Below are 112,844 nucleotides of genomic sequence, written 5' to 3'. Positions count from 1 at the left end.
TGCCGCCGAACTGGCGGCGTTGTCCGGCCTGCCGTTCGTCACCGCGCCGAACAAGTTCGCCGCCCTCGCCGGCCATGAACCGTTGACCACGCTGTCCGGCGCCCTGAAAACCCTCGCCGTGGCGCTGATGAAGATCGCCAACGACCTGCGCCTGCTGGGCTCCGGCCCTCGTGCAGGGTTTGCCGAAGTGCGGCTGCCGGCCAACGAACCGGGCAGCTCGATCATGCCCGGCAAGGTCAACCCGACCCAATGCGAGGCGCTGTCGATGCTGGCCTGCCAGGTGTTGGGCAACGATGTGACGATCGGTATCGCTGCCAGCCAGGGTCACTTGCAGTTGAACGTGTTCAAACCGGTAATCATCCACAACCTGCTGCAATCGATCCGCCTGCTGGCCGATGGCTGCAGCAACTTCCAGCAGCACTGCATCGCTGGCCTTGAGCCGGATGCCAAGGTCATGGCGCAACATCTGGAACGCGGCCTGATGCTGGTGACGGCGCTGAACCCGCACATCGGCTATGACAAGTCGGCGGAAATCGCCAAGAAGGCCTACAGCGAAGGCAAGACCTTGCGCGAAGCGGCGCTGGAGTTGGGGTATCTGACCGATGAAGAGTTCGATGCCTGGGTGCGGCCGGAGAACATGATCGAGGCTGGCGCCAAGGGCTGAGTCATCTCGATCCTTCCCACGCCTGGCGTGGGGAGGATCATCCGACCAACAGTTTCGCCCGCCGGGCCTTGAGCCCGGCAATCAACGATGGCCCCAGTGCCACCAGCGCCGAACCGAGCACCACCAGCACCGCCCCGCCATAACCCAGACCGTTGATCTGCTCGGCATGCACGTAGTCCGGCCAGGTCCACGCCGCCAGCGCCACTGCGCCGAAGGTCACCAGTGGCGTAATCGCCAGGGTCGCACTGACCCGCGAGGCCTCCCAATGCGCCAGCGCCTCGGCAAACGCGCCGTAGGCGATCAAAGTGTTCATGCAGCACGCCAGCAGCAACCAGCCCTGCAACGGGCTCAGCTCCAGCGCTTCGAGCGGATGGACCCACGGCGTCAGCAACAAGGCACAGAACAGGTAGATCACCATCATCACCTGCAACGAATTCCACACCGTCAGCAATTGCTTCTGCCCCAATGCATAGAACGTCCAGACCGTCGACGCCAGCAGCACCAGCAACACGCCAGCGGTGTAATCAGACAAAGACGTCAGCAACTCCGCCAGACGCTGATTGAAGAACAGCGCGAAGCCGATCAGCAACACCGCCAGCCCCATGCCCTGTCCGATGCTGAAGCGTTCCTTGAACACGAACAGACTGGCGATCAGCAACATGATCGGCCCCATCTGCACCACCAACTGAGCGGTGCCAGGGCTGAGCAGGTTCAGGCCCATCAGGTACAGCACGTAGTTGCCCACCAGCCCGAGCACCGCCATCAGCACCAGCCAGCCGCCCTTCGGCCCGAGCAGCTTGCGACTCGGCAACCGTTTGGTCGCTGCCAGATAAATGAACAAACAGCCGCCGGATACCGTCAGGCGAAACCAGGTCACGGTGATCGGGTCCATTACCTGCAGCACCTGCTTGAGCTTGATCGGCAGGATTCCCCACAGAAACGCCGTCAACAAGGCCAGGAACATGCCGTACACCCAACGACCCGATGAAACGTGCATGAGAACCCCGAAAGCCAATGACAGGAGGGCTCATTCTAGGCGCAGAGCCCGGGCCGACACAGGGACAGTTGCGGTCAGGCCGCTAATGAAACTGTGCAGGTCGCAGCATTAAATTGACGCGTTGCCGTTGATCGGCTGGCGAAGCGCTGCAAGTGGTTCAGGCATAAGCTCTTTGGATCCCATTCAGCGCAGCGCTCAAGGAGATCGATCATGTTCGGAATGCGCGCCCAGGACACCGCCCCCGCGACGCACTTTCGCAGCGACCGGGTGTGCAGGGTCAACGGCGAACTGTTTTTCAGCACCCGGGAGAACACCCTCGAAGGGCCGTTCGACAGCCCCGAGAAAGCCGAGCAGGAAATCCGCGCGTACATCGCGCGGATGCGATTGATGGATTCCAACAGATAAGCCGTGCTGAACCCAATCGCGGGCAAGCCCGCTCCCACAGGTTCCAGGGTGGCCACTGAATTGTGAGCACACTCAAACACTGTGGGAGCGGGCTTGCCCGCGATTACGATTTGCCGGTCAACGTATCGTTCAAGGCTTAGCGCACGGCTTCGAACAGGCCCGTAGCGCCCATCCCGCCACCCACGCACATGGTCACGATCCCGTAACGCAGATTGCGTCGCTGCAGTTCGCGCACCAGATGCCCGACCTGTCGCGAGCCGGTCATGCCGAACGGATGGCCAATGGAAATCGAACCGCCATTGACGTTGTACTTCTCGTTGTCGATTTCCAGCCGGTCACGGGCGTACAGGCATTGCGAGGCAAACGCTTCGTTCAATTCCCACAGATCGATATCGGCCACCCGCAAGCCCTTGGCCTTGAGCAGCTTCGGAACGGAGAACACCGGTCCGATGCCCATTTCGTCCGGCTCGCAACCGGCGACGGTAAAGCCACGGAAAAACGCCTTCGGCTTGAGCCCCAGTTGCAGGGCTTTTTCCAGGCTCATCACCAACGTCATCGAGGCGCCATCGGACAACTGCGACGAGTTGCCGGCGGTCACTGAACCGTCCTCGGCAAACACCGGTTTCAGTCCGGCCAGGCTTTCATAGGTGGTGTCCGGGCGGTTGCAATCATCGTGATCGACGATTCCGTCGAGGATCTGCACCTCACCGCTGTTCTTGTCCTCGACCCGGTACTTCACCGCCATCGGCACGATTTCATCGTTGAACAGCCCTGCTGCCTGCGCCTGAGCGGTGCGGATCTGACTTTGCAGCGAGTAGCGATCCTGAGCCTCACGGCTGACGCCATACCGACGCGCCACCACTTCAGCAGTCTGGCCCATGGTGTAGTAGATGCCCGGCGTCTGCTGTTTGAGCAACGGGTTGATCAAGTGATCGGTGTTGACGCTTTTCAACGTCAGGCTGATCGACTCGACGCCGCCGGCGACGATGATGTCGCTGCAACCCGAAGCGATCTGGTTGGCGGCAATCGCAATCGCCTGCAAACCCGAAGAACAGAAACGGTTGAGGGTCATGCCCGCCGTGCCGGTGCCCAGTCGCGAGAGCACCGCCACGTTACGGCCGATGTTGTAACCCTGGGCGCCTTCGTTGGAACCGGCGCCGACGATGCAATCCTCGACGCTGGCCGGGTCGACGTCGTTGCGCGACAGCAAGGCGTTTACACAATGGGCCGCCATGTCATCGGGACGGGTCTGGTTGAACTTGCCGCGAAAGGACTTGGCCAGGCCGGTCCGCACGCTGTCGACGATCACCACTTCACGCATGGCATACCTCATTGTTGTAGTCGGTTGAGAGTGGACCGAGCATAAGTCCACCCAATCCCCGACTGCGACAATCATTCACCTCGCGTATGCGTGTTCATCGTTTCAGTCTTTGTGCTTTTTGGCCTTTTTGTCGGACTTCTCAAAAGCGTCTTCCAGCGCACGGTTGATCGTGCGCAGTACCTTGACCCGGGCCCAGCGTTTGTCGTTGGCCTCGACCAACGTCCACGGCGAGATTTCAGTGCTGGTGCGGTCGACCATGTCGCCCACGGCCCCGCGGTAGGCGTCCCACTTGTCGCGGTTGCGCCAGTCGTCTTCGGTGATCTTGAAGCGCTTGAACGGGATCTCTTCACGCTCCTGGAAACGCTCCATCTGCGTGTCCTTGTCGATCGCCAGCCAGAACTTGACCACGATCACGCCGGCATCGGCGAGTTGCTCCTCGAAGTCGTTGATTTCGCCGTAGGCGCGCATCCAGTCGGCGGTGCTGCAAAAGCCTTCGACCCGCTCCACCAGCACCCGGCCGTACCAGGAGCGGTCGAACACGGTGAACTTGCCCCGGGCCGGAATGTGCCGCCAGAAGCGCCATAGATAAGGCTGCGCCCGTTCTTCTTCGGTCGGCGCGGCAATCGGCACGATGTTGTACTGACGCGGATCGAGCGCCGCCGCGACCCGCCGGATCGCCCCGCCCTTGCCCGCCGCATCGTTGCCTTCGAACACCGCCACCAGCGCATGCCGGCGCATGCGCTTGTCACGCATCAGCCCAGACAGCCGCGCCTGTTCGGTGATCAGTTGTTCTTCGTAGTCTTTCTTTTCCAGGCGCTGGGTCAGGTTGAGGCTGTCGAGCAAATTCAATTGATCTACCGACGTTCCCAGCGGCTGAGCACTGACAGCCTGCGGATGCACATCGGGGCGTTTCAGTGCGTTTTGCAGGCCTTCGAGCAGGATCTTGCCGACCGTCAGGCTGCGGTAATGCGCGTCCATTCCTTCGATGACATGCCACGGCGCGTAATCGCGACTGGTGCGGCGCAACACGCGCTCGCCGTATTTGACGAACTTGTCGTAGGTTTCCGATTGCTGCCAGTCCAGCGGGCTGATCCGCCAGCTGTGCAACGGGTCATCAGCCAACGCCTTGAGGCGGGCTTTCATCTGTTTCTTGGACAGGTGGAACCAGAACTTGAAGATCAACGCGCCTTCATCGCACAGCATCTTTTCCAGACGCTCGGCGCCGGCAATCGCCTGATCCAGTCGCGGGTCCTTGAACAGCCCGTGCACCCTGCCCTGCAACATCTGGCTGTACCAGTTGCCGAAGAAGATCCCCATCCGCCCCTTGGCCGGCAGCATCCGCCAGTAACGCCAGGCCGGTGGCCGTGCCAGTTCTTCGTCGGTCTGCTGGTCGAAGGTACGCACTTCGATCAGGCGCGGGTCCATCCACTCGTTGAGCAGCTTCACCGTCTCGCCCTTGCCGGCGCCTTCGATGCCGTTGATCAGGATGATCACCGGGAAACGCTTTTGCTGCTGCAACTCGAACTGGGCTTCGAGCAGTGCTTCACGCAGCGCGGGCACGGCGGCGTCGTAGGTTTCTTTGTCGATGGCGTGACCGATTTCAGCGGATTCGAACATAGGACGGCTCCTTCCAGGATTCAGCAAGACTAGCGGATTGGGCACAGACACGGCACAGAAATTCCCGCCGGCGGCGGATTGTCCTTGAGTCATCTTCGGCATGGCTTGCCATGGATCAAGCGCCGCCCGCGTGATCGGCTAGAATGGCCGCCTTGCCGTTGCCGAGCCTGCCATGAAACCTGTAATGCCCCACGCCCAACTCGACTGGGATGACCAGGGACGCCCGCGTTCGCGAGTGTTCGACGATGTGTATTTTTCCGACCAGTCGGGGCTGGATGAAACCCGCTACGTGTTCCTCGAACAGAACCGGTTGGCCGAGCGCTTTGCCGCGTTGCCGGCGGGCGGGCGACTGGTAATCGGTGAAACCGGGTTTGGCACCGGGCTGAATTTTCTCTGTGCCTGGCAGTTGTTCGAACAGCACGCGGTGGCCGGTGCGCGGCTGCATTTCGTCAGCGTCGAAAAGTTTCCGCTGAGCCCTGTCGACCTGCAACGGGCGCTGGCGTTGTGGCCGGATCTCAAACCGCTGTCCGATCAACTGCTCAAGCATTACGTGGCGATCCATCAGGGTTTCCAGCGCATTGTTCTGGATAACGGTCGAGTCACCCTGACGCTCCTGATCGGCGATGCGCTGGAGCAGTTGCCGCAACTGGACGGCCAGATCGACGCGTGGTTTCTCGACGGTTTCGCCCCGGCTAAAAACCCGGAGATGTGGACCGCCGAACTGTTCGCGGAACTGGCACGGTTGGCGGCGCCGGGCTCGACCATCAGCACGTTTACCAGCACCGGTTGGGTGCGACGCCTGCTCAACGCCGCCGGCTTCAAGATGAAGCGCACGCCGGGCATCGGTCACAAATGGGAGATTTTGCGCGGCGAGTTTCTCGGCTGGCCAGAGGATGATCCGCTACCGGCGGCAGACAAACCGTGGTTCGCCCGCCCTGCTCCGTTGACAGGTGAGCGTCGTGCCTTGGTGATCGGCGCTGGCCTGGCCGGTTGCGCCACCGCGGCCAGCCTCGCAGCACGGGGTTGGCAGGTCAGTTTGCTGGAACGGCATGCGGCGGTGGCACTGGAAGCCTCGGGCAATCCCCAAGGCGTGCTGTATCTGAAATTGTCCGCCCATGGCACCGCACTGTCGCAGTTGATCGTCAGCGGTTTCGGCTACACCCGGCGCCTGCTGGAAACTCTGCAACGCGGCACCGACTGGGATGACTGCGGCGTGCTGCAACTGGCGTTCAATGAAAAGGAAGGCGAGCGTCAGGCGCAACTGGCGGCCGCTTTTCCCGAAGATCTCTTGCAGTGGCTCGATCAACCCGAGGCGCAGGCCCGCGCCGGGATCGGTCTGGCTCACGGCGGTTTGTATTTTCCCGAGGGCGGCTGGGTGCATCCGCCGGCATTGTGTCAGGCGCAATCCACACAACCGGGCATCACGCTACTCTCCCATCAGGAAGCCGTGGAACTGCGCAAAGTCGATGGTCAGTGGCAAGCCTTTGACGGCGAACGCCTGATCGCAGAAGCACCCGTCGTGGTGCTGGCCGGTGCCGCCGAGATCAAGCGCTTCCCCCAGAGTGCCGACCTGCCCCTCAAGCGCATTCGCGGGCAGATCACCCGACTGGCGCAGACCGAGCACAGCCAGGCACTGGCCACCGTGGTCTGCGCCGAAGGTTATGTCGCACCGGCACGGCTGGGCGAACACACTCTCGGTGCCAGCTTCGATTTCAACAACGACGACTTGACCCCGACCACCGCGGAGCACCTGGGCAACCTGGCCATGCTCGAGGAGATCTCCAGTGATCTGGTGTCACGGCTGCGCATTGATGGACAGGATCCCGATAACCTTCAGGGCCGAGCCGCCTTCCGCTGCACCAGCCCCGATTACCTGCCGATCGTCGGCCCGCTTGCCGACCGTGAAACGTTTGGCCACGCCTACGCCGCGCTGGGCAAGGATGCACGGCAAGTGCCGGATATCGCCTGCCCCTGGCTCGACGGACTGTACGTCAACAGCGGTCACGGTTCCCGTGGCCTGATCACCGCGCCACTTTCCGGTGAGCTGCTCGCAGCCTGGCTCGATAAAGAACCGTTGCCCCTGCCCAGAAGCGTCGCCGAGGCGTGTCACCCGAACCGGTTTGCCTTGCGACGGCTGATCCGGGGCCGATGAACCCTCAGCCATCAACCGTCCGGTAACACACAGGAGCCTCCATCGACCAATCGCAACACTTGCTCGGTCAACCGCTCGAGCAAGGCGCTCTCGGTTTGCTCCAGCCGGGTAGCGCACAGATTCATTTCGCTCAAGTAATCGGCCGAAGTGAGTTCCCCGGCCCTTTCGAACAACGCCTGGGCTTGCTCGTGGTGAGGTGCGCGGGCTTGGTCAAACTGCTGTGCAAAACTGCTTTTCACGTATTGGCTCCAGAATGGCAGGCGCACCAGAAACTTCAGCCATTCGGAGGACAGCTCAGCGGTCTGGACTTGATCGATGGCCTCGACCAGATCGGCCCCCGACACATTGGCCAGTGACGCATAGCGCATGTGCGAGGGCTGCCCCGGCAGTTCCAGTGCCCGTGCCAGCCCTGAGCGATAAGCCAGGGCCACTTCCAGAGGGTCGGGGGCCGCGTGTTCAACAGCATGCTCCGCTGCGATGCGGTCCAGTTGTTCAAGACGGAACAACCCCCTTGCCAACTTCAATAGCGACGTCGCAGACGGGGGGCGACCTGCGGTAATGCGGTTCACATGATGGACTTGCACCGCGACTTCCAGATGACTGAAGTTCAACGCCGCATTGTCGGTGCAGTTGATCGGATTGGCTGCCAGATCGAAAATCTGCCGTCGCAATTCGGCATCGTCCTGCGTCGCTTCCAGCACCGTCCAGACCCGACGTGACAAGTCTTCTCGCACATGGGCGGAGTCGGCTGAGTTACCCAGCTCCGCCAACAGTTGAAACAGGCCCTCGGCCATCGGATCGTCCTTGATCGCGGTCCAGGTCTGCAGACGCCGGGAGCCCACTGTCCCACCTGTTTCTGTCAGCCAGATCGAGCGTGCCCGGTTTTCGTCCAGCCGCGCGCTGTCGTTATCCAGATAACCCATGCCGACACCGACAGTCCTGCGATAGTTATCAAGGTGAACTCTGCTGACCTCGGAAATCGGGTTGTTGCGCAGGTTGATCGCTTCACTGAAACGCGTGGGGGTTTCAAAAAGCCATGCGGGCAATTCGCGAATGTCATTGTCACGCAGATCCACCCGATCCAGATTCGGCAAGAACTGCAGCCCCTTCGGCAACTCCGTGGCCCGGGTATTGCGCAAGGACAGGTAGGTCAGATCGAACAGCTTGCTGACATTCACCGTCGCCCCCAAAGGGTTTGCGCTCAGGTTCAGGTTTTGCAATGTTCGAAGCTTCCCCAGTTTTATCAGATCATGCTCCGTCAACTGGATGTGATTGTGTTCCAGGCTCAGTTGCTTGAGGTTCGGCATGTGCGAGATGACTTCCGGCAACAGGCTCAGTTGATTGTGGCCCAACTCGAGCGACTCGACTTGCTTGAAAGCCTTGAGGAAGTAGGCACTATCGTTGTCCAGCAGCATATCTTGCAGCGACAAGTGCCTGACATGGTCAAACGCCAGCCCGGTCGGCAAGGTCGGAAACCTGCCGAACCGCATGCCATCGAGTTTCAGGCCGTAGACCGGACGCTGGAACTCATCAGGCAGGAAAACCAGACGCCGAAAACAGTCCTCGATTTCGAACGCCACGATTTGTCGGCATTCGTAGATCTCGCTCAGTTCGCCGCCCAGCGCTCTCATGGCCGGTTCATCCTCAACCCAGGCATCCAGCACGTCACAGAGTCGGTTCAGATCGTTTTGCAGCTGCCTTACACGAGTCGCCCGGATCAAATGATCGCCGCCCAATTGATCAAGAAACTCACTGGCCTGCTGGTCGGTAAACAGGGGGTAGAGCTTTTTAACTTTGCGCAGCAAGCGTCGGGGGTGAGTCAGCGGCTCATTCGGGGAATCAGCGACGGTGCAGGCAGGCTCACGGGCCAGCGTTTCGAAAGGTTGCCCCTCCAGCAGCCGGGCACAACCCTCACGTTCATCCAGGGCGGTATTCAACAATCTGTTTCGCAAGCGCCAGCCATCGTTCTGAGCCGGCTCGGCAAAGCCCAGGGCTTTGCGCTGACCGGTTGAAAGCCCTTTGAGGACGGCTCGGTAGAGGCTGTTGGCCCCTCCCGCGACCCGGCCAAGCGACTTCGAGTCACCGTCGAATACTTCGTAGCCGTTTTCGAGCTTGACCAGCGTACGAGCATCCGGGGACGTGAACGGATGCGGGCCAATGGACTCCAGCAGCTCACCCTTGAGCGTCAGAGCCCGCAATTGCAGGGGCATGTGAGGGTCCCAGCCACTGAGATGTGGCAGCAATCGGATTGCCAGTTTCTCGGTGTCTGTATTGGCGATATCGGCCAGGTAAAAACCGGTCAGCGCCCGCTCCACTCGCACATGGCCTGAAACCTGGCGAAGCCTTTCTGCCAACCCCATCGGTACGCGCCCGGTCGTGCGCAGATGCGTGCGCTCCACACTGGACGAATGCCTGACCAGCTCACGTGCACGGCGTGCGGGTACATCGGGATAAGCGCTGCGCACCTTGATTACATCGCTGGCCGCACGCTCATCGTAGCGTTGGTAGAGGTGTTCAAATACCGACCGGCGATCAGCCTTGACCTCTGCTCCCAGGATTTTTGCCAGCTGCACACCTGCCTCTCCAGGTGCAGCAGTGCCTCCAAGCAATGCGTCCTTTTCCTCGGGGGACATTGCGTCCAGAACGGTCTTAAGCAGCTCACCCTTGTCCAGTTGGTGCTGGCGGACAATGAGACTCACGGTGTCATCGTCAACTGCGTTGGCAGGATAGGTCGCCGTGATACGACCCTTGTCGTCAACGACCTTGATATAGCGATCGTCCGGCCAGTTCGCCAGCCGGGGCAACGCATGCAATTGTTCCTGGACGTGACGGGGATCGGTCGCTTCGCCCCGCTCCATCGCGGCGATGAAATCGCGCAGTCTGCGCTCCAGGCGGAACCGTTCGATTGTGTCATTCAAATGGGCGGGCAGCAGCCGGTTATCGTCACTCAGGCGTTGCAACTCATCGAATCCGACATCGCTCAGCCGACGCATCATGTCCAGCCGACTGTCCTCGAAGGTCGCCAGCGTCGGATCGATACGTTTGAGCGTGTAGGCACTGGTCCACTCTTCGGTAGACTCCGATGGACGACGCCAGCCGCCGTGGTTGTTATGTTCAAGTTCCGGTGCGTAGGCATTCGATCGCACGGGATGCTGAATATGCCATCTTCCGGAAGCCGGATTACGTTCCACCGCGAACGTCCGATCGTCCATACGGACAAAGACCTGGTCATCGATCCGATATAATCCCGCCGCATCGGGTTCAATGACGACTCCTACCGGCAGGGGTTGTTCGTAGGCATTGAGATCGGTTCTCCACAATCGGGTCGCACCGCTTGGGGCGAGAATGGAAGTGAATGGCTGAAAAAAATCCGGGTGTTTGCGTACCGTCTTGATCGCCAGCGATTTCAGGCCTTTCATCCCGACACCGATCGTGGCCATGAATACAATGTTCTCGGCGACACTGAGCATGTGGGTCAGCGCCTCTTGCCGGTCGCCACGGGTCCAGTCCTCGATCCCTTCGTAGACCTCCGCCAGCAATTGGCCAACGGCAACACCCATCATCAATTGTCCGAGCACCGGAACGACAAAACCGGCCAGGTTCGCGACCGTCATGCCGATTTCCAGGTACTGGAGCTGGCGTTTCTCGCGTTCTTCCTCGTCCACGTCGGCAGTCGGCACCGCGAGCACGCGGGCATCGAACTCCAGCTTGGCGACATGGCTCTTTAGCATGTAGTCGAAAAGCGATCCCGTCATGGCCAGCTGTTTGATGTGTCCCAGACTGCGGGTGCGGTTGAATGCATTGAAGAAGTCGACCTTGTCGGACTCACCAAGGCAATGGGTGAAATACGCCCTATAGCTTTCGATCCCCAGTTTGAAACTCAGATACTCCACGAACGCAGTGAAACTCATATATTCGTAAATCGGCTGTTCCGGCTCGCCAGGCATGTAAACCAGGCACCATTCGTCCGGATTGAGTTCAACCGAGCGCTCGGAAAACACCACGACACCCCAGATGCAGCAGTCGTGGATCTCGATGCCCTGCATGATCAACGAGCGGCCCCGATAACGCAGGCTGTCCGAATCGACGAGACCTCCCGCATCGATCAAGTGCTGGACGGTCTGAAAGCCATCCGGCGTGATGTGTTCCTTGACCCGTGCCAGATGCAGATCCAGTTGCAGCAACTGTTTCTTCAACATGAAGATGTCCCGGATCATCGGGCTGCCCGCCACAGCCTTGCTGTCCTCCTCTTTCAAACCGAACACCTGCCGAAAATGCCGCTGGTACTTGCCCCCGAGATCCAGCTCACGACAGAACGCGGCAAACGCCGTCGGGGTCAGGCCAGGAATGCCTTCGGGCCTGTTGGTGACCCGGATCACGCTGCCCTCGGGGAGCCCCTCCTCCAGTGCCTCACTTTCCGTGAAGTTCTGCATGGCGGCTTCCAGTAACGTCAGCCTGGCAGGCTCGATGACCGGCGGCCCGCCCCCCGGCGGAACGGTGGGCTCGCAGCCACACGCGGCCCCCGGCAGCTCCAGATAGTCTTTTTCGACATCGATGTCTTCCGCCCATCGATCTGCTACAGCGTTGTTCAGCATGACGAAACAAAAGTCGTTCAACGGGGTTAGCTGGCGCAGATCGGTTTCGACCTTTGCCTGAGTGACGTGCAGTGCGCGGGCGGTCTGATCCAGCGCCTGCAGTGTGGCGGATGTAGTTTTCAACAACCCGGGCGGCAGGTTTTTCTGCAACGCCTGGGCAATTTCGAGATCACCGGTGGCTTCCAGCAAATAGCGCAGTATCTGCTTTTGCGTCAGCGGGGATGGCGGATCGACTGTCAGGGTACTCGACATGGGCAATAGTCCTTTATTGCAGTTTCAAACCCTCACCCTATCGATCCTCTGGCCCATTTAAAAACAGAAATAATTGCGCAATCCGCCCATGGAACAAGCAGCAATTACCATGTTTTGCATAACTATTTACCGCACTGGCCCACACGCTTTGCGCTATGGCCTCCGACAGTCTGACAACCCTCCATATAACTTATCGTTCTAAAACTCCCACATCCTGACCGGGTCAGTTCCTCAGTACCGGCCATTTCGGCGTGGTACGGCAATACCCTCCCCAACGGAAAAACCGGTAAGGACTTTATGTGCGGATTAGCTGGCGTTTTTGGTCTGGGGCTTTTAAAGGGCTTCAGGGGGCATTCACCCCCCTAAATCCCCCTCAAAAACGCTGAATTGGTACAAAAAGTGGTACGAGATCAGAGCGAGTTCACGGAGCCCAGGGCAGTAGAAGTGCTATTGAAAAAATCCGTTGAAACACCTATTTATTAATTGAATCGTGCCGATACGAAAAAGAAAATATAAACCGTAGAGGTTGGGGCTAGACTCCCAGCAAGCGGTTGTAGCTACCGTGAAATGGATCCAAAAATATGGGAGAACCTTACCGATCTCCCACCGGTCGGATGGAATGTGGAACGAATTGTGTTTACGAGCGTTGACACAATTTGTTAATTGACAAGCCAATACGCTTGTCCATAATCGCCATCCGGAGTTATCCACAGGAACGTGGATGCTTTGTCAGTATTACTCAGAGGAATTGCGCCATGTCTAGCAACCCATTCGTTCTCCTGTGCTACGCGCAGAAGAAAGGCGGTTTGTGGATTGCCGCGTGCCCACAGTTCACCCTCGCGGCACAGGGAGTCGACTTCGACGAAGCCAAGGGAAAATTGGAAGCACAAATCAAGTCGTACATTGTTGAGGCGTTGACCGTAGATCGCGAGCACGCTGCTCAACTTCTCGGCCGCCAAGCACCGCTGCTGATGCGCCTTCAGTATCGCGCCCAAGCGTTCTGGTCGTCGATTCGCCATGGTCGAAGCAAGCGAGTCAGATTCTTTGAAGAACCAGCCCTCCAGTACGTTGGTTGCTAAGGATCGAAAATGTTTGCAGGGAGGCACAGACCGCTCACTTACAGAGAGGTGACAGCGGTGTTGAAGGAGCTAGGGTTCTCCTTCCGAAATCAAGAAGGCAGTCATGAGCAATGGGTACGAGAAGGTGATCCCTTTCGCAAAGTTACCGTCGACAAGCCAAAACAGCCATTCCACGGCGACTTGATTAAATACATGTGTCTTCAGGCAGGTGTCAGCAAAAGACAGTTCTATGCCCTTGTGAAATAGCCCGGCTCCTGCCGGGCTTTTTCATTACGGTGCTTTCCCAGCCGAGCCACGGAGGCATGCTAATTTTTTCTCCCGCGAATGTAGGTCAGAACCGCCAACGTTCTCAAAGCGAATTTCCTTCCGGTTTTATTCCTTCTGAATTTCATGCACGTAAGCCTGACACGCCTGCAATGCAATCACCCCCCGGTCGCCTTCACCGGTGATGGCGACAATTCGTTGAGCGCGCCATCCATTCGGCGGGTAGCCGTTCACATTCTGTATGGGATGCTACGATTTAAAGCTGGTGCGGCCTCCATTCCCTAGGTTAATCACCGGGCGCTCGCTGCAGAGTTCAATGGAGGCCGGGCCTCCCCCACCAAGGTAGGTGCGACTTCATGAACAAGCCCGCCCTTCAGCCGCGAATAATCAGAGCAAAGCAGGCACCAGGTTATCTCGGTATGTGCCGCGACGTGTTCAACAAGAGCGTGAGGCCCTACGTACGCGAATTCCCGATCGGCCAGCAAGGCGTAGGCTTTGACCGGATTGAGCTAGACAAATGGGCGGATGCTTGCATCGAGGAAAACGCGATAAGAAAACTTCATAGAGAAGAGCCCCCACTTCTTCTGATCGACGCACCGCAATCAAAGCAGAAAAACCGCGGCACCGCGAGGTTGGGCCAGAGATCCGGCCTATCCAACCATGAGCCTTCGACCTCAGAAGATTTCTATAAGCTGGTGGACGAGCTCTTGGGAAGATCTAGGATCAAAACGGATCGACGCAGGAAAAAGCAGAGCTCCCCACCGACTGACCAATAGGCTATCTGCAGCAAAGTTCAGTCACTGCCCGCCGGCGTCTCCCTATACTAAATAATGCAGCAGTATGGGCTGGAGCAGTGCATAGGCCACGTATTACGTGACTTTCGGCATTTTTCTGTCTAAAACTCTACTGTCATTTGCTTGCGTTTACCCCTAGTAAAACCGGGATGGAGTGAGCTAGTTTTAGACAGCTTTTCGGATAGCCGAAAGGAGCTCCAAAATACAAATGGCCGCAGAGCACTACCTGCGCCCGCACACAAGAAAACCACCAGAGGAAAAAACATGTCGAGCAAGGAAGACTTGATTCAGGCATTGCAGCGCTTTGAAGAAAAAACGCGAAGCGCGGAGATGGACAAGGAGGCGAAAGCTGTTGAGTTTAAAAGTTTGATCGGCAATAAGATGCTAGAGATACGTAACTGGGTTCCAAAGGTAAGTGGAATTCAGGCGTTGATGGGGCCATCGGTTAGCTTGGGAGGTCTGAGCCTTACCTCCCTTGACGTAACTGTTCTGGGTAAGAAAGTGGCGATTTCGCCAAACGTCCTTGACGAACAATACTCTATTAAAATTGATGGCCTTTTCGACGGCGTTCAGTATTTTCATTACATCAATAATGAATGGGTAGCCAAGGATGACTTCCTCGATGTAACCATCAAGCTCACGCCAGAAACATTTTATGACCAACTAATCGCCCTTATCCCTAAATAGTTTTCAGCACAACAAGCCGTCACCGTGTCACATCCCGAACATACGCTTGGCACGCCTGCAGCGCGATCAGCCCCCGGTCGCCCGTGTCGGTGATGGCAACAATTCGTTGAGCATGCGCTGGGTCAAGTTCGGCTCGTACGGCTGCATGATCCACGCCGCCGGCGCCGGTGGCGGAAGGCACTGAACAGCCACCGGTTGAACCCGCATCGATGAGGACTGACAGCCGCAGATCAGAAGTGGCAAGGCGATCGCGCAGCAGAGCCTGGTCTTTTTGAGCATTGGTCATTTTCTCGGAGTGGGTTTTGTCACTGGCTGCCAGCCGCTGCTCGAGCGCCATTCGCTTGTCCTGTTCGGCTTGCTGTGCGGTGGCTGCGACCTGGGTCAACTGGTTGAGGGTTTCTGTGTGCAGGCGATCCTGCTGGGCCAACTGCTTCCCGTAGCGCCAGTCCTGAACCTGCCAGGCACTGGCCCAGGCGGTGAGCACCAGCGCCACGGCGCCGACCAACTTCCACGGCATCACCATCACGGCACATCCTTGAAAAAGACGTGGCCGCCCAGTTGCAGCGTCTGCTTGGCTTTCGCCGCCCAGCCGGGCGCCGTCTTCATGCTGAGCGCGTAGTAGTGCGTGGCACCGCCGGTAGGATCCGGCACCTTGCCGTCGATCACCTGGTCAGCAGCGATCCGGCACTGCGCCAATTCGCGGAACGGGATATCCCGGGCGCCACTCAGGAACGGGTAGTTCGGGTCACCCTTGTTCCAGCAACTGAACTGGTACGGTTTCTGGCAAACCCCGGCATAGCCCTCCCCCCATCAAGACTTGAGCTTCCCATCCAGTATGCGATTGCGGATGGTCCAGGCCACGGCCACCTTGCCGGCTGATGTCTCGCCGCGCGCCTCACCCCAGATCGTCCGAGCGAGAATGTCTCGGTCTTGTTCGGTCACAGTCATCACTTTCTCCAGGCGAAAAAAAACCGCCTCACGGGCGGCTGGGTGTTCTTTTGTGCGTCAGGCCGGAATGACCTCGGGCAGCGGGTACCGCGCTTTAATGGCGGCCACCGATTGGACCCATGGCGAGAAGTCGGGCTCAAGGCCTTGGCTCAGGGCGTCATAGGCGATTTCCAGTCGCAGTGGATCTGACTCGGCCTGATAGGCGGCGCGGCACTGCGCGCGGGCCGTTTCGAGATCAGCCTCGAACTGCTCAGCCTTTCGCTGCTCGGCGGTGACCATCTTGCTGAAATCGATATTCATCGCGGCAGACTCACTTCGCCGTCCGGCGGGTTGGCAATATCAGCCGGAAAGCACGCGGCTTCACCGGCATCGACTGCGATCGGCAGTGCCAGCGTGATAATCAACTGCCCACCGACACGCTCAACCGGCTTTACAACACGCGGAGAACCGACGGTTTCGGCGGGCAGTACCGCCCCTTCGGGCAGCGCGGTGAAGTCGAACGTTTCCCCGTCGATAGTGAGGGCGTCACCGGCCTTGGATAACGTCATGGCGCCCTCCATGCGGATGGGCGAAAGCTTAATAATCATTGATGTCCTCCAGTCAGAACCATCGGCCAACGGCCATCATGCGCGAGGCGCGGGCGGTAGCGTCGTTGTAAAAGGCCACGCGCGACCATGAGACGCTTGTAGTTGTCGGGGCCCCATTGAGTGAAATAACGCCGTTGCTCGAGTTCGTCACACCTGTACGCGCCATCCCGATCAAGGCTGATGCATTCGTTCACGAACCGTCGAGCGATGCATCGCTGACCGAAGCAGATATGCGTGGCCTGGCCAACACCAAGGCGGTCGCCAGCGTGATCGAGCGCTTCGTGAATGAGGACGCCGGCAAGTTCTACGGACGCACTGACGCTCTGGTTGCCGAGTTGGCAGCAATTGCAGGAGGTCGCCAATGAGCGGATTACAGAGTTTTGGAATCAATACCGCCGGCCGTGACTTCGCCGTCGGCGACGTGCACGGGCACTTCACTCGACTGCAAAAGGCGCTGGACGCGGCGGGCTTCAACCCTGCCGTTGACCGACTGTTCAGCGTTGGGGATCTGGCGGATCGAGGGCCGGAGTCTGCCGAGGTCGACACCTGGCTGGCAAAACCCTGGTTTCACGCCGTGCGCGGGAACCATGAACACATGGTGGTGGACGCGTACCGGGCAGATCCAGAGGGCCGAATGAAGGACATGCACCTGATCAATGGTGGCGCGTGGCTGTATGCGCGATCCAGCGTTGAGCGGGACTGCTATGCGGAACTGCTGGCCGACCTGCCGCTGGTGATCGAGGTAGAAACGCCGGATGGGCTGGTGGGCATTATGCATGCTGACGTCCCATTTCCTGACTGGATCACGCTGAGCAATCAACTCGAGCGCAGACTTCATGGTCGTCAGCAGGTTGAGGAGATGTGCCAATGGTCGCGCCAGCGAATTACCAGCGAAAACCGTGACGGGGTGAAGAACGTGCGAGCGGTCGTTGTTGGACACACGCCAGTTCGGCGCACGGCGATCCTCGGCAACGTTTATCACATCGACACCGGTGGCTGGATGGATGGCCACTTCACGCTGCTGAACCTGCACACGCTCGAAACCATTCCGCCTACAGATCCAAAGTTGAAATGGGACTGGGACCAGAACGAAGACTCGACACAAATCGCGAATAAAGAAAACGTGTCGCGACATGTAGGAGGTGACTGATGGGGGCTGCTGAAAAATTGCCCGAAGAGGACGGCCACGACAAAGTGACCGAAAAGCGGATGGCGGAGCTGGTGGGCACCACGGCGAAGGCGCTGGCACGCAAGAGAGAGCGGAAAATTATCCCGGAAGGCGTTTGGTCGAAGATCGACGGCAGGATCATGTACAGCGTGAGGAGATATGACGAATGGATCGAAAGTCTGTGGACTTGCCAACAGGGGTTGAGTTTGTCGGACCATCAATCCGAATTCGTTTCTCCTGGAACAAGAAGCGGTGTTGTGAAACGCTCCCCTTCCCTCAGACCGCGAAAGGAATCGCCGCAGCGGCAAGCCTTCGTTCTCAGGTAAAGCAACTGGACAAGCTCGGCGCGCTCACCCCGCAGAAGTACGCCGAGCTGTTCCCAGGCACGCGCAGCGCCGAAGTTCAGGCCATGCCGATCTTCTTCGACTACGCCCAAGACTGGCTTGACAGCCTCCAGATCGTCGAAAGCACGCGCAAAAATTACCGATCCACTCTGCAAAACTACTGGGTGCCCTACCTCGCGGCCAAGCCGCTGGACAAGATCACACCTGTGATCCTGCGCAAGGTCGTCAACGACATCCAGTGGACGTCTCCCGTCCGGCGAAAGGATGCAATCAGGCTGATGACCACCATCTTCACCCAGGCCGTGTGTGATGAGCTGATCCACCGCAACCCGGCCAGTTCGATCCCGCCCACTCGCGTCACGAAGCGCGAAATCGATCCGCTCGCGCGTGACGAGGCGGATCTGATCATCGCCAAGCTGTACGAACTGACGAGCGGCCTACAACAGATTTACGCGATCTTCTTCGAGTTCTCGTTCTACACCGGGATGCGCCCGAAAGAGGCAATGGCGCTGCGCTGGGAAGAGATCGACATGCGCAAGAAGACTGCCAAAATTTGCCGCATTCGCATCAATGGAAAGATCCAAGAGCGAACTAAGACAAAGCGATCCCGCGAAGTTTTATTGAACGATCGCGCAATCAAGGCGCTCGAAAAAGCCAGGCCACTCACAGCGGCGCGTTCGGATTATGTGTTCGCGCCGGAAGGATCGGGAGATAAATCAGAGTTATATATCCGATCCGAGACTGGCCCAAAACGCTACTGGCTGAGCGCGCTGCGAAAGTTAGGTATTCGGCATCGCAGGATGTATGACACGCGCCACACGTACGCAACGATGTGTTTGATGTCGGGGATGAATCCAGCGTTCATCGCTGCGCAACTCGGACACAGCGTTCAAGTACTGCTCTCCACCTATGCCAAGTGGATCAGCTCGCCGAGTGATTGGGCGGAGCTTGAGAAGCTGGATCGAATGGAAAGTGGTACAAAACCGGTACGGGAGAATCACCAGTAGCTACATGAACGCCGAAATACAAAGGATTTACGGTACATGTGCGGATTAGCTGGCGAGTTACGTTTTGATCAACAACCTGCAGACCTTGCAGCCATCGAGCGAATCACCCATCACCTGGCGCCTCGCGGCCCCGATGCGTGGGGTTTTCATGCCCAAGGGCCGATTGCCCTGGGCCATCGACGCCTGAAAATCATGGACCTGTCGGACGGCTCGGCACAGCCGATGATCGACAGCCAACTGGGCCTGTCCCTGGCCTTCAATGGCGCGATCTACAACTTTCCGGAACTGCGCGCCGAACTCGAAGCGCTCGGTTATGCGTTCTATTCCGGCGGCGATACCGAAGTGTTGCTCAAGGGCTATCACGCCTGGGGCGAAGCGCTGCTGCCGAAACTCAACGGCATGTTTGCCTTCGCCATCTGGGAACGCGATGCCCAGCGCCTGTTCATCGCCCGCGACCGTCTCGGTGTGAAACCGTTGTACCTGTCGCGCACCGGCCAGCGCCTGCGCTTTGCCTCGGCCCTGCCCGCCCTGCTCAAGGGTGGCGACATCAACCCGATTCTCGATCCGGTGGCGCTCAACCATTACCTGAACTTCCATGCCGTGGTGCCGGCGCCACGCACCTTGCTGGCCGGCATTGAAAAGCTGCCGCCGGCAAGCTGGATTCGGATTGAGGCGGACGGCACCTCCGAGCAGAAAACCTGGTGGACGCTGCCTTACGGCCCACACGACGACGAGAAAAATCTGACGCTCGAAGACTGGCGCGACCGTGTACTCGACAGCACCCGCGAAGCCGTGGCAATCCGTCAACGGGCGGCGGTGGATGTTGGCGTGCTGCTGTCCGGCGGGGTCGATTCAAGCATGCTCGTCGGTCTGTTGCGCGAAGTCGGCGTGGAGAACCTGTCGACCTTTTCCATCGGTTTTCAGGATGCCGGCGGCGAGCGCGGTGACGAATTCCAGTATTCGGATCTGATCGCCAAGCATTACGGCACTCAGCACCATCAACTGCGCATCGACGAAAAAGAGATCATCGAGCAACTGCCCGCGGCGTTCCGCGCCATGAGCGAGCCGATGGTCAGCCACGACTGCATCGCCTTCTATCTGCTGTCCCGCGAAGTGGCCAAGCATTGCAAGGTGGTGCAGAGCGGCCAGGGCGCCGACGAGTTGTTCGCCGGCTATCACTGGTATCCGCAAGTCGATGGCGCAGCCGATCCGTATGCGGCCTATCGCGAGGCGTTTTTCGACCGCAGCTACGACGATTACGCCGCCACAGTGCAACCGAAATGGCTGACCGCGAATGACGCTGCCGGCGACTTCGTGAAGGAACATTTCGCACAGCCCGGCGCCGATGCGGCGGTCGACAAGGCCTTGCGTCTGGACAGCACAGTGATGCTGGTGGACGACCCGGTCAAACGCGTCGACAACATGACCATGGCCTGGGGCCTGGAGGCGCGCACGCCGTTTCTCGACTATCGCCTGGTGGAATTGTCGGCCCGCGTTCCGGGCAAATTCAAACTGCCCGACGGCGGCAAACAGGTCTTGAAAGAAGCCGCGCGGCTGGTTATCCCAAGCGAAGTGATCGACCGCAAGAAAGGCTACTTCCCGGTACCCGGCCTCAAGCATCTGCAAGGCGACACCCTGAACTGGGTACGCGAACTGCTGCTGGATCCGAGCCAGGATCGCGGCCTGTTCAACCCTGCCATGCTCGACAAATTGCTGACCGATCCACAAGGCCAGTTGACCCCGTTGCGCGGCTCCAAGCTGTGGCAACTGGCGGCGCTGAACCTGTGGCTCAGCGAACAAGGAATCTGATCGATGAAACCTCACGCCACGGCTTACAGCCAACGGCTGCTGCGCGGTCAGACACCGTCCTACGAACGCTTGCAGGCGCGGCTGGCCGAAGATGGCAACCAACCGAGCGCCGAACCGATTGTCGTGCACTGCGGCTGGGGCCGGTTGCTGATCGGCCACACCTTTCCCGACCCGGCGAGCCTTGCCCAGGAGTTGCTCAACGAACAGCCGGGCGAGCGCGATATCGCCCTGTACGTGGCCGCGCCGCAGCAGATTCTCGGACTGGAACCGACTCAGCTGTTTCTCGACCCATCCGACACCTTGCGCCTGTGGTTCAGCGATTACCGTCAGGCCACACGAGTGTTTCGCGGCTTCCGCATCCGTCGTGCGCAAAGTGACGAGGACTGGCAGGCGATCAATCAGTTGTATCAGGCACGCGGCATGCTGCCCATCGATGCCACCCTGCTCACTCCGCATCATCAGGGCGGGCCGGTGTACTGGCTGGCCGAAGACGAGGACAGCGGCGCGGTGATCGGCAGCGTCATGGGCCTCAATCACCAGAAGGCTTACAACGACCCGGAAAACGGCAGCAGCCTGTGGTGCCTGGCGGTCGATCCTCAGTGTTCGCGTCCCGGGGTCGGCGAAGTGCTGGTGCGGCATCTGATCGAACACTTCATGAGCCGCGGCTTGAGCTATCTCGATCTGTCGGTGCTGCACGATAACCGACATGCAAAAAACCTCTACGCCAAACTCGGCTTTCGCAATCTCTCGACCTTCGCCATCAAGCGCAAGAACGGTATCAACCAGCCGCTGTTTCTCGGACCGGGGCCAGAGGCCGCGTTCAATCCTTATGCGCGGATCATCGTCGAGGAAGCCCATCGACGCGGTATCGATGTGCAGGTGGACGATGCCGATGCCGGGCTGTTCACCCTCAGCCATGGCGGGCGCCGGGTGCGTTGCCGCGAATCCCTCAGTGACCTGACCAGCGCCATCAGCATGAGTCTGTGCCAGGACAAGAGCCTGACGCACAAGGTGCTGAAGGCGGCCGGTCTGAACTTGCCGGCGCAGCAGCTGGCGGCGAATGCGGACGACAATCTGGCGTTTCTCGACGAGCACCAGCGGGTGGTGGTCAAGCCGCTCGACGGTGAACAGGGTCAGGGCGTAGCGGTGGATCTGCAAAGCATCGAAGAGGTGCAGAAGGCCATCGAAACCGCGAAGCAGTTTGACAGCCGGGTGCTGCTCGAAAGCTTCCATGAAGGCCTCGATCTGCGGATTCTGGTGATCGGTTTCGACGTGGTGGCGGCGGCGATCCGGCGTCCGGCCGAGGTGGTCGGCGACGGCCATCACTCCATCGGCGCGCTGATCGAAGCCCAGAGCAGGCGCCGGCAAGCGGCCACCGGCGGCGAAAGCAAAATCCCGCTGGATCACGAAACCCAACGCACCCTGCACGCGGCGGGTTACGACTACAGCAGCATTCTGCCGGCCGGCGAACATCTGTTCGTGCGGCGTACGGCGAACCTGCACACCGGCGGCACCCTGGAAGACGTCACGGCGATTCTGCATCCGACCCTGGTCGATGCCGCCGTGCGTGCGGCGCGAGCGCTGGACATTCCGATGGTCGGGCTCGACTTGATGGTGCCCGCCGCCGACCAGCCGGAGTACGTGTTCATCGAAGCCAACGAACGGGCGGGCCTGGCCAACCATGAGCCGCAGCCGACGGCCGAGCGGTTTGTCGATCTGTTGTTTCCGCACAGTCAGCCCGCCGTTTGATCTCTCTTCAGCGTCATTCCCGCGTCGAACGCGGGATGACGCCCCGCAACAGGAGTCTCCATGACCACCCACATTCCCGAACCGGATCTGAACTACCTGCAAAAAGTCCTGCTGGAGATGCTCGCCATTCCCAGCCCCACCGGGTTCACCGATACCATCGTGCGTTACGTCGCCGAGCGGCTGGAAGAGCTCGGCATTCCTTTCGAGATGACCCGTCGCGGCACGATCCGCGCCACCCTCAAGGGCAAGAAAAACAGCCCGGACCGCGCGGTGTCGGCGCACTTGGACACCATCGGCGCCGCCGTGCGCGCAGTGAAGGAAAACGGGCGCCTGACCCTGGCGCCAGTCGGTTGCTGGTCGAGCCGTTTCGCTGAGGGCAGCCGCGTCAGCCTGTTTACCGACAACGGTGTGATCCGTGGCAGCGTGTTGCCGCTGATGGCGTCCGGGCACGCCTTCAACACCGCCGTCGACGAAATGCCGATCAGCTGGGATCACGTCGAACTGCGCCTGGACGCCTACTGCGCGACCCGCGCCGATTGCGATTCGCTAGGCATCAGTGTGGGCGATGTGGTGGCGTTCGATCCGTTGCCGGAGTTCACCGAAAGCGGCCACATCAGCGCCCGACACCTGGACGACAAGGCCGGGGTCGCGGCGCTGCTCGCAGCGCTGAAAGCCATCGTCGACAGCGGTCAGGAGTTGATGATCGACTGCCATCCGCTGTTCACGATTACCGAGGAAACCGGCAGCGGCGCAGCGGCGGCTTTGCCGTGGGATGTCAGCGAATTTGTCGGGATCGACATCGCGCCCGTCGCACCCGGCCAGCATTCCAGCGAACACGCGGTGAGCGTGGCGATGCAGGATTCCGGCGGGCCGTACGACTATCACCTGTCACGGCACTTGCTGCGTCTGGCCGGAGAGCATGAGCTGCCTGTGCGCCGTGACCTGTTCCGCTATTACTTCAGCGACGCCCATTCGGCCGTCACCGCCGGCCACGACATTCGCACCGCCCTGCTCGCCTTCGGTTGCGACGCAACCCACGGTTACGAGCGCACGCACATCGACAGTCTGGCTGCTCTGAGTCGCCTGCTGGGGGCTTACATCCTGAGTCCGCCGGTGTTCGCCAGCGATGCGCAACCGGCCAACGCGTCACTGGATCGCTTCAGTCACCAGATCGAGCACGAGACACAAATGGAAAGCGACACCCGGGTGCCTTCGGTGGACAGCCTGGTGGGGCAACGCTCGGACAGTTGAGTCTGGCCCTCGGCGGCCATTCGCCGTAGCATCCCGACATTGATTTAGCCGAGGTGCCCATGCTGATCCCCTACGACGCGCTCGAAGTCGACACCCTCACCCGCCTGATCGAGGACTTCGTCACCCGCGACGGCACCGACAACGGTGACGACACCCCGCTGGAAACCCGCGTGTTGCGGGTTCGCCAGGCCCTGACCAAAGGCCAGGCGCTGATCGTCTTCGATCCGGAAAGCGAGCAATGCCAGTTGATGCTCAAGCACGACGTGCCCAAGCACCTGTTCGACTGAAACGGTCAACGGCTCTTGCCGTTGGCCTGTTTGCGCTGGATCCGCTCGTAGACTTCGGCGCGGTGCACGTTGACCTGCTTTGGCGCCTCGACGCCGAATCGCACGCTGGAGCCGTTGACCGCCAGAACGCGCAGAGTGATGTTGTCGCCGATGGAAATCAGTTCACCGACAACACGGCTGAGTACAAGCATGAGGGTTGTCCTTCAAGGTTTTCGAGCCTTGAAGATGCGCGGCTTTCGAGCGCCCTACAATGCGCTGCGGGCAAATCAGTCAAACCCTACACGCCCTGGCGCATCGGCCTTCAGACGTTTCCTTCAAACCCGTGCTTCAGGTCGCCGAAAACCGTGGCCCGAACAGAATCACGCTGGCACCGATCACGCACAAGGCGACACCGATCCAGTCCGAACCCAGCGGACGGATGCGCTCGACCACTGCCAGCCAGCCAATCGACGCAATGATGTAGATGCCGCCGTAAGCGGCGTAGGCGCGACCGGCGTAGGTCGCTTCAACGCGCGTCAACAACAGCGCAAACAGGGTCAGGCTGAGCAGCGCCGGGATCACCCACAAGGCGCTCTTGCCCTGGCGCAACCACATCCAGAATGCGAAACAGCCGGCGATTTCGAACAGCGCGGCGAGGAAAAACCACAAGTAATTGAGCATGCAGATGACCCGTCAGGGTGACTATGGCGGTCACCCTAACGACGGGGCTTTAGCGGTGCAAGTTCAGCCGTTGTTCTGCTTGGCCTTGGCGCGCATCTTTTCGGCCATCGCAGTCATTTCGTTGTACAGCAGCTGCGGGTTTTTCTGCTTGATCGCCCAGGCCATGCGTCCTTGTTCATGGGGCAGGATCATGAACTCGCCGGCCGCCACCTGCTGGTAGATATAATCGGCAATATCGGCGGCGGTGATCGGCGAACTTTCCAGCAACTTGCCGACCTGAGCTTTCATGGCCGGCGTCGGGCCACGGAACGAGTCCAGCAGATTGGTCTGGAAGAACGACGGGCAAACCACATGGACACCGACTTCCTGTTGGGCCAGTTCGATCAGCAGGCTTTCGGACAACGCCACCACGCCGGCCTTGGCCACGTTGTAGTTGCTCATCGCCGGGCCTTGCATCAATGCCGCCATCGAGGCGATGTTGATGATCTTGCCCTTGCTCTGTTCCAGCAGTGGCAGGAACGCCTTGCAGCCCTTGACCACGCCCATCAGGTTGATCGCGATCTGCCAGTCCCAGTCTTCCAGCGACAGCTCACTGAAGAAACCACCCGAGGCCACGCCCGCGTTGTTGACGATGATGTCGATGCCGCCGAGTTTCACTTCACAGGCTTGGGCGAACGCGGTGAGCTGGCTGTAATCACGTACGTCGCAGCGCTGGATGAAGCCATCGCCGCCGGCCTCGCGAACCAGTTTCAGGGTCTCTTGCAAGCCAGGCTCGCTGACGTCCGACAAAGCCAGTTGCCAGCCTTCACGCGCCCAGCGCAGCGCGATTTCGCGACCCAGGCCGGAGCCCGCGCCAGTGATCATCATGCGATTTTGCATAGCAAACAGCCTTGTTGTTCCGGGGAAGATGCGCGGAGTGTAGCGAAGGATCCGGAGCGACCCACGCTCCATCAGATTGCTGAATGGCAGGAGCAAACCGTGGCATCAAACGAAATAAGACCGTGAACCAAATACGTTAAAAAAACATTGAATTTTCTTTCACGTACACCAGTCGGAATTTGTAAGCCGTCTGGATTTAGTTCAACTTCCAGTCGCCCTTGAACACCAAGACTTCTCAGACACTATCAACAAGGAAATCGACATGGGCACAATTCTTATCATTATCCTGATCCTGTTGCTGATCGGTGGTCTGCCGGTCTTCCCACACTCCAGAAGTTGGGGTTACGGTCCTTCGGGCATTATCGGTGTGGTGCTGGTTGTACTGTTGGTGCTGCTGTTACTCGGCCGCATATGACTTTTTGACTGACAAAAAAAGAGGCCCTGAAAAGGGCCTCTTTTTATTGCGCCGAATAATCAGTCCGGCTTGCCGTTAATCACACCGGCGGTGTTGTCGATCAGGCTCTTGGTGGCCGTTTGCAGGAACGCTTCGAGTTTGAGTTTCAGCTCGGCGGTACGCGGTGCGTCCGGAATGATTTCAGCCGAAGGATTCGCACCCAGTTGGTACTGGTAGATCTTCGGCGCCATTTCCTTCTCTTTCGGCAGCACCAGGATCTGGTCAGCGGTCACGATGGCGGTGGTCTGCTCGCTGCCCGACGGCTTGATCACACCGAAACCGGTGTCGCCTGCCGGCAGGTTGAGCAGGTCACGGCCCCAGCACTGATGACGCACTTCGCCACCCAGACGACCCATGATGGTCGGCACGATGTCGATCTGCGTACCCACGGTGTGGTCACGAGTACCAAATTTTTCCTGGATGCCCGGTGCGATCATCAGCATCGGCACGTTGAAGCGGCCCAGGTCCATTTCGGTGATCTGACGCTCGTTGCCGAAACCGTGGTCGCCGACGATGACGAACAGGGTTTCCTTGAAGTAAGGCTCCTTGCGGGCCTTCTCGAAGAACTGGCCCAGTGCCCAGTCCGCGTAACGCATGGCGGTCAAATGCTCGTTGAGCGTGCCACGATCCGTCACGCGCTCGACCGGCAATGGCGTCGGCAAGGCGTATGGCGTGTGGTTGGACAGGGTTTGCAACAGCGCGTAGAACGGCTTGCCGTTTTCCCGCGCCTTGAGCTCTACCAGACCACGGTCGAACATGTCCTGGTCGGACACGCCCCAGGTCGGATCGGAGAACACCGGGTTGACGAAGTCGTTGCGGCCAACGAAGTTGGTCATGCCCTGGTTGCTGAAGAAACCGGACTGGTTGTCCCAGGCGAAGTCGCCGTTGTAGACGTAGACGTCGTCATACTTGCGCGCGCTGAGCAGCTGCGGCAGGCCGGACAGTTTGTGGCTGCCTTCCGGGGTCTGCATCAGGTATTCGAAACCCGGCAGGTTCGGGAAGCAGGCCATGGTGGCGAACATACCCTGGTGAGTGTGGGTGCCGTTGGAGAAGAAGCGGTCGAACAGCAGGCCTTCCTTCGACAGTTTGTCGAGGTATGGCGTGATGTTGCCCGGCGCGCCCAGAGCGCCCACCGAGTGACCGGCCATGCTTTCCATGAGGATCACGACAACGTTCTTGATCGGCAGGGTCTTGTCGGCCGGCGGCGTGTAGTCACGACGCACGGCGGCAATGTCGGCATCGACCAGTTTGTCGTCCGGCATGACCAGCATCTCACGCACGACTTTCTGCGCCTGATCCTGCGGCAGCGTGGCTTTCCAGATGTTGTTGCGGTCTTCGCCCATGCGGTCCTTGGCTGCCGCGATCAGCGACAGGGTGCCATTGAGGCCGAGCTGGTTGGCGAAGTTCGATTCGGTGGTGTACACGTCACCCCAGCGCAGTGGCGGGCCTTGACGCAGGGTGCCACGCACGGCAACCACACAGATCAACAGGCAGACCACGAACACCGCCAGACGCGCATACCACGGCGCCACCTGACGGGTGCCGACGTTGCCGCCGCTGAACGGGCCGCGCGGACGGGTCAGACGGTCGGCGCCCTTGAACGCCAGGGTCAGGATCAGCGTGCCCACGGCCCACGCCAGCAGGTAGCGCACTACCGGGAAACCGTACCAGAGCATGCTCATCACGGTTTTCGGGTCTTCCTTCACGTACTGGAACACCAGGCCGTTGAGGCGCTGGTGAAACTCACGGTAGAAGTCCATCTCCATCAGGCCGAGGAACAGCGCGATGCTCGAAGCGATGGTCAGCCACAGACGGAAGAAGCCGCGCGCGGCCATGGCACGGGCACTGAACAGCGCCAGCACCAATGGAACACAGATATAAACTACCAGGCGCAGGTCGAAACGCAGGCCGTTGGCGAAGGCTTCGAGGAACGTCGAAGCCGGGGTGTCGAGGATCATCTCGCGGTTGTAGACCAGCAGCGCGAGGCGCAGCACGGAAAACATCACCATCATGACCAGCGCGCACAGCAGCGTGTAGGCCAGATGCGATTTGACGGTCGGTTGCAGCAGGCGACTGGAAGATCGCTGCTGATTCAGGGCGTCCGGGTTTGCCATGTCGTTTTAGGACCCATTGGAAGTTGAAGTTGCAAAAATACAGCTGCGCCCTGCCCTCTGTTGGCCATTCCAGGCCCCGGGGCTTGCGCGGTGCGCAAATGTTGCACGATCACTGGCGGCATTGCCATTGATTACTGCCCCGCTGCCGGACTCTTTCATTAAAGGCACGGTATACCCGGACAGCTGCAAACAGCGCGGGCGAATTGTCTTGAAGACTTTGTGAAAATTTCGTTCAACGCATATCCGGAAACACAATAAACCTACAAAACAAAACGCCCCGAGTTCTTCGGGGCGCTTGCCAAAAAACGCGATGTTTACTTCTCGGCGCGTTCTTTCAAGGCTTTCAGGGTGTTGAACGGTGCGTCGACCACGAACTTGTTGGCGATCATCGACGGCACGCTGCCACCTGGCTCGGTGTGGACCTGATAGGTCACTTCGACCTGATCGCCTTTTGGCACGAACTTCCAGAAGCCTTTGACCTGAGCGACCCGCACAAAGCCTTTTTCTTCCGGCAGGTATTTCGGCAGACCTTCCAGGTTGCGGGTCAGGCTGCCATCGGCGCCTTCAACGGTGGTGACATGCAGGATCGAATCGCGCGGGGTCACCGGCCATGGCGTGTTGAACTGAGTGTAGGTCCAGCTCTGGTCGCCTTCGTGCTTGAGCAGTTTCTGGGTCTTGCACTCGTGAATCCAGGCACAGGCACCGGAGACGTCTTCCTGCAATGCGCGCAATTTGGCGACGGTGGTCTTCATCAGAGTCACGCCCTGATAAGACTTGTAGTCCGAACCTGGCACTTCGCTAAGGGAGACCTTGATGCCGTCTTCATTCTTGGCCACTTTCCAGTCTTCGGCCTGGGCAGCCGAAGTGGCCAGCACGGCAGTCAAACCACACAACACAACGATACGATGCAGCGAACCCATAGTCTTATTCCTTATTGTTGAAGTTCCGTACGTTTGACACATCACGCCGCCGTCATCTGCTCCCACCAGCCGAGCAGTCTGATCGCGTCTTCCTGGCTGCTTCCGCAGACTTCGACATCGGCCTTGAACCCTGAACAGACCGCTGGACGTTCCGGTTGGCCGAAAATGCTGCACAGGTTTTCGACCGAGAGCTGAACGCAACGTTCGCCGGCAGGTTTGCCATCGGGCATGCCCGGAATCGGCGAGCTGATGGAAGGGGCAATGCAACAGGCGCCACAACCTTCACGGCAGTTCATGACGACGAGTTCCTCGGGACGGGCAATGTGTTAAAGGGACGCGGAACAGGGTAACCGCTAAAACGGCTGTTTTAAATTCCCTGAACCGGGGTTTTTACGCAGAAACGAAAGTGACTGACCAGTCTCCGACAAAGCGTCTGGTCTGCGGGTCACGGATCGAATGAATTTACTGCTTGAATTCGAAATCCAGCGCCGCGCCTTCCACATCACGACGCTCTTCGTTGCGTAGTTGCAATTGCATTTCGTTGCTCAGCAGACGGCCGTTAAGTTGAAATCCGCTGTTCTTCTCGCCAAACATCTGCGGCAGGACCGCTTCGCGCTTAGGCAATGGCACCGTACCCACCGGCTTCAACTGCTGAACCATGTCCTTGGGCAGGCTCAAGTCGAGTTTGGGAGTCGGCAGTTGGGTTTTCACCACTTCACTGGCAGGCTTCGACTTGGAAGCAATCGGTGCGCGTTTCTTTGCAGGGGCGGCTTTCTTCTGCTGCTTGTCTTTCGCAGGAACGGCTTTCTTGCCGGCAACCGGTTTTTTCGCCGTAGACGCTGCTGTCGGTTTTTCCGAAACGGCAGTGGCCATGACAGCTGGCGCGTGACCGATCATCAATAGACAAAGCAAAACCCAGGCAGCAGGAAAAATCGCTTTCATGGAACCCACAACGCTAACGGCAGAGGGCCATATGCTCGCCTGTTGAACGCCACATGACAAGCGCGCCGCGCTGACCGTTCAGAAACCGCCGGCCGTTTCCTGACACAGTTGAGTCGCCAGCAGACCGAGGGTCATCAACGCCCGTTCCGCTTCACGATTCCACGGAGTCCCGCAATTCAGCCGGATACAGTGATTGAACTGCTCGGTATTACTGAAGATCAGCCCCGGTGCGATGCTGATGCCCTGCTGTAATGCGCGGACATGCAACTCCTGCGTGTTGACCCGCCCCGGCAGGCTCACCCACAGGATGAAACCGCCCGTGGGTCGAGTCATTTGCGTGCCTTCAGGGAAGTACTGCTGCACCGCCAGCTGGAATGCGCTGAGGTTTTTTCGGTATTCCTGGCGGATGTACCGTAAATGCCGGTCATAACCGCCATTTTCCAGATAAGCGGCGATCGCCATTTGCGTGACGCTGCAAGCTGAATGCGTGGTGAACGTCTGCAGACGCTGGATTTCCTGCTGATACTTGCCGGCAATCATCCAGCCCACGCGCACACCCGGCGACAGGGTCTTGGAGAAGCTCGAACAGTAGATAACCCGATCCAGTCGGTCGTAAGCCTTGAGCGCCTTGGTGCGCCCTTGCTCAAACATCAATTCGCCATAAATGTCGTCTTCGACGATCTGGATATCGAAGTCCGAGGCCAGGCGCAGCAATTGTTTTTGCCGCTCTTCGGGCATGGTGCCACCCAGCGGGTTACTCAGCCGGGTCGTCAGCACCAGCGCTTTGATCGACCATTGATTGGCCGCCAGTTGCAGGGCTTCCAGGCTCATGCCGGTGGCCGGGTCGCTGGGGATTTCGATGACTTTCAGGCCGAGCAGGTCAGCCAGTTGCAGCAATCCGTAATAAGTCGGTGATTCGGCGGCGATCAGATCGCCCGGACGCGTCAGCACCCGTAACGACATTTGCAGCGCATCGACACAACCGTGAGTGATCACCACTTCCGAAGGATCGACCACCACACCGGCGTCGCGCATGCGGATCGCCACTTGTCGGCGCAACGGTTCGAAACCGGGGCTGAACATGTAGCTGAAGGCTCGCGGGCTATGGAATCGGGTGACCTTGGCCAATTGCTGATGCAGTGCGCGCACCGGTAAATAGTCGACGCTCGGCACGGCGGCGCCCAGCGGAAACACGCCTTCGCGGCGCGACTCGACCAACACTTGCTGAATGATGCTGGCGCGGGTGACCAGGCCAGGTCGTTCGACCCGGGCAATGTCCGGGGTCGGTGCGGTCAGGGCCGGAGTCTGGTGCACGTAGTAACCGGACTGCGGCCGAGCACGGATCAGCCCCTGATCCTCGAGGTTGGCGTAAGCCTGCAACACCGTGGCATGGCTGACGTTGAGCTGCGAACTCATCTTACGCACCGAGGGCACGCGCTCGCCCGGCTGATAGACGCCGCGGCGGATGTCTTCGGCCAGTTGTTGAGCAATACGTTGGTAGAGCAAGAGATTGGTCATGACGCAGCACTCGATATCACGGGCGTTTTATTTTTGTGTGAACAATACCGGAACAGTTCTGAAGTGTACTGGGACAGTTGCCATATTAGTCAACCATACAGTGCAGTGTCGGATAAATCTGTACTGCTTTGTGAGGTAATCGACAGACGTAAAAAAGCCCGGCGCTGCATGACAGGCCGGGCTTTCCAGTAACGCCACCCTCAGCGGGCGGCGCCGAGCTGGCCTTTTTCGTCGGAGAACACGATTTCCACACGGCGGTTCTGCGCGCGTCCACGCTCGGAAGCGTTGGCGTCCACCGGGTATTCGTCGCCGTAGCCTTCGACCTGAATACGTTTTTCGTCGATGCCCAGGTCCGTCAGCACATCGGCAACCGACTGTGCGCGGTCGCGGGACAGCTTGAGGTTTTCCTGCTTGCCGCCGGTGCTGTCGGTATATCCCTCGATACGCACCACGCGTTTCGGGTTGAGTTGCAGGAACTGCACGATCTTCAGGACCACGCGATTCGCCGAGTTTTTCAGCTCCGCTTCGCCGGTGTCGAACAGCACATCACCGAGGGTCATCACCAGACCGCGATCGGTCTGGGTGGTGGCCAGTGCGACAATCTGTTCTTCCAGCCATTTGCCCTGCTGCTGCACGCTCAACAGTTTGGATTCGCGCAGCGCCAGTTGCAGGCGTTGGCGCTCAAGCTCCAGCTTCGCCGCGCGCTCTTCGTTGAGCACCAGGTTGGTGTGCTCGCGGGCGATCTGGCTGTAACGCTGGCTCAGATAGGAGTAATGCGCCACGTCCGAGCCACTCCCCCAATAAGTGGAGAGACGATCGGCGCGGGCCAGGGATTCACCGGCACGGATCACGTCTTTCGGCGCGATACGCAGCACATTGGAATCTTCCTTGACCTTCTGGAAGTCAGCACTGGCCTCCTGCAAGGCGGTTTCGCTGTGTTGGCCGGCGCAGCCATAAAGGCTGGCGCAACCCACGAGGATCAGAGTGCCGAAGGCTTTTGAAGTCAGGCTCATTGGGCATCTCCCAGTTGCTTGCGCAGACGGACGATGCGGGTATTGAGCACGTTCAGTTGCTCTTCGCTCTTCTGGGTCAGCACCTTGGCTTCAGCCAGGCGTGCATCCAGCTCGGCCTGTTCCGCGCGCATCCGCGCGTTCTTGAAGGATTCGCCGGCCATGCTGCCCTTGGCCCGGTTGAACTTGTCTTCTGCCAATTTCATTTCCGGCACTTCGTCGGCAGTGGCGCCGACGGCCTTGGCCTGCTCCAGCGCCTGTTCGGTCAAGCGCATTTGTTCATTGGGTGCCGGATCACTGGCGCAACCGGCCAGAGCCAGAACGGCCAGAGCCGTGAAAAGAACTCGATTACTCACTAAGAATCCCTACTGTTTTGGGGCGCTGACAGGTGGTTGCGGCGGCTGTTGCTGCTGCGCCTTCCAGCGCTCGATGTTGCGTTGCAGCGCGGCTTCCGTCAGGCCGGACGCGGGCAATTCTGTCATCTTTTTGGCCAGCTGTCCGCGCAACCACGGATCGTTACAGGCCGAGTTGTGGGAAAGCGCCAGGAACAGACCGGGACGGTCAATCGGTTGCTCGAAGGCCAGCAGATCATTGGCCATGCCCAGGGCCTGCGCGGCCGCCATCCCCGAGTAGCGGCCGGCAAGTACATATTCCACTTCACCCAGCAGAAGTTTCTGCAGGGCCTGAGTGAGGTTTGCCGTACGGGTCAGGGTCAATTGCTTCTCGGCGAAAGTGCCGAATGCCTGGGTCATTCGAGACTTTTCTGACAACGCCCCTTGATGACCCTGGAGATCCTTCGCTTCGCTGTAGACCAGGGTCGAGCCCTTGCGGGTCCACACCAGATAGTCGTTTTCCAGCAGCGGCGGATAGATGTAGTCAAGGTTTTCCAGCTCGTTGAAGGCCAGCGGCGCGTCGGCCAGCATGTCCATGCGCCCGCTGCGCACTTCGTCGAGGGCCTGTGAGCGTTTACCGGCATAAAGCAATTCGACCTTGATGCCCAGATCCTTCGCCACTTGCTGCAACAGGTCGGCACTGGCGCCGATCAACTGTTTGGGATTCTGCGGATCCTGCCAGAGATACGGCGGTGCATCCGGGCTGCCGGTGACGACCAGTCGCTCGCATTTACCCGCCGCCATGGACAACCCCGGCAACAGGCTGGAACACAGCAATAACGAGAAGCCCAACCGGCGATGCAGATCCATGGCGAAACGCTCCCACTCAAATCCGAGACAAAAAAAAGCCCGACCAACAGGCCGGGCTCTTTATAAGTGAAGCCGCCGGATTAGACCAGCTTCTCCAGCTCAGGTACGGCTTCGAACAGATCCGCCACCAGGCCGTAATCGGCCACCTGGAAGATCGGCGCTTCTTCGTCCTTGTTGATCGCGACGATCACTTTGGAGTCTTTCATGCCGGCCAGGTGCTGGATCGCGCCGGAGATACCGACGGCGATGTACAGCTGAGGCGCAACGATCTTGCCGGTCTGACCGACCTGCATGTCGTTCGGTACGAAACCTGCGTCGACCGCGGCACGCGAGGCGCCAACGGCAGCGCCCAGCTTGTCGGCCAGGGCGTACAGGTGTTTGAAGTTGTCACCGTTCTGCATGCCGCGGCCGCCGGAAACGACGATCTTGGCAGCGGTCAGCTCAGGACGATCAGACTTGGCCAATTCTTCGCTGACGAAGCTGGAAGTGCCGGCGTTGTGAGCAGCGGCAACCGATTCAACGGCAGCCGAACCACCTTCTGCAGCAACCGGGTCGAAACCGGTGGCACGCACGGTGATCACTTTGATCGCAGCGGTCGATTGCACGGTAGCGATGGCGTTACCGGCGTAGATCGGACGCTTGAAAGTGTCAGCGCTTTCTACCGAGATGATCTCGGAGATCTGGTCAACGTCCAGCTGGGCGGCAACGCGCGGCAGGATGTTTTTGCCATTGGAAGTAGCGGCAGCCAGGATGTGGCTGTAGCCAGCGCCCAGCTCGGCGACCAGCGGAGCAACGTTTTCCGGCAGCTGATGCGCGTAGGCAGCATTGTCAGCGTTCAGGACTTTGCTCACACCAGCGATTTTTGCAGCGGCTTCAGCCACGGCGCCAGCGCCCTGGCCTGCAACCAGAACGTGGATGTCGCCACCGATTTTGGCTGCGGCAGCAACGGTGTTCAGGGTGGCCGGGGCCAGCACCTTGTTGTCGTGTTCGGCGATTACCAAGATAGTCATGATTAGATTACCTTCGCTTCGTTTTTCAGTTTCTCGACCAGTTCAGCCACCGACTTGACCTTGATGCCAGCGCTGCGTGCAGCCGGCGCTTCGACTTTCAGGGTCTTGTTGGTGGAGGCGGTGGAAACGCCCAAAGCGTCCGGAGTCAGCACTTCGAGAGGCTTCTTCTTGGCTTTCATGATGTTTGGCAGGGACGCGTAGCGCGGCTCGTTCAAACGCAGGTCGGTGGTGACGATCGCTGGCAGTTTCAGGGAAACGGTCTGCGCGCCGCCGTCGATTTCGCGAGTCACGGCAACGCTGTCGCCGGAGACTTCGACTTTCGAAGCGAAAGTGCCCTGACCGTAGCCGCTCAGTGCAGCGAGCATCTGGCCGGTCTGGTTGTTGTCGCTGTCGATGGCCTGTTTGCCCAGGATCACCAGCTGAGGCTGTTCCTTGTCGACCACGGCCTTGAGCAGCTTGGCCACGGCCAGGGAAGTCAGGTCTTCAGCGGATTCGACGAGGATGGCGCGGTCGGCACCCAGAGCCAGTGCGGTACGCAGCTGTTCCTGAGCGGTGGACGGGCCGATGGAGACGACGACGATTTCAGTCGCAACACCTTTCTCTTTCAGGCGTACGGCTTCTTCCACTGCGATTTCGCAGAATGGGTTCATCGACATCTTGACGTTGGCGAGGTCTACGCCGGAATTGTCCGCCTTGACGCGAACCTTGACGTTGTAATCCACAACGCGTTTGACAGCTACAAGAACCTTCATGGATTCCTCGTTACTCTCCGGTGAAAAGAAAGTCGCCTAGGCGAACCTGGCGGTTGATGCTCATCGGGCACAAGGGCACCTCTAAAAACGCCGGCTGAGTGCGATGACCGTTCGTCAGTCGTGACCAACAAGTCATGCCGCTTCGCGGTGTGTAAACTGCGCGCCGAAACTGCGCTGCGCATCACCGGGTACCGCCTACGCCCTGTCTTTAGAGGTGCTCTTGAAACCACCATTCAGCCTACGGCGAGCGCAAAACCGCCCGTATCTTGACCGGAACGCCCATTCTGGTCAATACGCCAAAATGCCCTGTCATCAGCCGCGCTTCTTTGATTTCTCTGGGCTGGAGCCGATTCAAACAAACGTTTGTATTGGACGCTAAGAGTGGTGTAGATATAATGCGCCGCCTAGAGAGAAAGGTGGTTTGCCCATTATTAGCCTTGACGTTAACGTAAAGGCAATAACGGATACGACACCGAACCTCCAAATTAGAAAAAAAACTGTTGAGCCTTGAGTAGGAGATAGCCTGTGGAACGCGAATACATGGAATTCGACGTGGTCATCGTCGGTGCCGGCCCCGCTGGCCTGTCCGCTGCCTGCCGTCTGAAGCAGAAGGCCGCCGAAGCCGGTAAGGAAATCAGCGTCTGCGTGGTCGAAAAAGGCTCCGAAGTCGGCGCACACATCCTTTCCGGTGCCGTATTCGAACCACGGGCCCTGAACGAACTGTTCCCTGACTGGAAAGAACTCGGCGCCCCGCTGAACACTCCTGTCACCCGCGATGACATTTTCGTGCTGAAAAACGCCGAAAGCGCGCAGAAAATTCCTGACTTCTTTGTGCCCAAGACCATGCACAACGAAGGCAACTACATTATCTCCCTCGGCAACCTGTGCCGCTGGCTCGCTCAGCAGGCTGAAAACCTTGGCGTGGAAATCTACCCGGGCTTCGCCGCTCAGGAAGCGCTGATCGATGAAAACGGCGTGGTGCGCGGGATCATCACCGGCGACCTCGGTGTCGACCGCGAAGGCCATCCGAAAGAAGGCCTGTACACCCCGGGCATGGAACTGCGTGGCAAATACACGCTGTTCGCCGAAGGTTGCCGGGGCCACATCGGCAAGCAACTGATCCAGCGCTACAACCTGGACAGCGATGCCGACGCCCAGCACTACGGCATCGGTCTGAAGGAAATCTGGGAAATCGACCCGGCCAAACACCAGCCAGGTCTGGTGGTGCACACCGCTGGCTGGCCGCTGGACATCATGGGCACCGAGAACACCGGCGGCTCCTTCCTCTATCACCTGGAAAACAACCAGGTTGTGGTCGGTCTGATCGTCGACCTTTCCTACAGCAACACCTATCTCTCTCCGTTCGACGAATTCCAGCGCCTCAAGCATCACCCGGTACTGAAGCAGTATCTGGAAGGTGGCAAGCGCATCAGCTACGGCGCTCGCGCAATCTGCAAGGGCGGCCTGAACTCGCTGCCGAAAATGGTCTTCAAGGGCGGCGCGCTGATTGGCTGCGACCTCGGCACCCTGAACTTCGCCAAGATCAAGGGCAGCCACACCGCGATGAAGTCCGGCATGCTCGCCGCTGAATCCGTGGCCGACGCACTGTTCGCTGACAAGGATGGCACCGAAGAGCTGACCACCTACGTCGACGCCTTCAAGAAAAGCTGGCTCTACGAAGAACTGTTCGCCAGCCGCAACTTCGGCCCGGCGATCCACAAGTTCGGCGCCATCGTCGGCGGCGGTTTCAACTGGCTGGACCAGAACATCTTCGGCGGCAAACTGCCGTTCACCCTGCACGACACCAAGCCGGACTACGCCTGCCTCAAGCTCGCGGCCGACTGCAAGAAGATCGACTACCCGAAACCCGACGGCAAGATCAGCTTCGACAAGCTGAGCTCGGTGTTCATCTCCGGTACCAACCATGAAGAAGAACAGCCGTGCCACCTGAAACTGACCGACCCGACCATCCCGTTGAGCCGCAACCTGCCGATGTACGACGAACCGGCGCAGCGTTACTGCCCGGCCGGCGTGTATGAAGTGATCACCAAGGAAGACGGCGAGAAGCGCTTCCAGATCAACGCCCAGAACTGCGTGCACTGCAAGACCTGTGACATCAAGGATCCTTCGCAGAACATCACCTGGGTGACGCCGGAAGGCGCCGGCGGCCCAACCTATCCAAATATGTAAACGGAACATATAAGTCGAACCGCTGAACATCAAGGCTCCCTATATGGGGGCCTTTTTGTTGCCCGCGATTTGCCGAGAATCAAGCCGCGCGCTCATCCCCCGGGCTGCGCTCGAAGTAACGCTTGTACTCGCGACTGAACTGCGACGTGCTCTGATACCCCACCCGATGCGCCACCTGCGCAACACCCAACCCTTCGGCGATCAACAACGTCTGCGCCTTCAACAAACGCAATCGTTTCAAATACTGCACCGGCGACAGCAACGTGCTGCGTTTGAAGTGTTCGTGAAAGGTCGAAACGCTCATGTTCGCGCAACCGGCCAACGTCTCGACGTTCAACGGTTCGGTGTAGTGCGAGTGCAAATGGCTGATCGAAGCCGCCACGCGCGCGAACTGCCCCTGCTGCTCCACCAGCGCCCTCAGCACATCAGCCTGGGGACCGCGCAACGCGACGAACAACAACTCCCGCACCCGCGCAGGCCCGAGAATCTGGCACTCCAGCGGATCGTGCAGACAGCACAGCAAGCGTTCGACGCAACCTCGCATGTCATCGTCGAGCACCACCGAGGTCATCGATTCCGGCGTCTGCGCCGGAATATGCCGCCCCGGCGCCAGCCCCATGGCCAGCACCAACTCACCCAGCAGCACCCGGTCGATCGCCACTGACACGCCGAGCAACGGCGCATCCGGTAACGCATAAGTTTCGCACTCGAACGGCACCGGCAACGCCTGGATCAGGTAATGCCCGGCGCCGTACTCCATGGTGCGCGGCCCCAGATACGCCAGTTTGCTGCCCTGGGCGATGATCATCAGGCTCGGTTCATAAATGTGCGGGCCACGGGCGACGTCACAACTGGCGCGCAACACCTGCACGCCCGGCAGCCCGGTCTGGCTGTAACCATCGCGCAGCGCCAGCGGTTCGATCAGCGAAACCAGGGTGGCGTTGGCATCAAGGTGACGGGTCAATTGCATCGGGTGGCTCTTCAGAAAAAATCACGGAAAAAGGGACAAAAGCATCATCGCAGATCCTTTTGCCAATGCGACCGATCAACCCCGCATGCCGGAGGATTAGGCATGACACCCGGAGGAATCGCCATGGCCGGACGACCGGACGGCGCCCAGAATGCGCCGCCTCACTTGTCACTGCTTTTGCGAGGTTTCACATGTACACCGCCATCGGCTATGCCGCTCAAACGGCCACCACGCCCCTCGCCCCGATGAAATTCGAACGCCGCAGCCCTCGGGCCGACGACGTCGCCATCGACATCCTGTACTGCGGCGTCTGCCACTCCGACATCCACCAAGCGCGCAACGAATGGGGCATCGCCGTTTACCCGCTGATGCCCGGCCACGAGATCGTCGGAAAAGTCACCGCCATCGGTGCGAATGTCACCAAACACAAAGTAGGCGATCTAGTCGGTGTCGGCTGCATGGTCGACTCTTGCCGCACCTGCGAAGCCTGTCAGTCGAACCTCGAGCAATACTGCCTCGAAGGCCCGACCATGACCTATGCCACACCCGACCGGGTCGACGGCAGCAACACCATGGGCGGTTATTCGGACAGCATCGTGGTCAGCGAGCACTTCGTGGTGCGCATCCCCGAGAAACTGGATCTGGCAGCCGCCGCGCCGATTCTCTGCGCCGGTATCACCACTTACTCGCCGCTCAAGCACTACGGCGTGAAGGCCGGCGACAAGGTCGGGATTCTCGGCATGGGCGGCCTCGGTCACATGGGCATCAAGTTCGCCAAGGCCATGGGCGCCGAAGTGACGCTGTTCACCCGCTCGGCAAGCAAGGCTGAGGAAGGTCGTCGTCAGGGCGCCGATCATGTGATCGTCTCCACCGACGAAGAGCAGATGAAAGCGGCGGCCGGTCGCTTTGACTTCCTGCTCGACACCATTCCGGTGCAGCACGACCTCAACCCGTACCTCGATACCCTGCGCTTCGACGGCGTGCACATTCTGGTGGGCCTGATCGAACCGATCGATCCGCCGGTCCACGCCGCCAAACTGGTGCTGGGTCGTCGCGTGCTCGCAGGTTCGTTGATCGGCGGCGTTGCCGAAACCCAGGAAGTGCTGGATTTCTGCGCCGAGCACAACATCAGCTGCGACATCGAAATGCTCGACATCCGCCAGATCAACGAAGCCTACGCTCGGATGATCGCCGGTGATGTGAAGTACCGCTTCGTGATCGACATGGCGACCCTGAAGCTTTAAACCTTAAGGCCGAGTTCTGCCGAGAGCCGGGCCGTGACCCCTTTGATCAGGGGAATCAGCTCGGCCATTTTTTCCAGCGGCATGTACGGCACGGTGCTGGCGATGCTGATCGCCGCGACAATGCGCTTGCTCGCGTCGCGGATCGGCGCCGCCACGCAGCGGATCGACGGTTCGTTGTCTTCCAGATCAAACGCGTAGCCGCCGGCCACGTACTCGGTCATCCGCTGCTCAAGCTGCTCCCACGACTGCTGGGGATGCTGCGGCCAGAACTGACTTTTCCCACCCGCCGGCAGGCTGATGTCATACAGACGCTGCCAGTCCTGCGGCGCGTCATCCAGCATCAATGCCTTGCCGATCCCTGTGCGCGCCAGCGGCATGCGATGGCCGACCCGTGAGCGCATTTCCGGGCCGTTGCGCCCCGGGTTCTTCAACAGGTACAGCACTTCGTCGCCTTCACGAATCCCCAGGTGAACGGTGTCACCGGTCAGCGCCGACAACTCGTCCAGATAAGGCCCGGCCAGGGTCACCAGCGGCAATTCTTCACGCGCCTGAAAGCCCAGTTCGATCAGCTTCGGCCCCAGCAGATAACCGACTTGCGGCACGACGCGCAGGTAGCGCTCGTCCACCAGGCAACTGGCCAGACGATGAGTGGTGCTGCGCGTGGTGCCGATCAGGCGGGCAATCTCTTTGAGATCGCGGGCGCCACTGGCGACGGCTTGCACCACACCCAACCCGCGAAGCAGGGTCTGGGTGCCGGTCGGCGCGGCGTCCTTGGCGGTTTTTGGGGCGTCTTCCTGCATATCCAGCCTTTAGCGTTGAGCGAGGGAACGGGCGGCATTATGGTCGCCCGACAGGGACGACTACAACTCGATGCGCTCGACCTTGCCCACCAGCAGCACGTAGGACAAAGCACCAATCAATGCCAGAACCGCGATGTAGGTGATCGCCGGAGCGAACGAATCGCCGCTGGCCAGGAAGCCGATGACAATCGGCGTGGCAATCGCCGACAGGTTGCCGATGAAGTTGAACACCCCACCGGTCAAGCCCAGCAACCGCGCCGGCGCCAGTGTCGAGACCAGCGACCAGGTGATCGACGCCAGCCCATTGCCGAAAAACGCCAGCGCCAGGAAGGCAATCACCAACGGCGTCGATTCAACAAAGTTGGCGCCGATGATCGAGGTGGAAATCAGCAACCCGCCAATGATCGGCAACTTGCGCGCAAACCCGACGGTGCAGCCGCGGCGAATCAGGAAGTCGGAAAAGAACCCGGAACACAGCACGCCGATGAACGCGGCGAGAAATGGCAGCGACGCCAGCAGACCGGACTTGATGAAGTCCATGCCGCGATATTTCACCAGATAGGTCGGGAACCACGTCAGGAAAAACCACAGCGTCGAGTTCAGGCAGAACTGACCGAGGTAAATCCCCCACAGTTTGCGTTTGCTGAGGACGATGCCCAGATCAGCCCAACTGAATTTCGCCTTCACCTTGGCGGTTTCGGCGGCGATGTCCACCAACCCGCCGCCCTCACGGATCAGGTCGATTTCGCCTTCGTTGGCGCCTTTGAAATCACGCGGCTCGCGATACACCGCGTACCAGATCGCCGCCCACACAATGCCCACCGCGCCGGTCACGACAAACACCATGTGCCAGCCAAATTCATGCTGCAGCCACGCCAGCACCGGAGTCAGGAACGCCAGCCCGACAAACTGCCCGGAGGTGTAGAAACCGATGGCCGTGGCACGTTCGCGCTCGGGAAACCAGGTCGTTACCACGCGGCTGTTGATCGGATACGCCGGCGCTTCCAGCGCACCGACCGCCATGCGCAGCACGAACAGTGCAATGAAACTGGCGGCGAAACCGAGCATCACGGTGGCCAGCGACCACAACAGCAGCGCGACGCTATAAAGGACGCGCGGCGGCACCCGATCCACCAGCCATCCGCCGGGGATCTGCATGGCAGCGTAGGTCCAGCCGAACGCCGAGAAGATCAGCCCGACATGCACCGGGTCGATGCCCAACTCGGTGGTGAGCGCCGGGGCGGCAATCGACAGGTTGCTGCGATCGAGGTAGTTGATGACCACGGTGATGAACAGCAACACCATGATGAAAAACCGCTTGCGGCTGGGCGTGACTAACGTCGCTTGCCCGGTGAGGGTTTGCGGTTGCATGGGGAGCGCCTCTTCTTATGTTTATTGAGGTCGGGGGGATGCAGATCTCCGCTTCCTGGAGATCAACCTGTGGGGAGCGAGCTTGCTCGCGAAGCGATCTATCAGGCGACATCGGTTTCGAATGTGCCGCCCTCTTCGCGAGCAAGATCGCTCCCACAGTGTTTGGTGTTGGATCAGGAAAGACTCACCACTCGGCAAAACTGCCATCGGCATGACGCCAGATCGGGTTGCGCCAGCGGTGGCCGACCGCCGCGCGTTCGATCACGTATTCTTCGTTGATCTCGATCCCCAGGCCCGGGCCGTTGGGGATTTTCACGAAGCCTTTGTCGTAGTCGAACACCCGGGGATCCTTCACATAATCGAGTAGGTCATTGCTCTCGTTGTAATGGATGCCCAGGCTCTGCTCCTGGATAAACGCGTTGTAACAAGCGGCGTCCAGTTGCAGGCACGCCGCCAGTGCGATCGGCCCCAGCGGGCAGTGCAATGCCAGCGCCACATCGTAGGCTTCAGCCATGTTGGCGATCTTGCGGGTCTCGGTGATGCCGCCGGCGTGGGATGCATCCGGCTGGATGATGTCGACGTAACCTTCACTCAACACCCGTTTAAAATCCCATCGCGAAAACAGCCGCTCGCCGAGGGCAATCGGCGTGCTGGTCAGCGGCGCCAGTTCTTTCAGCGCTTCGTAGTTTTCGCTGAGCACCGGCTCTTCGATGAACATCAATTTGTACGGGTCGAGTTCCTTCATCAGCACCTTCGCCATGGGCTTGTGCACCCGGCCATGGAAGTCGACGCCGATGCCGACGTTCGGCCCGACCGCATCACGCACGGCGGCAACGTTGGCCAGCGCCAGATCGACTTTTTCGAAGGTATCGAGGAATTGCAGCTCTTCGGTGCCGTTCATTTTCACCGCAGTAAAACCACGACTCACCGCCTCTTTCGCAGCCCGCGCGGTGTCCGCCGGACGGTCGCCGCCGATCCACGAATACACACGGATCTTGTCCCGGACCTGACCGCCAAGCAGATCGCTGACCGACACGCCGAGGGCCTTGCCCTTGATGTCCCACAACGCCTGGTCGATGCCGGCCAGTGCGCTCATGTGGATCGCGCCGCCACGGTAGAAGCCGCCGCGATACAGCACCGTCCAGATGTCTTCGATGTTGCGGGGGTCTTTGCCGATCAGGTAGTCGGACAATTCCTCGACCGCTGCGGCAACGGTATGGGCGCGTCCCTCGACCACGGGCTCGCCCCAACCGCTCACGCCCTCGTCGGTTTCGACTTTCAGGAAGCACCAGCGCGGCGGGACGATGAAGGTGGTGAGTTTGGTGATTTTCATCTGCTTGTCTCTCTTGTGCAGCGCACACAGCGCCAAAAAGTCTTAGCGAAGGGCTTTCCAGGCAGCCACGTAGGCCTTGGCATTGGCCGCCACTTGCTCGGTCGTCATGCCCGGCTTGAACAGCCCGGACCCGAGGCCGAAGCCTTTGACGCCGGCGTCGATGAACGCCTGCATGTTGTCCGGTGTGATGCCGCCGACCGGCGCCAGAATCGTCCCTACCGGCAGCACCGCCAGCCAGGATTTCACCACCGCCGGGCCCATCTGTTCGGCCGGGAACAGCTTGAGAATGTCAGCGCCCTCCTCCAGCGCCGCGAAGGCTTCGGTCGGCGTTGCGACGCCCGGCGACAGGTACAGCCCCGCGGCTTTCGCTGCCCGCAACACCTTGGCATCGCTGTGGGGCATGACGATGACTTGGCCACCGGCTTCCTTCACCAGTTCGACCTGTTCCGGGGTCAGCACCGTGCCGGCACCGATCAGGCAATCGGCGGGCAGGGTCTTACGCAGGATGCGAATGCTTTCGTACGGCGCAGGGGAATTGAGCGGTACTTCGATGACGCGAAATCCGGCCGCGTACAGGACTTCTCCGACAGCGGCGGCTTCCTGCGGATGCAGGCCGCGCAGGATCGCGATCAGACCGTTTTGCGCCAGTGCTTGCTTGAGCATGTCAGGCCTCCAGTCAGGGTTAACGGGATGAGGAATCGATCAGTCCGCCGGCAAGCGCCAATTGCCACAGCCCGCGCTCGGTGGCCTGCTCGGCCAGCGTCACACGGGCGAAACCGCAGGCGTCGAGGGCCCGGCTGTAGCGGGCGCACAACTGCGCGTTGCCGATGAGGATGATCGAAGGAAGATGTGCGCTGTTGCGCCGGCGTCTTTGCACGGCGGCCAACGCTGTCAGCTCGTGGCCGATCAGCAGGCCGGACAGATAGTCCGGTTGCCCGGTGGCACTGAGTTCACCGGTCAGGCCCAGGCTGCGGGCGCTGAACAAGGTCGACAGCACGCCGATTTCGCCCTCCGACGACAACACAACCTGCACACCGCGATCAAAGGCCTCGGCGTCGAACGTCGCGCTGTAATGTTGGGTACGGCCGAGAATGCTGTGCTCGCTGAGCACGGCGAACACTTCGCCGGTCATGAAAGTGTCGAAGCGGGTGATGCAGCCGTCGGCCACTTCCACCCATTTCGAATGACTGCCCGGCAGGCCGATCAACAGATCATTGCCCGCCTCGAGCGGCAGATTCTGCAGGACGCCGAGGACCTGAGTTTCCTCACCGCGCATCACGTTCGGCAGTGTCGAACGCTGAATGACACCCGGCACGATATGCACATCGACACCGCGAATGCTGCGAATGGTTTGCAGGGATTTTCCAAGATCGGCCACGTTGGCCGGCGTATCGCGGTAGGACGCTTCGCGCCAGCCCTGAGCGCTGCCGACCATGCCACAGGCAATCACCGGCAAATCGGGTTGCGCATCGAGCCAGTCGCCGCACGCCTCGTCGAACGCCAGCTCAAAACCATCGGAGCATTCACGACCGTTGATGACCCGCGGCGTCTTCGGCAACTGCATGATCCCGAACGACAGCGACCGCTGCGCCAGCACCTGCCCGCCCGCCGCGAGTTTGTAAGCACGTAGGGAGGTCGTCCCCCAATCGAGCGCGATCAATTGCGCCAGCATCGCTTCACCTGTTTTGTTATTGGCAGTGAGTGAGATGGACTATAAACCCGGACACCAACAAATCTCAATATATAAATATCACTCCCATATTATGGGATTTACAAGTGTGACAGGATTTTCTCCGCCAACGCTCTAAAATGCCGTCTCGCGCCCTGAGTGGCGCATGCACTCGAATGCTCAAGGAAGAAAAATGAAGGTACTGAAAACGTTGGCGCTGCTGGGCGCACTTTGCTTCAGCTCAGTCGTCAGCGCTGCAGCATCGCTGAAAGAAGGCGATATCTGGGCCTACAAAACCCGACCGGGAGAGGAACAGTCGACGCTGACCATCCTGAAAATCGAGGACTACCCGGCATACGGCAAGGTCGTGCACATCCGGGTCGACGGCATCCGCATGATCAATCCGGTGGCGGGTAATGAAATCAATGAAATGCCTCATCTGCCCTTCCATGCCAAAGCGTTGCAAAGCAGCCTTACCCGCCGAGTGGGAGAGACTGCGCAGATTCCGGATTTCAGTCAGGGCTACGAGTATTGGAAAGCGGCCTTCGACGAAGGGAAGGCTGGGGCTTTCAGGATTTCCGTGCGGCAGGCGCTGGATGGACTTTTGAGTGGCAACTGGGAATCGACCGATGAGGAAACGGCCAAAACCAGGCAGACGCCCTGACGATCAACCCTCGGCAAACTCGCGCAACACCTTGCCATCCATGCGATACCTCACCCACTCTTCCTGCGGCTGGGCGCCGAGGGATTTGTAGAATTCGATGGCCGGGGTGTTCCAGTCCAGCACGCTCCATTCGAAGCGGCCGCAGTCGTTGGCGCAGGCGATTTTTGCGAGGTGGCGCAGCAGGGTTTTACCGGCGCCGCCGCCCCGTTGTTCCGGGGTGATGTAAAGGTCTTCGAGGTACAGGCAGTTGCTTCCCAGCCAGGTTGAATAACTGAAGAAGAACACCGCGAAACCGATCGGCAAGCCGTCACGCAGGCAGATCAGGCCGTGGGCGGTGGCGCCTTCGCTGAACAGGCTGCGCTCGATGTCGGCGACGCTGGCGATGACTTCGTGACGGGCCTTTTCGAAGTCTGCAAGTTCAGTGATGAACGCGAGGATTTGCGGAGCATCGCTGGGGGTCGCCGGGCGGATTTCGATCGTCATGGACGGGCCTTGTCGGAAAAAGGAAAACGCCATACTAAGGCGGCGCGCGGCGCTCGTCACATGGCAAAGCAAACACTACTCTACTCAATCGCAGAAACACCGCAACTCATGTGGGAGCGAGCCTGCTCGCGAGGCGGAGGTAAGGTCGAGGCCTTCATCGACCGAGCAGACGCCATCGCGAGCAAGCTCGCTCCCACAGGGATTTTTGTCTGGATGGAAGGATATTCATGAACGCATTCGAACCTCTGGCCTCACTCGCCGCCGAACTGCTGCCCCACGCCCTGGAACCGTCGGAGGACGGCGCTCATGATCTGTCGCACCTGCAACGGGTCTGGCACAACGTGCGCACCTTGCAGGCCGAGGAAAGCGGCGATCTTGAGGTGCTGCTCGCGGCGGTGTTGCTGCACGATTGCGTGGCCGTAGAAAAGAACTCGCCACTGCGTTCACAGGCATCACGCCTGGCGGCGGAAAAGGCGTCAAAGGTGCTGGCAAACCTGAACTGGCCCGAAGCCAAAATCGACGCTGTCGTCCACGCCATCGAAGCCCACAGTTTTTCCGCCAACATCACCCCGCTTACCCTCGAAGCCCGCCTGATGCAGGACGCCGACCGCCTCGATTCCCTCGGCATGCTCGGCGTCGCCCGCACCTTCTACATCGCCGGGCGCATGGGCAGCGCGCTGTACGACCCGCAGGATCCCGAGGCTCGGGAAAGGGACTACGACGACAAGCGATTCTGCCTCGATCATTTCCAGACCAAACTGCTGCACCTCGCCGACGGTTTCCAGACTGCTGCGGGTCAGCGTCTGGCACAGATCCGTCATCAACGCCTGAAGGGTTTCATGGAGCAATTCAAGGAAGAGATCGGCGTGGTCTGAAGGCATTACTCCGGTCAATCACGATCCTGAGATCGCCAAGCTCAGACCTAAGCCGCGGGCCTGTCGTGTTAGATAGATGACGCTCAATTTTTCCGGTCAAGGAACCGCGTCATGCCTCAAGCAACACCCCAGGTCTCGGGCAAACTGTTCGGTCTGTTCTGCCTCGCCAGTTATCTGTTGTCGCTGTCCTATGGCGTGACGTTTCTGCTCTCGCTGCTGATCGGTTCTCGCGGCGGCAACGAGCACGATGCCGGCAGCGTGATCAGCGCGGCGATGCTCAGCACCTTCGTTGCGGTGCTGGTGTCCGGGCACCTGTCCGACTGGCTGGGCGCGGCGCGTTCGATTGCGCTGTTCGGGCTGTTGCTGGTGGCAGCGAGTCTTGGGTTTGCGATGACGCCGGGCTTCGGTCATCTGCTGCTGTTTTTCGGGTTGCTGCTGGGGCTGGGCTGGGGCGTGTTCTATACGCTGGGGCCGATCATCGTCGCCAGTCTGGTAAGCCCGGCGCAGCGGGCGAAATACTTTGCGCTGCTGTCCGGCAGCATGATGACCGGGATCGGCAGCGGCCCGTTGCTCGGGCGGGCGGCAAGTGCGCTGGGTTTGCCAGTGACGTCGGCATTCTTTCTGGCGGCGCTGGCGAGCCTGATCGGGGTGCTGCTGTTCTGGCGTCTCGGTGCCCGTCTGAAAAGTACACAAGCACCGTCAGCCGCCAAAATCACCTGGCAAGCGACCACTCAAGTGCTGGGTTCCCGAGCACTGTTTCCGATCATCATGGTCGGCCTCGGCGGTTGCGTGTTTGGCGGGCTGTCGAGCTTCCAGACCAGCTATGCCGCCGCCCGTTCGCTGGACTATTCGCTGTTCTTTCTGGGTTTCATGAGCGCCGCCATCAGTAGCCGGATGTTGATCGCAGGTTATGTGGTCAAGCGTGATTCGCTGCGGGCGTCGTGTCTGCTGTCGGGATTGATGCTGGGCTCGATCGTTTTGTTCGCGTTCGGCGTGCAGAGTGGTTTCAGCTATCTGCTGGCAGCGGTGATGCTCGGTGTCGGTTACGGCCTCACCTACTCAGTGATCAATGGGTTGGCGGCAAACGAAGCTCCGGCCGGCACCACGTCGCAGGCGTTGTTGCTGTTCAGTCTTTCTTACTTCATCGGCGTATTCGGCTTCCCGCTGCTGGCCGGGAAAATCATCGTCGAGCACGGCATGCCGATGTTATTGCTGACGGTGTTGGCGGTGGCGGCGTTGAACTGGTCGATCACCCTCGGCCGCCTGCTCTGGCGGCGGATGACGGTAGAAAGCGCACTGACGAACTGAACCGTTCGTCATTCAATCGGCACCTATGCCACGCGAGGGCAGACCAAGATCAGGTAAGGATTCCAATCACTGGAGACATACCATGATCTCGTCAAGGTTGACTGCTCTCGTTTTTGCCGCCCTGCTCTCTCCCGTGGCGTTCGCCGCGACCGCCACGGGCACCGGCCCCACCGATCCGGTCACGCCACCGCGCGCCCCTGCGATCAACAGCGCTCCGGGCATGAATACCGATGGCTCCGGCGTTCCGCTGATCAATCAGCCGCCGGCCACCGGAACCGATCCACGCACCCAGGGCAATGACCCCGGTCGTCAGGGCGGAATGAACACGCCGGATTCCTCCACGACTCCCGACAACTCAGGCTCCGGCATCGGTTCGAAAACCACCACCGGTGGCTCGGGCTCCGAAGGAACCGGTCAGTAGGCGGAAGATTCGCGGATCAGCGCATCGACTTCGGCGGTGCGCGGTGCGGTCGCCGGGCCCCAGCGAGTGACGGCCAACGCAGCGGCGGCGTTGGCGCGCCTCGCGGCTTCATCAGCCGCCAGCCCTTGCGCCAGGCCGGCAACGAAGACACCGGCATGCGCATCGCCCGCGCCATTGCTGTCCACCGCCTGAACCTTGAAACCCGGCACATGCCGGCGCTCGCCGTGCTGATGAATCCAGCAACCCTGCGGGCCGTCGCGTACCACCATCAGCACATCCTGGGGCAAGTGCACGGCCAAGCGGTCCAGCGCTGTTTTGATGGCCGCCGCGCCAGTGAAACGCAAGGCTTCGACACTGTTGCTGGTCCACACGTCGATACGCGGCAACAGCGCCTGCATCATCGGTGAGTCCGGCGACTCCACAAGCGGGCCCGGATCGAACACCACGTTGATCGTCTTCGGCAGCGCCAGCGTCCAGTCCAGCAACGCCTGAGCCTTGCCGCTGTGCAACAGGCTGTAGCCGCTGACGTAGACATAGTCCCCGGCCTCGGCGGCAACGCTGTCCAGTTCCGCCGCCGTGACTTCACCTTCGGCGCCGATGTAGGAAATGAAACTGCGCTCGGCCGACGCATCGGTCAGCGCGACGCAGATTCCGGTGTCGCGTCCTGCAGGCTGTTCGATGCCGATATGGATGCCTTCAGCGTTCATCGCCTGCCGCGCCAGATCGCCGAATCGACCGTTGCCGTGGCGACCGAGATAGACCACCGGCAAGCCATTGCGCGCGGCGGCAGCCATTACATTGAAGCCGCCGCCGGCTTCGAAACTGGCGGACTGCGCCAGCACGTCGCCGCCGATTTGCGGCAGCGCCTCCACGGCCATGACCAGGTCGATGATGACCTGGCCGGTGTGCAACATCTTAGGCATGAGCATTCTCGGTTTGCGCGGCGCGGCGGTCTTTCGCCCCGCCGAGTACGAAGTACAGGCCACCGGCGACCACGAAGGTCACGATCCAGCCGAGGCCGTTGTGGCCCAGCCACGAGTCGGACAGGAAACCCTTGAACCAGACGTTCTCGGCAGTGGTGCCGATGGTGGTGAAACTGAAGCCCAGCACGATGGCAATCGCCCACGCGCCGAATGCGCGCCACTCGATGCCGCCGCTGTACCAGTAGGCGCTGCTCGGGCTGACGTCGAGCAGGTCTTTGGGGCTGTAGTAGTGACGGTGAATCAGGTCGACCACGAAAATCCCGACCCACGCGGTGATCGGCACCGCCAGCAGGGAAATGAAGGTAATGAACGGGCCGTAGAAGCTGTCGGCGATCAGCATGAAGTAGATCGAACCGGCGAAGATCGCAACGATATCGACCACTACCGCGTACACGCGTTTGACCTTCAAGCCGAGAGTCAGCGTGGTCAAACCGGCGGAGTACACCGACAGGTTGTTCGACAGCAACAGGCCACCGAACGCGGTGATCAGATACGGCACGGCCATCCAGGTCGGCAGCATGTCGCGGATCGCCACGATCGGGTCAGTCGCCGACGCGAGGTCGTTGTTGCCCACCGACAGCAGGCCGCCGAGGGTGATCAGCAGTACCAGCGGAATCCCCGCACCGAACGCCGCCGAAGCGACCAGCCGCACAGCCTTGACGCTGCGATGCTGATAGCGCGACATGTCCGCGCCGGCATTCGCCCAGCCGATCCCGGTGCCGGCCGCCATGGTGCCGATACCGATGATCATCGCGCTCATCGGCGCCGGCGTGGCGTTGAACACCGCGCTCCAGTCGATGGTCGCGCAGAGGAAGCCACCGACCAGAATGTTCAGCGCGCCGAACACGTAGGTCGCCCACTTCTGGATCACCAGCAACGTGGCGTGGCCGAGGCCGGACACCGACAGGGTCAGCAGCACGAAAATCGCGATGAAGATCAGGGTCAACACCGGCGCGCTTTTGGCTTCCACCGGCGAGCCGAACAGGATCGAGCACAACGACAGCAGCACGAACGCGGCAGTGGTGGTGTTGACGGTTTCCCAGCCCAGACGCGACATCAGTGACACCAGCGTCGGGCCGATATTGCCGCGCACACCGAAGATCGCCCGAGACAGGGTCAGACTCGGCGCACGACCGCGACGGCCGGCAATCGAGATGATCCCCACCACCGCGAACGAACCGGCAGCGCCGAGGATCGCAACGATGATCGCCTGCCAGATCGCCAGGCCGCGAAACGCAACCAGCGTCGCGCCCAGTGGCAGGCCGAGGATGGAAATGTTGGCAGCAAACCAGACCCAGAACAGTTGCAGCGGATGGCCGTTGCACTCGCCTTCCGGCACCGGTTCGATGCCACGGGTTTCCAGTTGCCCGGCGCTTTGCCCGGCGTTCGATAAGCTCATGAAAAATGCTCCTGTTTGCCTTTATTGTGGTTGTGGCAATGACGCAGAACGACAAGACATCCCGCCCTTCCTGGGCCTGTCTGCGCGATCCATTGCGGGTGAATATTCAGGATTTGTGGTGCGCCTTTCGCGAGCAGCCCAGCACCCTCAGGTTCAAAGTGAACCTTGAGGTTTGCACGGTCCCTGTGGGAGCTGGCTTGCCAGCGATGGCGTCAGTTCAATCAGCGCAAGGCCAACAGCTCCTGCACCAACGGTTCAAGCTCCAGACCATTGACGGCCTTCACCGTCTCGATCATCGCCGCCGGCCAGCTCTGCAGGCCCAGGCAGGCCCCGAGCATGGCGCCGAGAATCGCGGCGATGGTGTCAGTGTCGCCACCCAGGCTCGCGGCCATGCACAGCGCATCGAACGGCGTCATTTCACCGACCGCGACTTGCTGTGCGAGGGCGAACGACACCACCACCGATTCCTGCGACGCCACTGATGTGCCGATCACGTCGTACAGCAGATCCGCGAGCAACACCGGGTCGCTCTCGACACTGATGCTGCGCGCCCAACTGATCCGCGAAGCGATGCGCCCACCGGCGACCCAGTGCCCGTGCGCTTCAGCTTGCTGGGCGATCTGCTGGCCGAGGTTCAGCGCCTCGCCCAGGTCCAGGCCGTTGATGCCGGCCGAAACCACCGCCGCCACCGCCGCCGCGCTGGAAATACCCAGCGTGGTGTTGTGAGTGACCTGACAGGCCTGTACTACCGCTGCGATGAAGCGCTCGGGGTCGGCGACATCCGCCGCGATTCCCACCGGGGTGATGCGCATCGCCGCGCCATTGGTGGTGCCGTAGCGCCCGGCCTCTTCCGGCGAATGACCGGCGAGGATCATCTCGATGGCGCGCTTGGTCGATGGGCCGAGCAAGTCCTGCGAGCCCTTGGCCTGCATCTCGGCTTCCCATTCGATCAGCCGTTGCGCGAGCACCGCCGGCTCGATCCGGCCCTTGCCTTCGACCAGCAATTCGCCCACCAGAATCGCCTGTTCGGTGTCATCGGTGATCGAGCCTTTGGGCATGTTCGCGGCAATCGGTTGCAACGGGCCGGCGTCTTGCAGGTCGGTGATCTGTCCGAAGCGCTGCTTGATCGTTTCGCGGTTCAGGGATTGCGTCGGCATGCCCAGCGCGTCGCCGAGGGCCAGGCCATAAAACGCGCCCAAGGCACGGGCGAGGGCGGTCATTTCGATTCTCCAAATTGCAGGTGCAGACGGAAATGCACCGGATCGAGCAGGCTTTCGACCTGTTCCATGAAACGATTCTGCCGGTCGTAGGTGGTGCGCAGCGCCTTGAGGAACACCGTGCCTTCCGGACGCCCGAGCAGTTCGGCATCCACGGCGTTGAGCGGCTCGGCACCGATCCACTGATCGCCGCGCTCGCCGATGTAACCGTAGGCCGCCAACGTAACGGTCAGCGAATTGTCGATCAGGCCCACACGCGGCAGGCTTTCCAGGCCTCCGGTGGCGGGCATCAATGAGCGTTCGAGGGACACCAGTGTGCCGTCGTTGGAACGGCGACGACGGTCGAGGGTGATGAATTGGTCGGTGCCGAAGCGCGAAAACAGATCGGCCCGGGTCACGGCTTCCAGGCGCAGCACTTCGGTATTGATCAGCGCCCCGCTGTCGGCCAGGGCTTGGGCCCAACCGCTGCGTTGATCGAGCACCACACCGTCGAACGTGACGATGGAGCCAACCCCGCTTTGCGTGGCGATGTAATTGCGCCGCTTCAGTTCGGCCAGCGCTTCGCGCAACGTGCCACGGCTGACGTTGAATTCCTGAGCCAACTGATGCTCGCCGGGCAACAGAAAGCCGTCCTCCATGAGGCCGCTTTCGATGCGTCGGACGAGCTCGTCGACCACCCGTTGTTTCTTGTCAAATCGTACCTGTCTAATCATGTACAAAGTGATAACTGAAACGGGGTTGGATGGGCAAGGGAAATTTTGGGTGGGGTGACGGAAGGCGCCGGGATCAAAAGCTTTCCCTCATCGGAACGCCGCCCGACTAGCCCTCTCCCGGAGGGAGAGGGGACTGAATGGGGGATATTGGGGAGATACGTCGACCTGAAAAAGCTTTACCGAATCCATAATCGACTGGTCATTTCAGGTCGATGTACAGCGAAAGACACCTCGGTCAGTCCCCTCTCCCTCCGGGAGAGGGTTAGGGTGAGGGGGGCTTTTGATCTCAGCGTTGTTTCAGGCGATCGATAACCACAGCCAACAACAAAATCGACCCACGAATCACATACTGATAGAACGTATCGATATTCTTCAGGTTCATCGCATTCTCAATAATCGCCAGAATCAAAACCCCGGCAATCACATGCCGAATCATCCCGATCCCACCACTCAACGACACCCCGCCCAACACGCAGGCCGATATCACCGTCAGCTCAAAACCCTGCCCGATCATCGGCTGACCCGAAGTCATCCGCGAAGCCAGAATCACCCCGGCCAGCGCACCGATCACCCCATGCACCGCAAAGATGATGATCTTCGTCCGATCGACATTCACCCCCGCCAGCAACGCCGCTTCCTGGTTGCCACCGATGGCCATGGTGTTGCGCCCGTAGGTCGTGTAATTCAGCAACCAGCCGAAAAACAGGAAGCAGACGATAGTGATCAGGATCGGTACCGGCACGCCGAACAACTGGCCGTTGCCGAACACGAAGAACGATTCCTGGGACACGCCCACCGCTTTGCCGTTGGCAAAAATGTAGGCCAGCCCTCGGACGATCTGCATGGTCGCCAGCGTCGTGATCAACGCATTGACCCGTAACTTGGCGATCACGATGCCGTTGATCAACCCGACGATCAGCCCCATCACCAATGCAGCGCTGACGCCGAGAAACACGCTGTTGGTGTCGCGCATCACCACCGCCGCAACCACCCCGGCACAAGCGATCACCGAACCCACCGACAGGTCGAAATGACCCGACGCCAGACAATACAACATGGTGCACGCGGCGATCCCGGTGGTGGAAATCGCCAGGCCCAGACCGCGCATGTTCAGCGGCGAGAGGAAGTTGTCGATCAGCAAGGTGCAGGCGAGAAAAATCCCCACCGCCGCCAGCAACATCACCCAGTCATCGAGGAAGCGCCGCATATCCAGCGGTTTGCGTGCGGTCGGCAGGGTTTCGTTTTGGGTTGTCATCATAGTCACCTCTCAGTTCGCCACGCCGTCAGCGCGGTGGCGCGGCAAAGCCAGTTGCAGCAGGTTGGATTCGTTGGCCTGGTCGCGGCTGACTTCGCCACGCAGGGCGCCCTCGCACAACACCAGAATGCGGTCGGAAATACCCATCACTTCCATCAGATCGCTGGACACCACGATCACCGAAATACCGTCGGCGGCCAGGTTATGGATGATCTGGTAGATCTCGGCCTTGGCGCCGATGTCGATGCCCCGGGTCGGCTCATCGAGCAGCAGGACTTTCATTGGCATCGACAGCCAACGGCCGAGAATTGCCTTTTGCTGATTGCCGCCGGAGAGGAATTTGATCTGTTGCCCGGCGTGGGGTGTTTTCACTTTCAGGGCCTTGATCTGTTTGTCGGCATTGCCCTTTTCCCAGATCCCGCGCAGCAGGCAACCGAGCCCGGAGTTCGCGCCCCGCGCACTGATGTTGATGTTCTCGGCAACGCTGGCGAGCGGGATGATGCCTTCCTTCTTGCGATCCTCGGGGCACAGCAGAATCCCGGCGGAGATCGCGTCACGGGGCGAACGCAGTTTCAGTTCATGACCGCGTAATTCCAGGCGTCCGGCGGTGTTGCGTTCCAGGCCGCTGAGTAACCGGAACAGCTCGGTGCGCCCTGCCCCGACCAGTCCGAACAGGCCAAGAATCTCGCCTTTGTGCGCATCGAAACTGATGGGTTCGCGCAGGCCCGGGCCGAGCAATCCATCGACTCTCAGCGCCACGGCACCGCGCGGGCGACTGCGGTAATCGTAGATGTCCTGAATGTCGCGCCCAACCATGCAGGTCACCAGTTGATCGTGGGTCAACTGGCTCATGTCGTCGAAGGTACGCACGTAGCGACCGTCCTTGAACACCGTCACCGCGTCGCAGATGCGGAACACTTCTTCCATTCGATGGGAGACGTAGAGCACCACTTTGCCCTCGTCGCGCAGCCGACCGATGATCGCCATCAAGCGGTCGATTTCCCGCGCCGACAGGCTGCTGGTCGGTTCGTCAAAGGCAATCACATGCGCGCCACGGGACAACGCCTTGGCGATTTCCACCAGTTGCCGCTGGCCGAGGGACAGGCGCCCGACTTTGGTCTGCGGGTCGATTTCATCGGCCAGGCCCTTGAGGCAAGCCAGGGCTTGCTGACGCAACGCACCGCGATTGATCAGGCCGAAACTGGCCGGCAGATGCCCGAGGAACAGGTTCTCGGCCACGGTCATTTCCGGCACCAGATGCAGCTCCTGGTGAATCACCGCCACGCCGCTGCCGATGCTGTCGGCAGTGGACTTGAACGCCATCGTCCGCTCGCCGATCTGCAGCTCGCCGCTGCTCGGAATGTAGGCGCCACCGAGGATCTTCAGCAGCGTCGATTTGCCAGCGCCGTTCTCGCCCATCAAGGCGTGCACCTGCCCGGGAAGGGCAACGAAGCTGATGCCGTCCAGCGCCTTCACGCCGGGAAAGGTCTTGCCGATCCCGTTGAAACGCAGGCTACCGCTGGCACTGTGTTGTTGTGTTTGTACTTGCGCGTGCATTTAAGCCACCTCTTCACACCGATGACAGCCCGGTGGCCCGGGCCGTCGCTGCCGTCAGTTCCACAAGCCGATCTTTTCCAGCTCTTGCTTGAAGTTCTCGCGGGTGATCAGGGTGACGTCGTCCATCGCGGTGTACTTCGGTGGTTCTTTGCCGGTGGTGACCCACTCGTACATCATGCTGGCGGTGTTGTAGCCCTCGATGTGCGGGCTCGGCAGCATCGAACCGTAGAAGCCGCTGTTGGGCTTTTTCAGCTCGCCGATCGCATCGGTGCCGTTGATGCCGATGCCGATTACGTTGGCGGCGGCAAACCCGGCAGCTTCGGTGGCGCGCACGCCGCCGAGCACGGTGTTGTCGTTCATGCCGCCGATGATCAGGTTCTTCGCCGCGCCCGGCAGCTTGACCAGCGCCGAGTTGGTGGCGTCCATGCTGCCCGGTACGTCGAGGGTTTTCAGGGCGGCGGTCAGGATGTGCTCTTTCGGCAGGCCGGCGTCTTCAAGCGCTTTCATCGAGCCGTCGGTGCGCTTCTTGCCGGTGTCGAGTTCGTTGTAGGTGTTTACCACCGCGTAGGTATCTTTCCAGTCCCAGTTACGCTTTTTCGCTTCGGCGGCCATGGCGGCGCCCTGCTTCTGGCCGACTTCGAACGCGGCCATGCCGAGGTACGGCACCTCTTCCATGAACTTGCCGTTGGCGTCGACGAAACGGTCGTCCACGGCGATCACTTTCAAATCATTGAGTTTGGCCTTGGCCATGATCGCAGGGCCAAGGGACACGTCCGGCGGGCAGATGACGAAGCCCTTGGCGCCGTTGGCCGCGAGGCTGTCGATGGCCGAAAGGGTTTTCTCGCCGTCCGGCACAGCAATCTTGATCAGCTCGAAGCCTTTGTCCTTGGCAGCTTTTTCAGCGAAGGCCCATTCGGTCTGGAACCACGGCTCTTCGGCCTGCTTGACCAGGAAACCGATCTTCACCGGATCGGCGGCCAGCAGCGAACCGCTCAGGCTGAACGCAGTGACCGCCAGCGCGGTACTGCACAGGGTACGAATCCCGAAACGACGTTTCATAAGCAGACTCCTTGTTATTTTTCTTGAGCGTTATTTGAAAAGCGTTACAGCGGTCGAAGCGTTTCCCGCAAATCAAGACGACAATAGTCATATCGTATGATGATTGAATTTCAGGCGGACCCTTCCACCTGAAATCCGCTTTTTCAGTCGTGGTACATCACCGAGCGACCACCATCGATGGTGATGCACGAAGCATTGATGAACGGCGCTTCGTCGCTGGCCAGGAACACGGCAGTCATCGCCACCTCGATCGGCTGGCCGATGCGTTTTGGTGGATGCAGATCGAAAGCGCGCTGGCGTTCGGCATGAGGGTCGGCGAAGCCGTTCCAGTAATCGACGTTGAGCTGGGTTTCGATGTAGCCCGGGGCGATGGCGTTGACGCGAATGCCCTTCGGCGCGTATTCGATGCCCAGCGCACGAGTTAGCCCGAGCAATCCGTGCTTGGCCACCGGGTAAGGGAAGCAGCCGGGGATGATGTTTGTTGAATGGGTCGAGGCAATGTTGATGATGCTGCCGATCCCCTGTTCGATCATCTGCGGCAACACGGCTTTGCAGCCATACCAGGCGCCGTCGAGGTCGATGGCGAAGCAGCGGCGCCAGTCTTCTTCGGTCATTTGCAGCGGATCGCGGAACACGTTGACCCCGGCGCAATTGACCAACACGTCAATGCGACCGTGCAGCTCGATGGCCAGTCTGGCCATGGCGTGCAGATCTTGCTGACGCGAGACGTCGGCCTTGAGCGCTTGCACATCGGCGCCCTGCTCACGCCAGTGCGCAGCGACTTTCTCGACCTTTTCAGCCTGGATATCGCTGATCACCAGTTTGGCCTGCTGCGAGGCGAAGGTCGCAACGATCGCTTCGCCGATGCCTTGGGCGGCACCGGTCAGCAACACAACCTTGTTTTTCAGACGCTCACCTTTGGGTGGCTCGGGCACTGGCGGCAAGGAAAGGGGTTCAGCCATGAATCAGGACTCCTGTTCGAAAGCATAAAAAAACCGGGCATCTGACGATGTCCGGTCTGGAAGGCTTTGGGAACAAAACAGGCGAGCGCCGCTGACGGCATCGGGCCGTTGCGAGACGCGGACTCCGCTAAGGAGTGCGATAGAAATTCGCTGCATCACTTCACCTGTTTTGTTCTTTTTAAGTGTGAGTGCGTGTTACTGCTGGAGCCGACTATAAACCCGACCGCCAAATAATCTCAATATATAATTTTGCATCCCATATTTTGGGATTTAACTCGCAAATCGCGTACAGAGTTTTCCTGCGACATCGACCTCCAGCGACAGCACTGCGCCGTCCAGTGGGTGGTTCAGCGGACTTTTGGCGCTGGTGATGTACAGGGTTTTCAGGTCTGCGCCGCCGAATACGCAACTGGTCGGGCGGCTGATCGGCAGGTCGATCTTGCGGTCGATTTTGCCATCCGGCGTCAGGCGCAGCAGGCAACTGCCGTCCCAGCGGGCGTTCCACACGTAGCCTTCGGTGTCCATCGCCGAACCGTCCGGGCCACCGTTCTGATCCGCGCCGTACCAAGGCTGGGCTCTGTCGAGGTTGCCGTCGGTGTGAATGAAATAGCGATACAACGTGCCGTCGAGACTGTCGCCGAACAGCAGCGTGGTGCCGTCGTCGCTCCAGAGCAGCGTGTTGGGAATCCCCAGGCCCCGTAGCAATGGCGTGACTCGTTTATCCGGATCAACCCGGAACAATCCGCCGGAACGACGGGTGATCGGCAGATCCTCGCCCTGCTCCCCGATGTTGTTTTGCATGGTGCCGAGCCACAAGCGGCCCTGGCCATCGCAACGCGCTTCGTTGGCGCGGTTGCCCGGTTGCGGATCGGCGACGCAGAACAGCGTCAGTCGCGGCTCAAGTCCGGGGGAATCGAGATCGAGCCGGTAGACGCCGCTGCTCAGGGTCACCAGCGCGTCGCCGCTGGCGCAGGGAATGAACGCCGAGACGTGCTCCGGCATCTGCCAGATCTGCACGTTCTGTCCGATCAGCCGCAGCGCCTGCTTGCCGGCAATGTCGACCCAGTACAGCGCTTGGGTCGGTGCATCCCAGAACGGGCCTTCGCCCAGTTGCGCCCGATGCTCTGTCACCGCAGTCCACGTCATGCAACCTCCTGTCTTGTTGTTTTTGTCAGCTGGCTTTTTTGTCGGCCATCACCTGCGGGTAGAACCGCTTGATGGCCAGGTCGGCGTTGTCGATCAGGGTCATGCAGGCCCACACCCCGCGCGCGGCATCCCGGGCGGCGATCGCGTCGGCCATGTCTTTGTGGATGGGCAGTGTGCGGCGCAATTCGTCGGGGTCTGCCGCGGACACTTCGAAGGACACGGCGAGCAGCGCGCCGAGGGCCGGCACCATTTGCTCGATGAATTGATTATGGCTGGCGGCCAGAATGCATTCGTGGAAGAACTGGTCGGCGCGGTTGTAATCGATGCCGCTGTCCACTGCCCGCTCGAGTGCGTTATAGGCCTGCTGCACGGCTTTCACCTGTTCGACGGTCGCCCGCTCGCAGGCCCAGCGCACCGCCATCGGTTCAATAGTGCGGCGCAGGTCGAGCAGGTCGTCGACGAAGTTTTCCGGCAGGCCGCTGCGCGATAGCCAGCCCACGACTTGCGGGTCGAACAGGTTCCAGCGCTTGATCGGCAACACCCGAGTGCCGACTTTGGGCCCGACTTCGAGCATGCCTTTGGCGACGAGAGTCTTGATGGCTTCGCGAATCACGGTGCGGCTGACCCCGAGTTGCTCGCCCAGATCGGCCTCAACCTTGATCGCCTGCCCCGGTTTCACCTGGCCGGCGGCAATCCAGGCGCCCAGCCAGTCAACCGTTGATGCGTGGAAACTGCTCGACATGGACACTCCGAAGCCGTTCGCTGTGGATGCCTACGCTAATCATCATACGATTGGGAGTCAACGACAAAAAAACCGCAGCCTGCTTTCACAGACTGCGGTTTTTCAGGGCTCGAGGCCGATGCGGAAGAACTCGCCGCTACTCCAGACGCCGAGCCAGCGCTGACCATCGATTTCACGGCTGACCGCCAGCTCCACCAATTGGTAGAACACGTTGCGATGGATCAGCGCTTCGAGGTTGGTGCGGACATGCACGTAAGGCGCAGGTTCTTGCGTCATCGGATCGATCTCGACGCGAATCGGATGCTCCGGGCCGGCCTCGGTGGTTTCATCGACATTGGTGGTAAAGCGCAGCACTTGCGCCTCACCCTCGCCCTCCACTTCGACGGCAATCGCCACGAATGGCGCGTCATCGACCTTGATCCCGACCTTCTCAACCGGAGTGATCAGGAAATAGTCATCGCCATCGCGGCGGATGATGGTGGAGAACAGTTTGACCATCGGCTTGCGCCCGATCGGCGTGCCCAGGTAATACCAGGTGCCGTCCCGGGCGATGCGCATGTCGATGTCGCCACAGAAATCCGGGTTCCACAAGTGCACCGGCGGCAAGCCTTTGGTTTTGGGGATTTGCCCCAGCAGGTCATTGGCTTTTTGCGGGCCACTCATGGCGTACTCCTTGAATTACTGGTCCCCGACGCCCAACAGGCTGCGCGCGTACTGCGCAAGCGGTGGGCCGATCAGGTCTTCGGGCTTGTTGTCGTGGAACGTCAGTAAACCGCCACGACTCTTGATCCGTGCAGTATCAATCAAATACTGGGTGCTGGTCTCGATCAACATGATCTGAATCACGCCACCGTCGATACCGAGGCGATCCACGGCTTCCTGATCCAGCCATTCATCGGAGTTGCCGATGCGGTCGTCGGCCTTGGCGAAACGGGTATACAACAGGTAGTGAGCACCGGCATCACGGGCTTCGCCCATCGCTTGGTCAAGACCTTCCGGCGCGCGGGCGCGGCGAACCATCGGGAAGTATTCGACGAAGCCTTTGAAGGCCTCTTCGGCCACTACGTTGGGCCGCGGGTAGGAACCACCCGGCGGCGCGAACGAACCCTGCGCGATGTAGATGAACGAATCCGGCTGAATGCGGAAATTGTTTACGCGGCGGCTGTCGCTGTGATCCAGCAGACCTGCGTCGCTCATCTGGTAGCGAGTCCCTTCGGCCATGTCACTGACAGTCATACAGCCGCCCAGCGCCAAAACGGCCAGCAGCAAAACCAGGCTACGCATCCTAATCCTCCAGAAGCCGGTGACGGAAAACCGGCGAATGGCCGTAGGATGCAGCTTTTGCGCCAGTCCTTGGAAATGTGCAGGTATCCGGTTTGAAATAAGGCGTTGTGGTTACACCGGGCTCAGCCGCCGATGATCTTCATGACGGTGGCGCCGCCGGAGAACGCGACTTCCTGCTTGTCGCCCAAGGCTTTGACCAGCAAACGTTGCAACGCTGGCAGCGCCTCGTGGCGAGGTTTGTCGAGCAGGTCACCGACGTAGTGGCGGTTGCTCGATGACAGGCAACCATGCAGCCATCCGGTGGATGAGAGGCGCAGTCGCGAGCAAGTTCGGCAGAACGGTACGCTTTCGTTGGCGATCACGCCGAAGTTGCCCAATCCTGGAATGGCATAGCGAACAGCGGTGGCATCCACGGGCGCGTCGGTTTGCGCGTACTCGTAATGTTCACCGATCAGGCTCAGCAGCTGTTGCAGGCTGACGAACTGTTGCAGGAAGGCGTTGGAGTCATTGGCCAGATGGCCCATGCGCATCAGCTCGATAAAACGCAGTTCAAAGCCGCGTTCAAGGCAGTAATCGAGCAGCGGCATCACCTGATCGAGGTTCTGCCCGCGCAACGGCACCATGTTGACCTTGATCTTCATCCCCGCCGCTGCCGCCTGATCCATGCCGTCGAGCACGGTGGCCAGGTCGCCGCCACGGGCAATGCTGCGGAACGCGCCGGCGTCCAGGGTATCGAGGGAAACGTTGATGCGTCGCAGGCCCGCATCGACCAGCAACGGGAGTTTCTTCGCCAGCAGTTGACCGTTGGTGGTCAGGCTGATGTCTTCCAGGCCCATCTTGCCGACGGCGGTCATGAAAGATTCGAGTTTGGGACTGACCAGCGGCTCGCCGCCGGTGATACGCAGGCGCTCGATGCCGGCGGCTTCGATCAGATAGGCAACGCCGCGTGCCATGGCCTCGGCCGACAGTTCATCCTGCGCAGCCACCAGCCGCTTGCCGTTAGGCACGCAGTAGGTACAGGCGTAATTGCAGGCTGAGGTCAGACTGATCCGCAAATTGCGAAAACGCCTGCCTTGACGGTCAACGATCATGAAGCACTCCGGCGATGGAAAATCGAGCGGCTAAAACTTGACTCACAATTCAAGTTTTAGCAAGCCCTATGCCTGAGTATATTCCTGCGGTACTGCGCCATGTAGCGAAAACACGGCGCATAAGGCGACTGAATGATTCAGCTGCTTGGGGTTTCAGGGTCGCGCTTGCGCTTGTTGCCCATGCGCACGCCGATGTCCATCAGGAACTGGAAGAAACCTTCCTGATCTTCCAGCACATTGCTCCAGAACGGCGAGTGATACAGCGCCACCGCGCCGTGCACCAGCGCCCAGGATGCGCAGTAATGGAAGTACGGCGGCACGTCTTCGAGCTTGCCTTCGCTGATGCGGCCCTTGATGAGCAGCGTCAGGCGTTCGAAGTTCGAGGCACGGATCTTGTGCAGCTCCTCGACCATCTCAGGGACCTGATTGCCCTTGACCACCTTCTCTTCCAGGCGATCGAACAGGCGATAGCGCTGCGGGTCGCGCATGCGGAATTCAAAGTAGGCACGGGACAGCGCTTCCTTGTCCTTGTCGACATCGGCCGAATGCAACAGCTCGTTCAAGTCGCGCTCGTAATCGAGCATCAGGCGCAGATAGATTTCCGCCTTGGACTTGAAGTGCTTGTAGATCGTGCCTTTGCCGATACCCACGGCATCAGCAATCATCTCGACGGTGACACTGTCTTCACCTTGTTCGAGGAACAGCTTGAGCGCGGTATCGAGAATTTCTTGCTCGCGGCGACGAAACTCACGGACCTTACGAGGTTCTTTGTGCATAAGAAAAGGTCTGTAGGGGTCAAAATTCGAAGCCGCGTATTATGCCTAACTTGCGCAAAAATGCACGGATCATCCGACCATATCTGTGTTTCTTGTTCATTTCACGAACGTTTCGGGGGGAATGAGAACATAACCGAAGCGAACGTATTCCAAATTTGTTTAAAAACCCCGACCGGCCAACTGGACTGAACGCCAGACTGATCAATACTTGAACTGTCGGGCGACATCTCCCCCAAGTGTCGCGCCGGTAAAGGTACCAAGGGACCGCGTGCCTTTGTTTTACTCCTAATGGTCTTAACCCGGATTCACCCCCCAGAACCCGGGTTTTTTTTGCCTGCGATTCAGGCTTTTACGTGCGCCAGCGGAAACAGTCGCTTGAAGTTCTCCGTGGTCTGCTCGGCAAAGCGCTCGTAATTCTCGCCCCGCAGCATCGCCAGAAACTCTGCCACTTCCCGCACGTATTGCGGCAGGTTCGGTTTGCCGCGATACGGGATCGGCGCCAGGTACGGCGAGTCGGTTTCCACGAGCAGGCGATCTGCCGGGACTTTGCTTGCCACATCACGCAAGGCATCGGCGTTGCGGAAGGTGACGATGCCCGACAGGGAAATGTAATAACCCATGTCCAGCGCCGCCTTGGCCATGTCCCAGTCTTCGGTGAAGCAATGCAGCACACCGGCCTGGGGCAACGCAGCTTCGCGCAACAGTTCAAGGGTGTCGGCGCGGGCGCCACGGGTGTGGATGATCACCGGTTTGCCGGTCTGCTGCGCGGCTTGCAAATGCAGACGGAAAGACTCCTGCTGCAATTCGGCGGCTTCCGGCTCGTAGTGGTAGTCCAGACCGGTTTCGCCGATCGCCACCACTTTCGGGTGATTGAGCTCGTGCAGCAGCCAGTCCAGAGCAGGCGCCGCGCCGGGCTGCACATCCAGCGGATGCACGCCGACCGAACAATCGACGTCGTCGTAACGCTCGGCCAAGGCTTTGACGTCGGCAGCGTTGTCGGCGCTGACGCCGATACACAGGAAATGCCCGACTCCGCGCTGACGGGCTACATCCAGCGCGGCATCCAGGGAGCCGTCGTGAACGGCAAGGTCGAGGCGATCAAGGTGACAATGAGAATCTACGAGCATAAAAAGGACTGCAACTTACATCGTATGAGTGGGACGGTCGGATTTCAGGGCTCCGGCCAGATGAGTTTCGATTCGACTGCGCGCGGTGTTGTCGCCATCGTTGAATTGCACGCCGACGCCGGCAGCGCGGTTGCCCTGGGCGCCTTTGGGGGTGATCCAGGCGACTTTGCCGGCCACTGGAATCTTTTCCGCCTCGTCCATCAGGTTCAGCAACATGAACACCTCGTCGCCCAACTTGTAGCTTTTGTTGGTCGGGATGAACAGGCCACCGTTCCTGATGAACGGCATGTAGGCGGCGTAAAGGACGGACTTGTCCTTGATGGTCAGGGACAAGATGCCGTTGCGCGGCCCCGGGCTGACGGGTTCATTCATGTTGACCTCCACTGCTGATGTTCAGAGTCTAGGTACACATTCTTATCTTTGGCCAGGCAGACTCGCCCATTGCACCAACAATGCTTCCAGCAGCAATGCCGCATTGAGGTTGGCCTTGCTCAGGACTTTCTGACGCTGGGCGAGAATCCAGTCCTGGATATCGAGGACTTTGCGCTGGGCGCTTTTCTGCGCCAGGTACTGCACGACCTTGCGCATGTCGGTCAGGCCGAGGCCTGCTTCATCCTGGGTCAATTGATAACGCAGGATCAGGCTCGACCAGTCACAGAACCAGTCGAACAGACGCAGCATCGGAATGTTTTTCCACTCCTCGGCGAGTTGCGTCGGCGATTGTTGCTGCTTGAGCAGCTTCTTCACGCCTTCGACAACCTGCGCCCGCTGCTCACGTACGCCCTGCGCCTGCAAAGTGACGGCCGCCAACGGCGAGCCGGCGGCCAGGGTCAGCAGCTCGACACGCTCTTCTTCGGAGCATTCCGGCAGTGCCTGAGCCAACCATTGCATGCTCATGGCCTCGCTCGGCAGCGGACAGGCCTGCTGCACACAACGGCTCTTGATGGTCGGCAGCAAGCGGCTCGGCTGGTGACTGACCAGCAACAGCACGGTATTGCCGGACGGCTCTTCGAGACTCTTGAGCAAGGCGTTGGCGGCGTTGATGTTCATCGCCTCCACCGGCTCGATCAACACAATCTTGCGACCGCCCAACTGCGCGGTTTGCACCACGAAGCTGACCAGATCGCGCACCTGGTCGACCTTGATCGCCTTGTCCGCTTCTTCCGGTTCGAGAATGTAATTGTCCGGGTGGCTGCCGGCCTTGAGCAGCAGGCAGGACTTGCACTCGCCGCAGGCTTCAGGCGTCGGACGCTGGCACAGCAGGCTGGCCATAAGACGCTCGGCCAACGCGCGCTTGCCGATCCCGGCGGGCCCGTGCAGCAGATACGCGTGGGCGTGCTGAGTGCGTCCGGCCAGTTGCTGCCAGAGACTGTCCTGCCATGGATAGGCCTCAGCCACGGCACAGCTCCAGCAAGTTCGGAATCAGGGTATCCAGCGATTGTTGAACCTTGGCCAACGGCTGACCGGCGTCGATCCGCACATAGCGGGCAGGATCGGCCTCGGCACGCTTGAGGAACGCGCTGCGCACGGCCTCGAAAAACGCCCGGCCTTCCAGCTCAAAACGATCCAGACGACCTCGGGCGCTGGCCCGGGCCAGGCCGATTTCCACCGGCAGATCGAAAATCAGCGTCAGGTCGGGACGCAGATCGCCCTGCACGAAAGTCTCCAGCGCAGCGATGCGCTCCAGCGACAAGCCGCGCCCGCCGCCCTGATAGGCGTAAGTCGAATCGGTGAACCGGTCGCACAAGACGACGGCACCACGGGCCAGCGCCGGGCGAATGACTTCAGCCAGATGCTGGGCACGGGCGGCGAACACCAGCAACAGCTCGGTGTCCGGGTTCATCACTTCGTCGACCGGGGCCAGCAACACTTCGCGAATGCGCTCGGCCAGCGGCGTACCGCCGGGCTCGCGGGTCAGCACCACTTCGATACCGTCGGCGCGCAGGCGCTCGGCGAGGTATTCGCGATTGGTACTCTTGCCGGCGCCTTCCGGTCCTTCCAGGGTAATAAACAAGCCAGTCACAGGCAGTCCTTAATCAAAGTCATTGCGCGTTTTGCGGTGCGGCCGCTTCGGTTTCCCGCGTCGGTAATGGCTCCTGGGCAGGAACCGGCGGCAACGATTCAGGCGCAGTGTCAGGTGATGCGGCAGGAATGGTTTCGCTATTTGCCGGAGTGGCTCCCGGTGCCGACGCCGGCGGCGGGCTCGAACGGTAATCCGAGCGCCGCTTGAGCTGGAACTCACGCACCGCACTGTTGTGCGCATCGAGGTCATCGGAGAAAACGTGGCTGCCATCTCCCCGGGCTACAAAATAGAGGCTGGTGCCTTCCACCGGGTTCAACGCGGCGTGAATCGCCTCGCGACCGACCATCGCAATCGGCGTCGGCGGCAGGCCCGGAATCACGTACGTGTTGTAAGGAGTGGCTTCCTTGAGATGAGCACGGGTCAGCTTGCCGTTGTAGCGATCGCCCAAACCGTAGATCACCGTCGGATCCGTCTGCAGCTGCATGCCCAGCGCCATGCGACGCACGAACACGCCGGCAATCTGACCACGCTCCTGGGGAACACCGGTTTCCTTCTCCACCAGAGAGGCCATGATCAGTGCCTGGTAAGGCTCGGCGTACGGTGCGTCGGCGGATCGACCTTCCCATTCCTTGGCCAGTACTTCATCAAGGCGGTCGAACGACTTTTTCAACAACTCGGTATCGGACACTCCACGCACGAAACGGTAGGTATCGGGGAAGAATCGACCTTCGGGAAACACGCCCTTGTGGCCGATTTTGGTCATCACATCGCTGTCGCTCAGACCGTCCAGGGTCTGCTCGATCTTTTCATCTTTCGCCAGCGCGGCGCGCACCTGATGGAAGTTCCAGCCCTCGACCAGAGTCAGACTGTACTGAACTACTTCGCCACGCTTCCACAGATCGATCAGGCCCTTGACGGTCATGCCCGGCTGCATGCGGTACTCGCCCGTGTGAATCGGGGTGCCTGCCAGATTGAAACGCCAGTAGATGCGCAGCCAGAAAGCGTCCTTGATCACGCCATCGGTTTCAAGTCCGAGAATAGTGCGGGTCGGCGTGGAACCCTTGGGCACATCCAGCAGTTCTTCCTGCGTGATGTTCAGAGGCTGTTCCAGTGCCGAATGAATCTTCCAGGCGCTGGCGCCCAGCAGCAGCCCTGCCAGAACCAGTCCGGTTTCCAGCAGCAGCAAAAGTTTACGTCTCACGAATCAGGCATCCAGTAGCGTGCGGGCAATGGTTTGCAGTTTACGGGTGAGCGGCCCAACCGGCCAGCTCAGTGCAGCGTACGCGCGTACCGGCCAGACGCCATACACGCTGTTGCAGACAAACACTTCATCGGCCCATTGCAGCTGATCAAGGCTGATATCGGTGATTTGCACGGGGATACCCGATGACGCTGCCTGAAACAATATTTCGGCGCGCATCACACCGGCCACGCCGCAACGTTTCAGATCCGCCGTGACCAACACGCCATCGCGTACCAGAAACAGGTTGCTGAACACGCCTTCGATCACACGGCCTGCCTGGTCGAGCATCAAGCCTTCGGCATGCTCGCTGTCTTGCCATTCGGCGCGAGCGAGGACCTGCTCCAGACGATTGAGGTGTTTGAGACCTGCCAGCAAGGGCTGGAAAGATAAACGCGTCGTACACGGAAACAGGCGAACGCCTTGCTCGCCATGAACGGCAGGATAAGCGACAGGAGGATTGCCTTGCAGAATGCGTCGGCCCGGCGCCGAAGGATCCGGCGCATAACCGCGCAAACCGTCGCCACGGGTGAGGATGAGCTTGAGCACACCCTCGCCCATGGTCGCTGCATAGGATTGCAGCTCGCTACGGATCAGCCCGATATCGGCCGCGATGGCCAGGCGTGAACAGCCTTCGGCCAGTCGCGCCACGTGACGCTCCAGCAGCAAAGGCTGGCCGTTACGCACGGCGATGGTCTCGAACAGACCATCGCCGTAAGCCAGGCCGCGATCTTTCAGCGACAGAGCGTCAGCCGGTTGACCGTCGACCCAGCAGTCCATCAGCCGGCGAACCGACGGAACGCCAACGTGCCGTTGGTGCCGCCAAATCCGAACGAGTTGGACAACACGACATCGATGTCCATGTTGCGCGCGGTGTGCGGCACGAAGTCGAGGTCGCAGCCTTCATCCGGCTCATCAAGGTTGATGGTCGGTGGCGCCACCTGGCTGTTGATCGCCAGCACGCTGAAGATCGCCTCAACCGCGCCCGCCGCACCCAACAGGTGACCGGTCATGGACTTGGTGGAGCTGACTGCCAGTTTGTAGGCGTGATCACCGAACACCGACTTGATCGCATTGGCTTCGGCAAGGTCGCCGGCCGGGGTCGAAGTGCCGTGTGCGTTGATGTATTGCACTTGATCGACATTGATCTTCGCGTCACGCAGCGCATTGGTGATGCAACGCGCAGCACCGGCACCGTCGGCGGGTGGCGAAGTCATGTGGAAGGCATCGCCACTGGTGCCGAAGCCGATCAGCTCGGCGTAGATGGTCGCGCCGCGAGCCTTGGCGTGTTCGAGTTCTTCAAGCACCAGGGCGCCGGCACCGTCGGACAGGACGAAACCGTCGCGGCCCTTGTCCCATGGACGACTGGCGCGGGTCGGTTCGTCGTTGCGGGTCGACAGTGCGCGGGAGGCGCCAAAGCCGCCCATGCCCAGGCCGCATGCAGCCATTTCGGCGCCGCCGGCAATCATCACGTCGGCTTCGTCGTACATGATGTTGCGGGCTGCCATGCCGATGCAGTGCGTACCGGTAGTACACGCTGTGGCGATGGCGTAGTTAGGCCCCTGTGCACCCAGGTGGATGGACAGGAAACCGGAAATCATATTGATGATCGAGCCAGGCACAAAGAACGGAGAAATCCGGCGCGGGCCAGTCTCGTGCAGGGTGCGACTGGTTTCTTCGATGTTGGTCAGACCGCCGATACCCGAACCCATGGCCACGCCAATGCGTTCACGGTTGGCATCAGTGACTTCCAGACCGGCATTGCGTACGGCTTGAAAGCCGGCCGCCAGACCGTACTGAATGAACAGGTCGAGCTTGCGCGCTTCCTTGACCGACAGGTATTCCTCGACATTGAAGCCCTTTACCGAGCCGCCAAAGCGGGTGGAATAGGCAGAAAGGTCGGTGTGTTCGATCAGACCAATGCCACTGCGGCCAGCCAGAATGCCCTGCCAACTGCTCGGCACATCCGTGCCCAGTGGCGACAACATACCCATACCGGTGACTACGACGCGTCTACGCGACACAGCACTCTCCTTTTTCAAATGACGACTTTGCATCAGGCCTAAAGAAAAAACCGCACGCCATGATGGCAGTGCGGTTTTTCCATGACAGCAAGCAACGATTACAAGCTATTACGCCTGGTGGTTAGTAACGTAATCGATTGCAGCTTGTACAGTAGTGATCTTCTCAGCTTCTTCGTCAGGGATTTCGGTCTCGAATTCCTCTTCCAGAGCCATCACCAGCTCAACGGTGTCAAGGGAGTCGGCACCCAGGTCTTCTACGAAGGAAGCGGTGTTTACCACTTCTTCTTCTTTAACACCCAGTTGCTCGGCAACGATTTTCTTGACGCGCTCTTCGATGGTGCTCATACCTTGTTTTCACTCCTAATGGACAAATTCAGGCAGCTGGCCAGTGGGTAAGTGTATAGAAAGACTTTTCAGCTTTTCAACTGAAAGCTTCACTCCTCAAACCCTGCGGCCCTCTGCCTATAAATAGATTGCAGCTTTATAACGGATTTTAGACAGCTCGTATGACATTTTTTTGAAGCAATCCGTCACATTTGAATTACATGTACATCCCGCCGTTAACCGGGATTGTAGCCCCGGTCACGTATGCCGCACCGTCGGATGCAAGAAAAGCGACCACGGACGCGATCTCTTGAGCTTGTCCCAGACGGCCCAGCGGAATCTGCGTCTGCAAGGCTTCACGCTGTGCTTCAGGCAGCTCGCGAGTCATATCGGTGTCGATGAACCCTGGGGTCACCGAGTTGACCGTAATCGAACGCGAACCGACTTCACGCGCCATGGCACGGCTGAAACCTTCCAGACCGGCCTTGGCGGCTGCATAGTTTACTTGGCCAGCGTTGCCCATGGCACCCACCACCGAGCCAATACTGATAATTCGACCCCAACGCGCCTTGGTCATGCCACGCAGGACGCCCTTGGACAGGCGATACAGACTGTTCAGGTTGGTATCGATCACGTCGTACCACTCGTCGTCTTTCATGCGCATCATCAGGTTATCGCGGGTGATGCCGGCATTGTTGACCAGGATCGCGACTGGAGCACCGAACTGCTCCTGGATGCTCGCGAGCACCTTGGTAACCGATTCATCACTGGTAACGTTCAGTTCGAAACCTGCGCCCTGAATGCCGTTTTCCTTCAGGGTCGCAGCAATGCGCTCGGCGCCCGAAGCGGAAGTCGCGGTGCCAACAACGATGGCGCCCTGACGACCCAGTTCCAGTGCGATAGCCTGGCCGATGCCACGGCTTGCGCCGGTGACCAGTGCAACTTTACCTTGCAGACTCATGCAAGCTTCTCCTGATTCAGACAGCCGCTGCGCGAGCAGCAGCGAAAGCGTCTGGGGTATTGAGGTTGGAAGTCGAAACGCCTTCGGCGCAACGTTTGTTCAGACCGGCCAGCACTTTGCCAGGGCCGCACTCGACCAGATTGGTCGCGCCTTTGGCAGCCAGGGTCTGTACGGACTCGACCCAGCGAACCGGCTTGTAGAGTTGCTCCAGCAGATCACGCTTGAGGGTTTCCAGATCCGTCGGCACCTGAGCGCTGACGTTCTGTACCACGGGGATCTGCGGCGCCTGCCAGTCGATGGCAGCGATGGATTCAGCGAAACGCTCGGCAGCCGGACGCATCAGTTCGCAGTGCGACGGCACGCTGACCGGCAGCGGCATGGCACGCTTGGCGCCACGGGCCTTGCAGCCTTCGATGGCGCGCTCGACGGCAGCCTTGGCACCGGCGATCACCACCTGACCCGGCGAGTTGAAGTTCACCGCGCTGACCACTTCACCTTGCGCCGCTTCGGCACAGGCCGCCAGCACGTCGGCATCTTCCAGACCAAGGATAGCGGCCATGCCGCCCTGCCCGGCCGGAACGGCTTCCTGCATCAACTGGCCACGGCGCTCAACGAGCTTCACCGCATCGGCCAGGCTCAGGCTGCCCGCAGCGACCAGCGCGCTGTACTCACCCAGGCTGTGACCGGCAACGAATGCCGGGCGCGCACCACCTTCAGCCAGCCACAGACGCCACAGGGCGATCGAAGCGGTCAGAATGGCCGGTTGGGTTTTATCGGTTTGATTGAGCAGCTCTTCCGGGCCCTGCTGGGTCAGCGCCCACAGGTCATAGCCCAGAGCATCGGATGCTTCTTTGAAAGTTTCGAGGATCAGCGGATGTTGCGCGCCCAGCTCGGCCAGCATGCCGAGGGACTGCGAACCCTGTCCTGGAAAGACGAATGCGAGGGAAGCAGACATGTAACAAGCCCCTAATGATCTTGTCGTCGGAAAAATGGCATCCCGCTAGAGGGACGCAAGAAACTGACAGTTGGATGGCCCTTTGAACCGGGCGGTCACATTTAAGCATTGTCCGACGAAAACGCCTAAGACAACAAATCCTCCAGACGGCCGTGCAGGCGCTCGGGAAGATTCTCCTGAATCTCGATCAGCGCACGCTGAATGGCACTTTGAAACCCCTGAACCCCGGCCGAACCGTGACTTTTCACGACGATCCCCTGCAAGCCTAAAAAACTTGCGCCGTTGTGTCGCGCCGGCGCCAGATCAGCCTGCAGACGCTTCATCAAGGGCAGCGCCAGTGCGCCGACAGCGCGGGAGGCGAGGTTTTTCTTGAACAAAGCCTCGATGCGCGCGGCAATCATCGTCGCCAGGCCTTCGCTGGACTTGAGCAGGATGTTGCCGACGAAACCGTCACAAACCACCACATCCGCCTCGCCGCGATACAAACCATCACCTTCGATGAAACCGATGTAATTGATACCGCGGGCAGCCTGCAACAACGTTGCAGCGAGCTTGACCTGCTGATTGCCCTTGATGTCCTCGGTGCCAATGTTCAGCAACGCGACACGCGGACGGGTAATGCCCAGCGTTTGTGCCGCCACAGATCCCATAACAGCAAACTGCAACAGATGCTCGGCGCTGCAATCGACGTTGGCACCCAGATCGAGTAACTGACAGTAGCCCTTCTTAGTAGGAATCGCGGCGACCATGGCCGGACGATCAATCCCCGGCAAGGTCTTGAGCACAAAGCGCGACAGCGCCATCAGTGCACCGGTATTGCCGGCACTGACGCAGGCCTGAACCTTGCCATCACGCAGCAATTCGAGAGCGACACGCATCGACGAATCCGGCTTGCCACGCAGGGCCTGGGCAGGTTTTTCGTCCATGGTGATGACTTCGGACGCCGGAACAATCGTCAGGCGCGCGCGATCGGCAGCCGATTGGCCGGTGATCAATTCTTCAAGAAGGGAGGGTTGACCGACGAGGGTCAGGTGCAGCGAGGGCGTAGCAGAAAGGCAAGCAAGGCTGGCCTGAACAATGCTGCGGGGACCGAAGTCCCCGCCCATTGCGTCAATCGCGATGACTTGAGCGGACAAGTGATTACTCGTCAGCGCCCTTGTCGATCACTTTACGGCCACGGTATACGCCTTCTGGCGATACGTGGTGACGCAGGTGAACTTCACCAGTGGTTTTTTCTACAGACAGGGTGCTAGCCTCGAGAGCGTCGTGCGAACGGCGCATGTCACGGGCAGAGCGGGATTTTTTGTTCTGCTGAACAGCCATAATTGATTAACTCCTAAACGTTTGGGTCACGCTTTAACTGCGCCAATACACTGAACGGGTTGGACCGCGTTACCTCGTCCTCGCTCGGTTCGGGCTCATCTGCTCCCGCCGGCTGCTGGCATTCTTCCGGATGATGAGCAGGCACAATAGGCAAGGCGAGCAGAAGCTCTTCCTCGACCAGTGACTGCAGATCCAAAGGATCTTCGCCCAGTTCCAGCACGTCATAACCTTTCGGTAACGACTGGGTATTCGCACCCTCCTTCACTACAGCGTAACTGCATTCGCTGTGGATCGGCAGGGTGACCAGCTCAAGACAACGCTGGCAAACCATTTTGACTTCGGTGTCGATAAAGCTGTGGATCACCACAGATTTACGTTCATCTCGTTCAAAAACGAATTTAGCCTGCACCGTACCGACATCGTCGGAAAGCGGGTCGCAGAGTCTCTTCAAATCGGCCAGCAGCAGTTCACCTTGAAGGGTGGTGCCACGGTCAGCCAATTTGCGCGGGTCAACGTGAGGTGGAATCGGGTCATTCAACATAGGCGCAGCATTATAGGGATGCACCCGCCCATGTCAAAGGAAATTGCGCCCTGTCCGTCACTTACGCGGCTCCGCTAGAATCTGCCACCTGCCTCTGGAGATGCGAATGCTGCCTTTATTACTCGCTTCAAGCTCGACCTATCGTCGGGAATTGCTCAGCCGCCTGCGCTTACCGTTCGTCTGCAGCTCACCGGATATCGACGAAAGCCACCGCCCGGACGAGTCGGCAATCGAGCTGGTCAAACGCCTCGCCGAACAGAAAGCCCGGGCCTTAGCTGACGAATATCCCGACCATCTGATCATCGGCTCCGACCAGGTTGCCGTACTCGGCGAGCGGATCATCGGCAAGCCGCACACCTTCGAAAACGCCCGCGAACAACTGATGGCCGCCAGCGGCGCCAGCGTGACCTTCCTCACCGGCCTGGCCCTGCTCAACAGCCAGACAGGCCACTGCCAGGTCGACTGCGCCCCCTTCACCGTCCACATGCGCACGTTGGACCAGGCCCGCGTCGAGCGCTACCTGCACGCAGAGCAGCCCTACGACTGCGCCGGCAGCTTCAAGGCCGAAGGACTGGGCGTGAGCCTGTTTCAGTCCACTGAAGGCCCCGACGCCACCAGCCTGATCGGCCTGCCGCTGATTCGCCTGATCGACATGCTGCTGGCGGAAGGCGTACAGATTCCCTGAGTCACAAAAAACCGGCCACGAAGGCCGGTTTTTTTTATTCATCAAGCGATCAACGCAATGATGGCCCGTGGAAACCCATCCACATTGCCAACTGCTCGGCCACACTGGCGCCCAGTTTTTTCGAGAAGCGGTCGAACGGCGATTCCTGAACGGTGAAGTCCACCAGCTCCTTTTCGCCAATCACGTCGCGCGCCACCGAACTGGCATTGCCCAGACCATCGATCAACCCCAGCGGCAGCGCCTGCTCGCCAGACCAGACCAGACCGGAAAACAACTCAGGATGTTCCTTGTCCTTCAGGCGATCGCCACGCCCCTGCTTCACGCTATTGATGAACTGCTTGTGCGTGGTATCCAGCACACTTTGCCAGAACGCCGTTTCTTCCGGTTTCTGCGGCTGGAACGGATCAAGGAACGACTTGTGCTCGCCAGAGGTGTAAGTGCGACGTTCGACACCCAGCTTCTCCATGGTGCCAACAAAGCCGTAACCGGCCGCCGTCACACCGATAGAGCCGACCAGACTCGCCTTGTCGGCGTAGATCTGATCCGCAGCACTGGCGATGTAATAGGCACCCGAGGCACCGAGATCGGAAATCACCGCATACAGCTTGGTGTCCGGATGCAGGCCGCGCAGGCGCTTGATCTCGTCATACACATAACCCGACTGCACAGGACTGCCGCCAGGACTGTTGATGCGCAGGATCACGCCCTTGACCTTCTTGTCCTCGAACGCTGCGCGCAGACTGCCGACGATGTTGTCGGCGCTGGCCGGCTCCTTGTCGGCAATCATGCCGGTGACGTCGATCAGCGCGGTGTAGTTGGAGCTGCGCGTGGCGCTTTTTTCCATGTCCATCAATGGCGTGAACAGGATCAGCGCAACAAACAGATAAACAAACGTCAGCAGCTTGAAGAAGATCCCCCAACGCCTGGAACGACGCTGCTCCTGCACACCGGCCAGTAGCGTCTTTTCCAGCAGCTTCCAGCTTTTCGCGTCACCGTCGTCGGCAGTTGCCTTGGCCGGTGCTTTCCATTCGTCGGTCATGCCATCCACCCCAGCAAAAACGTATTAAGCCTGCTGCGCGAGCCAGGCATGCAATTCACAAAATCGGTCAATCGACAGACGCGGCTCGAACTGCTGCAGCGATTCGATCGATTGCGCACCATAACTGACCGCCACCGAATCCATCCCCGCATTGCGTGCCATCAGCAGATCGAAGGAAGAGTCCCCGACCATCAGCGCCTGCTCCGCGCGCACACCGCAGTGCGCAAGGATCTGCTCCAGCATCAGCGGATGCGGTTTGCTCGCCGTTTCATCGGCAGCGCGAGTGATATCGAAATAATCTTCCCAGCCATTGGCCTTGAGCACCCGATCCAGCCCGCGACGATTCTTGCCAGTCGCGACCGCCAGGTGGTAACCCTGCTCGCGAAAAGACGCCATCGACTCGACTACACCTTCGAACAACGGCGAAGGCACGGCTTCTGCAGCGATGTAGTGATCCGCGTAATACTCGCGAAACAAGGTCATTTCGGCATCGCTGATGTGCGGATACAAGGTGCGGATCGCCTCGGGCAAGCCCAGACCGATGATGCCTTTGACGGCAAAATCATCACGCAACTCGAAACCTGAACGCCCGGATGCCGAGTGCATTGCCTCGACAATCCGATGAATGGAATCGGCCAGGGTGCCGTCCCAATCAAAAATCAGCAGTTTGTAATCAGATGGGCGCACTCAATCGCTCCACAGTCTTGGCCCACATCTCATCGACCGGTGCCTGCAACTTGAGTTCACCGCCATCGGGCAGCGGCACGGTCAGCATGTAGGCGTGCAAGAACAGGCGCTTGCCGCCCAGATCACGGATTTCCTTACTGAAACCGTCGTCGCCGTATTTGGTGTCACCCGCAATGCAGTGCCCCGCGTGCAACGTGTGGACGCGGATCTGGTGCGTGCGACCGGTGATCGGCTTGGCTTCGATCAGAGTGGCAAAATCGCCAAAGCGTCGCAGGACCTTGAACACGGTCACAGACTCCTTGCCCTCCTCCTCGTCGACCTCGACCATGCGCTCACCGGAGCGCAAATTGCTCTTGCCGAGCGCCGCGCGGACCTGCTTGATCGAGGTCGCCCAGTTGCCGCGAACCAGTGCCATGTAGCGCTTGTCGACACCGTCACCGCGCAACGCGGCATGCAAGTGACGCAACATGCTGCGTTTCTTGGCGATCATCAGCAGGCCGGAGGTATCACGATCGAGACGGTGAACCAGCTCGAGCTCCTTGGCGTCGGGGCGCAACTGACGAAAGGCTTCGATAACGCCGTAATTCAAGCCGCTGCCACCGTGAACCGCAATGCCAGCGGGCTTGTTGATCACGATCAGGGCTTTGTCTTCATAGACAATCGAGGCTTCGAGGCGCTGCAACAGGCCCTGGGCCAAAGGCACCGGCTCGTCACGTTCAGGCACGCGAACCGGCGGCACGCGCACGATATCGCCGGCCTGCAGCTTGTATTCGGGCTTGATCCGACCTTTGTTAACTCGCACTTCGCCTTTGCGCAAAATGCGGTAAATCAAGGTCTTGGGCACGCCTTTGAGCCGGGCGAGGAGGAAATTGTCGATTCGTTGGCCGGCATATTCCGGCGAGACCTCAAGCAATTGAACGCCTGGAGTCGAAGGGGCAGTAGTCGTCATGGCGCGGATGATAACAATTTTTATGGAATTGAAGCACTTAATCATTGCTGCTATAGTCGCGAACGCCGCCAAAAGCGGCCTGGACAGCGGAACCACGGTCAAAAACCGGCCCTGACCAACGCAATTCACCAGGACGCGAGGCCGTCCTACGGGGCTTTCGCTACGTAACGGTGGAGTTTGCAGCTGTAACAAGCGCAGGTGACATGAGGCCTGAATCACGCCGCAAAGCAGAGTTTTGACTCGCCACGCGAGCCATATTCACGGCCAGTTCACAAAGTGCAGTCAGCCGCGGATGACCCCGAGCGAAAGCGCCGGAAACACCGCCTGAATTAGCCATGATGCGTGACCTCCCCTTTCGGAGCTCACGGTAAATGCCAACCCGCTGCGGATTCTGCGCGCGGCAGCACCCGAATTATCAGGGATACGTGTAGGGTGGAGATGCACAACCGCTGGACTGTGTAGCAACAGGCTTTATCAAGACGCTTCATCTCGTCCACAGCCGCGGTTGATTCCTCCTCCTGACTGAGTGCTTAAGTAGCCACAGCAAGCAGGACGCGTACGTCGCGATAACGGCCCAATTGGCCGGACATCGCTGGACACGGGAATGGCCAACCACTCCCGACGCACCTGACACCGACCGTGAGAAGTCGTGTGTGCCGAACGCCGTTTCCGGCAGCCCGGAAACCGACGGTACTACATGAAAAGAATGCTGATTAACGCAACTCAACCCGAAGAGTTGCGTGTTGCACTGGTAGATGGCCAGCGCCTCTACGACCTGGACATCGAATCCGGTGCACGCGAGCAGAAAAAGGCCAACATCTATAAAGGCCGTATCACTCGCATCGAACCAAGCCTTGAGGCTGCCTTTGTCGATTTCGGCTCCGAGCGCCACGGCTTCCTGCCCCTCAAAGAAATCTCCCGCGAATACTTCAAGAAAGCCCCTGAAGGCCGCGTCAACATCAAGGACGTCCTGAGCGAAGGCCAGGAAGTCATCGTTCAGGTCGAAAAAGAAGAACGTGGCAACAAGGGCGCAGCCCTGACCACCTTCATCAGCCTGGCCGGTCGTTACCTCGTTCTGATGCCGAACAACCCGCGTGCCGGCGGTATCTCCCGTCGCATCGAAGGCGAAGAGCGCAACGAACTGCGTGAAGCGCTGAACGGTCTGGTCGCTCCAGCCGACATGGGTCTGATCGTGCGCACTGCCGGCCTGGGCCGCAGCAGCGAAGAAATGCAGTGGGACCTCGATTACCTACTGCAACTCTGGACCGCTATCAAGGAAGCGTCGCTGGATCGTTCCGCGCCGTTCCTGATCTACCAGGAAAGCAACGTCATCATCCGCGCCATCCGCGATTACCTGCGCCAGGACATCGGCGAAGTGCTGATCGACAGCGTTGAAGCCCAGGACGAAGCTTTGACCTTCATCCGTCAGGTGATGCCGCAGTACGCCAGCAAGATCAAGCTGTACGAAGACAGCGTTCCGCTGTTCAACCGTTTCCAGATCGAAAGCCAGATCGAGACCGCTTTCCAGCGCGTAGTCGAACTGCCTTCCGGCGGCTCCATCGTCATCGATCCGACCGAAGCCCTGGTGTCCATCGACATCAACTCGGCGCGCGCCACCAAAGGCAGCGACATCGAAGAAACCGCCCTGCAAACCAACCTTGAAGCGGCCGAAGAAATCGCCCGTCAGTTGCGCCTGCGCGACATCGGCGGCCTGATCGTCATCGACTTCATCGACATGACCCCTGCCAAGAACCAGCGCGCCGTGGAAGAGAAAGTCCGCGAATGCCTGGAAGCCGACCGCGCTCGCGTGCAGATCGGCCGCATCTCGCGCTTCGGCCTGCTGGAAATGTCCCGTCAGCGCCTGCGCCCTTCGCTCGGCGAAAGCAGCGGCATCGTCTGCCCGCGTTGCAGCGGCACCGGCATCATCCGTGATGTCGAATCGCTGTCCCTGGCGATCCTGCGTCTGATCGAAGAAGAAGCCCTGAAAGACCGCACTGCCGAAGTTCGCGCCCAGGTGCCGATCCCGGTGGCCGCGTTCCTGCTCAACGAAAAACGCAACTCGATCACCAAGATCGAACTGCGCACCCGCGCTCGCATCGTTATCCTGCCGAACGACCACCTCGAAACTCCGCATTTCGAAGTTCAGCGTCTGCGTGACGACAGCCCGGAAGCCGCGACCAACCAGTCCAGCTACGAAATCGCTGCCGCTGCCGCCGACGTCGAAGACGTTCAGCCAGCCGCCGCGACCCGCACCCTGGTTCGCCAGGAAGCTGCGGTCAAGACCGCTCCGGCCCGCGCCAACGCTCCGGTTCCGACCGAAGTTGCCGCTCCGGCTCCAGCTCCAGCCCCTGCGCCGGTTGCTGCGCCAGAGCCAAGCCTGTTCAAAGGCCTGGTGAAGTCGCTGGTCAGCCTGTTCGCGACCAAGGAAGAGCCTGTTGCTCCGGTTGTGGTTGAAAAACCTGCCGCCGAGCGTCCGGCCCGCAATGAAGAGCGTCGCAACGGTCGTCAGCAGAGCCGCAACCGTAACGGTCGCCGCGATGAAGAACGCAAGCCGCGCGAAGAACGTGCCCCACGTGAAGAGCGCGCACCGCGCGAGCCGCGTGAAGAGCGTCAGCCTCGTGAAGCCCGTGAAGTCCGCGAGCCACGCGAGTCCCGTGACGAAGCACCGGTAGCCCGCGAAGAACGCGCACCACGCGCCCCTCGTGAAGAACGTGCACCGCGCGCTCCGCGTGAAGATCGCAAGCCGCGTGGCGAGCGTGAAGAGCGCGTACGTGAACTGCGTGAGCCTCTGGATGCCGCACCGGTCGCCGCTGCTGCCGCTGTTGCGGTAGCCGCCGCCACTGAAGAGCGTCCAGCTCGTCAGCCGCGTGAAGAGCGTGCTCCACGTCCACCGCGTGAAGAGCGTCAACCGCGTGCCGAACAAGCCGCTGCTGCCGTAGCCGAAGAAGAAACCAACACCAGCGAAGAGCAACTGCCGGAAGACGGTTCGGAGAACGCCGAAGGCGATCGTCCACGCCGCCGCTCCCGTGGTCAGCGTCGTCGCAGCAACCGTCGCGAGCGTCAGCGTGATGCCAACGGCAATGTGATCGAAGGTTCGGAAGAGTCCGAAACCGGCGAAAACACCGAAGCACCAAGCACTGCCGATCTGGCTGCCGGCCTGGCGGTGACCGCCGCTGTTGCCAGCACCGTGATCAGCGCTCCTGCCGAAGCTCAGGCCCACGAGCAAGCTGAACGCGCGACCGCTGCAACGCTGGAAACCGCTCCAGTGGAAGCGCCGGTTGTTGAAGCAACCACTCCGGTAGAAGTGGCTGCTGCACCGGAAGTCGAAGTGGCGCCGGTTCGCGAAGCTCAGCCTCAGGTTGAAGTCGCTGCCGAACCAGCGGTGACCTTCGAAGCACCAGTCGTTGTTGAAGAGTCGGTTGTCGAAACCGTCGCTGAAACCGTGACCGAGACCGTGCGTGAAGTTCGCGAAGAGCAAACCGCTTTCAACTGGGTCGCCGAGCCGGCTGTCGCTGAAACCCCAGCGCCAGTGGTTGAAGCACCCGTGGTCGAAGAAGCCAAGGCTGCCGAGCCAGTGGTTGTTGCTGAACCGGCACCGGTCGTTGAAGCTCCGGTAACAGAAGCGCCAGTCGTAGCCGAAGCGCCAGCCCCAGTGGTTGAAGCCGCTCCGGTCAGCGCCCTGACGCCAAGTGGCCGCGCGCCGAACGACCCACGTGAAGTGCGTCGCCGCAAGCGTGAAGAAGAGCGTCTGCAGAAGGAAGCCGAACTGGCTGCCGCTGCTGCTCCAGCCGCTGCCGAGCCTGTGGTTGCTGAAGTGGTCGAGGCAGCCCCTGCCCCGGTCGCTGAAGAAGTTGCCGTTGAAGCCGTGATTGCCGAAGCACCACGCTCCGTTCAGGACGCGGTCGAGCATCACGAACAGGCCCAGGAAAAAGAACACGAGCCTAAACCTCTCGTCTGATTCCGACCGCCAATAAAAAGCCCCGCCTGGTGATCCAGGCGGGGCTTTTTTTATGCCTCGCGGTTTGTATCAGGCCGGCGAAAAAACCAACGCCTGGGGCACATCGATATCCCACAGAACGCCAGGATCATCGACGACAACCTCCACCACCCGCCCCTGCTTGAACAACGGTCTGGCACCACGATCCCCGGATAACGCCATCAACCCCGGCCCAAATGAGCGACCAAACCCAACCGGGTGTCCGTAGTCACCATTGAGCACTGGCACACTGACCGCATCGTCGGCAATCGCCGCCACCACCCGATCAATGCTCGACGACAGGATGAACGGCATATCGCCCAGCACAATCAACCAGCCATCCAGATCCGGGCAAGCGGCAACGCCCGCCGCAATGCTGTCGCCCATTCCTGTGGACTCGATCGAGACAACATCACACCCGTAAGCCTGCGCCATACGCATCGCTTGCGGTCGCGCCTCGGTAGTCACCAGCACTCGCCTGTCGAGACCCGCCGGCAGGTTCACCAGCGTCTGCTCGATCACCGAGCGCACCGCTCCGTCGCGCCCCGTGCAATCGGCCAGCAACTTGTCCTTGTCGGCACCCGCCACCTCGCGGAAACGGCTGCCCTCGCCTGCCGCCAGCACAATCACGCCAATGGATCGACTCATGCGCGCTCTGCCTTCTTCTGCTTCAACTCGACACCATTCTTGACCGCGACGATTTCCGCCAGCAACGACAACGCGATTTCCGCTGGGGAATGACTGCCGATAGGGAGACCGATCGGCCCGTGCAATCGTGCAATGGCCGCTTGCGACAAGCCTAGCTCAGCCAGGTATTCCCGGCGCTTGAGACTGTTGACGCGCGAGCCCAGGGCACCGACGTAAAAGGCCTTGGAATCCAGCGCCGTCAGCAGCGCCATGTCGTCCAGACGCGGATCATGGGTCAGGGCAACAATGGCAGTGCGTTCGTCGGTCTGAATGCTCAGCACCGCCTCATCCGGCATGCCGGGAACAAAGCGGCCATGCTGCTCTTCCCAGTCATAAACGAATTCGGTGCGGGGATCGCAGATCAGCACTTCGAAATCCAGTAACCGCGCCATCTCGGCCACATAGCGCGACAACTGTCCGGCACCGATCAGCAGCAGGCGCCAACGTGGGCCGTAGATGGCGCGCAAGGTCTTGCCATCAAAAACCAATGCATCCGTTTTGCTCGCCGGCGAAAGAATTACTTCACCGCTTTCAAGATTCAGCTCGCGCGCAACAATTTCATGGGCCTCACAACGGGCCAGCAACTCGGCGACCCACGCCGGATCGCCGACCCGCTCCTCGGTCAGGCGCAAGGTTCCGCCGCAAGGCAGGCCGAACCGCGCCGCCTCCTCCCGCGTCACGCCATAGGTGATCAACTGCACCGGCGGCCCATCGGCGGGAATCCGCCCGTCATGCAACCGGGCGATCAGATCGTCCTCGACACAGCCGCCGGACACCGAACCGATCACCACGCCATCCTCGCGCAATGCCAGCATCGCGCCGGGCGCCCGGGGGGCAGTGCCCCAGGTCTGCACCACGCTGAACAACACCACCCGCTGCCCGGCGCGGCGCCATTCCAGGACGCTGCGCAGGACATTGAGATCGGCGCTGTCCATCACGCTTGCGCCTTTTGCCAGCCCTGCAGCTGATAACGCACCGGCAGGCTGCGGATGCGCTGGCCGGTCGCGGCGAAGATCGCATTGCACAACGCCGGCGCAATCGGCGGTACGCCCGGCTCACCGACACCGCCCAGCGGTACGTCGCCCGGCGGCGTCACCAGATGCACCGCGACTTCCTTCGGTGCCAGCGACATGCGCGCCACTTCATACATATGGAAGTTGTCCTGCTGCACCTTGCCGTCCTTGAAGCTGATTTCGCCCCAGACCGCGTTGCCCAAGCCCATCACACAGGCGCCTTCGAACTGCGAACGGATCCGCTCGGGGTTGATCTGCGGCCCGCAATCCACGGCGATATCGGCCTTGTGCACGATCAGCGTGCCGTCATCCTTGACCTCGACTTCGATCACCGCCGCCACATAAGTCACAAAGCTGTAATGCACTGCCAATCCGAGACCACGACCCTTGGGCAACTTCCGGCCCCAACCGGCGGCCTTGGCCGCGGTTTCCAGCACGGTGCGCATACGCCCGGTGTCGATCGGATAACGCTCGGGGGATTCGCCGTAGTTCCATTCTTCACTGAGCGTGCGCGGGTCGATCTGCCGATCCCGGCCGAGCAATTTGATCTGATACTGGAGCGGATCTTCCTTGGCTTTGTGCGCCAGCTCGTCGACAAAACTCTGGATCGCGAAGCCATGGGGAATGTTCGACACCGAGCGATACCAGCCCACACGCGTATGAACCGTGGCTTCAGGGTTTTCCAGGCGCACGTTGGGAATCGCATAAGCCATGTTGGTAAAACCCATACCCAACTCGAACGCGGCTTCGTGATTCATGCCCGGTGCGAACAGCGCGGTGATGCTCGGCGCCACCGTGCGGTGCAGCCAGGCGGACGGCAAACCGTCCTTGCCCACGCCGGCCTTGAGGTACTCGGCTGACACGGTATGGAAATAAGAATTGTGGATGTCGTCTTCTCGGGTCCACTGCACGCGCACAGCCTTGCCGGGAAACTCCTTGGCAAGAATGGCGGCTTCAACGACGAAGTCCGGTTTGGACTTGCGACCAAAACCACCGCCCAGCAGTGTCACGTTGAAGGTCACGTTATCGAATGGCAGACCGAGGCGTTCGGCGATCCGTTCACGGGTGACCTGCGGCGCCTGGCTTGGCGCCCAGGCTTCGCACACGCCCTCCTTATAGCGGGCGATGGCCACCATCGGTTCCATCGGCGCCTGTGCCAGATGCGGCAAGTAATAAGAGGCTTCAAGGGTGCTGGCAGCGCTGCCAATGGCCTTTTCGATGTCGCCGGTGTTGCGCACCACTTTTCCTGGTTTCAGCGAAGCGGCTTCGATCTCTTTACGATAGGCGATCGAGTCATAAGTGGCGTTCGGGCCGTCATCCCATTCGATCTTCAGCGCCTCGCGACCCTTGAGCGCCGCCCAGGTGTTGCTGGCCACCACGGCCACGCCGCCCAATGGCTGGAACTCCGAAGGCAGCGGCCGCGGTTCGATCTGAATGACTTTGAGCACGCCCGGCACTTTCAGTGCGGCGCTGTCATCCACCGACTTGACCTTGCCGCCGTACACCGCAGGGCGGGCGATCACGGCGTACAGCATGCCGTCGAAATGCACATCAGCCCCGTACACGGCGCGACCATTGACGATGTCATCGCCATCGATAGCCTTCGTCCCTTCCTTGCCGATGTAGCGGAATTCCGACGGTTGCTTGAGCCGCAGGCTGTCACGGCCCGGAACCGGCAACGCACTGGCCGTTGCGGCGAGTTCGCCGTATCCCAGCTCACGCCCGGACGGTGTGTGAATGACTTTGTGCAATTGTGCATGGCATTCGCTGACCGGAACCTTCCACTGCGCGGCCGCAGCCTGCTCCAGCATGGTCCGGGCAGCGGCTCCGCACCGACGCATCGGCTCGTACCAGTGACGCATGCTGCGCGAGCCGTCGGTGTCCTGGTTGCCGAAGCGCACTTCATCGCCCGGTGCCTGCTGCACTTTGACGTGAGCCCAATCGGCTTCCAGCTCATCGGCGACCACCATGGTCAGGCTCGTGCGCACGCCCTGGCCCATTTCCGAGCGGTTGCAGACCACGGTCACCGTGCCGTCGGCGGCAATGCTGACGTAAACCTTCGGATCGTCGATCCAGCCGTTGGGCATGCCATCGGCGCCGAACTGCTTCGGTTTGTCTTCGGCCAGCGCATCCTGCCAGCCCCAACTTGCGGCCAGCACCAGCGCCCCCGTGGCGCCAACCCCCTTGAGGAAGCCCCGGCGGCTCAGATTACTCAGGGCGAAATCGTTCGGTAAACGGCTCATGCCTTGGCCTCCTTCAAGTGAGTGGAAGCCTGGCGGATGGCAGTCTTGATTCGGTTGTAGGTGCCGCAGCGGCAGATGTTGCCGACCATCGCCTCTTCGATCTGCTCGTCGCTCGGGTTCGGGTTGGTCTTGAGCAACGCGGTGGCGGACATGATCTGCCCGCCCTGACAGAAACCGCACTGGGCCACGGCGGTGTCGAGCCAGGCTTGCTGGACGATCTGGCCAATCGGATCGGCGTGCAGGTTGTCGATGGTCGTTACATTCTGCCCGGCCACCGAACCGATCGGCGTGATGCAACTGCGCGCTGGCGAGCCGTCGATATGAATGGTGCAGGCGCCGCACAGGCCCATGCCGCAGCCGAACTTGGTGCCGTTGTAACCGGCGACGTCACGGATCGCCCACAGCAGCGGCATGTCCTCGGTGACATCGAGTGGATGGTCTTGGCCATTGAGTTTCAGGGTAATCATGGGCACGCCCGCATATTCATGGAGGTTATGGGGTCGAGCAATCTGCCGCCGGAAAATCAGCGGTGGGTTCACGCAGATCGACTCAGGCTAATGAGGCTCTCTTGTGCCGACGAAAACGTCTGCACCGGGCCTTTGGTGGAGCAAAGGGTTGTATCGTTAGCTCGCTAAGTTAACCCGGGATTAACAAAAAAGCCCTGCACTTTTTAAATAGTGCAGGGCTTTGTGTTGAGCCTTGAAAGCGTAGCCTCAATAACGGTTGGGCTCCATTTCCAGCTCGACATTGAAACGTTCTGCAATGTCTTTCTGGATACGTTGCGCCAGATCGAATAGTTGCAGCCCGGTCGCGGAACCGTAATTGACCAGCACCAAAGCCTGCAATTTATGCACGCCGGCATCGGCTTCACGGAAACCTTTCCAACCGGCTCGCTCGATCAGCCAGCCCGCCGCCAGTTTCATCTGCCCGTCCGGTTGCGCGTAGACCACCAGATCCGGGTGCTGCACTTTGATCTGCGCAACCACCGCCGCTGACACCAACGGGTTTTTGAAGAAGCTACCGGCATTGCCGAGCACCGCCGGGTCCGGCAGTTTCTCGCTGCGGATGCTGCAAATAGCGCGGCTGACATCCGTCGGCGTCGGCTGCTCGATGCCCTGCTCGGTCAGGCGCTGACGCACCGGGCCGTATTCCAGGTGAAGATGCGCGACTCGATCAAGCTTGAAGCGCACTCGCAGGATCAACCAACGACCCGGCTGCTGCTTGAACACGCTGTCGCGGTAGGCAAAGTTGCACTCTTCCAGACTGAAGTCGCGCAGCTCGCCGGTCTGGCGATCCAGCGCCGTCAGGCCGGCGAACACGTCCTTGATCTCGACACCGTAGGCACCAATGTTCTGCATCGGCGCAGCGCCAACGGTACCGGGAATCAGGCTGAGGTTTTCCAGCCCCGAAAAACCCTGCGCCAGCGTGTGCTGCACGAACGGGTGCCACGGTTCGCCAGCTTCGGCCTCGATCACCACTCGGTTGCCGTCATCGTTGATCACGCGGATGCCACGGCTGGCCATACGCAGCACCAGCGCCGGGATGTCCGCCGTCAGCAGCAGATTGCTGCCGCCGCCGATGACCAGCAATGGCACATCGTGGGCGGTCGCATAAGCCAGGGCTTCGCGCACATCGGCGTCGCTGTAGGCTTCGGCAAACAGTTGCGCGCGAACGTCGACGCCAAAGGTGTTGAACGGTTTCAGGGAAACCTGAGGGTGTACCTGCAAACTCATAACCGGCCCTTCACTTCAATCAGCAACCGGTCGCAGGCGCGCTCGATCAGATCCAACACCTGCTCGAACCCCTGATCGCCGTCGTAATACGGATCCGGCACTTCATCGACTTCGCCTTCATAGCGGCGCAGGAACAAGTCCAGCTCAGCCTTGCCGGTGGACGGTTGCAAGGCCTTGAGGTTGCGCAGGTTGCTGTTGTCCATGGCGAGGATCAGGTCGTAGCTGGCGAAATCGGCGCGGCTGACCTGCTGAGCGCGTTGCGCCGACAGGTCATAGCCACGCAGTTTGGCTGCTGCCTGACTGCGCTTGTCCGGTGGATTTCCGACGTGCCAGTCGCCGGTGCCGGCGGAGGCCACTTCGACCTGAGCCGCCAATCCGGCCTCACGCAATTTTGCGCGCAACACGCCTTCGGCGGTGGGCGAACGGCAGATGTTGCCCAGGCACACGAACAGAACGCGCATCAGGCCTCCAACAGGCGACGGACGCGCTCGAGGTCTTCGGCGGTGTCGACCCCGGTCGGCGGCGCGATCAACGCGTCAGCCACATGAATCCGCACGCCGTGCCACAGGGCACGCAACTGTTCGAGGGATTCGGTGTTTTCCAGCCAGCACGGGCCCCAGCTCACGAAGTCCTGGAGGAAGCCTGCGCGGTAGGCATAGATGCCGATGTGGCGGCGATACGGCACGCCTTCCGGCAGCACGTCGCGGGTCTTGGCGAACGCATCGCGAGCCCACGGCAACGTCGCACGACTGAAGGTCAGCGCCAGACCGTTGAGGTCGCTGACGACCTTGACCACGTTCGGGTTGAACAGGGTTTCCACGTCCTCGATCGGCTCGGCCAGGGTGGCCATGCGCGCCTCGGTGTGGGCCGCAAGATTAGCGGCGACCTGATCGATCACGCTTGGCGGGATCAGCGGTTCGTCACCCTGCACGTTGACCACGATGGCATCCGGCTCAAGGCCCAGCTTCGCAGCCACTTCCGCCAGGCGGTCGGTGCCGGAGTTGTGATCTTCACGGGTCAGCACCACTTCGGCGCCGAAGGCCTTGCAGGCCTCGACGATGCGCGCATCGTCGGTGGCCACGACCACACGGCTGGCGCTGCTTTTGCTCGCCTGTTCCCAGACGTGCTGGATCATCGGCTTGCCGGCGATGTCCAGCAGCGGTTTGCCCGGCAGACGGGTCGAGGCGTAGCGCGACGGGATGACAACGGTGAAGGCTGTGGTCATTTATCCAGACGCTCGTCGGTGGTCAGGGTGCGGGCTTCGCTTTCCAGCATGACCGGGATGCCGTCACGGATCGGGTACGCCAGGCCGGCGCCCTTGCTGATCAGTTCGGTCTTGTCGGCGCTGAGCTTGAGCGGGCCTTTGCAGATCGGGCAGGCGAGGATGTCGAGCAATTTGGTGTCCATGAACATTCCCTGGATAAAAACGGTTTAAGGCAAAAGACGATCCGGCAACAGGCGCATCAGTTGCGTGTCGAACCAGGCCACGAAGGCCGGCGACGGCACGGCATCGACCGCCAGGTACCACCAGTCGGCGGCAGCGAAGGCGCGGCACTTCACCGCGTCCTTTTCGGTCATCACCAATGGCAATGACGGCGTGAAACTCAAGGCCTGCACGCTGTATTCGGCGTGGTCGGCAAACGCGTGGGGCACAGGCCGCCAGTCTAGCGCTTCGAGGGTATTGAAGAAACGTTGCGGATTGCCGATCCCGGCGACTGCGTGCAGTGCCTGACCGGGCGGAAAGTGATCGAGGGGCCGGCGTTCGCCGCTGAGCAGATTGACCAGCGCCGTGGGTTGCAGACGGAAGGCGAAACCGCCGTCACGATCCTCAGGGGCGCCGTTGAACAGTACGCCATCGACGCTTTGCAGGCGCTCGATCGGTTCACGCAGGGGGCCGGCAGGCAGGCAGCGTTTGTTGCCCAGACCTCGGGCGGCGTCGATCAGCACCAGCTCAAGGTCACGCGCGAGACGATAATGCTGCATGCCGTCATCGGACAGGATCAGGTCCAGCGGCTCACTGGCCAGCAAGGCTTTGACGGCGGCGCCACGATTCGGGTCGATCATCAGCGGCACACCGGTACGCTGAACGATCAGCAACGGTTCGTCGCCAGCAATGTCGGCACCTTGATCGGCTTCAACACGCCATGGCAACTGCGGCGGCTTGGCGCCGTAACCGCGACTGACCACACCGACCCGCAGCCCGCTGCGCCGGCAGTGTTCGATCAGCCACAGAATCATCGGCGTCTTGCCGGTGCCGCCAACGGTGATGTTGCCGACCACGATCACCGGCACCGGCGACTGATAGATTTCGCCTTCACCATCGAGAAAACGCTGACGCTTGCCGGCCACGACGCGGCGGTACAGCCACTCCAGCGGCCGCAACAGCGTCAGGGCCGGGTGCCCCTCGTACCACGCAGCGAGCAGACGATCGGACATGGCCATCAGGATTTGGGCGCCGCCTCGACCGTGGTCATGCGCAAATGGCTGAAACCGAGCTTGCCGGCCGCGTCCATGGCGGTGATCACGGATTGGTGCTGAGTCTTGCCATCGGCACTGATCGACAACGGCATGTTGGTGTCACCGTTGGCTTCTTTCTGCATGGCTTCCATCAGGGTCGCCAGGTCGTTCTTCGGCAGAATCTTGTTGTTCACCGAAAACACGCCTTCAGCGCTGATGGCCACGTCCAATTGCTTGACCTGCTGATCCTCGGCCGGCGAGCCGCTGACCGCTTCCGGCAGGTCGACACGCAACTGGGTTTCGCGGGTGAAGGTGGTGGTCACGACGAAAAACAGCAACAGAATGAACACCACGTCAATCAGCGACGCGAGGTTAATGTCGATCGTTTCCCGGGGTTTGCGACGGAATTTCACGCTTTGCCCCCGGCCAGATCGACGTCACGGTCGCCCTGCACCACTTCCACCAGTTTGATCGCTTCCTGTTCCATGCCCACCACCAGTTCATCGATGCGGCGTTGCAGGAAACGGTGGAAGAACACCGCCGGAATACCGACCATCAGGCCCGCCGCCGTGGTGATCAGCGCCTTGGAGATACCACCGGCCAATACCGAAGCGTTGGTGGTCATGCCGGAACCGGTGAAGGCGCTGAAAATGTCGATCATGCCCAGCACCGTGCCCAACAGCCCCAGCAACGGCGACATCGCGGCGATGGTGCCCAGCGCGTTGACGTAGCGTTCCAGCTCGTGGATGACCCGGGCAGCGGCTTCTTCAATGCACTCTTTCATGATCTCGCGACCATGCTTAGAGTTGGCCAGGCCAGCGGCGAGGATTTCACCCAGCGGCGAGTTGGCGCGCAATTCCTTGAGTTTTTCCTTGTTGAGCTGCTTGTCCTTGATCCAGACCCAGACCTGACCCAGCAGATGCTCGGGGGTGACGCGACTGGCGCGCAGGGTCCACAGGCGCTCGGCGACGATCGCCATGGCGGCGATGGAACTCAGAATGATCGGCAACATCATCCAGCCGCCGGATTTGACCAATTCCCACACAGTGACAGCCCCCTCGAAAAAGTGCGCCACTTTACCATACCGGTTCGCGATAAAGACCCGTCGCCCCGACGACCGTGCGCTGCCTGTGCTCAACGGTACTCCGCCCCCGGCAACGGCGGGTCGCGCCAGAACCGGCGTTGCTGACGCATCGACCGGGCCGGCTGGAATCTGCCCAGTTGCAGATGAATGGCACCGTGCTCAGCGCTGTCGTGGATGCGCAGACCCAGCTTGCGGTAACGGGCGATGACCGTCGGATGCGGATGCCCGAACGAGTTGCCCTGACCCCGGGAAATCAGCACGTCCCGGGGCTGCAAAACCTTGAGCAACGCCATCGATGAGGAACTGCGACTGCCATGGTGTGGGGCTTGCAGCCAATGAGTCGGAACCGCCAACGCGCTGTTGAGCAGATCCCGTTCGGCAGCGGTGTCGATATCGCCGGTCAGCAGCAAACGTTCACCGTTGGCGTCGATCTGCAGGACACAGGAGCGCTGGTTGCTGTCCTGGGCACCAGCCCATTGCCATAGATGAAAGGAAACACCATCCCACTGCCATTGCCGACCGCTGTCACAGGTCTCGGCGTTCAGCACTTCAGGCAGCCCCGGCGGATCGCCGCTGATCACCCGACCGACCGGCAAGCCCTTTGCCACGGCCAACGCCCCACCGGCATGGTCAGCGTCAGCATGGCTGAGCAGCATCAGGTCGAGTCGCTCAACGCCCAGCTTGTGCAAGGCCGGCAGCACCACCCGCTCACCGACGTCGAAGTCACCGAAGCGCGGGCCACTGTCGTACAGCAATGTGTGATGGCGAGTGCGGATCAGAATCGCCAGCCCCTGGCCGACGTCGAGCTGCCAGACATCCGCCACGCCTTCGGCCAGCCGCTCCCGGGGAGGAAATGCCAGCACCAGCAGCAACGGCCAGCCCAAGGGACGCAACGGAGCGCCTCGGGGCAGTAATAACAGCACGGCACCGATGCAGCCCAGCGCCAGTATCCAACCCGGCATCGATGCCGCAACCCATGCCGGCCAACGCCCGGCAATCAGGGCCAGAGCTCGGAACAATCCATCGACCAGCCCGCCGGCCAGCCACAATAGACCTTCGCCGACATAGGGAATCGGCAGCAACAACGTGCCAAGCAACGCCGGCGGGAGTACCGCAAAACTGATCCACGGCACCGCCAGCAGATTGGCCAGCGGCCCGCTGAGGCTGATCGGTAATCCCAGAATCAGCAACACCGGGCACAGACCGATTGCGATCAACCATTGCGCCCGCGTCCAGGTCTGCCACCAGCGCCAGGGCCCTAGACGACCGCCGAACGTGAAAATCAACACCGCCACTGCTGTGAAAGACAACCACAACCCCGGGCGCAGACTGGCCAGCGGATCCATCAGCAACACCCCATTGAAGGCCAGCAACAACGGCCACCAGGCACCGAGATGGCGAAATCGCAATCGCCACAGCAACACCAGCGCAACCATCACGCAGGCCCGTCGCACCGGCACATCGAACCCGGCCAGCAAGCCGTAACCCAGCGCCGCCGCGAACGCCAGACCACAGGCCCACGGCAGCCATGGCCAACGCAATGGCCACAGGCCGAATCGCGCCAGCCCGGCGACCAGCCCATACATCACCGCCGCCAACAGACCGATGTGTTGCCCGGAAATCACCAGCAGATGCACGGTGCCAGTGTCCTGCAGGATCTGCCAGTCCTCGCGACTGAGCCCCGAACCATCGCCCAACACCAGTGCCGCCAGTGCTGCGCCCCGGCCCTGGGTATCCATTTCCAGCAGACGCTGACGGATGCTGTCCCGCCAGGCCCATTGCGCCGCCGCCAGCCGACGGCCGTCCTTCACCGTGCCGGTGGCGCCGACGCGTTGCGCCAACAGCCAGGCCTCGTAATCGAAGGCATCGGGATTGAGCAGTCCGCCGGGACGCTTGAGTTTGACCGCAAGCCGCCAGCGCTCACCGCTGTTGACCGGTGGCCCGGCGTACCACGCCAGACGCATCAGCGATGGCAGTTTCTCGTGCCGCGAACGGGCATCCGCCAGCTCAAAGCGCACCACTCCATCGCCATTCTGCGGCAGACCGACCACCCGCCCTTCGACCCAGCGTGTCTCTCCGTCAAGCTTCGATGGCAATCGATCATCCAGCGCCCACTGCGCACCCATACACGACCAAGTGAAGCCAAACAGCAAAAAGGCCAGCGGATAGCTGCGAAACGGCAACAGCATCAGCGCCACAACCGGCAGCAAAACCATCCACCCGACCGGCGGCAACGCCGGCAAAAAAACCGGAACCAGCAGACCGACCGCCAGCGCCATCATCCCTGTGCGCATACGCTCGTCCTTGATTGGGACTTTCCTGAAATGTCTCCCCTCACAAGGCATAGCGGGTGTTGGCCGCAGCCGTCGTTATCAATTGTCACAAAGTCTGAATGGGCGGTTCGTAGAATCCAGACATACTTGCCGCCTTAACCGACCGAGAAGCCTTATGCCCCGGCGCTTATTCAAACGTTACATGCCCGATCCGACGAGCATCAGGGAACACAAATCCTTACGCTTTCTCGGCAAATTGCTGCATGACCCGAACCTCTGGCACCTCAACCGACACTCGGTAGCCCGGGCCATGGCCGTTGGCCTGTTCGCGGCGTTTCTACCGATTCCGGCACAGATGCTGGTGGCGGCCGCACTGGCGGTCACGGTGCGCGGCAACATGCCGATCGCCGTCAGCCTGGTCTGGCTGACCAATCCGATCACCATGCCGGCGGTGTTCTTCTGCACCTATCAGGCCGGCGCCTGGTTGATGGATGTTCCCGCCCGCACACTCCCCGACGAATTGACCTGGGAATGGATCAGCGGCGAGCTCTCGACCTTGTGGCAACCGTTCCTGCTGGGATCGGTCGTGGTCGGGCTGGCGCTGGGGGCCCTCGCCTACTGCGTGGTGATGATGTACTGGCGCTGGTGGGTGGCCCGGCAATGGGCGCGACGCAAGAAAAGTCGCCAGTCGTGAATGCAAAACGGCCTCCACTAAGGGAGGCCGTTTTTATTGCAACACCGGGTGAATCAGGTACGCATGCCGCGCCCACTCACCAGCAACCGGGCGCAACCGACATACAGCACCACGGTGGCGACCAGCATGAAGGTGATCGCGATACCAATGCGAATGTCCGACACACCGAGGATGCCGTAACGGAAGGCGTTGACCATGTGCAGCACCGGGTTGGCCAGCGACACGGTCTGCCAGAACGGCGGCAGCAAGGTAATCGAGTAGAACACGCCACCGAGGTAGGTCAGCGGAGTCAGCACGAAGGTCGGGATGATCGAGATATCATCGAAGTTTCGTGCGAACACAGCGTTGATGAAACCCAGCAGCGAGAAAATCGTCGCCGTCAGCACCACGACCAGCACGGTAATACCCAGGTGATGCACCTGCAGGCTGGTGAAGAACATCGACAAAATCGTCACGATGACGCCGACCATCAGGCCGCGCAGCACGCCGCCACAGGTGTAGCCAATCAGGATCGTGTGCGGCGACACCGGCGACACCATCAGTTCTTCGATGGAGCGCTGGAACTTGCTGCCGAAGAAACTCGACACTACGTTGCCGTAGGAGTTGGTGATCACCGACATCATGATCAGCCCCGGCACGATGTACTCCATGTAGGTGAAGCCGCCCATGCCGCCAATCTGCTTGCCGATCAGGTTGCCGAAGATCACGAAGTACAGAACCATGGTGATCGCCGGCGGCAGCAGGGTCTGCGGCCAGATCCGGGTGAAGCGTTTGACCTCGCGGTAAACGATGGTGTTGAGGGCGACGAGGTTGGGGCGAAGTTCGGAACTCATACCGCCACCTTCGACAGATTTTTCTCCACCAGGGACACGAACAGCTCCTCGAGGCGATTGGTTTTATTGCGCAGGCTCAGCACTTCGATGTTCTGCAGGGCCAGTTGGCCGAACAGCGCAGTGATGCCCATGGATTTGTCGACCTGGACTTCCAGGGTATGCGCATCGACCAGACGGGCCGGATAGCCGACCAGTTGCGGCGCCATCGACAGATCGCTCTTCAGATCGAGCAGGAAAGTTTCCACATGCAGCTGCCCGAGCAACTGACGCATGCTGGTGTTCTCGACGATGGTGCCATGGTCGATGATCCCAATGTTGCGGCACAGCTGCTCAGCCTCTTCCAGATAGTGCGTGGTGAGGATGATGGTGATGCCTTTCTGGTTGAGTTCGGTGAGGAACGTCCACATGGAACGGCGCAACTCGATATCCACGCCGGCTGTCGGCTCGTCGAGGATCAGCAGACGCGGTTCGTGCACCAGTGCGCGGGCAATCATCAAGCGGCGCTTCATGCCGCCGGACAACGAACGCGACGGTACATCGCGCTTGTCCCACAGGCCGAGCTGGGTCAGGTACTGTTCGGCGCGTTCCTTGGCGATCTTCGCCGGAATGCCGTAGTAGCCTGCCTGGGTCACGACGATGTCGAAGGTCTTTTCGAACTGGTTGAAGTTGAATTCCTGAGGCACCACGCCAATCGAGCGCTTGAGCGCTGCGGGGTTCTTGTCCAGGTCGTGACCGAAGATATTCACCGTGCCGCTGGTCTTGTTCACCAGGGTCGAAAGAATGCCGATGGTCGTGGATTTGCCGGCGCCGTTGGGGCCGAGCAAGGCGAAGAAGTCACCTTCGGCAACGTCCAGATCGATACCACTCAAGGCCTGGAACCCGTTGCCGTAGGTTTTGGTTAGCTGCCGGATGGACAGAGCGGAACTCATATCGGATTTACGCACCAAGAAGAGAAAAAGGACTGAATGACGGCGGGCGGCGAGGGAGACAACCGCAGCGCTCGAGCGCAATGTTGCTTGCCGCCGCCGCACAAGTACAGTCAAGTGTGTCGATAGTAGGTATTAAGTCAACGCGGTCATGACGGCTTTCTGATACGCCGGACGCTGCTTCAGTCGCGCGTACCAGGCCTCCAGATGAGGCATCGGTGCGCGTTCGATCGGCATCTCGAACCAGGCATAAATGAAACTGCCGAGCGGAATGTCGCCCATGCCGATCTCACTGCCGGATAGGTACGGCTGGTTTTTCAGGGCCTGATCGGCCATGGCCAGTAACCCTTCGCATTCCTTGATCGCGGTATGAATCGCCGGCCAGTCCTGCTTGTCCGCCGGGGTGCGCAGAACGCCCCAGAACACCGTACGGAAAGGGCCTGCGAAACTGGAGGTGGTCCAGTCCATCCACTTGTCGGCGGTAGCGCGGGTTTGCAGATCCGTCGGATACCAAGAGGTATTGGCCGCATGCCTGGCCAACAGGTAGCGGACGATGGCGTTGGATTCCCACAACACGAAACCGTCGTCTTCGATCACCGGCACTCGACCGTTCGGGTTCATCGCCCGGTACTCAGGCGTGTCGACCACACCGAACGCGCCACCGGCGTCGATCGCCTCGTAGGCCAGCCCGAGTTCTTCGGCGGCCCACAACGGTTTTCTAACATTCGACGAATTCTTGCGACCCCAGATCTTCAGCATGACCGCCTCTTTTCCATTGAGTGGGCGAGCAGCATACGCCGGATCAGCGGCTGCCGACATCACCGCGCATGTCACTGGACAGTGGCGTCTGCTGGTCGTTGAACAGGTGCGGATAGCACTTCTGCAGATGTTCGAAGAAAAAAGATTCCGGTACATCGGCGAACTGGCCGTGATCGACCAGGTACTCCATCAGCAGCGCGCCGTCGCTGTTGTACGGGTGAAAAACGCTGTCGTTCATACCGTCGAATTCCAGCGGCGCAACGTTGAACATTTCGCAGAGCTTCTGGTTGAACGCGGGTGTGGCTTTGACCCAGCGATCATTGAGAAACAACTCGGTATAACCATGCATGGCGAACACTTCGCTTCTCAGCAGTTCAAGCAGACGTGGCGTCGACAGATGATTTTTTACATCCGCCAGACCGATGCGGGCGGGGATCCCGCAATGGCGCGCGCAACCGGCGAGCAGCGTGGCCTTGGGCACGCAATAACTTTCACCCGCCGCCAGCGCGTAGCTGCCGCGCAAGGTCTGCGGGTCGCGGCTGAAGGTGTACATGTTGTAACGCACTGCCTCGCGCACGGCGTAATAAAGGCTGATCGCCTGCGCGCGCGGGTCGCGGCTGGCACCACGGTGCTGTTCTGCGAACTCCACCACCGAGGGGTGGTCACTATCGATGAAGCGGCCGGGGCTCAGATACTCGTGCATGACGACATTCTCCTGGGTGAACCCGGAGTCTAGCGAGAGGATCAGCACAGAGTTAACGACGTATCGGCCAAACATGGACGCAAAGCCGCGGAGTCTGCGAACGATTTCCCACGGGTGTTGCCCACCGAACCTACAAAAGACATCCAGGGATTCCCACGATTTAGATCAGCTTGCTCTGACCGCCCCGTTTTGCAGATGCCGTCTAAGCTCTGGAGGGTCGTTCGCCCTGGTTCACGGAGGATTGAATATGCTGTTGTTGTGGATACTGGTTCTGATCGTCGGCGTGGCGTATCTGGCCCACCGGCGCATCGCCCCGCTGCCTGCACTGGGGATCGTCGCGGCTTACCTGCTCGCGATGGGAATTTTCAGCCACGCGCCAGGCTGGTTGCTGCTGATCTTCTGGGTCGTGCTGGCCATCGTTGCCGCCCCGCTGCTGTTGCCTGACCTGCGCCGCAAACACTTCAGCGCGCCACTGTTCAGCTGGTTCCAGAAAACCCTGCCGCCAATGTCGCAGACCGAGCGCGACGCGATCGACGCCGGCACAGTGTGGTGGGATGGCGAACTGTTCAGCGGCCGTCCGGACTGGGAAAAACTACTGTCCTATCCCAAGGCGCAACTAAGCGATGAGGAACAGGCGTTCATCGACGGCCCGACCGAAGAGCTCTGCGCGATGGTCACCGACTGGCAGATCGGCCAGTCGATGGACCTTCCACCCGAAGCCTGGACGCACATCAAGGAACACGGTTTCTTCGCCCTGATCATTCCCAAGGAATTCGGCGGCAAGGGTTTCTCTGCCTACGCCCACTCCCAGGTGGCAATGAAACTGGCGACCCGCAGCGGCGACCTCGCCTCCACCGTGATGGTGCCCAACTCTTTGGGCCCCGCGGAACTGCTGCTGCATTACGGCACCGACGAACAGCGCAACCATTACCTGCCACGACTGGCCCGGGGCGACGATATTCCGTGCTTCGCGCTGACCGGCCCGCTCGCCGGCTCCGATGCCGGCGCGATGCCCGACACCGGGATCATCTGTAAAGGTCAGTGGGAAGGACAGGAAACCCTCGGCCTGCGCCTGAACTGGGAAAAACGCTACATCACCCTCGGCCCCGTCGCGACCTTGCTCGGATTGGCCTTCAAGGCCTACGACCCGGATCACCTGCTCGGCGACAAGGAAGACCTGGGCATCAGCCTCGCGCTGATCCCGACCGATACCGCCGGCGTGGAAATCGGCCGTCGTCACCTGCCTTTGGGCGCTGCGTTCATGAACGGCCCCAACTCCGGCAAGGACGTGTTCATCCCGCTGGACTTCCTCATCGGCGGCCAGGACATGCTCGGCAAAGGCTGGATGATGCTGATGAATTGCCTGTCGGTGGGGCGTTCGATTTCCTTGCCGGCAGTGGGTACCGGTGCTGCCAAGTTCACCAGTCTGGTGACCGGGCAGTACGCGCAGATTCGCGAACAGTTCAATGTTCCGCTTTCGGCATTCGAAGGCATTCAGGAAGCCATGGCGCGCATCGGCGGCAACGCCTGGATGATGGACGCCGCGCGGATGCTCACCGCCAACGCGGTGGATTTGGGCGAGAAGCCTTCCGTGCTGTCGGCGATCCTCAAGTACCACCTCACCGAACGCGGTCGCGAGTGCATCAGCCACGCCATGGATGTGCATGGCGGCAAGGCGATCATCATGGGGCCGAACAACTATCTGGGCCGCAGCTGGAACGGCGCGCCGATCTTCATCACCGTGGAAGGCGCGAACATTCTTTCGCGCAACCTGATGATCTTTGGTCAGGGCGCAATCCGCTGCCATCCGTTCGTGCTCAAGGAGATGGCCCTCGCCGGGCGTGAGGACAAGGACCAGGCATTGAAAGAATTCGATGGCCTGCTGCTCAAGCACATCGGGTTTGCCGTGAGCAACGCCGCCAGCACGCTGGTGCTCAACCTCGGTTTCGGCCACTTCGAACATGCCCCGGGAGACAAGCTCAGCCAGGGCTATTTCCGCGCGCTCAACCGTCAGGCTGCCGCGTTTGCCATGCTCGCCGACCTGAGCATGATGCTGCTGGGCGGCGAACTGAAACGCCGCGAACGTCTGTCGGCCCGTCTGGGTGATGTGCTGAGCAACCTGTATCTCGCCTCGGCGGCGCTCAAGCGTTATCACGACCTCGACTCCCCGGCGTACATGGAGCCGCTGTTCACCTGGGCCATGGAAGAAAGCCTCGGCCAGTCGGAAAAAGCGCTGGACGAACTGCTGACCAATTTTCCGAACCGGCTCTTCGGCTGCCTGCTGCGAGTGATCGTGTTCCCGTTCGGTCGCCGTCACAAAGGGCCTTCGGACAAACTCGGCGCCGAGGTGGCTGCGGTCATTGGTCGCGCCAAGGGCGATCCGGCGCTGGAAGAACTGCTCGCCGGATGCTATCGCCCGCAATCGGCGGACGATGCGGTCGGTGCGCTGCAACACGCCTGCGATCAGTTGAACGCCGCGCAACCACTGCACAAAAAACTGCACACCTCGCTCAAAAGCGGTCAGGTCAAACCGGTTGCAGGCGAACACGCCATCGATGCGGCACTGGAAGCCGGGGTGCTGCAAGCCGTGGAAGCCCAGACCCTGCGTGATGCCGAAGCCGCACGGCGCAAGGTGATCGACGTCGATGACTTTGACAAAGAGGAGCTGAAGCCGGCGGAAGGGAAAGTCCGCTGATCCCTTCAATCAGTGAAAAACGGGCGCAGGCGCTTTATACTCTCGCGCCCGTTTTGCTCTTGAGGACTTATCTCGTGTCCAACGTCGTTGCCGATCATCTGGTTTTGCTCGACCACCTGCGCAGTATCCTGGTCGCCGTAGGTGAGGCCGAACAGGTTCCCGAAGAAAGCCATGCCCTGTTCCTGGAGCGTTTCGACGAACTGCTGGCGTCACTGCCGATCGATCCGATCGAAAGCCAATACCTGGGCCAGGACATCCTGACTCAAGTGATTACCCGCTATCCGCAAATTGCCCACCTGATCCCGCGGGATCTGCTGTGGTTCTTCGCCGGCGACTGCCTGCACTACCTGTCCGATGAAGAAATCGACATGTATCAAGCGCTGGAAGAACGTCGCTACGAAGCTGAACAGAACGACGAACCGTTCGACTGGAACCAGGAAAAACAGCTACTGGCGATGTCCGCCCAGGACAGCAAGCACTGATTTTCGCCCGGTAAAGAAAAGGCCCGCATGGTGATCCATGCGGGCCTTTTTCGTGGGGCTAAAGCAGCCCTTCACTCTCGGGCAATTCGTACTCGGCCAAGGCTTTTGAAGCGGTGGGTTTTCCCGGCTTGCTCAATGTCGGCTCTTTCTCCAGGCACTCCACCAAATAGTCGATGAACACCCGCAGCTTCGGCGGCAAATAGCGCGTCGGCGAGTGCAACAACCACAATCCGCCATGGTAGGAGGCCAGGAAAGTCCAGTCCGGGAGGACCTGCACGATCAGCCCTTGCTCCAAGGCATAGCGGGCGGTGAAATACGGCAAGCTGCCAATGCCGATGTGTTGCAACACTGCGCCCAGACGTACGCCGGTGTGATTGGCGGCATATCGGCCTCGCACTCCGACGGTAACCGCTTTCGTGCCTTTCTTGAACTTCCAGCGCGCATCGCTCGGGGTTTCGCCCAGATAGATGCAACTGTGATTGAGCAAATCATGGGGATGCGTCGGTGTGCCATGTTCGGCCAGGTATTGCGGCGTCGCGCAGAGTAAATGGTCGATGGTCAGCAATTGCCGCCCGACCAGTCCTGCCGGCGGCCGCTCCGTGATGCGAATCGCCAGGTCGACATGATCGTCGATCAGATCCACTTGCCGATCTTCCAGCAACAACTCCACATCAACCTTCGGATAGCGGCGCAGAAACTCCGGCATGTGCGGATGAATCACGAACCGACCGACCGCTTTCGGCACACTGACTCGCACCAGTCCCTCGGCCTCGTGGGTGAACTGACCGCTGATTTCCATCACCGACCGAGCGGCGCTGACCATCTCCTGACAGCGTTTGAATACCTCTTCCCCGCCATCGCTCAAGCGCAATTTGCGCGTAGTGCGTTGCAGCAGCCGCGTGGCCAAAGCCTTCTCCAGCCGGGAAATACTGCGGCTGACCGCCGAGGGCGACGAACCCAATTGGCGAGCGGCTTCAGAGAAACTGCCGGTCTCTACGACCTTGACGAAAATCGCCATTTCACCGAGCAGCGGCAGTGGAAGATTTATGCTCACAGCGCAACAGTCCTTTGATGTTTGAACGGATTATCACGTTATTGCACGATTCATATAATTAAAAAAGAAACTTTAATAAGGGCATGGAATATGACGCTTCGCCTCTTTTTCCATAGTGATGACCTCAAGGCCAATGTGGAAGTCCTCGACTGCACGCCCCACGAGAACGAATTCGCCTTGGTGCTGCGCGCCACTCTGTTTCATCCGCAAGGTGGCGGACAGCCTTGTGATACGGGCTGGATCGGTGACAGCCAGGTCCTGCGTGTCGTGCAGGAGCCGGATCGAATCATCCATTTTGTCGATCAGCCCGTACCACTTGGCATGACCCAGATCCGTGTTGATGAAGAACGCCGCCGCTTCAACACCCGCATGCACTCCGCCGGCCATTTGATCGGCCACTTTGTTCAGGCCATGGGCTGGATGCCGATCAAGGCACACCACTGGCCAGACGAAGGCCGGGTGCAATTCAAGCCCGGGGATTCGGCCCAGGAAGTCGATGCGCAAATCGTTCAATACGGCATCGGGCAATGGATCGAACACGATCTGCCACGACTGACATCCCTGCGCGAAGGTGCGCGGGAAATCGGTTTCGGTGAACTGCCGGCCTATGGCTGCGGCGGCACCCATGTACGCAGCCTGAAGGATCTGGGCACAGTCACGATCGCGTCCCTTTCGCAGAAGAAGGGCACGTTGTCCGTCCACTACAACGTGGATTGAGGATTTCGGGCGCTGCCAGATGCAGCGCCCGACGCCGGGGGAACCGCGTTCGCCGGTTCCGTTGACTATTCGATAGATGGACCTGAAACCATGATGCTTGACGTCGAGCGTCTCGATGAGACGTGCATAAAAAAACTGGCCAACGAAGAAGTCCTCGCCATCCGCGTCAAAGGCTTTTTGCCTCAGGCGCAGGCGATCCAGATTGGCGACAAGATTCTCGCACCCGGCTTCGAAGGCTACATCAACGCGCCCAGCATCGGCCGCATCGGCATGGCGTTCTACGAGGCGGAAAACCAGCCGTTGCTGATCGAGGATTACTTTGAACGCGCCACCAGCAACATTGCCGAGTTGCGTAACCGCTGCGCGCCCTACTCGTCTCCGGTCGACACCTTGCGCTGCATGCTCGACGAATCCTGGCCCGCAGGCGCCCATCTGGAAAACCTCTACGGTCGAAAGATGTACGTCGGTCTGTCGCGAGTGGTCAAACCCGGCGTCTGCTTTCTCGCCCATCACGACATCTTCGCCAAGGATGCCCCGGAGAGTTTCCAGGCCCGCAGCCTGGAGGCGCAATTCGCCTGCAACGTCTACCTGAACATGCCGACCGAAGGCGGCGCGTTGCAGATGTGGGAAGACGACATTTCGCCGGACCGCTTCGACGAAATGCGCGGCGACAGCTACGGCATCGACCCGGTGCTGCTCGGCCCGCCAGCCCTCGAAGTTCGCCCGGAACCGGGGGACTTCATCATGTTCAATTCGCGTCGCATGCACTCGGTAACACCGGGCGTGGCTGATCCGCGCTTGAGCCTTTCGTTTTTTGTCGGTTATCGCGGCAATGCTTCACCCCTGACTTTCTGGAGCTGAAATGACATCGAATTACCTGGGCGAGTTTCTGGCGCTGGCCACCATCCACTTCCTGGCCGTGGTCGCTCCTGGCCCGGACTTCGCCGTGACCATCCGCCAGAGTGTGCGCTTCGGTCGTCTGGTCGGCATTTGCACCGCACTGGGCATCGGCGCGGGAATTTCCGTGCACGTGCTGTACACCCTGCTGGGCGTCGGCGCCTTGATGCACACCACGCCTTGGCTGCTGACCGTGGCCAAGGTGGTGGGCGGCGCCTACATCTTTTACCTTGGTATCAGCCTGATCCGCAGCAAGCCCAAGACAACACTGGAAAGTGAAAAGGCAAGCGACGAACCGCTGGTCGAGCAATCGCTGTTCAAGGCGTTCTCTACCGGCTTCCTGACCAACGCCACCAATCCCAAGGCGACGCTGTTTTTCCTGGCGATCTTCACCACGATCATCAGCGCCAGCACGCCGCTGGAAATTCAGGCCTTGTACGGGTTGTGGATGTGCGGTGTGAATGCGTTGTGGTTTGTGATCGTTGCGCTGTTCTTTTCAAGCAGCAAAGTGCGCGTGCTGTTCATGCGCATGGGGCACTGGTTCGAGCGCAGCATGGGGGTGATTTTGATCCTGTTTGCCGGGCGACTGGTGTTGTCGATGTAAACACGCTGATCGGAGAAGCCCGGCCCAGACAGATTGGACGGGCTTTTTCGATTCTGCGCCGCTTTTGCATTTCTGTGCGACGCGTCCCACTTCGGGGGCTCCCCTATCCCTTGCTTGTGGTGTTAGTTTGCGAAACCGTCTGACCTATCGATCAGACACCTCCTACTCACTGCCTGCAAAGGAATGCCCTTAGCAATGGACTTTTCACTCAAGCAACTGGCCGCGTCGACCCTGATTCTGGCCAGCCTTTCGTCCGTGACACTGCCAGCACACGCCAACATCACACCGCAGCAAAGCGCGACCATCCTCAAGACATTCAGCGATGCAAAGGTCAGTGATTTCCGCCAGTTCCTCGGCGAGCTGGCCAAGAGTGACCTGAGCAAGACTGACGACCTGCGCCCGTCCATCAGCGCGTTTCTCGATAACAAGACGCTGACTGCTGAACAACAAAACGAAATCTATCGCCTGCTCGGCCTCTACACCCGGGCGAAGTACGGCAAGGCCGCTCTCGAAACCCTGCGCGAACTGGTCGAGATTCCGACCGATCGCAAGGAGGGTGTTCCTCAACACGAGAATCCTGAATTCATCAAGATTGCCGCCAAGATCAAGAGCCTGGCCGAGTCCTTCGGCCTGAACTACCGAAACGTCGACAACCGCGTCTACGAGATCTCCCTCGACGGCAGCGGCAAGGAAGTCGTAGGCATTCATGCTCACGCCGACGTTGTTCCGGTCACGCCGGAAAACTGGGTACTGAAGGACGGCACCAAACTCGACCCGTTCAAAGTCACGCTGATCGGCGACCGCATGTACGGCCGCGGCACCGAGGACGACAAAAACGGCATCGTGGTGACGCTGTATGCCATGAAGGTCATCAAGGAAGAAAAGCTGCCGCTGGCGCGCAATTTCAAACTGCTGGTGGACACCACCGAAGAAACCACCGGCGACGCGATTCCTTACTACTTCGAGCGCAACCCGACGCCGGAGTACAACCTGGCGCTGGATGGCGGCTACCCGGTGGTGATCGCCGAGAAAGGCTACGGCACGGTCATGGCCAAATTTGCCAAGCGCAAGGCCGAGGGCAAAGGCGCGGAAATCATTTCGATGACCGGTGGTATGGCGACTAACCAGATTCCATCGGTTTCGCTCGTCACCCTGGTGACAGACAAACCGGCCGAACTGGCCGCCAGTCTGCAAAAGGCCGGTAGCGAATACGCCAAACAACATGGCGGCGATTTCGAAGTGAATGCCAAGGTCGATGGCAAAGACGTGAAACTCAGCGTTACCGGCGTTTCCGCTCACTCATCCGAGCCGGAATCCGGCGTCAACCCGGTCGCCCGCATGCTGGACTTCATCCACAGCGTGGATGGCAAAATCGCGCTCAAACACAACCACATCACCGACGCCGCCCGCTACGCCGCCGACAACTGGGGACTGGACTACAAGGGTGGCAAGCTAGGGGTCGGTTTCGCCGATGACTTCATGGGCCCGCTGACCACCTCGCTGACCTATGTCGGGATGGACGACAAAACCTTCAAACTCGCGGTCAACCTGCGCGTACCGAAGGGCAAGTCGCCGGAAGTGCTCAAGACCGAAATCGCCGACAAACTGGCGGCCTGGAGCAAGAAGACCCACGTCGCAGTCAACTTCGATTACTCGATCGCCGAGCCGATGTACCGCAATCCAGAAGGTGAGTGGGTCAAGGCGCTGTTGGCCGTGTCCACCGAAAACCTGGGCATGAAACACGAATTCGGCACCTCTGCCGGCGCCACCTCGGTGCATGAACTGCCTAACGGCGTGCAATTCGGCCTGGCCCGACCTGAGGTCAAATACACCGGCCACACCGACGGCGAGTTCAAGACGGTTGACCAGTTCCTGCTGGACCTGCAGATCGTCACGGAAATGATGGGGCGGATCGGGCAACTGCCGAAGCTGTGATCAAAGGATCGGGTCGCCCATGTGGCGACCCCACAAAAAAAGGACCGCAAGGTCCTTTTTTGTTGCGCCACAAATGGCGCACAAACAAAAACGCCGCTCATCACTGAGCGGCGTTTTTGTTGAATATGGAGCGGGAAACGAGACTCGAACTCGCGACCCCGACCTTGGCAAGGTCGTGCTCTACCAACTGAGCTATTCCCGCAATGGCGTCCCCTAGGGGACTCGAACCCCTGTTACCGCCGTGAAAGGGCGGTGTCCTAGGCCACTAGACGAAGGGGACAGGCTACAACTTTCACTAATAAAAACGCCGCTCTTTGCGGAGCGGCGCTTCTTGAATTTGGAGCGGGAAACGAGACTCGAACTCGCGACCCCGACCTTGGCAAGGTCGTGCTCTACCAACTGAGCTATTCCCGCAAATGGCGTCCCCTAGGGGACTCGAACCCCTGTTACCGCCGTGAAAGGGCGGTGTCCTAGGCCACTAGACGAAGGGGACACGCTACCCGGAACACATGGTGTGTGTTTCGGTGTCCAGATCCTTATCCGAAGACTTGGTTCTGGTTTCACTCAGCACCGCCCGAAAGCAATACTGTTTAAAATTGGAGCGGGAAACGAGACTCGAACTCGCGACCCCGACCTTGGCAAGGTCGTGCTCTACCAACTGAGCTATTCCCGCTTTGGCGTCCCCTAGGGGACTCGAACCCCTGTTACCGCCGTGAAAGGGCGGTGTCCTAGGCCACTAGACGAAGGGGACACACTACATCATTCACTCCCTGCTTCGTATCGCTGTGTGCTTTACGCTGCAAGTGGCGCGCATTCTATGGATGGATTGGAAGGTCGTCAACCCCCTGATATAAATTTATTTAAATCAATGACTTCGCCCTGCTTTACGAGCCCAATCGGACTTTTCCGTCGCCCGACGATTGACGCCTATATTCCGACACTCGCCAAGGCGTTATAGTCCACGGCACAGGTGATGGCAATCTGCACCCCAAGGGCCAGCATTTATATAAGCAGCCCTGCGGCCGATACAGACTGAGCTTCGCCGATCCAACCCGTCGAGCGGCGCTAGGCTCCTATATGCCAAGCCACTACACTCGCACGCGAACCCTATAAAGAGGTCTTACCGGTGACACCACTCATGATCACCCTGCTAGTCATAGCCGGGATCGCAATCTTGATCGCCATTGGCTACATGAACCATGTGGTGGAAAACACCAAACTGGAGAAGGCCCGCACCAAGGTCGAACTCAACGACCGCCTGCGCCGTTGCGGCGAACTGACCGAAACCTTCCCCGGCCAGTTCATGACCCCGGCCCTCAAGCTGTTGATGACCCGCCTGGAACTGAACGTCTGCCAGCGTCTGCTGAACCTGGAAAAGACCAGCGCCACCACCAAGGCCCGCATCACCGAACTGAGCGCCCTCGTCGCCCAGGGCGAATCGATCCCGGTCAACAACCCGCCAGCCCCGATCCAGACCGAAGCCAAGGCCAAAGACGTCCGTTTCCTCCTCGAAGCCCTCCACGGCCAGATCACCCGCGCCGCTCAGGACGGTTTCCTGCCACCGAACGAGGCCAAGCACTGGATTCGCGAAGTGCGTCATATCCTGGTACTGCTGCACATCGAGTTCTTCAACAACCTCGGCCAGCACGCCCTGCAACAAAACCAGCCAGGCCAGGCCCGCCTCGCCTTCGAACGCGGCGTGCAATACCTGCGCAAACAGCAGGACCCGCAGATCTACGCCGAACAACTCCAATACCTGGAAAAACTGCTGGCCCGCGCCAACGCCCAGGTCATGGACAAGATTGCCCCGGTCGAAGGCGAAGAAAACCAACTGACTGCTGGTCTCAAAGATGTTGAGGCTGATGCGGACTGGAAGAAGAAAGTGATTTACGACTGAGTGCAGATGTTGAGAAAAGCCACCGAGAGGTGGCTTTTTTATTGCCTGAAAGAAAAAGATCAAAAGCTTTCCCTCACCCTAACCCTCTCCCGGAGGGAGAGGGGACTGACCGAGGTGATTGGGGGAGGTACGCCGACGTGAAAGACCGAGGTGAACTCTGGTTTTAAAACGCGTGCAACTCGCCTCCTGCTGCTGCACCTTCTGCTGCTTCTTCTACTCTTGCTTCTGCTTTGGCTTTGGCTTTGGCTTCCCACCACTCAAAACGATGAGCGTTAGCTCGAGTACCGCTTTTGACGTGCCGGCCCCATCGGAAGGCTGAGTGGAGGGATTTATCCGGGGGTGGGCGCGAAGCGCCGTGTGGCGAAGCCGCATGCATCGAGAGGAGGTGCAGCGAAGCAAACCGTAGGCGATGCCCCCGGATGAATCCCGGAACGAAGGAACACCGAGCCAAAGCGAGGTGCCGCACGCCGGGGCCTAGACCTTTTGGTTCCTTTTGGGGCGTTTGCCAAAAGGAACTCGCCGTAAGGGCGAAACCGCCAGCGGCAGCACCCGCAGCAACGGATATTCACCCAAACCACCCCAAAGTCTGGTCGACCCAAAGGCCGCCAAGGTCAAAGCCGAAAGTGCCCAACCATCCCCCTGAGCTCACTCCCCAACTGCGCCAACTCAACACTCGAAGCCGCATTCCCGCGCATCGCAATCGACGACTGATCCGCACTCGCCCGAATACTGGTCACACTGCGATTGATCTCCTCGGCCACCGAACTCTGCTCCTCGGCCGCCGCCGCAATCTGCTGGTTCATCTGCTGAATCAACGAAACCGCCGCCGCAATACTCCCCAGCGCACTTTCCGTCTGCAACGCATCACTCACCGCCAGCTTCACCAGTTCGCCACTGCTCTGAATCTGTTGCACTGACGAATGCGCCGCCGAGCGCAACGCACTGACCAGCCGCTCGATCTCTTCGGTCGACTGCTGGGTGCGCCGGGCCAGCGCCCTCACCTCATCGGCGACCACCGCAAAGCCCCTACCCTGCTCGCCCGCCCGCGCCGCTTCGATCGCGGCGTTGAGCGCCAGCAGATTGGTCTGCTCGGCCACACTCTTGATCACCCCGAGGACCGTGCCGATGTTCTGAATTTCAGCGCTCAGGCTTTCGATGCTTGAACTGGCCGACGTCGCCGAATCCGCCAGTTGCTCGATCCGCGCCATGCTCTGGCGCACTACCTGCTGGCCACTCTCGACCTTGTCGTCGGCAGTCTGCGCCGCGAGCGCCGCTTCTTCGGCATTGCGCGCCACGTCGTGAACGGTGGCGGTCATCTGGTTCATGGCCGTGGCGACCTGCTCGGTTTCCTCTTTCTGGCTGCTGACTTCAAGGTTGGTCTGCTCGGTCACCGCCGACAGCGATTGCGCAGAGCTGGCCAACTGCTCAATGCCGGCCTGCAATCCGCTGACGATAGTGCTGAGGCCTGCGCCCATCTGCTGCATGGACTGCATCAACTGGCCGATCTCGTCACGGCGAGTCACTTCCACCGTCGCACTCAAGTCACCGGCGGCAATCCGCTGAGCGACATGCATCACGCTGCGCAACGGCGCGACGATCAACCGGGTGATCACCCACGCCGCAATCAGCCCGACCAGCAATGCCAGCGCCGACGAGCCGATAATCAGCACCGAGTTCTTCTTCAACTCCCCCTGCATCGCGACGTCCTGGGCGACGTAGGCCTGATCGACCCGCTCCACCACTTGGGCGGCACGCTGATGCAATTGCTCGTAGACGGTTTTTTCCTGAGCCAGAAGCCCCGTGTACTCGGCAAGCTTGTCATTGAAACCGGCGATGTGACCTGACACTTCATTGAGGACCGTCAGATAACCTTCGTCCTTGACTGTGGATTTCAGTTGTTCGGCTTGCGTCTGGGCCTGGGCGGCCTGTTCGATGTTACCTTTCTCGCTGTCATCGCCCTTGCGACTCTGATCCAGTCGCACCCGTGCTTCGTTCATGGCCTGCAGCATCAAGCGCGAAACCTGACTGACCTGACTGGCTTGCTCGATGAACTGCGCCCCATCCTTGCCCTCGCTGTCTTTCAGGGTGTAGGCGCCATCATCGGCAAGCCCCGCCTGCAGAACGTCGAGGTTGTTGGCAACGCTGGACACCGACCAACTGGCCATTTCCAGCGCCAGATCCTTGGCCTGCGTCAGCGAAACGAATTCGTCGAAGGCTTTGCGGTAGGCGCCCAACGACTGCTGGACGTCGTTCATGACAGTCTCATTGCCCGGCGATTGAGCCTTGAGTTGATCGGCCATGGCGATCAGGCCATCTACTCCCTCGTGCAGGGCTTCGGCGGTTTTCGGATTGCCGTGCAAGGCGTAGTCCTGCTCCAGCAGGCGCACCTTGAGCAGGCCGCTATTGAGCGAGGACATCTGTTTGAGCCCGTCGAAGCGCTGACTGATGGTTTGCAGGGACCAGACACCGATGGCCGCCACCAGCGCGGTCAACAGCAATACCAGCACAAACCCGACACCCAGTTTTTTCGCCATACCTAGGTTGGCAAAACGTCCTTGCACGGCCGAAATCATTGCGCGTAGTCCCCTGCCAAAGTCTGTTGCCGAAGAGTCGCAACGGCCATGAACCAGCACAAGACTCTGGCGTCGGAATAATGGCAAAAAGCTACGCACGCGTCGTTTTCAGAACACTTGAGGTCGATCCACGGCCGTACTGCGAAAGAACTGCCGCGCCCTCGGATCGCAAGCATAGGCCACATTGATCCGCTGCCAGTCACTGGCTTCGCCACTGGGGCTGAATGATGTCGCGCAGGACAGTTGCACACCATGACGCAAGGCTTGTCTACGCAAGCGCCCCTCGTCCGCCAGCGGCGATCGCGCCCAGATGAACAGCCCGCCCGTCGGCTTGCCAAACACCTCCCAATCGGCATCTTCCAGCGCCTGCAGGGCCGCCGCACGATCGGTATTGAGTCGCTGACGCTGGCGCTGCACCAGTTTGCGATAGGCGCCACTGGCCAGCAGCGCCGCCAGAACGGCCTCGTTGAACCTTGAAGTGCCCATGCAACTGATCGTCTTGACCCGCGCCAATTGTTCGATCACCTCAGCACCGGCCATCACGAAGCCTGCCCGCAACGAGCTACTCAGCGTCTTGGAAAAACTGCCTACATAAATCACCCGCCTGTCTTCATCCAGTGCCGCCAGGCGCGTGCCGCTGCCGTTATGCATGTCGGCGTAGACGTCATCTTCGATCAGCTGCAAATCGTAGGTTTTGCTCAATTGCAGAATGCGTCGAGCCACTGCCGGTGCCAGGCAGCTCCCCGTAGGGTTGTGGTGATGGCTGTTGATGAAAAGTGCCGCCGGCCGGAATTGCTGCAGCAACGCCTCGAGCGCCTCGACGTCCGGCCCGCCGGGCGTGCGACGAACCTCAAGCATGCGCACGCCTTGTAGCCGCAATAGATCGAACAGCGGCGAATACCCCGGCGTTTCCACCACCACACAATCACCGGCCCGGAACAGCGTGCGCACGATCAGGTCCAACCCGTGGCTGGCACCCGCCGTGGTCAGCACACCGTCCTCATCGGCGGTGATATCGAGCATTCCGAGCCGTTTGACTATCTGTTCGCGCAGCGCGGGGAGCCCGAGAGGCGTGTTGTAGTTGAACAGGCTGACCATGTCGGTGCGGGCCACCTGACGGATCGCATAGCTGAGATCATCGGGCTCTCGCCAGCTCTCCGGCAGAACGCCGTCGCCCAGTTTCAGGCCTGCGCGCCATTCGGAATTCGAATCGCGGCTGTCGCGCTCGCCCTCGAAAGCAGGGCTGTCGAATACCTTGCAACACTTCAGCGAGGTGGCCGCCACCATGAACCCCGAGCCCTGGCGCGAAGCCAGAACACCCTGTGCCACGAGACGCTCACAGGCCTCCATGACACTCGACTGGCTCAGCAGATTCGACCGCGCGATTTGTCGCACGGATGGCAGCCGCGTTGCCGGCGGCACCTGCCCCTGCACGATCCAATCGATCAATCCATCAACGATCTGCTGTACGACCGGCACCATTGCCTGTCGGTCAATTCTCAATTCCATGAGTGGCCAAACTCCTGTCCGTTTTACTCGCGGCAGTAAATCACAGCCGCGTCGGTCAGGCTGTGCGACAACGCCGTCAAAAGCCACCGTTCTAACTATTTGATACACATTGTTTATCAAGGGCGTGTAACTGACATGCCGGCGAAAAAAACCCGCCGAGAGGCGGGTCGTTTCCTGCATCAATACCTATTTTTCAGAATGCGGTCACGCCACCGTCCACGGCCAGCGAATGGCCGGTAGTGAACGCTGCACCATCGCTACACAGGTACAGCACAGCGCTGGCAATTTCCTCGACCTTGCCGATGCGACCTACCGGGTGCATGGCGTTGGCGAATTCGCCTTTCTTCGGGTCGGCCTCATAGGCGCGACGGAACATGTCGGTGTCGATCACCGCCGGGCAAACGGCGTTGACGCGGATTTTCTTCTTGGCGTACTCGATGGCGGCAGACTTCGTAAGACCGATCACCGCATGCTTGGAGGCCGCGTAAATGCTCATCTTCGGTGCAGCCCCCAGCCCGGCCACCGACGCGGTGTTGACGATCGCCCCGCCGCCCTGCGCCAACAGCAGCGGCAACTGGTACTTCATGCACAGCCAGACGCCCTTGACGTTGACGCCCATGATCGCGTCGAACTCATCCATCGAGCCTTCGGCCAGTTTGCCTTTCTCGATTTCGATGCCGGCATTGTTAAAGGCATAGTCGAGACGGCCGTAGGTATTGATCACCTCGTCCATCAGATTTTTCACATCGCTTTCGACGGTAACATTGCAACGCACGAAGGTCGCTTCGCCGCCGGCTGTACGAATCAGCGCAACGGTGCCCTCGCCCCCGGCCGCATCCAGATCAGCCACCACCACTTTCAGACCTTCGGCGGCAAACGCCTGGGCGGTTGCGCGGCCAATACCGTTGGCGGCGCCAGTGACTACGGCGACCTGACCGGAAAACGTCATGCTCATTGTTATGTCCTCGAAAGCGGGGATTGATGATTGGCAGCATAGCCACAGCCGCCCCGACAGCGGCAGCACTATCAGAAGGCCGTTTAGCCGCCCATGAATTGCAGTGATAAAACTGTGAGGGCCACTATCACCCTGTTTGATCGACCAGCATTCGCCTCGTCAGCCAACCTTGCGGCATCGCCAAGGACGGTCTATCAACAAGGCTTCATTCAGTTGAGTGCCAGTCATGACTAACCAGACCAATCGTCAGTTTCTGCTCGCCAAACGCCCGGTGGGCGCCGCTACACGCGAAACCTTCACTTATCAGCAAGTACCGGTGGGTGAGCCGACGGCGGGACAGATCCTGGTCAAGAACGAATACCTGTCCCTCGACCCGGCCATGCGCGGCTGGATGAACGAGGGCAAGTCCTACATCCCGCCGGTGGGTATCGGTGAAGTCATGCGCGCATTGGGCGTAGGCAAAGTCATCGCCTCGAACAATCCGGGGTTTGCCGTCGGCGACTACGTCAACGGTGCCATTGGCGTGCAGGATTACTTCCTCGGCGAGCCAAGAGGTTTCTACAAGGTCGATCCGAAACTGGCACCGCTTCCGGTTTATCTGTCCGCATTGGGCATGACCGGCATGACCGCTTACTTCGCCCTGCTCGATGTCGGCGCACCGAAGGCCGGCGACACTGTGGTGTTGTCCGGTGCAGCAGGCGCAGTCGGCAGCATTGCCGGGCAGATTGCCAAGATCAAAGGTTGCCGGGTGGTCGGCATTGCCGGCGGTGCCGACAAATGCAAATTCCTGATCGACGAACTCGGCTTTGACGGCGCCATCGACTACAAAAGCGAAGACGTGTTGGCCGGCCTTAAACGCGAATGCCCGAAAGGCGTGGACGTGTATTTCGACAACGTCGGCGGCGACATCCTCGACGCCGTGCTGAGCCGCCTGAACTTCAAGGCGCGCGTGGTGATCTGCGGCGCTATCAGCCAGTACAACAACAAGGAAGCGGTCAAAGGCCCCGCCAACTACTTGTCGCTGCTGGTCAACCGCGCGCGAATGGAAGGCTTTGTGGTGATGGACTACGCCGCGCAGTACGCCAGCGCTGCCCAGGAAATGGCCGGCTGGATGGCCAAGGGTCAGCTCAAGAGCAAGGAAGACATCGTCGAAGGTCTGGAAACGTTCCCGGAAACCCTGGGCAAACTGTTCAGCGGCGAGAACTTCGGCAAACTGGTGTTGAAGGTCTGAAAACAATAAAGGGAGCCATCGGGCTCCCTTTATTGAATCTTCAGCTGTTCGATCAGGCCAGTTCCGCAACCACCGAGGCCAGTGCC

At 60.2% G+C, this 112,844-nt stretch carries 110 protein-coding genes, 6 tRNA genes and 2 pseudogenes (2 of these 118 cut by a window edge); 32 read left to right on the top strand and 86 right to left on the bottom strand.

Going from position 1 to position 112,844, the window contains the following annotated elements; translation table 11 throughout:
• Positions 1–664, top strand: partial view of a class II fumarate hydratase gene (locus JJN09_RS17545; protein ID WP_249482837.1) — the end only. 731 nt of this gene lie to the left of the window's left edge; the window shows 664 of its 1,395 coding nt (coding positions 732–1,395); the start codon falls outside the window, past its left edge; its stop codon occupies positions 662–664.
• Between the two features lie 37 nt (positions 665–701).
• Here the strand turns inward: JJN09_RS17545 and JJN09_RS17540 are convergent, their stop codons facing one another.
• Positions 702–1,661 (bottom strand): DMT family transporter, encoded by a 960-nt coding sequence (locus JJN09_RS17540; RefSeq protein WP_249482836.1) that lies wholly within the window; start codon positions 1,659–1,661, stop codon positions 702–704.
• A gap of 210 nt (positions 1,662–1,871) precedes the next feature.
• Here JJN09_RS17540 and JJN09_RS17535 point away from each other — a divergent pair, with 210 nt between their 5' ends.
• Positions 1,872–2,066: a DUF6316 family protein gene (locus JJN09_RS17535; protein WP_249482835.1), complete on the top strand. Its 195-nt coding sequence runs from the start codon at positions 1,872–1,874 to the stop codon at positions 2,064–2,066.
• Positions 2,067–2,202: 136 nt separating this feature from the next.
• Here the strand turns inward: JJN09_RS17535 and JJN09_RS17530 are convergent, their stop codons facing one another.
• Both JJN09_RS17530 and pap read right to left on the bottom strand, forming a co-directional pair.
• Positions 2,203–3,387 carry a thiolase family protein gene (locus JJN09_RS17530; RefSeq protein ID WP_249482834.1) on the bottom strand — a complete coding sequence of 395 codons (1,185 nt, stop codon included), beginning with the start codon at positions 3,385–3,387 and terminating at the stop codon, positions 2,203–2,205.
• A 102-nt stretch (positions 3,388–3,489) separates the two neighbouring features.
• A complete protein-coding gene (gene pap / locus JJN09_RS17525) occupies positions 3,490–5,004 on the bottom strand; it encodes a polyphosphate:AMP phosphotransferase (protein WP_249482833.1) in 1,515 nt (504 codons plus the stop codon).
• A gap of 172 nt (positions 5,005–5,176) precedes the next feature.
• On the opposite strand from pap, the gene mnmC reads away from it, so the two are divergent.
• Positions 5,177–7,156 (top strand): bifunctional tRNA (5-methylaminomethyl-2-thiouridine)(34)-methyltransferase MnmD/FAD-dependent 5-carboxymethylaminomethyl-2-thiouridine(34) oxidoreductase MnmC, encoded by a 1,980-nt coding sequence (mnmC, locus tag JJN09_RS17520; RefSeq protein WP_249482832.1) that lies wholly within the window; start codon positions 5,177–5,179, stop codon positions 7,154–7,156.
• Between the two features lie 11 nt (positions 7,157–7,167).
• Here mnmC and JJN09_RS17515 read toward each other — a convergent pair whose 3' ends face one another.
• Positions 7,168–12,003, bottom strand: coding sequence for an NEL-type E3 ubiquitin ligase domain-containing protein (locus JJN09_RS17515; protein ID WP_249482831.1), 4,836 nt, complete (start codon positions 12,001–12,003; stop codon positions 7,168–7,170).
• Positions 12,004–12,758: 755 nt separating this feature from the next.
• Between JJN09_RS17515 and JJN09_RS17510 the strand changes: the two genes are divergently transcribed.
• Positions 12,759–13,082 (top strand): hypothetical protein, encoded by a 324-nt coding sequence (locus JJN09_RS17510; protein WP_201815750.1) that lies wholly within the window; start codon positions 12,759–12,761, stop codon positions 13,080–13,082.
• A gap of 9 nt (positions 13,083–13,091) precedes the next feature.
• The gene (locus tag JJN09_RS29725) at positions 13,092–13,328 is read left to right on the top strand and encodes a type II toxin-antitoxin system HicA family toxin (RefSeq protein ID WP_368388961.1); all 237 of its coding nucleotides are present in this window, start codon (positions 13,092–13,094) and stop codon (positions 13,326–13,328) included.
• Positions 13,329–13,454: 126 nt separating this feature from the next.
• On the opposite strand, the pseudogene JJN09_RS17505 reads toward JJN09_RS29725, so the two are convergent.
• Positions 13,455–13,550: pseudogene (locus JJN09_RS17505) on the bottom strand (lysis protein); the annotation flags it as partial.
• Between the two features lie 152 nt (positions 13,551–13,702).
• Between JJN09_RS17505 and JJN09_RS17500 the strand changes: the two are divergent.
• Positions 13,703–14,122 (top strand): hypothetical protein, encoded by a 420-nt coding sequence (locus tag JJN09_RS17500; protein WP_249482830.1) that lies wholly within the window; start codon positions 13,703–13,705, stop codon positions 14,120–14,122.
• Positions 14,123–14,404: 282 nt separating this feature from the next.
• Positions 14,405–14,827: a hypothetical protein gene (locus tag JJN09_RS17495; RefSeq protein WP_249482829.1), complete on the top strand. Its 423-nt coding sequence runs from the start codon at positions 14,405–14,407 to the stop codon at positions 14,825–14,827.
• 19 nt (positions 14,828–14,846) lie between these two features.
• Here JJN09_RS17495 and JJN09_RS17490 read toward each other — a convergent pair whose 3' ends face one another.
• The 4 genes and pseudogenes from JJN09_RS17490 to JJN09_RS17475 form a co-directional block, all read right to left on the bottom strand.
• Positions 14,847–15,350 (bottom strand): lysis system i-spanin subunit Rz, encoded by a 504-nt coding sequence (locus JJN09_RS17490; protein WP_249482828.1) that lies wholly within the window; start codon positions 15,348–15,350, stop codon positions 14,847–14,849.
• A pseudogene (locus tag JJN09_RS17485) lies at positions 15,350–15,775 on the bottom strand (cell wall hydrolase). Before JJN09_RS17485 ends, JJN09_RS17490 begins: the two are co-directional and overlap by 1 nt.
• Before the next feature lie 57 nt (positions 15,776–15,832).
• Positions 15,833–16,075, bottom strand: a complete 243-nt coding sequence (locus JJN09_RS17480) for a host-nuclease inhibitor Gam family protein (protein ID WP_249482827.1) — start codon at positions 16,073–16,075, stop codon at positions 15,833–15,835.
• On the bottom strand, positions 16,072–16,362 hold the full coding sequence (locus tag JJN09_RS17475) for a hypothetical protein (protein ID WP_249482826.1): 291 nt from the start codon (positions 16,360–16,362) through the stop codon (positions 16,072–16,074). Before JJN09_RS17475 ends, JJN09_RS17480 begins: the two co-directional genes overlap by 4 nt.
• A gap of 116 nt (positions 16,363–16,478) precedes the next feature.
• On the opposite strand from JJN09_RS17475, the gene JJN09_RS17470 reads away from it, so the two are divergent.
• From JJN09_RS17470 to JJN09_RS17440, 7 genes are all read left to right on the top strand, one after another.
• On the top strand, positions 16,479–16,727 hold the full coding sequence (locus JJN09_RS17470; RefSeq protein WP_249482825.1) for a hypothetical protein: 249 nt from the start codon (positions 16,479–16,481) through the stop codon (positions 16,725–16,727).
• Complete coding sequence (locus JJN09_RS17465; protein ID WP_249482824.1) at positions 16,724–17,512, top strand: metallophosphoesterase; 789 nt, start codon at positions 16,724–16,726, stop codon at positions 17,510–17,512. Before JJN09_RS17470 ends, JJN09_RS17465 begins: the two co-directional genes overlap by 4 nt.
• Before the next feature lie 184 nt (positions 17,513–17,696).
• Positions 17,697–18,881 (top strand): site-specific integrase, encoded by a 1,185-nt coding sequence (locus tag JJN09_RS17460; RefSeq protein WP_249482823.1) that lies wholly within the window; start codon positions 17,697–17,699, stop codon positions 18,879–18,881.
• Between the two features lie 36 nt (positions 18,882–18,917).
• The gene (locus tag JJN09_RS17455; protein ID WP_249482822.1) at positions 18,918–20,690 is read left to right on the top strand and encodes an N-acetylglutaminylglutamine amidotransferase; all 1,773 of its coding nucleotides are present in this window, start codon (positions 18,918–18,920) and stop codon (positions 20,688–20,690) included.
• Positions 20,691–20,693: 3 nt separating this feature from the next.
• Positions 20,694–22,439, top strand: coding sequence for an N-acetylglutaminylglutamine synthetase (gene ngg, locus JJN09_RS17450; protein ID WP_249482821.1), 1,746 nt, complete (start codon positions 20,694–20,696; stop codon positions 22,437–22,439).
• A 60-nt stretch (positions 22,440–22,499) separates the two neighbouring features.
• Entirely contained in the window at positions 22,500–23,690 is a 1,191-nt protein-coding gene (locus tag JJN09_RS17445) for an osmoprotectant NAGGN system M42 family peptidase (RefSeq protein WP_249482820.1), read from the top strand.
• 59 nt (positions 23,691–23,749) lie between these two features.
• Positions 23,750–23,977, top strand: a complete 228-nt coding sequence (locus JJN09_RS17440; RefSeq protein ID WP_003192759.1) for a YheU family protein — start codon at positions 23,750–23,752, stop codon at positions 23,975–23,977.
• A gap of 5 nt (positions 23,978–23,982) precedes the next feature.
• Here the strand turns inward: JJN09_RS17440 and csrA are convergent, their stop codons facing one another.
• The 3 genes from csrA to JJN09_RS17425 all read right to left on the bottom strand — a co-directional run bounded on the left by csrA (position 23,983) and on the right by JJN09_RS17425 (position 25,516).
• Positions 23,983–24,168 (bottom strand): carbon storage regulator CsrA, encoded by a 186-nt coding sequence (csrA, locus tag JJN09_RS17435; RefSeq protein WP_249482819.1) that lies wholly within the window; start codon positions 24,166–24,168, stop codon positions 23,983–23,985.
• 136 nt (positions 24,169–24,304) lie between these two features.
• Complete coding sequence (locus JJN09_RS17430) at positions 24,305–24,637, bottom strand: YnfA family protein (protein ID WP_085710895.1); 333 nt, start codon at positions 24,635–24,637, stop codon at positions 24,305–24,307.
• 63 nt (positions 24,638–24,700) lie between these two features.
• Entirely contained in the window at positions 24,701–25,516 is an 816-nt protein-coding gene (locus JJN09_RS17425; protein ID WP_249482818.1) for an SDR family oxidoreductase, read from the bottom strand.
• Positions 25,517–25,772: 256 nt separating this feature from the next.
• Between JJN09_RS17425 and JJN09_RS17420 the strand changes: the two genes are divergently transcribed.
• Positions 25,773–25,931: a DUF3309 family protein gene (locus JJN09_RS17420; RefSeq protein ID WP_169432680.1), complete on the top strand. Its 159-nt coding sequence runs from the start codon at positions 25,773–25,775 to the stop codon at positions 25,929–25,931.
• A gap of 59 nt (positions 25,932–25,990) precedes the next feature.
• Here JJN09_RS17420 and JJN09_RS17415 read toward each other — a convergent pair whose 3' ends face one another.
• From JJN09_RS17415 to JJN09_RS17370, 10 genes are all read right to left on the bottom strand, one after another.
• Positions 25,991–28,084 (bottom strand): LTA synthase family protein, encoded by a 2,094-nt coding sequence (locus tag JJN09_RS17415; RefSeq protein WP_249482817.1) that lies wholly within the window; start codon positions 28,082–28,084, stop codon positions 25,991–25,993.
• A 314-nt stretch (positions 28,085–28,398) separates the two neighbouring features.
• Positions 28,399–29,004 carry an START domain-containing protein gene (locus JJN09_RS17410; RefSeq protein ID WP_249482816.1) on the bottom strand — a complete coding sequence of 202 codons (606 nt, stop codon included), beginning with the start codon at positions 29,002–29,004 and terminating at the stop codon, positions 28,399–28,401.
• A 41-nt stretch (positions 29,005–29,045) separates the two neighbouring features.
• Complete coding sequence (locus JJN09_RS17405; RefSeq protein WP_102620504.1) at positions 29,046–29,300, bottom strand: YkgJ family cysteine cluster protein; 255 nt, start codon at positions 29,298–29,300, stop codon at positions 29,046–29,048.
• A 166-nt stretch (positions 29,301–29,466) separates the two neighbouring features.
• On the bottom strand, positions 29,467–29,946 hold the full coding sequence (locus JJN09_RS17400; protein WP_249482815.1) for a translation initiation factor 2: 480 nt from the start codon (positions 29,944–29,946) through the stop codon (positions 29,467–29,469).
• A 78-nt stretch (positions 29,947–30,024) separates the two neighbouring features.
• On the bottom strand, positions 30,025–31,464 hold the full coding sequence (locus JJN09_RS17395; RefSeq protein WP_003226969.1) for a PLP-dependent aminotransferase family protein: 1,440 nt from the start codon (positions 31,462–31,464) through the stop codon (positions 30,025–30,027).
• Positions 31,465–31,664: 200 nt separating this feature from the next.
• Entirely contained in the window at positions 31,665–32,477 is an 813-nt protein-coding gene (locus JJN09_RS17390; protein ID WP_249482814.1) for an OmpA family protein, read from the bottom strand.
• Positions 32,474–32,830 carry a DUF4398 domain-containing protein gene (locus JJN09_RS17385; protein ID WP_096820990.1) on the bottom strand — a complete coding sequence of 119 codons (357 nt, stop codon included), beginning with the start codon at positions 32,828–32,830 and terminating at the stop codon, positions 32,474–32,476. Before JJN09_RS17385 ends, JJN09_RS17390 begins: the two co-directional genes overlap by 4 nt.
• A gap of 9 nt (positions 32,831–32,839) precedes the next feature.
• Positions 32,840–33,676, bottom strand: coding sequence for an ABC transporter substrate-binding protein (locus JJN09_RS17380; protein WP_249482813.1), 837 nt, complete (start codon positions 33,674–33,676; stop codon positions 32,840–32,842).
• 80 nt (positions 33,677–33,756) lie between these two features.
• On the bottom strand, positions 33,757–34,686 hold the full coding sequence (locus tag JJN09_RS17375; RefSeq protein ID WP_007950863.1) for an electron transfer flavoprotein subunit alpha/FixB family protein: 930 nt from the start codon (positions 34,684–34,686) through the stop codon (positions 33,757–33,759).
• A gap of 2 nt (positions 34,687–34,688) precedes the next feature.
• Complete coding sequence (locus JJN09_RS17370) at positions 34,689–35,438, bottom strand: electron transfer flavoprotein subunit beta/FixA family protein (protein ID WP_003226982.1); 750 nt, start codon at positions 35,436–35,438, stop codon at positions 34,689–34,691.
• A 525-nt stretch (positions 35,439–35,963) separates the two neighbouring features.
• Here JJN09_RS17370 and JJN09_RS17365 point away from each other — a divergent pair.
• The gene (locus JJN09_RS17365; RefSeq protein WP_249482812.1) at positions 35,964–37,628 is read left to right on the top strand and encodes an electron transfer flavoprotein-ubiquinone oxidoreductase; all 1,665 of its coding nucleotides are present in this window, start codon (positions 35,964–35,966) and stop codon (positions 37,626–37,628) included.
• 79 nt (positions 37,629–37,707) lie between these two features.
• On the opposite strand, the gene JJN09_RS17360 is transcribed toward JJN09_RS17365, so the two are convergent.
• Entirely contained in the window at positions 37,708–38,598 is an 891-nt protein-coding gene (locus JJN09_RS17360; protein WP_249482811.1) for an AraC family transcriptional regulator, read from the bottom strand.
• A 191-nt stretch (positions 38,599–38,789) separates the two neighbouring features.
• Between JJN09_RS17360 and JJN09_RS17355 the strand changes: the two genes are divergently transcribed.
• A complete protein-coding gene (locus JJN09_RS17355) occupies positions 38,790–39,842 on the top strand; it encodes an NAD(P)-dependent alcohol dehydrogenase (RefSeq protein WP_249482810.1) in 1,053 nt (350 codons plus the stop codon).
• On the opposite strand, the gene JJN09_RS17350 is transcribed toward JJN09_RS17355, so the two are convergent.
• The 5 genes from JJN09_RS17350 to JJN09_RS17330 all read right to left on the bottom strand — a co-directional run bounded on the left by JJN09_RS17350 (position 39,839) and on the right by JJN09_RS17330 (position 45,018).
• On the bottom strand, positions 39,839–40,642 hold the full coding sequence (locus tag JJN09_RS17350; RefSeq protein ID WP_007950852.1) for an IclR family transcriptional regulator: 804 nt from the start codon (positions 40,640–40,642) through the stop codon (positions 39,839–39,841). The two genes, JJN09_RS17355 and JJN09_RS17350, sit on opposite strands and share 4 nt — an antisense overlap.
• Positions 40,643–40,702: 60 nt before the next feature.
• Positions 40,703–42,013: an MFS transporter gene (locus JJN09_RS17345; RefSeq protein WP_249482809.1), complete on the bottom strand. Its 1,311-nt coding sequence runs from the start codon at positions 42,011–42,013 to the stop codon at positions 40,703–40,705.
• 184 nt (positions 42,014–42,197) lie between these two features.
• Complete coding sequence (gene dgoD, locus JJN09_RS17340) at positions 42,198–43,346, bottom strand: galactonate dehydratase (RefSeq protein ID WP_249482808.1); 1,149 nt, start codon at positions 43,344–43,346, stop codon at positions 42,198–42,200.
• 42 nt (positions 43,347–43,388) lie between these two features.
• Positions 43,389–44,009, bottom strand: a complete 621-nt coding sequence (locus tag JJN09_RS17335; protein ID WP_249482807.1) for a 2-dehydro-3-deoxy-6-phosphogalactonate aldolase — start codon at positions 44,007–44,009, stop codon at positions 43,389–43,391.
• 19 nt (positions 44,010–44,028) lie between these two features.
• A complete protein-coding gene (locus tag JJN09_RS17330; RefSeq protein WP_249482806.1) occupies positions 44,029–45,018 on the bottom strand; it encodes a 2-dehydro-3-deoxygalactonokinase in 990 nt (329 codons plus the stop codon).
• 190 nt (positions 45,019–45,208) lie between these two features.
• Between JJN09_RS17330 and JJN09_RS17325 the strand changes: the two genes are divergently transcribed.
• Positions 45,209–45,679, top strand: a complete 471-nt coding sequence (locus JJN09_RS17325; RefSeq protein ID WP_249482805.1) for a hypothetical protein — start codon at positions 45,209–45,211, stop codon at positions 45,677–45,679.
• A gap of 3 nt (positions 45,680–45,682) precedes the next feature.
• Here the strand turns inward: JJN09_RS17325 and JJN09_RS17320 are convergent, their stop codons facing one another.
• Entirely contained in the window at positions 45,683–46,162 is a 480-nt protein-coding gene (locus JJN09_RS17320) for a GNAT family N-acetyltransferase (protein WP_041475599.1), read from the bottom strand.
• 227 nt (positions 46,163–46,389) lie between these two features.
• Between JJN09_RS17320 and JJN09_RS17315 the strand changes: the two genes are divergently transcribed.
• The 3 genes from JJN09_RS17315 to JJN09_RS17305 all read left to right on the top strand — a co-directional run bounded on the left by JJN09_RS17315 (position 46,390) and on the right by JJN09_RS17305 (position 48,766).
• Entirely contained in the window at positions 46,390–47,037 is a 648-nt protein-coding gene (locus JJN09_RS17315) for an HD domain-containing protein (RefSeq protein WP_249482804.1), read from the top strand.
• A 111-nt stretch (positions 47,038–47,148) separates the two neighbouring features.
• The gene (locus JJN09_RS17310; protein WP_249482803.1) at positions 47,149–48,345 is read left to right on the top strand and encodes an MFS transporter; all 1,197 of its coding nucleotides are present in this window, start codon (positions 47,149–47,151) and stop codon (positions 48,343–48,345) included.
• 82 nt (positions 48,346–48,427) lie between these two features.
• On the top strand, positions 48,428–48,766 hold the full coding sequence (locus JJN09_RS17305) for a hypothetical protein (protein WP_249482802.1): 339 nt from the start codon (positions 48,428–48,430) through the stop codon (positions 48,764–48,766).
• Here the strand turns inward: JJN09_RS17305 and JJN09_RS17300 are convergent.
• The 27 genes from JJN09_RS17300 to JJN09_RS17170 form a co-directional block, all read right to left on the bottom strand.
• The gene (locus tag JJN09_RS17300; protein WP_249482801.1) at positions 48,760–49,689 is read right to left on the bottom strand and encodes a PfkB family carbohydrate kinase; all 930 of its coding nucleotides are present in this window, start codon (positions 49,687–49,689) and stop codon (positions 48,760–48,762) included. The genes JJN09_RS17305 and JJN09_RS17300 overlap by 7 nt on opposite strands.
• A complete protein-coding gene (locus tag JJN09_RS17295; protein ID WP_249482800.1) occupies positions 49,682–51,148 on the bottom strand; it encodes a cytosine permease in 1,467 nt (488 codons plus the stop codon). The genes JJN09_RS17300 and JJN09_RS17295 overlap by 8 nt, the downstream gene beginning before the upstream one ends.
• A 221-nt stretch (positions 51,149–51,369) precedes the next feature.
• Complete coding sequence (locus JJN09_RS17290; protein WP_249482799.1) at positions 51,370–52,368, bottom strand: ADP-ribosylglycohydrolase family protein; 999 nt, start codon at positions 52,366–52,368, stop codon at positions 51,370–51,372.
• A complete protein-coding gene (locus JJN09_RS17285; protein ID WP_249482798.1) occupies positions 52,365–53,078 on the bottom strand; it encodes a GntR family transcriptional regulator in 714 nt (237 codons plus the stop codon). Before JJN09_RS17285 ends, JJN09_RS17290 begins: the two co-directional genes overlap by 4 nt.
• Before the next feature lie 286 nt (positions 53,079–53,364).
• Positions 53,365–54,333, bottom strand: coding sequence for an L-arabinose ABC transporter permease AraH (gene araH / locus JJN09_RS17280; RefSeq protein WP_085697229.1), 969 nt, complete (start codon positions 54,331–54,333; stop codon positions 53,365–53,367).
• A gap of 12 nt (positions 54,334–54,345) precedes the next feature.
• Positions 54,346–55,890, bottom strand: a complete 1,545-nt coding sequence (gene araG, locus JJN09_RS17275) for an L-arabinose ABC transporter ATP-binding protein AraG (RefSeq protein ID WP_249482797.1) — start codon at positions 55,888–55,890, stop codon at positions 54,346–54,348.
• Between the two features lie 54 nt (positions 55,891–55,944).
• Positions 55,945–56,949 carry a substrate-binding domain-containing protein gene (locus tag JJN09_RS17270; RefSeq protein ID WP_249482796.1) on the bottom strand — a complete coding sequence of 335 codons (1,005 nt, stop codon included), beginning with the start codon at positions 56,947–56,949 and terminating at the stop codon, positions 55,945–55,947.
• A gap of 143 nt (positions 56,950–57,092) precedes the next feature.
• A complete protein-coding gene (locus JJN09_RS17265; protein ID WP_249482795.1) occupies positions 57,093–57,911 on the bottom strand; it encodes an SDR family oxidoreductase in 819 nt (272 codons plus the stop codon).
• Between the two features lie 270 nt (positions 57,912–58,181).
• Positions 58,182–59,057 carry an SMP-30/gluconolactonase/LRE family protein gene (locus JJN09_RS17260; protein WP_249482794.1) on the bottom strand — a complete coding sequence of 292 codons (876 nt, stop codon included), beginning with the start codon at positions 59,055–59,057 and terminating at the stop codon, positions 58,182–58,184.
• A 25-nt stretch (positions 59,058–59,082) separates the two neighbouring features.
• A complete protein-coding gene (locus JJN09_RS17255; protein ID WP_249482793.1) occupies positions 59,083–59,799 on the bottom strand; it encodes a FadR/GntR family transcriptional regulator in 717 nt (238 codons plus the stop codon).
• A 102-nt stretch (positions 59,800–59,901) separates the two neighbouring features.
• Positions 59,902–60,462 (bottom strand): DUF1285 domain-containing protein, encoded by a 561-nt coding sequence (locus JJN09_RS17250; protein ID WP_249482792.1) that lies wholly within the window; start codon positions 60,460–60,462, stop codon positions 59,902–59,904.
• A 15-nt stretch (positions 60,463–60,477) separates the two neighbouring features.
• On the bottom strand, positions 60,478–61,083 hold the full coding sequence (locus JJN09_RS17245; protein WP_007950810.1) for a DUF4823 domain-containing protein: 606 nt from the start codon (positions 61,081–61,083) through the stop codon (positions 60,478–60,480).
• A gap of 122 nt (positions 61,084–61,205) precedes the next feature.
• Positions 61,206–62,174 carry a GTP 3',8-cyclase MoaA gene (locus tag JJN09_RS17240; protein WP_249482791.1) on the bottom strand — a complete coding sequence of 323 codons (969 nt, stop codon included), beginning with the start codon at positions 62,172–62,174 and terminating at the stop codon, positions 61,206–61,208.
• A gap of 137 nt (positions 62,175–62,311) precedes the next feature.
• Complete coding sequence (locus tag JJN09_RS17235; RefSeq protein WP_007950805.1) at positions 62,312–62,950, bottom strand: TetR/AcrR family transcriptional regulator; 639 nt, start codon at positions 62,948–62,950, stop codon at positions 62,312–62,314.
• Between the two features lie 341 nt (positions 62,951–63,291).
• Positions 63,292–64,077: a TatD family hydrolase gene (locus tag JJN09_RS17230; RefSeq protein ID WP_249482790.1), complete on the bottom strand. Its 786-nt coding sequence runs from the start codon at positions 64,075–64,077 to the stop codon at positions 63,292–63,294.
• A gap of 15 nt (positions 64,078–64,092) precedes the next feature.
• The gene (locus tag JJN09_RS17225; RefSeq protein WP_085704734.1) at positions 64,093–64,449 is read right to left on the bottom strand and encodes a PilZ domain-containing protein; all 357 of its coding nucleotides are present in this window, start codon (positions 64,447–64,449) and stop codon (positions 64,093–64,095) included.
• Positions 64,450–64,491: 42 nt separating this feature from the next.
• A complete protein-coding gene (locus JJN09_RS17220) occupies positions 64,492–65,475 on the bottom strand; it encodes a DNA polymerase III subunit delta' (RefSeq protein ID WP_249482789.1) in 984 nt (327 codons plus the stop codon).
• The gene (tmk, locus tag JJN09_RS17215; protein ID WP_249482787.1) at positions 65,468–66,100 is read right to left on the bottom strand and encodes a dTMP kinase; all 633 of its coding nucleotides are present in this window, start codon (positions 66,098–66,100) and stop codon (positions 65,468–65,470) included. The genes JJN09_RS17220 and tmk overlap by 8 nt, the downstream gene beginning before the upstream one ends.
• A 19-nt stretch (positions 66,101–66,119) precedes the next feature.
• Positions 66,120–67,301 carry an endolytic transglycosylase MltG gene (gene mltG, locus JJN09_RS17210; RefSeq protein WP_249482785.1) on the bottom strand — a complete coding sequence of 394 codons (1,182 nt, stop codon included), beginning with the start codon at positions 67,299–67,301 and terminating at the stop codon, positions 66,120–66,122.
• A 3-nt stretch (positions 67,302–67,304) separates the two neighbouring features.
• Positions 67,305–68,120 (bottom strand): aminodeoxychorismate lyase, encoded by an 816-nt coding sequence (pabC, locus tag JJN09_RS17205; RefSeq protein ID WP_249482784.1) that lies wholly within the window; start codon positions 68,118–68,120, stop codon positions 67,305–67,307.
• The gene (gene fabF / locus JJN09_RS17200; protein ID WP_007908259.1) at positions 68,120–69,364 is read right to left on the bottom strand and encodes a beta-ketoacyl-ACP synthase II; all 1,245 of its coding nucleotides are present in this window, start codon (positions 69,362–69,364) and stop codon (positions 68,120–68,122) included. The genes pabC and fabF overlap by 1 nt, the downstream gene beginning before the upstream one ends.
• A gap of 108 nt (positions 69,365–69,472) precedes the next feature.
• Complete coding sequence (gene acpP / locus JJN09_RS17195) at positions 69,473–69,709, bottom strand: acyl carrier protein (protein ID WP_003442511.1); 237 nt, start codon at positions 69,707–69,709, stop codon at positions 69,473–69,475.
• A gap of 196 nt (positions 69,710–69,905) precedes the next feature.
• Positions 69,906–70,649 carry a 3-oxoacyl-ACP reductase FabG gene (gene fabG, locus JJN09_RS17190; protein WP_007950790.1) on the bottom strand — a complete coding sequence of 248 codons (744 nt, stop codon included), beginning with the start codon at positions 70,647–70,649 and terminating at the stop codon, positions 69,906–69,908.
• Positions 70,650–70,665: 16 nt separating this feature from the next.
• The gene (fabD, locus tag JJN09_RS17185; protein ID WP_249482783.1) at positions 70,666–71,604 is read right to left on the bottom strand and encodes an ACP S-malonyltransferase; all 939 of its coding nucleotides are present in this window, start codon (positions 71,602–71,604) and stop codon (positions 70,666–70,668) included.
• Between the two features lie 125 nt (positions 71,605–71,729).
• Complete coding sequence (plsX, locus tag JJN09_RS17180) at positions 71,730–72,740, bottom strand: phosphate acyltransferase PlsX (protein WP_249482782.1); 1,011 nt, start codon at positions 72,738–72,740, stop codon at positions 71,730–71,732.
• Between the two features lie 4 nt (positions 72,741–72,744).
• Positions 72,745–72,927, bottom strand: coding sequence for a 50S ribosomal protein L32 (rpmF, locus tag JJN09_RS17175; protein ID WP_003179396.1), 183 nt, complete (start codon positions 72,925–72,927; stop codon positions 72,745–72,747).
• 13 nt (positions 72,928–72,940) lie between these two features.
• The gene (locus JJN09_RS17170; protein WP_038364482.1) at positions 72,941–73,468 is read right to left on the bottom strand and encodes a YceD family protein; all 528 of its coding nucleotides are present in this window, start codon (positions 73,466–73,468) and stop codon (positions 72,941–72,943) included.
• A gap of 106 nt (positions 73,469–73,574) precedes the next feature.
• Between JJN09_RS17170 and JJN09_RS17165 the strand changes: the two genes are divergently transcribed.
• Positions 73,575–74,153 carry a nucleoside triphosphate pyrophosphatase gene (locus JJN09_RS17165; protein ID WP_249482781.1) on the top strand — a complete coding sequence of 193 codons (579 nt, stop codon included), beginning with the start codon at positions 73,575–73,577 and terminating at the stop codon, positions 74,151–74,153.
• Positions 74,154–74,202: 49 nt separating this feature from the next.
• Here JJN09_RS17165 and sppA read toward each other — a convergent pair whose 3' ends face one another.
• The 3 genes from sppA to rluC are packed head-to-tail and all read right to left on the bottom strand — an operon-like array spanning position 74,203 to position 76,828.
• On the bottom strand, positions 74,203–75,192 hold the full coding sequence (sppA, locus tag JJN09_RS17160; RefSeq protein WP_249482779.1) for a signal peptide peptidase SppA: 990 nt from the start codon (positions 75,190–75,192) through the stop codon (positions 74,203–74,205).
• Positions 75,193–75,216: 24 nt separating this feature from the next.
• Entirely contained in the window at positions 75,217–75,879 is a 663-nt protein-coding gene (locus JJN09_RS17155) for an HAD-IA family hydrolase (protein WP_249482778.1), read from the bottom strand.
• Positions 75,866–76,828 (bottom strand): 23S rRNA pseudouridine(955/2504/2580) synthase RluC, encoded by a 963-nt coding sequence (gene rluC / locus JJN09_RS17150; protein WP_007950779.1) that lies wholly within the window; start codon positions 76,826–76,828, stop codon positions 75,866–75,868. The genes JJN09_RS17155 and rluC overlap by 14 nt, the downstream gene beginning before the upstream one ends.
• Before the next feature lie 697 nt (positions 76,829–77,525).
• On the opposite strand from rluC, the gene rne reads away from it, so the two are divergent.
• Positions 77,526–80,786, top strand: a complete 3,261-nt coding sequence (rne, locus tag JJN09_RS17145; protein ID WP_249482777.1) for a ribonuclease E — start codon at positions 77,526–77,528, stop codon at positions 80,784–80,786.
• Between the two features lie 69 nt (positions 80,787–80,855).
• Here the strand turns inward: rne and JJN09_RS17140 are convergent, their stop codons facing one another.
• The 12 genes from JJN09_RS17140 to JJN09_RS17085 form a co-directional block, all read right to left on the bottom strand.
• Entirely contained in the window at positions 80,856–81,452 is a 597-nt protein-coding gene (locus JJN09_RS17140) for a nucleotidyltransferase family protein (protein ID WP_249482776.1), read from the bottom strand.
• The gene (locus tag JJN09_RS17135; RefSeq protein ID WP_249482774.1) at positions 81,449–82,426 is read right to left on the bottom strand and encodes an XdhC family protein; all 978 of its coding nucleotides are present in this window, start codon (positions 82,424–82,426) and stop codon (positions 81,449–81,451) included. The genes JJN09_RS17140 and JJN09_RS17135 overlap by 4 nt, the downstream gene beginning before the upstream one ends.
• A complete protein-coding gene (locus JJN09_RS17130) occupies positions 82,426–84,747 on the bottom strand; it encodes a xanthine dehydrogenase family protein molybdopterin-binding subunit (RefSeq protein WP_249482773.1) in 2,322 nt (773 codons plus the stop codon). Before JJN09_RS17130 ends, JJN09_RS17135 begins: the two co-directional genes overlap by 1 nt.
• The gene (locus JJN09_RS17125; RefSeq protein WP_096820949.1) at positions 84,744–85,214 is read right to left on the bottom strand and encodes a (2Fe-2S)-binding protein; all 471 of its coding nucleotides are present in this window, start codon (positions 85,212–85,214) and stop codon (positions 84,744–84,746) included. Before JJN09_RS17125 ends, JJN09_RS17130 begins: the two co-directional genes overlap by 4 nt.
• A 246-nt stretch (positions 85,215–85,460) precedes the next feature.
• Positions 85,461–86,480 (bottom strand): UDP-N-acetylmuramate dehydrogenase, encoded by a 1,020-nt coding sequence (gene murB, locus JJN09_RS17120; RefSeq protein WP_249482772.1) that lies wholly within the window; start codon positions 86,478–86,480, stop codon positions 85,461–85,463.
• Entirely contained in the window at positions 86,477–86,941 is a 465-nt protein-coding gene (locus tag JJN09_RS17115) for a low molecular weight protein-tyrosine-phosphatase (protein WP_249482771.1), read from the bottom strand. Before JJN09_RS17115 ends, murB begins: the two co-directional genes overlap by 4 nt.
• Positions 86,941–87,705 carry a 3-deoxy-manno-octulosonate cytidylyltransferase gene (gene kdsB, locus JJN09_RS17110; protein ID WP_249482769.1) on the bottom strand — a complete coding sequence of 255 codons (765 nt, stop codon included), beginning with the start codon at positions 87,703–87,705 and terminating at the stop codon, positions 86,941–86,943. Before kdsB ends, JJN09_RS17115 begins: the two co-directional genes overlap by 1 nt.
• Positions 87,702–87,887 (bottom strand): Trm112 family protein, encoded by a 186-nt coding sequence (locus tag JJN09_RS17105; RefSeq protein WP_003174668.1) that lies wholly within the window; start codon positions 87,885–87,887, stop codon positions 87,702–87,704. Before JJN09_RS17105 ends, kdsB begins: the two co-directional genes overlap by 4 nt.
• Positions 87,888–87,911: 24 nt before the next feature.
• Positions 87,912–88,922, bottom strand: a complete 1,011-nt coding sequence (gene lpxK, locus JJN09_RS17100) for a tetraacyldisaccharide 4'-kinase (RefSeq protein WP_249482767.1) — start codon at positions 88,920–88,922, stop codon at positions 87,912–87,914.
• Entirely contained in the window at positions 88,922–89,350 is a 429-nt protein-coding gene (locus tag JJN09_RS17095; protein WP_007950767.1) for a biopolymer transporter ExbD, read from the bottom strand. The genes lpxK and JJN09_RS17095 overlap by 1 nt, the downstream gene beginning before the upstream one ends.
• Complete coding sequence (locus JJN09_RS17090; RefSeq protein ID WP_162803842.1) at positions 89,347–89,982, bottom strand: MotA/TolQ/ExbB proton channel family protein; 636 nt, start codon at positions 89,980–89,982, stop codon at positions 89,347–89,349. The genes JJN09_RS17095 and JJN09_RS17090 overlap by 4 nt, the downstream gene beginning before the upstream one ends.
• Before the next feature lie 89 nt (positions 89,983–90,071).
• The gene (locus JJN09_RS17085; protein WP_249482766.1) at positions 90,072–92,315 is read right to left on the bottom strand and encodes a DNA internalization-related competence protein ComEC/Rec2; all 2,244 of its coding nucleotides are present in this window, start codon (positions 92,313–92,315) and stop codon (positions 90,072–90,074) included.
• Between the two features lie 154 nt (positions 92,316–92,469).
• Here JJN09_RS17085 and JJN09_RS17080 point away from each other — a divergent pair, with 154 nt between their 5' ends.
• Positions 92,470–92,988: a DUF2062 domain-containing protein gene (locus tag JJN09_RS17080; RefSeq protein WP_249482765.1), complete on the top strand. Its 519-nt coding sequence runs from the start codon at positions 92,470–92,472 to the stop codon at positions 92,986–92,988.
• A 53-nt stretch (positions 92,989–93,041) separates the two neighbouring features.
• Here JJN09_RS17080 and JJN09_RS17075 read toward each other — a convergent pair whose 3' ends face one another.
• From JJN09_RS17075 to JJN09_RS17060, 4 genes are all read right to left on the bottom strand, one after another.
• Entirely contained in the window at positions 93,042–93,821 is a 780-nt protein-coding gene (locus JJN09_RS17075; protein WP_249482763.1) for an ABC transporter permease, read from the bottom strand.
• Positions 93,818–94,750: an ABC transporter ATP-binding protein gene (locus JJN09_RS17070; RefSeq protein WP_249482761.1), complete on the bottom strand. Its 933-nt coding sequence runs from the start codon at positions 94,748–94,750 to the stop codon at positions 93,818–93,820. Before JJN09_RS17070 ends, JJN09_RS17075 begins: the two co-directional genes overlap by 4 nt.
• Before the next feature lie 132 nt (positions 94,751–94,882).
• Positions 94,883–95,506: a glutathione S-transferase family protein gene (locus JJN09_RS17065; RefSeq protein WP_249482760.1), complete on the bottom strand. Its 624-nt coding sequence runs from the start codon at positions 95,504–95,506 to the stop codon at positions 94,883–94,885.
• A 43-nt stretch (positions 95,507–95,549) separates the two neighbouring features.
• Positions 95,550–96,209 carry a transglutaminase family protein gene (locus JJN09_RS17060; protein WP_249482758.1) on the bottom strand — a complete coding sequence of 220 codons (660 nt, stop codon included), beginning with the start codon at positions 96,207–96,209 and terminating at the stop codon, positions 95,550–95,552.
• Positions 96,210–96,456: 247 nt separating this feature from the next.
• Between JJN09_RS17060 and JJN09_RS17055 the strand changes: the two genes are divergently transcribed.
• On the top strand, positions 96,457–98,904 hold the full coding sequence (locus JJN09_RS17055; RefSeq protein WP_249482756.1) for an acyl-CoA dehydrogenase: 2,448 nt from the start codon (positions 96,457–96,459) through the stop codon (positions 98,902–98,904).
• A gap of 74 nt (positions 98,905–98,978) precedes the next feature.
• Positions 98,979–99,386: a PA2817 family protein gene (locus JJN09_RS17050; protein ID WP_008087850.1), complete on the top strand. Its 408-nt coding sequence runs from the start codon at positions 98,979–98,981 to the stop codon at positions 99,384–99,386.
• A gap of 58 nt (positions 99,387–99,444) precedes the next feature.
• Here the strand turns inward: JJN09_RS17050 and JJN09_RS17045 are convergent, their stop codons facing one another.
• Positions 99,445–100,440 (bottom strand): LysR family transcriptional regulator, encoded by a 996-nt coding sequence (locus JJN09_RS17045; protein WP_249482755.1) that lies wholly within the window; start codon positions 100,438–100,440, stop codon positions 99,445–99,447.
• Between the two features lie 90 nt (positions 100,441–100,530).
• On the opposite strand from JJN09_RS17045, the gene JJN09_RS17040 reads away from it, so the two are divergent.
• The 4 genes from JJN09_RS17040 (at position 100,531) to JJN09_RS17025 (ending at position 104,593) form a co-directional block, all read left to right on the top strand.
• Positions 100,531–101,157, top strand: coding sequence for an alanyl-tRNA editing protein (locus JJN09_RS17040; RefSeq protein ID WP_249482754.1), 627 nt, complete (start codon positions 100,531–100,533; stop codon positions 101,155–101,157).
• Between the two features lie 90 nt (positions 101,158–101,247).
• On the top strand, positions 101,248–102,018 hold the full coding sequence (locus JJN09_RS17035; RefSeq protein WP_249482753.1) for a 2OG-Fe(II) oxygenase: 771 nt from the start codon (positions 101,248–101,250) through the stop codon (positions 102,016–102,018).
• 1 nt (position 102,019) lies between these two features.
• Positions 102,020–102,658 (top strand): LysE family translocator, encoded by a 639-nt coding sequence (locus tag JJN09_RS17030; protein ID WP_249482751.1) that lies wholly within the window; start codon positions 102,020–102,022, stop codon positions 102,656–102,658.
• A 195-nt stretch (positions 102,659–102,853) separates the two neighbouring features.
• Entirely contained in the window at positions 102,854–104,593 is a 1,740-nt protein-coding gene (locus tag JJN09_RS17025) for a dipeptidase (RefSeq protein WP_249482750.1), read from the top strand.
• 126 nt (positions 104,594–104,719) lie between these two features.
• Here the strand turns inward: JJN09_RS17025 and JJN09_RS17020 are convergent.
• The 6 genes from JJN09_RS17020 to JJN09_RS16995 all read right to left on the bottom strand — a co-directional run bounded on the left by JJN09_RS17020 (position 104,720) and on the right by JJN09_RS16995 (position 105,344).
• A tRNA-Gly gene (locus JJN09_RS17020) sits at positions 104,720–104,795 on the bottom strand.
• 2 nt (positions 104,796–104,797) lie between these two features.
• Positions 104,798–104,873, bottom strand: a tRNA-Glu gene (locus tag JJN09_RS17015).
• Positions 104,874–104,931: 58 nt separating this feature from the next.
• Positions 104,932–105,007, bottom strand: a tRNA-Gly gene (locus JJN09_RS17010).
• 3 nt (positions 105,008–105,010) lie between these two features.
• Positions 105,011–105,086: transfer RNA gene (locus JJN09_RS17005), tRNA-Glu, on the bottom strand.
• A 104-nt stretch (positions 105,087–105,190) separates the two neighbouring features.
• Positions 105,191–105,266 (bottom strand) — tRNA-Gly (locus tag JJN09_RS17000).
• A 2-nt stretch (positions 105,267–105,268) separates the two neighbouring features.
• A tRNA-Glu gene (locus tag JJN09_RS16995) sits at positions 105,269–105,344 on the bottom strand.
• Positions 105,345–105,731: 387 nt separating this feature from the next.
• Here JJN09_RS16995 and JJN09_RS16990 point away from each other — a divergent pair.
• Positions 105,732–106,490: a hypothetical protein gene (locus JJN09_RS16990; RefSeq protein ID WP_065261849.1), complete on the top strand. Its 759-nt coding sequence runs from the start codon at positions 105,732–105,734 to the stop codon at positions 106,488–106,490.
• 611 nt (positions 106,491–107,101) lie between these two features.
• On the opposite strand, the gene JJN09_RS16985 is transcribed toward JJN09_RS16990, so the two are convergent.
• From JJN09_RS16985 to JJN09_RS16975, 3 genes are all read right to left on the bottom strand, one after another.
• Positions 107,102–109,063: a methyl-accepting chemotaxis protein gene (locus JJN09_RS16985; protein WP_249482749.1), complete on the bottom strand. Its 1,962-nt coding sequence runs from the start codon at positions 109,061–109,063 to the stop codon at positions 107,102–107,104.
• 108 nt (positions 109,064–109,171) lie between these two features.
• A complete protein-coding gene (locus JJN09_RS16980; RefSeq protein WP_249482748.1) occupies positions 109,172–110,572 on the bottom strand; it encodes a PLP-dependent aminotransferase family protein in 1,401 nt (466 codons plus the stop codon).
• A gap of 193 nt (positions 110,573–110,765) precedes the next feature.
• Positions 110,766–111,527 (bottom strand): SDR family oxidoreductase, encoded by a 762-nt coding sequence (locus tag JJN09_RS16975; protein WP_249482747.1) that lies wholly within the window; start codon positions 111,525–111,527, stop codon positions 110,766–110,768.
• Between the two features lie 226 nt (positions 111,528–111,753).
• On the opposite strand from JJN09_RS16975, the gene JJN09_RS16970 reads away from it, so the two are divergent.
• Positions 111,754–112,758: an NADP-dependent oxidoreductase gene (locus JJN09_RS16970; protein ID WP_249482746.1), complete on the top strand. Its 1,005-nt coding sequence runs from the start codon at positions 111,754–111,756 to the stop codon at positions 112,756–112,758.
• A 52-nt stretch (positions 112,759–112,810) separates the two neighbouring features.
• Here JJN09_RS16970 and pyrF read toward each other — a convergent pair whose 3' ends face one another.
• Positions 112,811–112,844 carry the 3' end of an orotidine-5'-phosphate decarboxylase gene (gene pyrF / locus JJN09_RS16965; RefSeq protein WP_007960372.1) on the bottom strand. Its footprint extends 665 nt past the window's final position, so only the last 34 of its 699 coding nucleotides appear in the window; its start codon lies off the right edge, out of view — the gene reads right to left on this strand; its stop codon occupies positions 112,811–112,813.

This window comes from Pseudomonas sp. HS6 (assembly GCF_023375815.1).
GTDB lineage: Bacteria > Pseudomonadota > Gammaproteobacteria > Pseudomonadales > Pseudomonadaceae > Aquipseudomonas.
This window is presented reverse-complemented; position numbering and strand designations above follow the sequence as displayed.

Bases quoted from the DNA above. Each gene is read 5' to 3' on its own strand.
- JJN09_RS17540 (WP_249482836.1), bottom strand. From the start codon at position 1,661: ATGCACGTTTCATCGGGTCGTTGGGTGTACGGCATGTTCCTGGCCTTG.
- JJN09_RS17535 (WP_249482835.1), top strand. From the start codon at position 1,872: ATGTTCGGAATGCGCGCCCAGGACACCGCCCCCGCGACGCACTTTCGC.
- JJN09_RS17530 (WP_249482834.1), bottom strand. From the start codon at position 3,387: ATGCGTGAAGTGGTGATCGTCGACAGCGTGCGGACCGGCCTGGCCAAG.
- pap (WP_249482833.1), bottom strand. From the start codon at position 5,004: ATGTTCGAATCCGCTGAAATCGGTCACGCCATCGACAAAGAAACCTAC.
- mnmC (WP_249482832.1), top strand. From the start codon at position 5,177: ATGAAACCTGTAATGCCCCACGCCCAACTCGACTGGGATGACCAGGGA.
- JJN09_RS17515 (WP_249482831.1), bottom strand. From the start codon at position 12,003: ATGTCGAGTACCCTGACAGTCGATCCGCCATCCCCGCTGACGCAAAAG.
- JJN09_RS17510 (WP_201815750.1), top strand. From the start codon at position 12,759: ATGTCTAGCAACCCATTCGTTCTCCTGTGCTACGCGCAGAAGAAAGGC.
- JJN09_RS29725 (WP_368388961.1), top strand. From the start codon at position 13,092: ATGTTTGCAGGGAGGCACAGACCGCTCACTTACAGAGAGGTGACAGCG.
- JJN09_RS17500 (WP_249482830.1), top strand. From the start codon at position 13,703: ATGAACAAGCCCGCCCTTCAGCCGCGAATAATCAGAGCAAAGCAGGCA.
- JJN09_RS17495 (WP_249482829.1), top strand. From the start codon at position 14,405: ATGTCGAGCAAGGAAGACTTGATTCAGGCATTGCAGCGCTTTGAAGAA.
- JJN09_RS17490 (WP_249482828.1), bottom strand. From the start codon at position 15,350: ATGGTGATGCCGTGGAAGTTGGTCGGCGCCGTGGCGCTGGTGCTCACC.
- JJN09_RS17480 (WP_249482827.1), bottom strand. From the start codon at position 16,075: ATGAATATCGATTTCAGCAAGATGGTCACCGCCGAGCAGCGAAAGGCT.
- JJN09_RS17475 (WP_249482826.1), bottom strand. From the start codon at position 16,362: ATGATTATTAAGCTTTCGCCCATCCGCATGGAGGGCGCCATGACGTTA.
- JJN09_RS17465 (WP_249482824.1), top strand. From the start codon at position 16,724: ATGAGCGGATTACAGAGTTTTGGAATCAATACCGCCGGCCGTGACTTC.
- JJN09_RS17460 (WP_249482823.1), top strand. From the start codon at position 17,697: ATGGATCGAAAGTCTGTGGACTTGCCAACAGGGGTTGAGTTTGTCGGA.
- JJN09_RS17455 (WP_249482822.1), top strand. From the start codon at position 18,918: ATGTGCGGATTAGCTGGCGAGTTACGTTTTGATCAACAACCTGCAGAC.
- ngg (WP_249482821.1), top strand. From the start codon at position 20,694: ATGAAACCTCACGCCACGGCTTACAGCCAACGGCTGCTGCGCGGTCAG.
- JJN09_RS17445 (WP_249482820.1), top strand. From the start codon at position 22,500: ATGACCACCCACATTCCCGAACCGGATCTGAACTACCTGCAAAAAGTC.
- JJN09_RS17440 (WP_003192759.1), top strand. From the start codon at position 23,750: ATGCTGATCCCCTACGACGCGCTCGAAGTCGACACCCTCACCCGCCTG.
- csrA (WP_249482819.1), bottom strand. From the start codon at position 24,168: ATGCTTGTACTCAGCCGTGTTGTCGGTGAACTGATTTCCATCGGCGAC.
- JJN09_RS17430 (WP_085710895.1), bottom strand. From the start codon at position 24,637: ATGCTCAATTACTTGTGGTTTTTCCTCGCCGCGCTGTTCGAAATCGCC.
- JJN09_RS17425 (WP_249482818.1), bottom strand. From the start codon at position 25,516: ATGCAAAATCGCATGATGATCACTGGCGCGGGCTCCGGCCTGGGTCGC.
- JJN09_RS17415 (WP_249482817.1), bottom strand. From the start codon at position 28,084: ATGGCAAACCCGGACGCCCTGAATCAGCAGCGATCTTCCAGTCGCCTG.
- JJN09_RS17410 (WP_249482816.1), bottom strand. From the start codon at position 29,004: ATGGGTTCGCTGCATCGTATCGTTGTGTTGTGTGGTTTGACTGCCGTG.
- JJN09_RS17405 (WP_102620504.1), bottom strand. From the start codon at position 29,300: ATGAACTGCCGTGAAGGTTGTGGCGCCTGTTGCATTGCCCCTTCCATC.
- JJN09_RS17400 (WP_249482815.1), bottom strand. From the start codon at position 29,946: ATGAAAGCGATTTTTCCTGCTGCCTGGGTTTTGCTTTGTCTATTGATG.
- JJN09_RS17395 (WP_003226969.1), bottom strand. From the start codon at position 31,464: ATGACCAATCTCTTGCTCTACCAACGTATTGCTCAACAACTGGCCGAA.
- JJN09_RS17390 (WP_249482814.1), bottom strand. From the start codon at position 32,477: ATGAGCCTGACTTCAAAAGCCTTCGGCACTCTGATCCTCGTGGGTTGC.
- JJN09_RS17380 (WP_249482813.1), bottom strand. From the start codon at position 33,676: ATGGATCTGCATCGCCGGTTGGGCTTCTCGTTATTGCTGTGTTCCAGC.
- JJN09_RS17375 (WP_007950863.1), bottom strand. From the start codon at position 34,686: ATGACTATCTTGGTAATCGCCGAACACGACAACAAGGTGCTGGCCCCG.
- JJN09_RS17370 (WP_003226982.1), bottom strand. From the start codon at position 35,438: ATGAAGGTTCTTGTAGCTGTCAAACGCGTTGTGGATTACAACGTCAAG.
- JJN09_RS17360 (WP_249482811.1), bottom strand. From the start codon at position 38,598: ATGCAATTGACCCGTCACCTTGATGCCAACGCCACCCTGGTTTCGCTG.
- JJN09_RS17355 (WP_249482810.1), top strand. From the start codon at position 38,790: ATGTACACCGCCATCGGCTATGCCGCTCAAACGGCCACCACGCCCCTC.
- JJN09_RS17350 (WP_007950852.1), bottom strand. From the start codon at position 40,642: ATGCAGGAAGACGCCCCAAAAACCGCCAAGGACGCCGCGCCGACCGGC.
- JJN09_RS17345 (WP_249482809.1), bottom strand. From the start codon at position 42,013: ATGCAACCGCAAACCCTCACCGGGCAAGCGACGTTAGTCACGCCCAGC.
- dgoD (WP_249482808.1), bottom strand. From the start codon at position 43,346: ATGAAAATCACCAAACTCACCACCTTCATCGTCCCGCCGCGCTGGTGC.
- JJN09_RS17335 (WP_249482807.1), bottom strand. From the start codon at position 44,009: ATGCTCAAGCAAGCACTGGCGCAAAACGGTCTGATCGCGATCCTGCGC.
- JJN09_RS17330 (WP_249482806.1), bottom strand. From the start codon at position 45,018: ATGCTGGCGCAATTGATCGCGCTCGATTGGGGGACGACCTCCCTACGT.
- JJN09_RS17325 (WP_249482805.1), top strand. From the start codon at position 45,209: ATGAAGGTACTGAAAACGTTGGCGCTGCTGGGCGCACTTTGCTTCAGC.
- JJN09_RS17320 (WP_041475599.1), bottom strand. From the start codon at position 46,162: ATGACGATCGAAATCCGCCCGGCGACCCCCAGCGATGCTCCGCAAATC.
- JJN09_RS17315 (WP_249482804.1), top strand. From the start codon at position 46,390: ATGAACGCATTCGAACCTCTGGCCTCACTCGCCGCCGAACTGCTGCCC.
- JJN09_RS17310 (WP_249482803.1), top strand. From the start codon at position 47,149: ATGCCTCAAGCAACACCCCAGGTCTCGGGCAAACTGTTCGGTCTGTTC.
- JJN09_RS17305 (WP_249482802.1), top strand. From the start codon at position 48,428: ATGATCTCGTCAAGGTTGACTGCTCTCGTTTTTGCCGCCCTGCTCTCT.
- JJN09_RS17300 (WP_249482801.1), bottom strand. From the start codon at position 49,689: ATGCCTAAGATGTTGCACACCGGCCAGGTCATCATCGACCTGGTCATG.
- JJN09_RS17295 (WP_249482800.1), bottom strand. From the start codon at position 51,148: ATGAGCTTATCGAACGCCGGGCAAAGCGCCGGGCAACTGGAAACCCGT.
- JJN09_RS17290 (WP_249482799.1), bottom strand. From the start codon at position 52,368: ATGACCGCCCTCGCCCGTGCCTTGGGCGCGTTTTATGGCCTGGCCCTC.
- JJN09_RS17285 (WP_249482798.1), bottom strand. From the start codon at position 53,078: ATGATTAGACAGGTACGATTTGACAAGAAACAACGGGTGGTCGACGAG.
- araH (WP_085697229.1), bottom strand. From the start codon at position 54,333: ATGACAACCCAAAACGAAACCCTGCCGACCGCACGCAAACCGCTGGAT.
- araG (WP_249482797.1), bottom strand. From the start codon at position 55,890: ATGCACGCGCAAGTACAAACACAACAACACAGTGCCAGCGGTAGCCTG.
- JJN09_RS17270 (WP_249482796.1), bottom strand. From the start codon at position 56,949: ATGAAACGTCGTTTCGGGATTCGTACCCTGTGCAGTACCGCGCTGGCG.
- JJN09_RS17265 (WP_249482795.1), bottom strand. From the start codon at position 57,911: ATGGCTGAACCCCTTTCCTTGCCGCCAGTGCCCGAGCCACCCAAAGGT.
- JJN09_RS17260 (WP_249482794.1), bottom strand. From the start codon at position 59,057: ATGACGTGGACTGCGGTGACAGAGCATCGGGCGCAACTGGGCGAAGGC.
- JJN09_RS17255 (WP_249482793.1), bottom strand. From the start codon at position 59,799: ATGTCGAGCAGTTTCCACGCATCAACGGTTGACTGGCTGGGCGCCTGG.
- JJN09_RS17250 (WP_249482792.1), bottom strand. From the start codon at position 60,462: ATGAGTGGCCCGCAAAAAGCCAATGACCTGCTGGGGCAAATCCCCAAA.
- JJN09_RS17245 (WP_007950810.1), bottom strand. From the start codon at position 61,083: ATGCGTAGCCTGGTTTTGCTGCTGGCCGTTTTGGCGCTGGGCGGCTGT.
- JJN09_RS17240 (WP_249482791.1), bottom strand. From the start codon at position 62,174: ATGATCGTTGACCGTCAAGGCAGGCGTTTTCGCAATTTGCGGATCAGT.
- JJN09_RS17235 (WP_007950805.1), bottom strand. From the start codon at position 62,950: ATGCACAAAGAACCTCGTAAGGTCCGTGAGTTTCGTCGCCGCGAGCAA.
- JJN09_RS17230 (WP_249482790.1), bottom strand. From the start codon at position 64,077: ATGCTCGTAGATTCTCATTGTCACCTTGATCGCCTCGACCTTGCCGTT.
- JJN09_RS17225 (WP_085704734.1), bottom strand. From the start codon at position 64,449: ATGAATGAACCCGTCAGCCCGGGGCCGCGCAACGGCATCTTGTCCCTG.
- pabC (WP_249482784.1), bottom strand. From the start codon at position 68,120: ATGGACTGCTGGGTCGACGGTCAACCGGCTGACGCTCTGTCGCTGAAA.
- acpP (WP_003442511.1), bottom strand. From the start codon at position 69,709: ATGAGCACCATCGAAGAGCGCGTCAAGAAAATCGTTGCCGAGCAACTG.
- fabG (WP_007950790.1), bottom strand. From the start codon at position 70,649: ATGAGTCTGCAAGGTAAAGTTGCACTGGTCACCGGCGCAAGCCGTGGC.
- fabD (WP_249482783.1), bottom strand. From the start codon at position 71,604: ATGTCTGCTTCCCTCGCATTCGTCTTTCCAGGACAGGGTTCGCAGTCC.
- rpmF (WP_003179396.1), bottom strand. From the start codon at position 72,927: ATGGCTGTTCAGCAGAACAAAAAATCCCGCTCTGCCCGTGACATGCGC.
- JJN09_RS17170 (WP_038364482.1), bottom strand. From the start codon at position 73,468: ATGTTGAATGACCCGATTCCACCTCACGTTGACCCGCGCAAATTGGCT.
- JJN09_RS17165 (WP_249482781.1), top strand. From the start codon at position 73,575: ATGCTGCCTTTATTACTCGCTTCAAGCTCGACCTATCGTCGGGAATTG.
- sppA (WP_249482779.1), bottom strand. From the start codon at position 75,192: ATGACCGACGAATGGAAAGCACCGGCCAAGGCAACTGCCGACGACGGT.
- rluC (WP_007950779.1), bottom strand. From the start codon at position 76,828: ATGACGACTACTGCCCCTTCGACTCCAGGCGTTCAATTGCTTGAGGTC.
- rne (WP_249482777.1), top strand. From the start codon at position 77,526: ATGAAAAGAATGCTGATTAACGCAACTCAACCCGAAGAGTTGCGTGTT.
- JJN09_RS17140 (WP_249482776.1), bottom strand. From the start codon at position 81,452: ATGAGTCGATCCATTGGCGTGATTGTGCTGGCGGCAGGCGAGGGCAGC.
- JJN09_RS17135 (WP_249482774.1), bottom strand. From the start codon at position 82,426: ATGGACAGCGCCGATCTCAATGTCCTGCGCAGCGTCCTGGAATGGCGC.
- JJN09_RS17130 (WP_249482773.1), bottom strand. From the start codon at position 84,747: ATGAGCCGTTTACCGAACGATTTCGCCCTGAGTAATCTGAGCCGCCGG.
- JJN09_RS17125 (WP_096820949.1), bottom strand. From the start codon at position 85,214: ATGATTACCCTGAAACTCAATGGCCAAGACCATCCACTCGATGTCACC.
- murB (WP_249482772.1), bottom strand. From the start codon at position 86,480: ATGAGTTTGCAGGTACACCCTCAGGTTTCCCTGAAACCGTTCAACACC.
- JJN09_RS17115 (WP_249482771.1), bottom strand. From the start codon at position 86,941: ATGCGCGTTCTGTTCGTGTGCCTGGGCAACATCTGCCGTTCGCCCACC.
- kdsB (WP_249482769.1), bottom strand. From the start codon at position 87,705: ATGACCACAGCCTTCACCGTTGTCATCCCGTCGCGCTACGCCTCGACC.
- JJN09_RS17105 (WP_003174668.1), bottom strand. From the start codon at position 87,887: ATGGACACCAAATTGCTCGACATCCTCGCCTGCCCGATCTGCAAAGGC.
- lpxK (WP_249482767.1), bottom strand. From the start codon at position 88,922: ATGGCCATGTCCGATCGTCTGCTCGCTGCGTGGTACGAGGGGCACCCG.
- JJN09_RS17085 (WP_249482766.1), bottom strand. From the start codon at position 92,315: ATGCGCACAGGGATGATGGCGCTGGCGGTCGGTCTGCTGGTTCCGGTT.
- JJN09_RS17080 (WP_249482765.1), top strand. From the start codon at position 92,470: ATGCCCCGGCGCTTATTCAAACGTTACATGCCCGATCCGACGAGCATC.
- JJN09_RS17075 (WP_249482763.1), bottom strand. From the start codon at position 93,821: ATGAGTTCCGAACTTCGCCCCAACCTCGTCGCCCTCAACACCATCGTT.
- JJN09_RS17070 (WP_249482761.1), bottom strand. From the start codon at position 94,750: ATGAGTTCCGCTCTGTCCATCCGGCAGCTAACCAAAACCTACGGCAAC.
- JJN09_RS17065 (WP_249482760.1), bottom strand. From the start codon at position 95,506: ATGCTGAAGATCTGGGGTCGCAAGAATTCGTCGAATGTTAGAAAACCG.
- JJN09_RS17060 (WP_249482758.1), bottom strand. From the start codon at position 96,209: ATGCACGAGTATCTGAGCCCCGGCCGCTTCATCGATAGTGACCACCCC.
- JJN09_RS17055 (WP_249482756.1), top strand. From the start codon at position 96,457: ATGCTGTTGTTGTGGATACTGGTTCTGATCGTCGGCGTGGCGTATCTG.
- JJN09_RS17040 (WP_249482754.1), top strand. From the start codon at position 100,531: ATGACGCTTCGCCTCTTTTTCCATAGTGATGACCTCAAGGCCAATGTG.
- JJN09_RS17035 (WP_249482753.1), top strand. From the start codon at position 101,248: ATGATGCTTGACGTCGAGCGTCTCGATGAGACGTGCATAAAAAAACTG.
- JJN09_RS17030 (WP_249482751.1), top strand. From the start codon at position 102,020: ATGACATCGAATTACCTGGGCGAGTTTCTGGCGCTGGCCACCATCCAC.
- JJN09_RS17025 (WP_249482750.1), top strand. From the start codon at position 102,854: ATGGACTTTTCACTCAAGCAACTGGCCGCGTCGACCCTGATTCTGGCC.
- JJN09_RS16990 (WP_065261849.1), top strand. From the start codon at position 105,732: ATGATCACCCTGCTAGTCATAGCCGGGATCGCAATCTTGATCGCCATT.
- JJN09_RS16985 (WP_249482749.1), bottom strand. From the start codon at position 109,063: ATGATTTCGGCCGTGCAAGGACGTTTTGCCAACCTAGGTATGGCGAAA.
- JJN09_RS16980 (WP_249482748.1), bottom strand. From the start codon at position 110,572: ATGGAATTGAGAATTGACCGACAGGCAATGGTGCCGGTCGTACAGCAG.
- JJN09_RS16975 (WP_249482747.1), bottom strand. From the start codon at position 111,527: ATGAGCATGACGTTTTCCGGTCAGGTCGCCGTAGTCACTGGCGCCGCC.
- JJN09_RS16970 (WP_249482746.1), top strand. From the start codon at position 111,754: ATGACTAACCAGACCAATCGTCAGTTTCTGCTCGCCAAACGCCCGGTG.